This is a genomic window from Bradyrhizobium sp. CCBAU 51745 (genome assembly GCF_028128715.1).
Lineage (GTDB): Bacteria > Pseudomonadota > Alphaproteobacteria > Rhizobiales > Xanthobacteraceae > Bradyrhizobium > Bradyrhizobium manausense.
In genome coordinates, this window is sequence record NZ_LBJP01000007.1 from 453,382 (window position 1) to 568,724 (window position 115,343).

The following is a 115,343-nucleotide window of genomic DNA, read 5'->3' on the forward strand; positions in this document are numbered from 1 at the left end:
CGAGCCTTTGACCTTCGACCAGATCCTGACCTCGTTCTACACCATCTGGCTGAAGGCCGAGCCCGAAGAGCACATGGCGCGCGTACGCCGGCAGGGCGATCTGCGCCCGATGGCGGACGATCGCTCCGCCATGGCCGAGCTGCGCAACATCCTGCTCAGCCGCGAGCCGCTCTATGCGCGCGCGACGGCGGTGGTCGATACCGCAGGCCTTTCCGTCGATGCCGCTGCTGCGCGGCTGATCGATGCGGTACGGCCGGTGCTGCAGAACGAGGCCCGGAGCTTTGGGCTGCGGAGCGTGGCGCTGTAGAAATGACCTCCACCGACGTCACCACCAACATGTTCGAGCGGATCGGCGGCCGTGCCACGATCGACGCGCTCGTCGACCGCTTCTACGACCGCATGGACACGCTGCCGCAGGCGAAGATCATCCGGGCGATGCATGCGGACGATCTCGGCCTGATCCGGGACGTGCTGAAGCGCTATCTGACAGAATGGACCGGCGGCCCGAAGCTCTATTCCCCCGAGAAAGGCCATCCGCGGCTGCGGCAGCGGCACATCGGCTTTGCCATCGGCGATGCCGAGCGCGATGCGTGGCTGCTGTGCATGCGCGGCGCGATGGAGGAGACGGTGACGGACAGCGCCGCGCGGCAGGACCTCGACAAGGCGATATCAGGCCTCGCCGACTGGATGCGCAACAGGTAGCGACGCCGTAGCCCGGACTAGCACGACTTAGATCGACCAGTAGTTCGGGTGCTGGTAGGGCCGCGAGCGGTCGCCCCAATCGAACTCCTCGCCATCAAACTCGCAGGGGCCGCTGCTCAATTGCTCCGGCGTCAGATCGACCTGGAAGGCCTGACGGCCCGGATCATATTTCAGTGCGCTCCACTGCAAGGGATAATGGTGATGCGTGCCGAGCAGGCCGCCGGTCTTGATCACGGCATAGGCGACCGTTCCGCTCACCTTGTCGAGCATCAACCGCTCGATCGTGCCGAGCTTGGTGCCGTCACAACCATAGACGGCGACGTGCTGCACGCGATCACTGGGAACCATGGTGTGTTGCATGGCATGCTCCCTGGTCTTGGATGGAGCGCATTATAGCACGGATGCCGGGGGGCGGTGGGATTGGCGTCAACTATAGCAATTGCGTGCGCACCGACTCCGCGCCCTCGCGCAGCAGCGGCAGGAAGCGGTCGATCAATTCCTGCACCGGCACGCGATCGACATGGGCGCCCATGTTGATGGCGGCGACGATGACGTCGTCGTAGCGGCGCACCGGCACCGAGATCGAGCGGAAATGTGGTTCGGCCTCGCGGTCGACCAGCGAATAGCCTTGGGCTCGATCCGCGGCGATGCGTGCGAGCAGCGCCTTGGGATCGGTCTGTGTCTGCGGCGTCAGCGCTTCGCGCTTCATCGCCTTGAGGCGCACCAGCAGCACTGCATCGTCGTGCTGGCCGAGCATGGCGCGGCCGACCGAGGTGCAGAACGCCGGCAGGCGGTAGCCGATTTCCAGCCCACCCGAAAACATCCGCGCCGGACTGCTGCGCGCGATGAACACGACGTCATCGCCATCAAGCACCGCGAGCGAGGAGATTTCGTTGGCCGCGGTCGCGACGCGGTCGAGCACCGGTTGCAGCACCGCGACCAGCTGGTTGGAGCGCAAGTACGACGCCGCCAGGGTCAACACATGCGGCGTCAGCGAGAACAGCTTTCCGTCGCCGCTGACAAAGCCGCCGCGCTGGAGCGTGAACAGCATGCGCCGCGCAGTGGCGCGCGGCAGCTCGGCGGCACGGGCGAGATCACTCAGCGTCATCGGACCCGCATTGGCGCCGAAACATTGCAGCAGGCGCAGGCCGCGATCGAGGGCTTCGACGAAATCCGTCGGACGCTCGTCAGTCTCGCTCCGCTTCAGCTTGGGCATCGGTTGGCGCTCATCTGCAAAATAGTGCTTGCTGCCAATCCAAGGCATGTCATAATTCGCCCATTCGTTCAATAGGCGAACACAACGCACCTCCGGAAAAAGGACGCGACCGCCATGATGAGCCAGGAGCAGAACGACCTGATCACCCGCACCGGTCCGAAGGACCCTTGCGGCAAGCTGATGCGGAGCTACTGGCAGCCGGCGGCGCTGGTCGATGAGCTCGACGGTGCGCGGCCGATCCGCCCCGTGCGACTGCTCGGCGAGAACCTGGTGCTGTTTCGCGACGAGACCGGACGCTACGGCCTGATCGATCGCCACTGCGCCCATCGCGGCGCCGACCTCGCCTTCGGACGACTCGAGCATGGCGGCCTGCGCTGCGCCTTCCATGGCTGGCTGTTCGACGCATCCGGCCAGTGCATCGAGACGCCAGCGGAGCCGAAAGATTCAAAGCTCTGCCAGAACATCCGCCAGCGCTCCTATCCCGTGGTGGAGAAGAGCGGCATCCTCTGGGCCTATCTCGGCGAAGGCACCCCGCCGGCTTTTCCGGAGATCGACTGCTTCGTCGCGCCCGGCACGCACACCTTCGCATTCAAGGGCCACATGGCCTGCAACTGGCTGCAGGCGCTGGAGGTCGGCATCGATCCCGCGCACGCCTCCTATCTGCATCGCTTCTTCGAGGACGAGGACACGTCCACGGCCTACGGCAAGCAGTTCCGCGGCGCTTCTGCGGGAAGCGACCTGCCGATGACAAAAATCCTGCGCGAATACGACCGCCCGATCATCAATGTCGAGCACACCGAATACGGATTGCGGCTGATCGCGTTGCGCGAGATCGACGAGGAGCGCACCCATGTGCGCGTCACCAACCAGCTCTTTCCGCACGGCTTCGTCATTCCCATGAGCACGGAGATGACGATCACGCAGTGGCACGTGCCTGTCGATGACGAGAACTGCTATTGGTACGCGATCTTCACCAGCTATGCGAACCCGATCGACAAGCAGAAGATGCGCGAGCAGCGTCTCCAGCTCTACGAGCTGCCCGACTACGTCTCGCGCAAGAACCGCAGCAACGACTACGGTTTCGATCCGCACGAGCAGCAGACCGCGACCTATACCGGCATGGGCAGCGACATCAACGTCCACGACCAATGGGCCGTGGAGTCGATGGGTGCGATCCAGGACCGCACCAAGGAGCATCTCGGCTCGAGCGACAAGGCGATCGTGCAGTATCGCCGCCTGCTGCGGCAGGAGATCGAGAAGGTTGCGGGCGGCGAGAAGCCAATGCTGTTTCTGGACGATGCCAATGCGCGCAGCATCCAGGGCCCGGCGACCATGGACGGCATCGGCCCGACGCGGGGCTGGGAGACCTATTGGATGGAGGTCGACGTCAAGCGCCGCCGCGGCGCGCCGTGGGCCGCGCCGGTGCCGAAGGAGATCGAAAGCAAGGTGCATCGGCTGACGGCGGCGGAGTGATGTTCGGGCACCGCTGCCGTAGGGTGGGCAAAGGCGCAAAGCGCCGTGCCCACCATTTTTCCGTGATGGATAGAGATCGTGGGCACGCTCCGCTTTGCCCACCCTACGGCAGTGATGGAGTGGCCAAGTGACTTTCATCGCGCGTCACGCTCTGTGGTCGGATGAGCAGAAGGACGCCGCGGCGCGGATGCGTCGCATCGTCGAGGAGAGAAATCTCGAAGTCATCCGCCTCGCCTTCCCGGACCAGCACGGCATCTTGCGAGGCAAGACCATCATCGCCACTGAAGCGATCGTATCGCTGGAAAGCGGCTGTTCGATCACCACCACCATGCTCGCCAAGGACACGTCCCACCGCACGGTGTTTCCGGTGTTCACGTCAGGCGGTGGCTTCGGCATGAAGGAGATGGAAGGAGCGGCCGACGTGCTGATGGTCGCCGATCCCACCACGTTTCGCGTCTTGCCGTGGGCTCCGACCACCGGCTGGGTTCTCTGCGACCTCTATTTCAACGACGGCCGTCCGGTGCCGTTCGCAACCCGCGGGCTCTACAAGCGGGTGCTGGACGAGCTCGGCAGAGGCGGCCACGATTTCGTCGCGGGCCTCGAGGTCGAATTCCACATCTTCAAGCTCGATGATCCGCATATGCGTGCGGAAGACGCGGGCCAGCCGGGTACGCCGCCGTCCGTCAGCCTGCTCTCCCACGGGTATCAGTACCTCACCGAGCAGCGTTTCGATCAGATGGAGCCGGTACTGGAGATTTTACGACGCGACATCGTCGCGCTCGGACTGCCCTTGCGCTCCGTCGAGGTCGAATTCGGGCCGAGCCAGTGCGAGTTCACCTTCGCACCCAGGAAGGGGCTCGAACCCGCCGACAACATGGTGCTGTTTCGCTCTGCCGTGAAGCAGATCGCGCGCCGCCATGGTTATCACGCCACCTTCATGTGCCGGCCAAAACTGCCGAACCTGTTCGCCAGCGGCTGGCACCTGCATCAATCGATCGTCTCGCGCGCGAGCGGCGACAATCTGTTCATGGCCAAGCAAGCCGGCCAGCCGCTCAGCGAGTTCGGCCGCTACTATCTCGGCGGGCTGCTCGATCACGCCCGCGCCGCGACCGTGTTCACGACGCCGACGATCAACGGCTACAAGCGTTATCGCTCTTATTCGCTGGCGCCGGACCGCGCGATCTGGGGTCGCGACAATCGCGGGGTGATGATCCGCGTGCTCGGCGGCCCTGGCGATGCCGCCACGCGGCTGGAAAACCGCGTCGGTGAGCCCGCCGCCAATCCCTATCTCTATATGGCGGCGCAGATCCTCGCAGGCCTCGACGGGGTCGACCGCAAGCTCGATCCCGGCCCGTCCGCCGACACGCCCTACGAGACCAAGGCGCCGCTGCTGCCGAAGTCCTTGCGCGATGCGGTCTCGGCGCTGAAGGACGACCCCTTCTTCCGCGAGACGCTCGGCGCCGAGTTCGTCGACTATTACACCCACATCAAGAACGCCGAGATCGACCGCTTCCTGGCCGAGGTGACCGACTGGGAGCACCGCGAATATTTCGAGATGTTTTGAGGCAGAATCGCCTCACGGCTCTGTGAGGCGACTTCATCCCGGTCGTTCCGACGACATCACTCCGCGCGCCAACGAAGCCGTTTTCCAGGCGCCGCGAAAATCCCTGGAAAAGTGCGAGGTCTATCCTCGACTCCCATGATCAACGAAGGAGTTCGATCATGTTGGGTCAATTGATCAGTCTGATCTATCGCCTGTCCTGCCGGACCACCCTGATCGAGATCGGCACGCACCGCCTGGCCCGCTGACGGCGCTGAAACCAGGTCAGAGGGGTTGACCAAATGAAGGGGATTTCCATGCGCAAGCTGATCCTGATCGCGACACTGTCGCTGTTGACGAGCGAGGCTTATGCCGGCGGTTCGCGGAGCCTGAGCCTGGCAGCGACCAATGCGAGCCCGGTGACCGAACAGCTGGCAACGACCGCTCCGCCGCAGGCGACACAGGCTCCGACGGCGACGCCGCCCGCAACTGTACAGACGGCGACGACTACGCCCGCATCAGTTCCGCCAGCCGCACCCTCGCAAGCCGCGACTACGCCGGCCGCCACACAGCCGATTGCCGAAACCAAGCCGAAGCACCGAGAGCCGTCCACTGAAGCGCGCGTGATCCGCGAGTTGCACCGGCATGGGATTTATTGGTGAGAGCCAATATCGTCCTGGCGAAAGCCAGGACCCATTACCCCAAGACGAGCTTTGACGAAGACTGGTCGTTCGAGACTGATACCGCGGGCAATTGATAGATCACGCGGTATGGGTCCTGGCTTTCGCCAGGACGACGCCGAAGGAGGCGCTCCAGCGTCGCGCCCCTCACCTCAAATTCCCAAATACTTGTGCTGCAAATCCGGCTCGGCCATCAGCTGGTCCGACGTGCCGCTCCACACCGTCTTGCCGCGTTCGATGATGTAATGGCGGTCGCAGATGCGGGCGAGGTGGTCGACGTTCTTGTCGACGACCAGGATCGACTGGCCCCGGCTCTTCAGCATCGACAGGCAATTCCAGATCTCGTCACGGATCAGGGGCGCGAGTCCTTCGGTCGCTTCGTCCAGGATCAGGAGCTTTGGGTTGGTCATCAGCGCACGGCCGATGGCCAGCATCTGCTGCTCACCGCCGGAGAGCTGGTTGCCCATATTGCTGGCGCGCTCGGCAAGGCGCGGGAACAGGACGTAGATCGCGGCGAGCGTCCAGGGGTTGGCGCTGCCAAAGCGATCAGCCGCGGCCGCGACCAGATTTTCGCGGACGGTAAGGTTCGGGAAGATCTGGCGTCCCTCGGGGACCAGCCCGACGCCGAGCTTGGCGATCCGATAGGACGGCTGAGTCCGCACGTCAGTACCCGCAAAGCGGATCGCGCCTGATCGCGCCGGCGTTAACCCCATGATGGAGCGAATGGTGGTGGTCTTGCCCATGCCGTTGCGGCCCATCAGCGAGACCATCTCGCCTGACTTGATCGAGAGCGACAGGCCGAACAGCACCTGGCTGAGGCCGTAACAGGTCTCGATGCCGTCGACGTCAAGAAGTGTGTCAGCCATCGTTTCTTCAGCCATGGCGCGTCACCACATGCGCCTCGCCAAGGTAGGCGCGCTTGACGTCTTCATTGGCGCGGATCGCGTCGGGATCGCCGGAGGCGATGACGCGGCCATAGACCAGCACCGAAATGCGGTCGGCGAGCGCGAACACCGCCGGCATGTCGTGCTCGACCAGCACGATCGAGACTTCTTTGCGCAGCTCCTGGAGCAGCCTCACCATGCCCTGGGATTCGGTGACGCCAAGTCCGGCCATCGGCTCGTCGAGCAGCAGCAATTTCGGCTTGCTGGCGAGCGCAACCGCAAGCTCGATCTGGCGCCGCTCGCCATGGCTGAGCTTCGACACCAGGACATCGGCGCGGTGGGCGAGGCCGACGCGGTCGAGCGCAGCATGCGCGGCATCGCGCAGGCCTTTCTCCTTCCGCGCATTGGCGAAGAAACGGAACGAGGTGCCGGCATGCGCCTGCGCGGCGAGCGCGACATTGTCGGCAGCGGTGAAGTCGAGCAGCAGCGAGGTGATCTGGAACGAGCGTGCGAGTCCCAGCGCGCAGCGACGATAGGCCGGCAGATAGGTGATGTCGCGACCCGCAAGCGAAACGCTGCCGGCATGCGGTGCGAGATGCCCGGTGAGCTGGCTGATCAGCGTGGTCTTGCCGGCACCGTTCGGGCCGATGATGGCGTGCAGCTCGCCCGCCGCGACATCGAGCGAGACGTGATCGGTCGCAATAATGCCGCCGAAGCGGCGCACCAGCTTTTCGACGCGGAGCAGCGGTTCAGCCACGGCCGATCCTCCCGAGCAGGCCCATGATGCCGCCGCGGCCGAACAGCACGATCAATAGCAGCAGCGGACCCATGATCAGCGCCCAATATTCAGTGATCTGCGACAGGAACTCCTCCAGCAGCAGATAGACCACCGCGCCCATGACGGGGCCGAACAGCGTGCCCATGCCGCCAAGGATCACCATCACCATGAGATCGCCGGACCGGGTCCAGTACATCACAGCCGGGCTGACGAAATCGGTGTTGTTGGCGAGCAGCGCGCCGGCGAGGCCGCACATCGTCCCTGATATGACGAAGCAGACCAGCTGGTAACGTTTGGCCGGAAAGCCGATCGCCTGCATGCGCTGCTCGTTGGAGCGCAGGCCCTGCACGACGAGACCGAAGCGCGAATTGACGATGCGCCAGATCAGAAAGATCACGCCGAACAGGCAGGCGAGACAGAGGTAATAGAACTGCGTGCGGTTCGACAGGTTGATCAGGCCGGAGAAATCGCTGCGCTTGTAGACGGTGAGGCCATCGTCGCCGCCGTAGCGCGCCAGCCCCGAGGCGACGTAATAGGCCATCTGCGCGAAGGCCAGCGTGATCATGATGAAATAGACGCCGCGGGTGCGAAGCGAGAGCGCACCGATCACCAGGGCGTAGATCGCGGAGGCCGCTAGCGCGACCGGAAACTGGATGAAGCCGCTTCCAACACCTTCCTGCGCAAGCATGCCGACGGCATAGCCGCCGATGCCGAGATAGGCGGCGTGACCGAAGCTCATCATGCCGCCAAAGCCCATGATCAGGTTGAGGCTCGCGGCCGCCAGCGCCAGGATGACGATGCGCGTGAACAGCGTCAGGATGAAGATGTTGCCGGACAGGTAGGAATAGAGTGGCAGCAGCGCGAGGCCTGCCAGCATCAGGGCCGTGACGGCCTTGCTCACGCTCAAACCCTTCATCGACGGTTGGCCGGAAACAGCCCCTCCGGCCGCACCACCAGCACGATCGCCATCAGGAGATAGATCAGCATGGAGGACAGCGCAGGCGCGGCGGTGGAGGCGGCGGCGCCGCTCAACACCTGCCGCAGCAGATTGGGCAAGAAGGCACGGCCGAGCGTGTCGATCATGCCGACGAAGATCGCAGCGAGGAACGCGCCGCGGATCGAGCCGATGCCGCCGATCACGATGATGACGAAGGCGAGGATCAGGATGTTCTCGCCCATGCCGATCTGCACGGTGAGGATCGGCGCCTGCATCAGGCCGGCGAGGCCGGCGAGCGCGGCGCCGAGACCGAACACCAGCGTGTAGAGCAACTTGATGTTGATGCCGAGCGCGCCGATCATCTCGCGGTTGGAGGCGCCGGCGCGTATCAGCATGCCGATGCGGGTGCGCATCACGCCGAGATAGAGCAGCAGAGCCACCAGCAGCGCGACAATGATGATGGCGAGGCGGTAAGCCGGATAGTGAATGCCGGGCAGGATCGGCACCGGCACGGTGAGCCAGGCCGGCAGTGGTAGCGCCAGGCCAGCCGGTCCCCAGATCAAGCGCACGGCCTCGTTGAAGAACAGGATCAGGCCGAAGGTCGCGAGCACATGGTCGAGATGGTCGCGCCCGTAGAGATGCCGCAGCGCGCTCATTTCGAGCACAATGCCGAGCACCAGCGTGGCACCGAGCGCCAGCAGCGCGCCGAGCAGGAAGCTGCCGGTCCAGGCCGCGAAGGTCGCGGTGAAATAGGCACCCATCATGTAGAGCGAGCCGTGCGCGAGGTTGACGAGATCCATGATCCCGAACACCAGCGTCAGGCCGGCGGCGAGCAGGAAGAGCAGCAGGCCGAACTGCAATCCGTTCAGGAACTGTTCGACGACGAGCAGCATCAAGACTCTTTCAGGCGCATGCAGACGCGCGCCGATGTTCGAACACAGTCGCCATCAGTGAAAGAGCTCCCCCGCCTCTACAAGGCCGAAAAAGGGGTAATGGCAGTATCGTTCCGAGGCAAGAGCGATTCCGCGCCGGACATGCACTTTGTTGCATGCCGGTGCATGCGACCCCGATCGGCCCGGCAATAAGGCTTGCCACGCAGGATAGGGCAGCCTGCCGCACCCAAACGATAACCCTCCCCCGGTTTCCGTGGAGAGGGCATGAGGGGAGGTCGGAACGAGGGGTGACGGTCTAAAGCGCGATGAGATTGGGTTGAATCGTCATCGCGCTTTAGGTCTTTGTTTGAGCATGATCTCCGCGCAAACGCGTTCCGCTGATGTCGCGAGGGAAAACCGCTTCACACTTTACGCTAACGCGGCCCTTCGGATCCGGATCATGCTCTAGTGCGACGTGACCTGGCGGGGGAGATCGTCCGGCACGTTCAGTTCGCTATTGGCCGTCGAGGCCTCCAGCGCCGCCATCCGGAACAAATAGGCCAGCGTCGCCAACCCCGAATCTTCAGCCATGTGCGCGAGCTCGAGCGCCATGTCGGACATGTAGCTGAGATTCTCGTCCTTGGTTTGCGCCATGGTTTGGCTTTCTCGCATCATGTTAGACATCTCAGGCGCTCTTTCGTTGCGCGGCGGTGCGGCCGCAAATGTTGGCATGGGCGATGCAATCGAGACGCGGTCCGTCGTGACGGACGACCGAGGCCATGCCGATGCGATCATGCAAGGCATCGACCGTCTCCTGGCGAATCTCGATGGTCGCCGCCATGGTCCAGGCATTCTCCACCAGCGCCGGCAGGCCGAGCGGCGTCACGACGAAGCCGGCCTCGTGGAAACGCGGCAGCCACCAGGTCTCCATGATCGCGCTGACACGCGCGATTCCCTGATCGAGACAGAACTCCTGCACCGCCGCCATCAGTTGCAGATTGAGCGCGCCATCGCGGCGATCACGAACGACGAAATAGCGCGACCACTCCCAGACCAGCGGATCCTCGGGCCAGCCGCGCACGGCCGCCAGATGCGGAAACACCTCGCTCATCATCGAAGGCTTGGTGGTCGGATAGAGCCGATGGCCGCCGACGACGCGGCGCCCCTCCAGCGCGAGCAAATAGACGGTGTCCTCGTTGTCATAGGAATCGATCTCGCGGCCATCAGGCCTGCGCAGCGTCTCCCAGTGTCGTTCCTCGACGAATATGTCGTGGCGCAGCCGGAAATGCTGCTCGAGTACGTCTTCGTAGAGGTGGCGATTGATCGCGGAAATTGCGTGAATCATGAAAACCCCCATCCAGCCCCAATGGAGGTAGCCTCCGCGAAAAGGCGCAGAGTCGATATTGGGAAATTTCCCAGTACGTCGTTTAGGGATTGATGATTTTGTGGCGAATAGCGAGCGCAACCGCATGCGTACGGTTGACCGCCCCCAGCTTGCGCGCAGCGGTTGCAAGATGCTCCTCGGCGGTGCGCTGCGTGATGTTGAGAATCTCACCGATCTCCCACGCCGACTTGCCCTGCGACGCCCAGGCGATCACCTCGCGCTCACGCGGGGTCAGGCGCGCCGATCGACTCGGCACAGGATCGAGCAGACGGCGAATGTGGTCGAAGCCGTACATCGCCATCAGATGCAGAGCCGGCTTGCTGCGCGAATTCAGATCGAGATGAACGCCGCCGAGCGACACCGCGGCCTCATAGCCGGTGAGCCCGTGGATGGGCACGATGAAGCCGCGTGACATCCGGAAATCGGTAGCGCGGTTCATCACCTCTGCCGCGTTCGGTTCGAGTTCGGCATCATACGGCGCTTCCGACCACTCGAACGGGTTGAGCGATTGCCGGCACAGGCGCACCACGGGATCGACGCGGTCGTAATTGTGTTGCGTGTAAAGACTGAACCAGCCTGCGGGCCAGCGCTTGGCGAGCACCATCTGCGCGAACCGCTGATCGGGATTCGGCAATCCGGTCACGATAATGGTCTCGAAGCCGAAGCGACCGAACGCCGTTTCCAGCGCATTCATGGCATCCGGAACCCTGCCATAGGCTCCCAGCCCTTCGATGAAGTCCAGCGCCTCGCGGCCATAGTCAACGGCGGACATCGATGCGTTCCCTGCCCCTCGCGTCTCCGTATAACACGTCTTTGGGGGCAGCCTCAATTCGCCCGCGTCCGTAATTCCCCGGTGTGGCCTTGCCATCGAAGATTTAATCTACTTGTGGAGGAAGTGACGTATAGTTACACCTAAGGTGCCTAGAGCGGGAAAGCCACGATGGAAGACGAGAACATCGCCCTCAACAGCGTGCTCGGCCTCGAATTGAACCGCGTGTTTTTCGCCGTGCGCGACACGGCGAACAAGCAGAAGATCATCGAGTTCGCGCGAGCCGTGCTGCAAAGCGAACGCGCAGAGCGCGCCGGCAGCGTGTCGCCGGAGCAACCGGCCAGCTAGGACGCAGCCGCAGCAAGCGACCTCGGCGGCAACGGATTGCGCGACGACGCCCTTCGATTTGAGCGCGTTGATTTGAGCCAGAACAATCTAGCCGGGAAATTGGTTTCCCTTTTTTCCCTGTGGAGAAGGTCGATGAACCTGGTCGAGGCCCGTGCCCCGGACGCGGCGCAGCGTCTCTTCGACGATGCGCTGCAGAGCCGGGGCCCATCCATTCGCAATGCCCCCTCCGGCTTTCCGGGTCCCGGCTCTGCGCCGCAACGCTAGACGCGTTGCAGCGCGACCGGGACACAAGCGGCTTCCTCAATCCACACCGTCGGACACTTGCCGCTGGATGACGCCATGGCTCTCGTGAGATGATCGCCGCCACGATCGTCTTTCGGATGCCAAGACCATGATGACGCTGCGCCAGGTTGAAGTGATCCGTGCCGTGATGGTGACGGGCACCATTGGCGGCGCGGCAAAGCTGCTGAACGTGTCCGCGCCGGGGATCAGCCGGCTGGTCAAATACACCGAGCGCTCGCTCGGCATCCGCTTCTTCCAGCGTCAGAACGGCCGCTATTTCCCGACGCCGGAAGCCGAGAACATTTTCGAGCAGATCAACGGTGTCTACAAGAAGGTCGACGACCTCTCCGAGATCATCTCCAAGATCGGCCGCGGCGGCTTGTCGGAACTGCGGATCGGCTCGGTGCCGAGCATCTCGCAGGTGATGGTGCCGCGCGCCATCGAGCGCGTCCGGCGCCGGTATCCGGATCTCGGCATCGACATCAACATCCTCAAGATCGAAGAAGCCATCGACTATCTGCTGCTCGGCCGCGGCGAATGCGTGGCGATGAGCTACCGATTGGAGCATTCCGGGCTCGACTTCCTGCCGCTCGCCTCGGGCGAGCTCTATTGCGTCGTGCCGCCCGGCCACGAGCTCGCCCGCCGCAAGCAGGTGTCGGCCGCCGAGATCACCCGCTATCCGCTGATCGGCATCGATCCCAACGATCCCTATGGCCGGATCATGGCCGAGATCTTTGCGCGCCACCGGCTCGACTATAACATCACTATCCGTGCGCGCTTCGGTACCACGGTCTGCGCGCTGGTGAAGGCGGGGCTCGGCATCGCCATCATCGACCAGTTCACGGTCGCTCATGGCGGCTATCCCGGCGTCGAGCTCATCAAGATCGCCGAGCCGACGCAATTCGACACCTATATCGCCGTGAAGCGCGGCGCGCCGCTGTCGCTCCATGTCGAATATTTCATCGAATCACTGCGCGCCGAGATGCGCGCAGTCGAGCCAGCACGCAGCAACGGCAAGGCCGCGCTCGGGCGCGTGCGGAAGACCTAACATTATGTTAGGTTTGCGGGACGAAAGGGTAATTGTGCTAGGCAGGGGATTGACTATCGTCCCTCTTGGAATTGCGCGGTTTTCCCGGCTAATGGCCTGACATCGACGCGCGCCCCAAGAAATGATCAAGAAACGATCAAGGAACAATCGAGGGACGATCAAGGACCATCGAGAGACGATACTGAATCATGTCCAGCCGCGGCTCCGTTGCCTCCAAAAAACTCCTGACCGGCTTGATCGGTGCGCCGATCGCTCATTCCGCCTCCCCCGCCATGCATGAGCGCGCCGCCGAGGCGCTGGGCCTGCGGGGCCACTACCAGCTCATCGAGGTCGCCGGCGCGGATGCGACCGGGCTGAGCATGATGCTCGAGGGCGTGCGGCGGCTCGGCTTTGCCGGCGTCAACGTCACCTTCCCCTACAAGGAAGCCGTGGTGCCGCTGCTCGACGAGCTGGCATCGACGGCAGCCACGATGGCCGCGGTCAACACCATCGTGGTCAAGAATAACAGGCTGATCGGCCACAACACCGACACCACAGGCTTTGCACGCGCGGTCAAGCCGCTGCTGGCGCCTTCCGGAAATGCAGTGGCCGTGATCGGCACCGGCGGCGTCGGCAAGGCCATCGCGTTTGCGCTGGCGAGCCTCAAGGTGACTGACCTGCGCATCTTCGACAGCGAGCCGTCGCGGGCCGAGAGGCTTGCCGCGCTGCTGGCCAGTCACGGTGGCGCACGGGTCGCTCGAAGCGTCGAGGACGCGCTTGATGGCGCAACCGGCCTCGTCAACGGCACCCCCGTCGGCATGCTGCCGAACCGGGACACACCGGTCCCCCCGGCGCTGCTGCGCGAAAACCTGTGGGTCGCCGACGCTGTCTATTCGCCGCTGATCACGCCGCTGCTTGCCGCAGCGCGCGACAAGGGTGCGCGGATCATGACCGGGCGGGAGCTTGCGATCTACCAGGCTGCCGACGCCTTCGAATTGTTCACGGGCCTTGCCCCATCGACTGAAGTCATGGGAGAGGCTTTTGACGCCGTGATGGCCGCGCGCAGCGCCGCCTATCAGGTAGCTTGAGGCGAAGCGGCCGGACACAAGGCCGCTAGCAAAGATGAAACGGGAGGAGAGGACGATGAAATCAACGCTATTGGTGGGCGCGCTGCTCGCTGCCATCACGACCACGGGCGCCTTGGCGCAGACGATCAAGCTCGCCGACGTCGCCGAGTTGTCGGGTGGCGGCGCAACCGTCGGCACCAACTGGAAAAACGGCATCGACCTCGCGGTCGAGGAGATTAATGCCAAGGGCGGCATTCTCGGCCGCAAGCTCGAAGTCACTCATGCCGACTCGCAGTCCAACCCCGGCGTGGCGCGCGCGCAGGTGCAGAAGGCGCTCGACGCAGAGCCCTACGTGCTGCTCGGCCCCGGCTATTCCGGCTCGGTGAAGGTCACCGCCCCGCTCGCCGCCGAAGCCGGCATCACCCAGATCATGGGGGGCGAAGCCGCCGAGTTGACGCAAGCGGGCAACAAGTTCCTGTTCCGCACCTCGTTCGGCCAGCAATCCTCGATGCCGAAGGTCGCAAAGTACATCCACGACGACATGAAGGCGAAGTCGGTCGCAGTGGTCTGGGTCAACAATGATTTCGGCCGCGGCGGACGTGACGTCGTGATCAAGGAGCTGGAGCGTCTCGGCTCAAAGGTGGTCGCCGATCTCTCCACTGAAGCGGGCCAAGCCGATTTCGCCGCCGACGTCGGCAAGATCAAGGCCGCCAATCCCGACGCCGTCTTCGTCTACCTCAACGAAGAAGAGAGTGCGCGCATCCTGAAGGAGCTGAAGCGCCAGAGCGTCGCCGCGCCGTTGATGGGCGAGACAACGCTGATCGGCCAGAAGGTGATCGAGCTCGCCGGGGACGCCGCCAACGGCGCGCGCGGCCATGTCGGCCTCACCACGGATGCGCCGGTCGACCTGATCAAGGGTTTCCGCGATCGCTTCTCGAAGAAGTACAACTATGTGCCTGATCACAACGGCCTGAAGGGCTACCTCGCCGTCTACATGGTGAAGGCCACCACCGAGAAGATGGGCAAGGTCGATCCCAAGGCCTTCGCCGATACGCTGCACGGCTTGACCATCAAGGCCTCCGAGGAGCCGGGCATTCTGATGGACGTCAGCTTCGACCAGAATGGCGACATCGATCGGCAGAGCTTCCTGGTTGAGGTGGTTGAAGGCAAGCAGGTGGTGAAGCAGGTGCTGCCGAAGCTGAAGTGATCTTCGCCTCTCTTCTCCCTCGCCCCGCTCTTACGGGGAGAGGGAGACGATAGAGCGGGGCGAGCGAGCGGCACGAGAGAGGAAGATGTCCAACCTGTTCGATCTCCTGGTCGCGGGCCTCGCCACTGGCGCGATCTATGCGCTGGTTGCGGTTGGCTTCACGCTGCTGTGGCAGACCTCGCAGACCATCAATTTCGCGCAAGGCGAGTTCGTGATGCTGCCGGCATTCCTGATGCTGGCGGCAATGCATGTCGGCGCGCCGTTCTGGCTCGCGAGCATCCTCGGCATCCTGCTCTCGATGATCCTGCTGGGCCTCGCCTTCAAGATGCTGCTGGTCGACCCTATGATGCGCCATGGCGTGCTGCCGCTGGCAATCGCGACCATGGCGCTCGCCATCGGCATCAAGGAAGCCGTGAAGCAGTTCTTCAGCGCCGAGGCCTCGCCGTTTCCGTCAATCGTGCCGACCGGCGATATCTCCGTCCTCGGCCATGCCGTGTCGCTGCAAAGCCTCGGCGTGCTCGTCGTCGCCATTCTGGCGGTGCTCTGCCTGACCACGCTGCTCAACCGCACGTCGCTTGGCCATCAGATGCAGGCCGCAGCGCAGAACCCGACCGTCGCGCGCATCATCGGCGTGCCGGTCGAGCGCATGATCCTGCTGACCTTCCTGATCAACGCCTTCCTGGTCGCGCTGGCCTCGCTGCTGATCACGCCGATCTATCTGGCGAAATTTTCCAGCGGTGAAGTCCTCGGCCAGGCCGCCTTCATCGCGGCGATCGTCGGCGGCTTCAACCAGGTGCGCGGCGCAATCATCGGCGGCCTCCTGATCGGCGTGCTCGACAATCTCGCGGCCGCCTATGTCTCGACGCAGTACCGCGCCGCCGTGCCAATGATCTTCCTGATCGCCGTCATCCTGTTCCGGCCGCAAGGACTGCTCGGCCGCGCCGAGGAGCGCACGGTATGAGCGGCTTTGCAAAGCCCCTGAAGATCGCGCTCGGCCTCGTCGTCATTGCCGGCCTGATCGTCATCCCCATGAATTTCAACCGCTACGGCCTGTTCATCCTCAGCCAATGGGCGGTGATGACGATCGCCGCCATGGGCCTCAACCTCACGCTGGGCTATGCCGGCCAGGTCTCGCTGGCGCAGGGCGCCTTCGTCGGTATCGGCGCCTATGCCGCCGCGATCATGACCACGCATGGCTGGCCGCTGCCGGCCGCGATCCTGGTTGCGATCGTGCTGAGCTTCGGCGTCGGTTGGGTGCTCGGCTATCCGGCGCTGCGCGTGCAGCACCATTACCTTGCCTTCGTCACCCTCGCCTTCTCGACCCTGGCCTTCCTGGTGTTTCGCAACGAGAGCTGGCTCACCGGCGGCATCTACGGCATCTCCAACATTCCGCGACCACACATCTTCGGCACCGCGACCAACAAGCCACTGCCGTTCTATTATGTCTGCCTCGGCTCGCTTGCGATCGTCTCGCTGGCGGTGTGGTGGCTGATCCGCTCGCCCTGGGGCCGCGCCTTCATGGCACTGCGCGAGAATCCGTTGCGAGCCCAGTCACTGGGCATCGACACCCGCCGCTACACACTGATGGCGTTCGCGATCGGCTCGGCGCTCGGCGGCGTCGCCGGCGCGCTCTATGCGCCGCTGACGCAATATATCGATCCTGTTCCGTTCAACCTGTCGCTCTCGCTCGACCTCTTGATGATGGTGATCGTCGGCGGCGCCGGCTTCTATTTCGGTCCGTTCCTGGGGGCGATGATCGCGGTGCTGCTGCCGGAGTGGCTGCGCTTCACCGAGGGCTATTATCTGATGCTCTACGCGCTGGCTGTGATGGGGCTGCTGATCTGGTCGCCGACGGGAATCCTGGGAATCCTCGACCGCTACATGGCCGCACGGCGCACCAAGGCGGCGTCCGCGCAGCGCGCCGTCGCCAAATCCCGCCTGGAGACGGCGCAATGAGTGCGGTGCTCGAAGTCAACAATATCAAGAAAAGCTTTGGCGGCATCCACGCGGTCGACGGCGTCAGCTTCGATGTCCGCGAAGGCGAGATCCTCGGCCTGATCGGCCCGAACGGCTGCGGCAAGTCGACCTTGTTCAACTGCATCCTCGGCCAGCTCACGCCATCGGGGGGCGAGGTCAAGCTCGACGGTAAGGTGGTCACGGGCCTCCGCCCCTCCGAGCTCAACAAGCTCGGCGTGAGCCGCACCTTCCAGCTCTTGCAGGTCTTTCCAAAACTCTCGGTGCGCGAGAACCTGATCCTGGCGGGTCAGGAGCATCAGGGTAACATGGCCTCGCGCCTCGTCGGCCGCTCCGATGCCGGGCTGACGGATGCCGCCAACCGGATGATCGGCTTCTTCAAGCTCGATCATCTCGCGGCTGAGCCTGCCGGTGGCCTCTCCTACGGCCAGCAGAAATTGCTCGATGCCGCCATGGCGTTCATGGGCGGCCCGCGCCTGGTGCTGCTCGATGAGCCCGCCGGCGGTGTCAACCCGTCGATGCTGGCCGATCTGAAAGAGCGGCTGGTCGCCATCAACCGCGACAAAAACGCCACGTTCGTCGTGATCGAGCACAACATGGAATTCGTGATGTCGCTGTGCTCGCGCGTGATAGTGATGGCGGAAGGCAAGGTGCTGGCGATGGGACGGCCGGACGAGGTCCGGAAGAACCCGGCCGTGATCGAAGCCTATTTGGGACACTGACCATGAGCGACCCGATCCTCTCGGTTCACAACCTCGTCGGCGGCTACGGCAAGATGACGATCTTGAACGGCACCACATTCTCGGTGCCGTCCGCGACCATCACCACGATCATCGGCCCCAACGGCGCCGGCAAGTCCACTGTGTTCAAGGCGATCTTCGGTCTCCTGAAGCTCCGCGAAGGCAAGATCAGCTTCGCAGGCCGCGACGTCACAAACTTGAATCAGCGCGCGCTGCTCAATGCCGGCATCTGCTACGTGCCGCAGGGCCGCAATATCTTTCCCGAGCTCTCGGTCCGCCACAATATCGAGCTCGGCGGCGTCGCCGCCGGCAAGGGCATCGATCTGCCGACGCGGATCGAGGCCGCCCTCGACCTGTTTCCGGCGCTGCGCCGCAAATCGGCCCAGCAGGCCTCGACCTTGTCCGGCGGTGAGCAGAAACAGCTCGAAATCGCTCGCTCGCTGCTGCTCGAGCCGAAGCTGGTGCTGATCGACGAGCCCTCGATCGGGCTGTCGCCGCTGATGGTGCAGCAGACCTTCGATATCCTGAAGAATTTGCGCGACCGCGGCGTCACCATCCTGATGATCGAGCAGAACGCGCGCTCGGCGCTGGAAATTTCTGATATCGGCATCGTGCTCGAGCTCGGCCAGACCCGCATGGTCGACAAGGCGGAGCGCATCCTGAACGACCCACGCATCGGCCAGCTCTTTCTCGGGGGCGCCATGGAGGAAATTACAGCATGAACAAACGCTCGATCGCCACCGTTTCCCTCTCGGGCGCCCTCGACGAAAAGCTGCGTGCCATCGCATCGGCAGGCTACGAGGCGGTCGAGATTTTTGAGAACGACCTCTTGTCGTTCGGTTCGAAGCCGCGCGACATCGCAAAGCTTTGCAAGGACCTCAATCTCGAGATCTGCGCGTACCAGCCGTTCCGTGATTTCGAGGGTATGCCGGAGCCGCAGCGCGGGCGCAACTTTGCCCGCGCCGAGCGCAAGTTTGACCTGATGCAGGAGCTCGGCACCGATCTCCTGCTGATTTGCTCCAACGTGTCCCCTCACTCGCTCGGCGGCATCGACCGCGCAGCCGACGATTTTCGCGAGCTCGGCGACCGCGCTGCCAAGCGGGGCCTGCGCGTCGGCTATGAGGCGCTGGCCTGGGGCCGGCACGTCAACGACTATCGCGATGCGTGGGAGATCGTGCGGCGTGCCGATCATCCCGCGATCGGCGTCATCCTCGACTCTTTTCACGCGCTGGCACCGGGCTTCCCGGTTCGCGCCATGGCTTCGATCCCCGGCGACAAGATCTTTCTGGTCCAGCTCGCCGACGCGCCGAAGCTCGAGCTCGACATCCTGTCATGGAGCCGGCACTTCCGCTCCTTCCCTGGCCAGGGGGATTTGCCGGTCGGCGAATTCATGCAGGCGATCGCCGCAACCGGTTACTCCGGGCCTTGGTCGCTGGAGATCTTCAACGACCAGTTCCGCGCCGGCTCCGCGGCACAGACCGCGGTCGACGGCCTGCGCTCGCTGATCCTGCTGCAGGACCAGCTCGCACCGGACTGGCCAAAGCTGGTCGGCGAGCCTCTGGCGCCGAAGCCCAAGAGCAGCGGCACCGGCTTCCTCGAATTCGCCGTCAACGAGACCAAGGCCGGAGAGCTCGCGCGATTGTTTTCGCAGCTCGGCTTCCGCAAGACCGGCAAGCATCGCAGCAAAGCGGTGGAACGCTGGTCGCAAGGCAAGGTCGAGCTCGTGATCAATTCCGAGACCGCCGGCTTTGCGCATTCGCACTATGTCACGCACGGCCCCGGCGTCTGCGCCATCGCGCTCGACGTCGACAATGCCGGCCTTGCCATGCAGCGGGCCGAAACGCTGAAGGCGCGCACCTTCTACCAGCCGGTCGGGCCGGGCGAGCTGGAGATCCCCGCGATCCACGGCGTCGGCGGCAGCCTGCTCTATTTCCTCGACCAGGCTGGCAAGAACTGGGACACGGATTTCGAGCCCGTCGCGAGCAACCCAAGCGCCGATGCGCTGATCGCGGTCGACCACATCGCGCAGTCGATGCCCTATGATGAGATGCTGTCCTGGCTGCTGTTCTACACCGGCATTCTCGACCTCAAGCGGCTGCCGCAGATGGAGATCGCCGACCCCAGAGGCCTCGTGCAGAGCCAGGCCCTCATCAATGGCGACCAGAGCCTGCGCTTCGTCGTCAACGGCTCCTCCGCCAACCGCACGCTGCCGGCCCGCTTCATCTCGGAGTTTTTCGGCTCGGGCGTGCAGCACGTCGCCTTTGCGTGCGAGGATATCTTCGCCACCGTCGCGGCGATGCGCGCACGCGGCGCCGGCTTCCTGGATATCCCTGACAATTACTACGACGACATCGAAGCCAAATACGACCTCGACCCCGAAGTCATGGCCAAGCTCCGCGCCAACCACATCCTCTACGACCGCGAGGGCAACGGCGAATTCTTCCAGGTCTACACCCACATTTTCGACGAGCGCTTCTTCTTCGAGATCGTGGAGCGCAGGAGCTATCAGGGCTTTGGTGCGCCCAATGCCGGCATCAGGCTCGCCGCGCAGGCTCGCGAGGTGCGGCCCGCGAGCATGCCGAGGGTGTAGGCTCTATCCACGCGTCATTGCGAGCGCAGCGAAGCAATCCAGAATCCCTCCGCGGAAAGACTCTGGATTGCTTCGCTGCACTCGCAATGACGGCGGAGAGAGTCATCTCCCCGCATCCGCCTTCGCCAAGCGCTTCGGCGAGACAAGTGCGGGGAGAGGGGAGAGCCCTCACTTCATCGGGCACTTGTCGTGGAAGCGGTCCTGATCGTTGGTGACGATGGTGGCGACGGTCTTCAGCGTGAGCTCGCCGCCGGCGCCCTTCACCACGTCCTGCAGATAGAAGTTCTGGATCGGGATGTGGTTGTTGCCATATTTGAAAGAACCGCGCAGCGACTTGAAGTTGGCCTTCTCCATCTCGCCCTTCATCGCGTCCTTCTTGGTCGTGTCGCCGCTGACGGCGACCACCGCGCTGTTGATGAGCTGCGCCGCGTCATAGGCCTGCGCGCCGTAATAGCTCGGCCGGGCATTCGGATATTTCGCGCGGTAGTCGGCAACGAACTTCTTGTTCTGTTCGTTCGGCAGATCGTTCACCCATTCCTGCGCGCCGGGCACACCGAATGCGTTCTCCTTCTGCAACGGCAGCGTCGTCTCGTCGACGGTGAAGGCGGTGTAGAGCGGCATGGTGCTCTTCATGCCGGCCTGGACGTATTGATTGAGGAACTGCGCGCCGGCCGCACCGGGATAGAACACGAAGATCGATTCGGCGCCGGAGGCGCGGGCTTTCGCCAGCTCCGCCGAGAAGTCGAGCTGGCTCGGCCAGACCGTGTATTCCTCGCCCTTGATCTCGCCCTTGAACGTGCTCTTCAGGCCGGCGAGCATATCCTTGCCGGCGGCGTAGTTCGGGCCGATCAGAAACACGCTCTTGACCCCGTTCGCATTCATGTAAAGGCCCATGGCGGCCGGCGTCTGGTCGTTCTGCCAGGAGGTCGAGAACACGTAAGGGCTACACAGCTCGCCCGCGAGCTGCGATGGACCCGCATTGGCCGAGATCAGGAAGGTCTTCGAGTCCACCGCGGTCTTGAGCGAGGCGAGCAGCACGTTCGACCAGATGTAGCCGACCAGGAAATCGACCTTGTCGGACTGAACCAGCTTCTCGGTCTTCTGCTTGCCGACATCAGGCTTCTGGCCATCGTCCTCATAGATCACCTCGACCGGCTTGCCGCCCATCTTGCGCCCGAGATGATCGAGCGCGAGCTCGAACGAGTTGCGCATGTCGTTGCCGATCACGGCGGTCGGGCCGCTGAAGGTCGAGACGAAACCGATCTTGATGGTGTCGCCGGCGAATGCCGGATTTGCCAGCACCAGCGTCGCTGCGCCCGCCAGCCAGAATGCCGTCCTCATAACCACTCCCCTCCTTATTATTGATCCCCGGAAAACGGGGTGATCGCCCCCCCCGGAGCCTGTCTCTATTCAACGCAAAATCTGTCGCGCCGCCAATGGCTCAGCCGCCGCTCCTGCACCATATTTCGCCCTAAATGGAGATGGCAAGAAATATAATTCTACTAGCCTTGCCCGAGCCTGCGGCGCTTTTTCGCGGGGAATATCGATACGCCAAGCCTATTCCATCATTGATGACGGCTATTGGACCACGGCACCCAATCCGCACTTAAATAAGGGCGTGAAGAGGCAAGATTCGAGGGTGCATCATGGCCGCAAATCCCCATCGCGTCGTCATCGTCGGCGCCGGCTTCGGCGGGCTGGAGACGACCTACCGGCTTGCCGGCGCGCCGGTGGAGATCACGCTGATCGATCGCCGCAACCATCATCTGTTTCAGCCGCTGCTTTACCAGGTCGCAACCGCCTCGCTTGCGACCAGCGAGATCGCCTGGCCGATCCGTCATCTCATGCGCGACCGGCGCGAGGTGACGACGCTGTTCGCGACGGTGAGCGGCGTCGATAGCGCGCGCCGGTGCGTGCTGATCGACGATGGCAGCGAGGTGCCCTACGACACGCTGGTGCTCGCCACCGGCGCGCGTCACGCCTATTTCGGCCATGACGAGTGGGAGACATGGGCGCCGGGACTGAAGACGCTGGAAGACGCGACCACGCTGCGCCGTCACATCCTGGTGGCGTTCGAGCGCGCCGAGCGGGAGACTGATCCCGCGAAGCGCGCGGCGCGGCTGACCTTTGTCATCGTCGGCGCCGGCCCGACCGGCGTCGAGCTCGCCGGCACCATCGCCGAGATGGCGCATCACACCCTGCCGGCAGATTTCCGCAACATCGATACCCACAAGGCGCGCGTGGTGCTGATCGAAGCGGGCCCGCGCGTGCTGGCGGGCTTTCCCGACGATCTCTCGGCTTACGCGCAGGCCTCGCTGGAAAAGATCGGAGTCGAGGTTGTGCTCGGACAGGCCGTCACCGAGATCAACCGCGATGGCGTGGTCTTCGGCGGCAAGCTGCTGGAGGCCAAGACGCGAATCTGGGCCGCCGGCGTGCGCGCATCGCCAGCCGCCGAGTGGCTGGGCGCACCAAGCGATCGCGCCGGACGCGTACAGGTCGCCGACGACCTCACCATTCCCGGCCATCCCGAAATCTTCGCGATCGGCGACACCGTCAACATCAACGCCTGGAACGGCAAGCCCGTGCCGGGCATCGCACCGGCGGCGAAGCAGCAGGGCAAGCATGTCGCCGCGACCATCAAGGCGCGGCTGCAGGGCGCGCCGACCGGCCCGTTCCGCTACAAGCACGCCGGCAGCCTTGCACAGATCGGCAAGCGGCTCGCGGTGATCGACTTCGGCAAGGTCAAATTGCGCGGCACCATCGCGTGGTGGATCTGGGGCATCGCCCACATCTATTTCCTGATCGGCCTCCGCCACCGCCTCAGCGTCGCGCTGAGCTGGCTGTGGATCTACGCGCGAGACCAGCGCGCGGCGCGGCTGATCACGCAGGGCAGCAGCAAGGTGGTGTAGGGAACCTTCTCGTGTCCCGGACCCGGCGCGGCATGAAATGACGCGACGCAGAGCCGGGACCCGGAACCGTGGCACGGCTCTGTAGCGCAGCGCTATACGCCGCACTGGGTTCGGGCAAGCGCCTGCCGACGCGCGACGGGCTACGGCGTCTTGCAAACGAAATTCGCGGCGTCCTCGCTGTCGCCCTGCCCGGAATACGCGGCGTAGCTCGGATACGGGCACAGCGGCCGCGTCCGGCCCGGGCTCCAGGACGCGGGGACTTCCTTGTTGGCGGGATTGGCGGACGCAATGACGCGCTCGGGTGCCTTGCCCTTCTCGACCCAATCGATCAGCGCGGACAATGCGTCGAACTTGTCGAGGGTAACGCCGCCGCCGCAATGCGTTTCACCGGGAATCGTGAACAGGCGCGCGACGCCGTCGGCGCGCCCCTGCAGGTTCTTGTTCAGCCGGTCGTACCAGCGGATGCTGTCGTTCACCGAGAACACCGGATCGGCCTGACCGTGATAGATCAGCATCTTGCCGCCGGACTTCTGGAGCGCGGCGAGTTTGGGATCATCGATGTCAGGCGGCGTCATGAAGTCCATGGCTGACTCTGTGAAGGTCGCGTCCTTGGTGAAAATCTTCGGCGCGTCCTTGTCGAAATCATAGGCCTTCAGTGCCTCGACCAGCTTCTCGTTGCTGCCCTCGACCACGACCGGGGGTGTCGAGAAGATGTAGTTCAGCGACGCTGCGCCCATGGTGGCGATGATCGGGTAATTGTTCCAGGGCGCGATGGGGCTCTCGACCTTCCAGGTGCGCCAATTGCCGGTGCCGATGCCGCCGTCGAGGGGCCAGTCGGAATAGAGCGCCTCACCTTTCGAATTCTTCGGCCCGGCGAGGCTCATCTTCAGGGCGTCGACCTTGGCTTCGGACAAACAGGCGCTGTTCTGCCCCGGCGCGCAGACCAGGCTCTTGAGATCGAACGCCTTCTGACAGGCGGCGAGGTTGGCGGTCAGACCATCCTTGACGCCATCGAGCGCGTCGCAGGCCTCCGTGATGCGGGACGAAACGAGCTGGGCGTCCTCCTTGGTGATGGACTTGCGCAGATCGGGATCAACTTTCAGTAAGGCCTGCACGTCCCAGGCGTGCTGGATCGCAGCGCGCGGCAGGTCGAAGCCAGGATTGCCGACGAGGAAACCGTCGTAATTTTCCGGCATGCGCGACGCCGCGACCATGGCGTGACGCCCGCCGTTCGAGCATCCCGCCATATAGGAGCGTTCCGGCTTGCGCCCGTAATGCAGGGCGATGACCTGCTTTGCGACCGGTGACAGCGTCATGTCGGCGGCATAGCCATAGTCGCGCCGCGCCTGCGGATCGAGGCCGAACGCCGCGCCCGCAGTCAGGCCCAGCGACTTGTTCGCGGGGTCCGAGCCGGAATGGCCACTGTCCGACGACAGCACGGCAAAGCCGCGCGCCAGTGGCACCGTGCCACCGGAGGCTAAGCCCTCGGGCAAGCTGCCAAGAGCGGGCACGACGACGCCGTCGTTACCGCCATTGACCTGATGCAGGAAGCGGCCGTTCCACTCGGCCGGCAAGCGCAATTCGAACCCGATGGCATAGGACTTCCCGTCGGCTCCGGTCCGCCGGTTGGCAAGCCCCGTCAAGATGCAATGCTTGGGGAGACCGTTGGCCGCGTCCTGCGTTTTGGACCCGGTTATCTCGACGCTTGAGATACCGAGCGAAGCGGTGGTGACCGACGAGCAGGGCTCGCCGTCGGCGCGAGCCAGCGCGGTCGACCCCAGAAGCACGACCAGCGCAGCGGCTGATATCAAGCCAGTCCTCATGGCGGACCTCCCTATTTAGTTATATATTATAATCATTACCTCCATTTCTTATTTTGGCAAGTGCCGCCGCACCGCATTGGAGGCACAAGACCGTTTACCTGGCCAGTTCGCATCCGCCTTCCGCCAACGGGCGGAACGCCTGGTCGGCTGGAATCGTCGAGACCAGCTTGTAATAGTCGTACGGATATTTCGACTCTTCCGGCTTCTTCACCTCGAACAGATACATCGGATGCACGACGCGGCCGTCCTGGCGAATCGTGGTGTCGCCGAACAGCTTGTCCTTGCCCTTGAACTTCTTCATCTCGGGCACGACCTGCTTGGCATTGTCGCTGCCGGCGGCGGCGACGGCGTTGAGATAGGCGAGCGTTGAAGCATAGACCCCGGCCTGGTTGCCGCTCGGCATCTTGCCGTTCATGCCGGGCCGGGCGGCAAAGCGTTTGGCGAACGCGCGGGTGTCGTCGTTCATGTCCCAGTAGAACGCTTCCATGAGCTGGAGGCCCTGCGCCACCTTGATGCCCATGCCGTGAACGTCGTTGATGAAGAGCAGGAAGGCGACGAGCTTCTGGCCGCTCTGCTGGATGCCGAATTCGGCGGCCTGCTTCACCGCGTTGATCGTGTCGCCGCCTGCATTGGCGAGCCCGATCACCTGCGCTTTCGAGCTTTGCGCCTGCAGCAGGAAGGAGGCGAAATCGGAGGTGCCGAGCGGATGCTTGGAGGCGCCCAGCACCTTGCCACCGTGTCCCTCGATGTACTTCTGCGCCTCCGCCTCGATGCCCTTGCCGAGCGCGTAATCGACCGTGAGGAAATACCAGTCCTTGCCGCCGCGCGACATCATCGCCGCAGCGGTGGTGTTGCCGGTCGCCCAGGCATCGTTGACCCATTGGATGGTATTGGGCGAGCACGCCTTGCCGGTCAGATCGGAGCTCGCCGTCGATGACGCCAGGAAGGTCATGCGGCTGTCGCGCAGGAGCGTGTTGATGGAGAGGCCGACGGCCGAATTCGGCACGTCGACGATCGCGTCGACGCCCTCGACATCGAGCCATTTGCGCGCGATGGCATTGCCGACATCAGCTTTGTTCTGGTGATCGGCATAGACGATCTCGACCTTGATGCCTTTGCCGCCGCCGTTGAAATCCTCGGCCGCCATACGCGCGGCCTCGACGGAACCCATGCCGTTGGTGTCCTGGAAGATGCCGGAGATGTCGTTGAGCACGCCGACGCGCACGACATTCTCCGAGATCTCGGCGCTGGCCGCGCCACTGACCAGGCTCGCCACCAGAGCGAGTGTCCACTTCAGTCGCTTCATCATTCCCTCCCCTGATGTGCCGCGTTGGTCGTTGCCGCCGCGCTTGAAACGTCAGACCTGCCGCTCCGGCAGCTTCAGCACGAGCCCGTCGAGGTCTGGTGTGATCCTGATCTGGCAGGACAGCCGGCTGTTCGGGAGCCGCGCGGCCGCGGTGCCGTCGAGCAGCGCGTCCTCGTCGTCGGCCATCGCGGGCAGGCGGGCGATCCAGTTCTCGTCGACATAGACGTGACAGGTCGCGCACATCGCGTTGCCGCCGCATTCGGCCAGGATGCCGTCGAAGCCGTGGCGGGTGGCCACCTGCATAGCGCTCTCGCCGTCCGAGGTCTCGACGCGGTCGGACTTGCCGTCGGGATGGACAAAGCTGATCGTGGGCATCGAGGCTCCTTGTCAGGCCGGGATGATGGCAACGGGCAGGCTGTCGAGCCCGCGCAGCGTGTTGTTGAAGCGGCGCTTCGGTTCGCCCGTAATCTCGATTTTCGCGATGCGCCGCGCCAGCGCCGTCAGCATCACCTCGCCCTCGAGGCGCGCCACGAGCTGGCCGACGCACATGTGGATGCCCGAGCCGAAGCCGACATGGCCGGAGGTGCGGCGGGTGATCTCATAGCTGTCGGGGTCGTCCCAGCGGCGGGGATCGCGATTTGCAGCGGCGAGGAACATCAGCACCTTCTCGCCTTCGCCGATGCGCGCGCCCGACAGCTCGACCTCGCGCGTGGTGGTGCGGAAGAAGGTCTGGACCGGGCTCTCGAAACGCACCGCCTCCTCGAAGGCGCCGCGCGCCAGCGAAAGATCCTCGCGCAGGCGCTGCCATTGCTCGGGGAAGCGCGCGAGACAATAGACGGCGGCGCCGATGCCGTTGACGGTCGTGTCGAGTCCGGCCGACAGCAGCGAGCGGACCAGCAGCGGCGCTTCGGTGGGCGTGATAGCACCCTCGTCGACCTGTGCGTGAATGCAGGCCCCAAAGCCGCCGGGTGCCAGGTTCTCGCGCTGGCACTGCTCGGCAACATAGGCCTGATGCGGCGCCGATCGTTCGATCGCCTCCTGGCGCAACCGGTTCGGGGGGCCGAAGGCGTTGAACACGACGCTCGCATAGGGGATGAGGTGCTCGCGGCCTTCGGGCTTCAGGCCGAGCGCATCGGGGAAGATCGAGAGCGGATAGGCTTCCGCAAGATCGGCGATCGCGTCGAAGCTGCGCTTCTCCAGCAGGACATCGACGCGCTCCTCCGCCGCCGCGGCAAAGCGGTCGCGCACCTGCTTCATTGCGGTCGGCGACAGCACTTTCGACAGCACGGCGCGGGTGCGGGTGTGCGCGGGCGGATCGGCCTCCAGGATCAAGCTCGGCGGCCGCCACGGCGTCTCCTTCTTGAAATCCGACAGGCCGACGCCGCGGCTGGAGCAGAAGGTCGCGGGATCGTTCAGAACGGCATGGACTTCGGCATAGCGCGCGACGCCATAGGCATTCCATTTGTCGAGATAGACCACCGGCCCCGCCTCCCTCAGCACCTCGTGCGTCGGATAGGGATCGGCGAAAAAGTCCATCGCGAAGGGATCGACGTCGAGATGCGGGACGCCTGGTACGGCGGAGCCGGATGTGCTCATTGAACGCCTCCCTCATTTTGATCTTGTGAAAGGGCGGCGCTTGCCATTAGGTCTGCGGGCCCCCCGCGAGTCACAAGGCCGATATGCCACCGTCTTCGACCAAAGCCCGCCACAAGCCCTCGCCCAGAGATGCGGGACCGACGCTCGATCTCGACCGTTACGTCCCGGCCTTCATCACCTTCATCGCCAACAAGCTCTCGAACAGCGCGACCGCGCTCTACCAGCGGGAGTTCGGCGTCAACGTCACGGAATGGCGGATCATGTCGCTGCTGGCGATCGAACCCGGAATTCCGGCCTCGCGCATCTGCCACGTCATTGGTTTCGACAAGGGCCCGGTGAGCCGAACGCTGGCGGGCCTGGAGAAGCGGGGGTTGGTCTCGATCCGCACCGATCCGGACGATGGCCGAACCCACTCGATCGCGCTGACGGCGAAGGGGCGCGCGACCCATGACAAGGTGATCGTGGCCGCATTCGAGCGTGAGCGGCGGCTGTTGTCCTGCCTTAGCAAGGACGAACGCGAGGTGCTGATCGACCTGCTGCGCCGCCTGCACGAGAATCTCGGCGCCGTGACCGGCAGCACGGAGACCTGACAGCTCGCGCACCGGGCGCGATCCGGCGTCATCTCCTGGCATGCGCCTACGTTTGCCGACGACACCATTGCTGCCGCGCATTGTTCCCTCCGAGATCAGACGCGACGGTTCGCCCGCCGTCATTCCTGGTTCGGAATGGTTCGCACAAATTAGTTGCTAAGGCAACAAAATATTCGTGCAGCCTATTGCGACAGAACGGCTGGCATATTTGGGCCTGGCGTCCGGGGCACGCCAGCGACTCTAGCCGGTGAGCGCGCAGCCGATCCACTCCGCCGACGCATCGTCGTTCAGCCGCGCCACGGCGTCTGCGCGCCGCGTCAGCACGGCACGCTGATTGATGTAGCCCTTGTCGGTGATCTCACCGCCATCGACCGAGGCCGGCTCGGCAAGCAGCAGCGCGCGCGTCGCGTGTCCGGACGAATTGGCGCTCTGCTGCTTCAGTTTGGCCAGGCCCTGCGCGATCGCAGACCGGACCTTGTCATGCGCCAGCACGTCGCTCACATCAGCAGTGTCGAGCAGGCCAGCATGCGCCCGGCACGCGGCGATATTCGGAAATACCAGGAAGCGGACCTCGTCGCCGCCATCGCCTGACACCACGATGTCCTGCGCAAGCGGCGCCAGGGCGGCGATGCCGGCAAGGCGCAACGTGCCGACGCTGACCCAGGTGCCGGAGTTGAGCTTGAAATCCTCCGCGACGCGGCCGTCGAAGAACAGGCCACGCTCGGGACGCTCCGGGTCCGCAAACTTCACGGCATCGCCGATGAGATAAAAGCCCTCTTCGTCAAATGCCTGCTTCGTCAGCTCCGGCGCTTTCCAATAACCAGGCGTGACGTTGGGACCGCGCACCCGTACCTCCAGCTTGTCGCCTGATTTGACGAGCTTGAGCTCCGTGCCGGGAATCGGCACGCCAATATTGCCGGAGCGCTCCGCGAGGAAATGACAATCGGTCGCCAACGGCGAGGTCTCCGTCGAGCCCCAGGCGGAGACCATCGGCAGCGCACGGCCAACGGTCTCGACGGAGAGCTGCGCGAGCGCGTCCCAGAGATTTTGCGGCAACGCAGCACCGGCATAGAAGGCGAACTTCACCTCGCCGAAGAAACGCCGGCGCAGCTCCTCGTCGCCACGCAGCGCCGCGATCAGCATGTCGAAGCCGCGCGGGACGTTGAAATAGACCGTCGGCATCACGCTTTTCAGATTGGCGAGCGACATTGAAAAAAGGCCGGGCACGGGCTTGCCGCCGTCGATATAGAGCGAGCCACCATTGCGCAGCACGAGATTGAGATTGTGGTTGGCGCCGAACGTGTGACTCCAGGGCAGCCAGTCGAGAATAACGAGGTCGCCTCCGCCTCGCTCAAGGAAGGTCCAGATCTGCGCCTTGGCCTGCTGGCTCGAGGTCAGCATGCGCTGGGTGTTGATGACGGCCTTCGGCGCGCCTGTCGAACCCGAGGTGAACAGGAATTTTGCAACCGTATCGGGCGTCACCGCGGCAAAGGCCTTCGCGACATCGGCAGACTCGGGCGTTGCCGTGAGGACGCGGAACGCAAGCGCATCAGCGTCGCCAGCATTGCCACTAATGATCTGCGCGGTGTGCAGTGGCTTGATCGCAGCGAGCGCCGCCGCGAACGGCTTGGTTCCGGAAACATAGATCGCGCCGGGCTCGAGCAGCGCGATCATGCTTTTCAGCTTGTCGAAATCCTTCGACATCAGCGAATAGGCCGGCGAGATCGCAGCCGAGGGCACGCCGACATGCTGCGCGGCAAGCGCGAGCAGCGCATGGTCAACGCTGTTGTCGGAGAGAATGACAATTGGGCGCTCCGCGCTGAGCCCCTGCGCCAGAATCCACGACGCTGCCGCACGCACCCGCCGCAGGGCACCCGCGTAAGTCATGGTGGCCCAGGGCGTATCGGCGCCATCACGCTCGGCAAGGAAGATCCTGTCTGGCGCTTGCCGCGCCCATTGCTCCAGCCAGTGGCCGACGCAGCGCGCGCTGTCGCGCAAGGGCTCGGGCGAACGCAGCACGATGCTGCCGTCGGCGCGATGCTCGGCGACGGTCTTTGGCACTGCGAACAGGCTCGAAGCGCCACCGCATGGGGCTGACGTCATGATTTTCCTCCTCGCCCGTAGCCGGGATCGGTTGCGGCCTGGTTCCGGACGCTTTGACCATAATGTTTCGCACGGCAATTGTTGTCGTCAACAACCCTGCTCATGATTTGAGCAGATGCCCGTTCCGGGGCGTCGGGACCGCGACCCCATCGATCGGCAAAACATCGCACAACCCACTGATCTCGCGATAGTATCGGGCGCATCCAGCCTGCCCGGATTCTGTACACAATGGCACATCGCTTGCTTCATTCCGGGTGAAGACATGTTGCCGGAGTTTTGACGCCATGGGGGCAGAACTGGGGGCTGAGCAGCCTGAAACGATCGCCGCGATTGTGGCCGCACATCGCGCGGGCACGCTCACGCCGGCGCAAACCGTGGCCCGGACCTATCAGCGCATCCGCGAGCACAACGATCCCGCCGTCTTCATCAGCCTGCGCGACGAGAAGGACGCGGTTGCCGAGGCCGAAAAGCTCGCGGCGCGCGCGGATGCCGCCGGCTTGCCGCTCTATGGCATTCCCGTCGCTGTGAAGGACAATATCGACGCGCTGGGATTTCCGACCACGGCGGCGTGTCCGGCCTTCTCCTACATGCCGACGCATGACTCCACCGCGGTGGAGCGGCTGCGCGCCGCCGGCGCGATCATCATCGGCAAGACCAATCTCGACCAGTTCGCAACCGGCCTCGTCGGCGTGCGCTCGCCCTACGGCATTCCCAAGAATTCCATCCGCGAGGATCTCATTCCCGGCGGCTCGAGCTCGGGCTCGGCGACGGCCGTCGGCGCCGGGCTGGTGCCGCTGTCGCTCGGCACCGACACCGCCGGCAGCGGCCGCGTGCCGGCGATGCTCAACAACATCGTCGGGCTGAAGCCGAGCCTCGGCATGATCTCGACTGCGGGCCTGGTGCCGGCTTGCCGCACGCTCGACTGTATCTCGGTGTTTGCGCTGACGGTCGACGATGCCGCGCTCGCGCTCTCGGTGATGGCCGGCCCCGACCAGGCCGATCCGTTCTCGCGCGACCGGCCGTTAGAGCCGATCACCCCCTTCCCGACAAAGCTGCGCCTCGGTGTCCCGCGCAACGGGCAGCTGATCTTCTTTGGCGACAAGAAATCGGAAGCCGCTTACGCGGATGCGCTGAAGCGCTGGACCGCGCTCGGTGCGACCCTGGTCGAGTTCGACCTCGAGCCGTTCTACGAGACGGCGCGACTGCTCTATGAGGGGCCGTGGGTCGCCGAACGCTATCTCGTGATCAAGAATCTGCTGGCCTCTGCGCCCGATTCAATTCATCCCGTGACCCGCGAGATCACCGCGGCCGGGGCGCGGCTGACGGCGGCCGAGACGTTCTCCGCGCTTTATCGCCTCCAGGGGCTGCGCAAGATCGCCGAGCGCACGTTCGCCAACATCGACGCGCTGGTGCTGCCGACGGCGCCGACCGCCTACACGACCGCGCAGGTGCTGGCCAATCCGATCGAGCTCAACAGCCGGCTCGGCACCTACACCAATTTCGTCAACCTGCTCGATCTCTGCGGTCTCGCCGTGCCGGCATCGATGCGCGCGGACGGCGTTCCGTTCGGCATCACGCTGCTGGCGCCGGCGGGACGCGATGGAATGCTCGCAAGCATCGGCCGCATCTTCCATGCGGATACAAAGCTGACCGTTGGCGCGAAGGGCGTGGCGCAGTCACCGCTTGCGGCCCTTCCCACAAACAGCAGCGACGAGATTCCGATTGCCGTCGTCGGCGCGCATCTCTCCGGCATGGCGCTGAACGGGGAGTTGAAGGCCCTGAATGCGAAGCTGATCGAGGTAACCAGCACTGCACCGGACTACGAGCTCTATGCGCTTCCGACCACGCCGCCGAAGCCCGGCATGTTGCGCGTCGCGGCCGGCAAGGGCGCATCGATCGAGCTCGAAATCTGGACGTTGTCGCCGTCTGCGTTCGGCAAGTTCGTGAATGCGATTCCGGCGCCGATGGCGATCGGGACGGTGCGGCTGGCCGACGGCAGAAGCGTGAAGGGATTTCTCGTCGAACCGGAAGTGCTGGGCGAGGCGCGCGATATCACCGCGTATGGCGGCTGGCGGAAGTTCATGGCGGAAGCCGCCACGGCGTAGGTCTCGTAGGGTGGGCAAAGCGAAGCGTGCCCACCATCACCATCAATCGGAAAGAACGTGGGCACGGCGCTTCGCGCCTTTGCCCACCCTACAGCACCGATTGCGCCGCCCTACACCGACACCGCATAAATCTCATACTCCCCGCGCACCAGCTCGATATGGGCGCGCATCGCGGCGGCGGCGCCCTGCTTGTCACCGCGCATGATGGCGACGACGACGCGGTCGTGCTCGGCTTGCGACTTGGCGAGACGGCCGAGATTGCGGAACTGGGCGCGACGGAACGGCTGCACCCGCACGCGCGTCGCCAGCGTGATCTCGGCGATGTAGCCGTTCTGCGATCCCGCATAGATCGCGTTGTGGAAGCGCTCGTTGACCTCATGGAAGCGATCGGGGTTACCGGCGTAACTCAGCACGCGCAGTTCTTCGTGGATCGCCTCCAGGCCGTGACGCTCGGCGGCCGACATGCGCTCCGCCGCAAGTCCGGCACACAATGCTTCCAGCTCCGCCATCGCCTCGAACATGCTCTTGAGACGCTCGATCGAGGGCTGAGCGACCACCGCGCCGCGATGGGGACGCGCCTCGACCAGGCCGCTCGTGACCAATTGACGCAGCGCTTCGCGCACCGGCGTGCGCGAGACACTGAAGCGCCGTGCGATGTCGGTCTCGTCCAGTGGCGTGCCAGGGGCCAGAGTTCCCCGCACGATCTCGTCGGCAAGCTGGAGACGCAGCTCCTCCGCGCGCGTGACCTTTTGTACCGACGGTGAGGCGCGGTCGACGCGGGGCACCACCGGTTCGGCCGGCAGTGTCCCGGGCGGAAAATCGTCAAGCGTCATACGGTCAGGTCTCTTTCGACTCGTCGATGATGCTGACATGGGCAGCGACGACGCGCCAGCCCTCCGGGAAGCGAATCCAGGTCTGCATCTGCCGGCCGACCTTGCCGGGAGCCGTGTCGCGATAGAACAGGGTGGACGCCACCGCCGTGTCGCGGCCATAGCTGGAGATGACAGTCTTCGCCCTGCGGCGGTTGAGGCCAACAGGCGAGCGGCCGGCGCGGAAGCCGGCGATCGCCTCATAGCCGTAGAGATTCTCGCCGATGCCGTAGCGCAGCGTACGGGGATCGTTGCGGAACAGCTCGCCGAGCACGGCGACGTCGTTGCTCACGAGGGCTTGCTCATAACGCTCAAACGCGGCTTTGACTTCGGCGATCACGTCGGGGAGATCGATCTCCATCTCAAAATCCTCTTAAAGTCCCCTTGGGGCTGGCGCGGCGACCACGCCCATCTGTTCCAATGCATATGCGACGCGCAGCGCGACGTCCTCGCGCCAGGGCGCCGCGATGATTTGCACCCCGATCGGCAGCGGCTCGAGCGGCACGGGCACCGCAACCACGGGCAGACCGATGAACGAGATCGGCTGGGTGTGGATGCCGATATTGGCGCGCACTGGCAGCTCGACACCGTCGAGATTGAAGTTGACCTGGCCGAGCTTTGGCGCCGTGCAGGGCGTTGCCGGCGCCAGCAGCACGTCGACGGACTTGAATAGCTCGGCGAGCTGCGCGCGATACCAGCGGCGGAATTTTTGCGCGCGGTCGACCAGCGCCGCCGGCACCATCGCGCCGGCGATCAACCGGTCACGCACGGCGGGATCGAAATCGTTCGGACGCCTGCGCAGACGATCGAGATGCAGCGAGGCACCTTCGGTGGTGGTGATGACGTAAGCCGCCGCGCGGGCGCGCGAGGCTTCGGGCACGTCGATGACTTTCGTCGCGCCCAGTGCCTTGGCGACGCGGCCGACGGCTTCGACCGCTTCCGGGAACACATTCTTCTGGAAGTGGCCGCCGGCGATCGCGATGCGCAGATCCGAGACCGGATTGGCGAGCAGCGGCAGCGTCGGCTCCAATCCTCGCGTCGTGCAAGCGCCGTCATCGGCATCCGGGCCCTGCATTGCGTCGTAGGCGAGCGCGAGGTCGGTGACGGAGCGTGCGAACGGGCCGAGATGATCCAGGCTCGCCACGAACGGGAACGAGCGCGCGCGGGACAGCCGGCCATAGGTCGGCTTCAGGCCGAAGATGCCGCAGAATGACGACGGCACGCGGATCGAACCATTGGTGTCCGAGCCGAGCGCAAGCGGCACCAGTGCGCCGCCAACGGCGCTGCCCGAACCGCCGGAGGAGCCGCCGCTCATCCGCGTGGCGTCGTGCGGATTGCGCGAGGGACCGTCGTGGACGTTCTCGCCAGTAAAATCGTAGGCGTATTCGCCCATGTTGAGCGCGCCGACGAGAACGGCGCCGGCGGCCTCCATGCGCTCGATCAGCGTCGCGTCGCGCTTGGCGGGTGCGAGGTCGCGGTTGATCTTCGAGCCGGCGCGGGTTGGAAGCCCGGCGACGTCGAACAGGTTCTTGACCGCGAACGGCACGCCGGCGAGCGGGCCGACGGCCTTGCCGGCGGCGATGTCGGCATCGATGGCGCGCGCCTTGGCGCGGGCGCGATCGGCGGTGACGTCGGTGAAGGCGTTGAGGATGGCGTCGTGCTGCTTGATGCGTGCGAGCGCGGCTTCAGTCGCATCGAGCGCGGACAATTGGCCGCCGGCCACCGCCTTTGCGATGTCCGCAGCACTCATCTCTGGCTTGGTGGTCATGGCAGCATCAGGCCGTGAAGATCGGCGCTGGCTCGGTGTCGTCCGGCAGCGCGAAATCGTCGACCAGGCGGCCAAGCCGCAGCGAGACCTCGAGATTGGCGCGGATCGCGGGCCGCCAGGCCTCCTCGACCGGCAGCCCCAGCGCTTTCGATACGGCGTCGATATAGTCGTCCAGCGGCTCGGCCATCACTCTCTCAAGCTCAGTGCAGTCTTAGTGGACCTGCAACGGCGGATGCGGGATCGCCGTCAGCAGCTCCTTGGTGTAGTCATCCTGCGGATCGCTGAGGACCTTTTCGGAAGAGCCTTCCTCGACGATCCGCCCCGTCCGCATCACAATGACACGATCGCACAGCAAGCGCACTACATTCAAATCATGCGAGACGAACAGATAACTCATACCTAGCCGCGCCTTGAGGTCCTGGAGCAGGTTCAGGACCACCGCCTGCACCGAGACGTCGAGCGCCGCGGTCGGCTCGTCCAGGATCACCAGCTTCGGATGCAGCGCGATGGCGCGGGCGATGCCGACGCGGGCCTTCTGGCCGCCTGAGAGCTGGTGCGGGAAGCGGTCCAGCAGATTGTGCGGCAGGCCGACCATGGTGGCCAGCTCCTCGCAGCGGGCGCGGAGCGCGTCACGGCCCTTGATATCGCCCAATTGCATGATCGGATCGGCGATGGCGCGCGCGGCGGTGAAGCGCGGGTTGAGGCTGTCGGTCGGATCCTGGAACACCATCTGGATGCGGCTGCGCTGCGGCAGCCGGGCAAAGGCTGCTGGCGCGATGGCGCCGATGTCCTCGCCGTCGAACTGGATCAGGCCGGAGGTGTGGTCGAGCAGGCGCATCACCATCATCGAGGTGGTCGATTTGCCGCAGCCGGATTCGCCGACGAGGCCGACGCTCTCGCCATGGCCGATCGTGAAGCTGATGCCATCGACGGCACGGAACACGTCCAGCTCGACCGGCGGCTTGCGGCCGAACAGTTTTCCGAGCGTGGCGGTGGCGCCCTGGCGCGGATATTCTTTCACGAGCTTTTCGATGAGGAGGAGCGGCTTCTGACTCTCGGCGCTTGCCGCGGCTGGCGCAGCAGGCTCCGCGGGTGCGGCGGGCGTCGCGCCCTCTTCCTCCGGCAACAGATCCCGCAGTGACACGCCGAGCCGTGGCGTCGCGCGCATCAGCTTCTTGGTGTAGGGGTGCTGCGGGCTCGCGAAGATGTCGGCGGCGTTGGCGGTCTCGACCACGCGCCCCTTCTCCATCACCACGACGCGGTCGCAATAGGCGGCGGCAAGGCCCAGGTCGTGGGTGATCAGGATGGTCGACATCGCCTTGCGTTTGGTCAGCTCGACGATCAGGTCCATCACCGCCTTTTGCGTGGTGACGTCGAGACCGGTGGTCGGCTCGTCCGCGATCAGGAGCTGCGGATTGCAGGCGAGCGCGAGCGCGATGACGACGCGCTGGCACATGCCGCCGGACAGCTCGAACGGATAGGCATGATAGCGCTCGCGCGGGCGGGCGATCTTGACCTGCTCCAGCGCCTCGATCGCTTTCTCGCCGTGATCGGCAACCTGGGCCTGCTGCACATGGGTGCGCAGCACGTCCTCGATCTGGTCGCCGACTTTCCTGATCGGGTTCAGCGCCGCGCGCGGGTTCTGGAAGATCATCGAGACTTCGCGGCCGCGCAGGTCGCGCATCTGGTCTTCGCTGGCGGCCTTGACGTCGATGCCGGAGAACATCACCGAGCCCTCGGCGATCTTGCCGGCGCGGTCGAGGATGCGCATCACCGCATAGGACGTCACCGACTTGCCGGAGCCTGATTCGCCGACGATGGCGAGCGTCTCGCCCTTGGCGACGGAGATGTTGACATGCTGCACGGCCTTGACGATGCCGCGCCGGGTGGTGAATTCGACGGTGAGGTCCTGAACGTCGAGCAGCGGCTGAGCGGTCACGAACGCCTCCGGTCGCTCAGACGCGCGAAAACAACCCCATGCACAGTAGAAGCTCCACTGAAATCGTTGGAGAATTTCTGCCAGACCATCACGTCCTCCGCTGGGGGTCGACGATGTCGCGCAGGCCGTCGCCAAGGAGGTTGAAGCAGAACACGGCGATCATCAAAGCGAGGCCGGGGAACAGCGCGATCCACCATTCGCCCGACACCATGAAGCCCGCGCCCTCGGCGACCATGATGCCCCATTCCGCCGTCGGCGGGCGGACGCCGAGGCCGATGAAGGAGAGGCCCGCGGCATTCAGAATGGCGTAGCCCATGGTCAGCGACATCTGCACGATCATGATCGGCATGATGTTGGGCAGGATGTGCACCAGCAGGATGCGGAATTCGCCGTTGCCGGACAGCCGCGCCGCCTGCACGAAGCCGGCATTGCGGCGGACATTGGCTTCGGCGCGCGCGACGCGTGCATAGAGCGGGAAGTTCACGATGGCGGTGGCGAGGATGATGTTCTGCACGGTGTTGCCGAGCGCGGCGACGATGCCCATCGCCAGCACGAACAGCGGAAAGGCCATGATGGTGTCAGCGATGCGGCCGACGATGCGGTCGGTCCAGCCGCCGAAATAACCCGCGGCGATACCGGCGAGGCCGCCCATCAAAAACACCAGCACGACGGAGGCGACCGCGATGAAGGTATCGAGCCGCGTCGCCACCACGACGCGGCTGAAGATGTCGCGGCCGAGTTGATCGGTGCCGAACCAGTGCGCGGCTGAAGGCGGTTTCAAGGCCGCGGCGGTGTCGGAAGCGAGCGGATCATACGGCACCACATAGGGGCCGAAGATCGCGGCGGCGAGGATCAGGATCAGCAGCGCGAAAGCAAAGCCCGTGACCTTGTTCTCGCTCAGCACATAGCGGGTCTGTTCGAGGATGGCGGTAAGCCCGGAGGTGCGGGCAGGGCCGACCGGTTCAACGGCAGGCGCAACGGAGCTCATTGTTTCACTCCTGGTGCTTGGGTAGCGAGCTGGAAATTGGCTTCACCTCTCCCGCTTGCGGGAGAGGTCGCGCCGAAGGCGCGGGTGAGGGCTCTCTCCTCTTGGGGGTTCTCGACAGAGGAGAAACCCTCTCCCCAACCCTCCCCCGCAAGCGGGGGAGGGAGCGCACCGTTCGCGTGACCCGCATCGAATGCGATCATGGCTAGCCCTCCAACCGCACGCGCGGATCGATCACGCCGTACAAGATGTCGATCACGAGATTGAGCAGCACGTACATCACCGCCATGGTGAGGACAAAACCCTGCACCGGCGCGAAGTCCGACGAGATCAAGGCTTCCACCGCATAGGAGCCGATGCCGGGCCAGGCGAAGACTTTTTCCACCAGCACGTTGGCGCCCAGCAGGAACGAGAACACCATGCTGAGCGTGGTGATGACGGGCAGCATGGCGTTGCGGAAGGCGTAAGTGACGATCACGGTCGTCGGCGACAGGCCGCTGGCGCGCGCGGTGCGGACAAACTCAGAGGCGAGCACCGCCAGCATCGAGGCGCGCGTCATGCGCGCGATCGGCGCCAGCGAGAAGATCGCGAGCGTCGTCGCGGGCAGGACGAGCTGGCTCAGCGCCGAGCGGAATGCTTCGAAGTCGCGCGCGATGAGGGTGTCGATGAGATAGAAGCCGGTGACCGTGGGCGGCGCGCTGTAGAACACGTCGAGCCGGCCGAGCGGCGCGGGCGACCAGCCGAGCTGAAAGTAGAAGAGATAGACCAGCACCAAGCCCGTGAAGAACACGGGGAGCGAAACGCCTGCCGTCGTCGTGATGCGACAGAGATGGTCGATCCAGGAGCCCGGCCGCGTTGCCGCCAGCACGCCGAGCGGGATGGCGATGACGATGGAGACGATCAGGCCGAGCAATGTCAGCTCGGCCGAGGCCGGCAGGCGGTTGCGGATCTCGGTCGCGACCGGCTGGCCTGTCGTCAGCGAATTGCCGAAATCGCCATGGGCGAGATCGTTGGTGTAGCGGAGGAACTGCTCGATCAGCGGCCTGTCGAGACCGAGCTTCTTGCGGATCTGCTCGACGGCTTCCTTGGTGGCGGCGGGGCCGGCGAAATACGCGGCGGGATCACCGGGCAGCGCGCGCGTCAGCAGGAAAGTGACGATGACGACGCCGATAAGCGAGGGAATCGCAAACATCAGGCGCTTGCCGATCATGGTGAGCATGCGGTGCTCCTCGTGCTTGCCTTGCCTCTCCCGCTTGCGGGAGAGGCCGACGCGCGCCCGGGCGATGCGGAGCATCGTCCCGCGCGCGGCGGGTGAGGGCTCTCGTCACGGAGGGACATCCTCCGCACTTCCCGACAATCCCGACGCGGAGATACCCTCTCCCCAACCCTCTCCCGCAAGCGGGAGAGGGAGCCCAGCGCCGATGCCGATGGGTCACCGACGATCAGCATGTCCCCTCACCCCTTCGCCAGCGCGCGGTAATCCAGCCTGCGGTGGAACCAGTACTGATAGCCCGAGATGTTCTTCTGCATCGCGACGTTGACGAAGGGCTGGTACAGCGGGATGCGCGGGACGTCGGCGAAGGCCAGATCGACAAAGCCCTTCACGTCGGCGTCGTAGGCCGCCTTGTCCCCGGTCGCAGCCGACGTGCGCGCCCCGTCGATCAGCTTGTCCATCTCCGCCGACTTGTAGCTCATGGTGTTGAAGACGGAATTGTTGCCGTGATAGCACCAGTAGAAGAAGTATTCGGGGTAATCGAGCCAGCCCGAGAACACGTTGGTGAAGAGCGGCATCTCCTTCTTGTTCAACTCGGTGCGCCAGTTGGCGCCGGGCACCTTGTTGATGATGGTCTTGATGCCGAGCTGGGCGAGGCTCTCCTGCACCAGCACGCAGAGCGGCTCGTTGACGCCGGCGAAGTTTAGGTCGAACGAGATCGTGGTCTCGAAACCGTTGGCATAGCCGGCTTCAGCCAGCAGCGCCTTCGCCTTCTCCATGTCGGTATTGTACTTGTGCGGCTGCGGCCATGCGACCTCGGTGGCCTTGTCCGCGGGCGCGCCGAACATGGGATTGCCGAGGCCGAACAGCACGGCGTCCATGATCTTCTGATATGGCAGCGCATAGGCGATGGCCTGCCGCACCTTGACGTTATCGAACGGCGGCTTGGTGACGTTCATTCCGATATACTGGATGCCGTTGGAGAACGGCAGCGACACCACGTTGAGCTTGCCGTTCGCCTTCATCTCCTGGAAGTCCTTGAACGGCAGCTCGTAGGAGATGTCGGCGTCACCGCGCTCCAGGAGCGCGCGGCGGTTGCCGGCCTGCGGCACCATGCGCCAGATCACGCGCTTGATCTTCGGCAAGGGACCGCCGACCCAATCCTCGTTGCGCTCCATGATCACTTCGGTGCCGGCGGTCCATTTCGTCACCTTGTAGGCGCCGGAGCCCGCGGTCTGCTGCTTGGTGAACTCGAGCCCCCAGGGGTCCTTCTCGCTGGCGTTCTTCTTCACCAGCTCGGAGTTGACGATGCAGGGCACGATGACGGCGAGATCGGGAACGGTCAGCCTGTCCTTCTTCAGGAAGTCGACCCGCACGGTGTAGTCGTCGATCACGACGAACTGCTCCGGCTTGGTGAGAGAGCCCGCGCTCATCTGGAAGGTCGGGAAGCCGCCGACGCTGACGGCGCGGTCGAGCGACCATTTCACGTCTTTCGCCGTCACCGGCGTGCCGTCATGGAATTTGGCGTTCTTCTTCAGCTTGAAGGTGACCGACATGTCGTCGATCTTGAACTCTTCGGCGAGCTCGCCCTTGAACTTGTCGCGGTCGTAATAGGGCACCCCGCCGGGGCCGGCTTTCATCTCATGGCTGATCAGGCGGTCGTAGCAATTCCACGACACTTCGTAGCCGGGCACGTTGGTGCCGACGCCGTGAATGTCGAGATTGTTGGGACCGCCTTCCGACACGATCAGCAGTGTCTCGGAGCGGGCATCGGCATAGGCCGATGAGATGACCTGCGGCACGGCCGGAAGCGCCGCGCCAGCGGCCAATCCGGAAACGGATTTGAGGAAATCGCGGCGCTTCATGGCGGGTGCTCCAACGCAGAAGTTTTCTGGTTGGAACTGGATTCGCAAGGTTCGTGCCAAGGGTTAGCGGCAGGTTAAATCAAGGCTAAGGCATTGATATCGATTATGATTATCGGTGGTGGCGAACCAAACTTCGAAGCCTAGGTTCCAAGAATTGCATGCAAAGAAAGATATTTGCCTATCTAATAGGCCAAGTTCGGAGACAGCGCACCGAATAGGCAACCCCTGTCACTCCGGGGCGATGCGCAGCATCGAGCCCGGAATCCATCGGGCCGCAGAACACGCGGGAGCTCGCCGCTTCCGCCTTCGCTCTTCGAGCTTCGGCGGACAGGCTGCGGCGCCCCGGAAATCACGGGCGAGGCGTTCAGTGGAAGCGATCACTCCGCCCAGATCAGCTCCTGCAGTTCGATCAGATCGCTCGCCTTGTCCTGCCAACCCTCAATGCAGATGTGGCTGTTGAGGTCGCTGGCGTGGTGCAGCAGCATCAAGGCCATCAGGCGGCGCTTGAGCGCGAAATCAGGCTTCGCGTAACCGAAGCCTTCGAGCAGGCTGCGCACCCTGCCCGGCCCGCCCGCCGCCATGAAAGCGCTGGGGCCGAGCAGGTCGTAATCGCGAAAGCCGGCGCGCACGTCGCCGAAATCGAACAGGCCGGCGAGTGACCATTGATCGTCGCGGCAGGCGAGCAGGACGTTTTCCGGAATGTATTCGCCGATCAGGATCACCGGCGGCGCGTCCATCGGGATCAGCGTCGCCGCATCGCGCAGGAGATCGTCGAGACCTTCAAGGAATTTCGGCGCGAGGCCGAGCCGCGTGTGCCTCGTACGACAGCCCTGCATCTGCGCGCGCATGAACGCATCCCAGCGCGGCTCGAGCTCAGCGAGCGGGCCGAGCGGCGCGCGCTGCACGGCGGCGATGGTCTCGCCGACCTGGCGCAGCACGCGCTCCTTTTGCGCTTCCGGCAGCTGCGGCCAGATCTCCGAGCCGAGCGTGCCTGATAGCCGCGTGATGATCAGATAGGGCCAGCCGTCGCGCACCCCCTCCGCGACGATCGCGGGGATCGGCAGATGAAGGCGGCCGGCAAGCTGCATCAACGAACCGCGCTCGGAGATGAATTGCGCGCGCAGCAGCGGCGGGAAGATTTTCAGGATCAGCCTGTCACCGATGCCGACGACGAGATTGGTGCCGGTCGAGAACACATGCGGCGAGGCGACGTCGACGCCGTGGCTCCGCGCGATGTCGAGCGCGATCGGCAGCCATTGCGGCGGATCGGAGCGAAAGGCGCGGAAGGACTGCGCGTCAGTGAAGTGAGGCAGTGACACGGTGGTCATCGCCGCAAACCCGGCAGACGGTGCACCTCTCCCGCTTGCGGGAGAGGTCGACGCGAAGCGTCGGGTGAGGGTTCTTTCCTGTTGGGGATTACCCCGTTGCGGAGACACCCTCTCCCCGACCCTCCCCCGCAAGCGGGGGAGGGAGCGCAGCGCCGTTGTGGCGGCTTGCGAGTGCTGATCGCAAGATCCATTACTGCTCCGGGCTCGCACGCTCGAACTGGCGCAGCAGCTTGTTGCCGCGCTCGACGGCGACATCGAGCGCGGCTTGCGCGCTCTTCTGGCCGGCAAAGGCCTGCTCGAGCTCTTCCTCGATGGTGCCGCGGATCAGGTTGAAGGAGCCGAGCCTGATGCCCTTGGAATTCTCCGTCGGCGGATGCAGGGTGATCTGCTCGAACGAGATTGCCGAGCCCGGATTGCGCTCATAGAAGCCCTGCGCGCGCGTCAGCTCATAGGCGGCGCGGGTGATCGGCAGGTAGCCGGTGTTCTGGTGCCAGGCGGCCTGCACGCCGGGCTGCGACAGATAGGCGAAGAACCGCGCCACGCCCTTGTATTCCTGGCGCGGCCGGTCGCGCAGCACCCACAGCGTGGCGCCGCCGATGATGGAATTCTGCGGCGCGCCCGCAACATCGGGCCAATACGGCATCATGCCGTAGCCGATCTCGAATTTCGAGAAGGCCTTGATGTCGGCGCGCGTCGCCGACGAGCCGATAAAGATGCCGCATTCGCCGTTCTGGAAACGCGGCTCGGCAGCCTGCCCGCGGCCGCTATAGTCGAACAGTTTTGTCTTCTGCCATTCGGCGAGCTGGGCGACGTGCTTGATCACGGCCGGATTGTTGATGGTCAATTCCGCATCAAGACCAGCAAAGCCGTTCGCGCGCGTGGCCACCGGCAGATTGTGAAACGCCGAAAAATTCTCGATGTGGATCCAGGACGGCCACGACGTGGTGAAGCCGCACACGGCGCCGCGCTCGCGCAGGCGCCTGGCCGCCTGACCAAGCTCGGGCCAGGTCTTCGGCGGCGTCTCCGGGTCGAGGCCGGCGTCGCGAAACATGGTCTTGTTGTAGTAGAGGATCGGCGTCGACGAGTTGAACGGGAAGGACAGCAGATTGCCTGACGCATCGGTGTAATAGCCGGAGACCGCCGGAAGGTAGTCGTTCAGCGAGAACGGCTCGCCCATGTCGCGCATCATGCTGTAGACCGGATAGATCGCGCCCTTGGCGGCGGTCATGGTCGCGGTGGCGACCTCGTTGACCTGGACGATCGCAGGCTGGCTGCGCGAGCGGAAGGCGAAGATCGCGGCCGTCACCGTCTCGGTGTAATTGCCCTTGTACGCAGGCACGACGCGGTAATCCGACTGCGAGGCGTTGAAGTCGGAGGTGAGCTTCTCGAGCTGCTTGCCGAGCTCGCCCGACATGGCGTGCCACAACGCGATGTCGGTGGCGGCACGCGCCTCGCAGCTCAAGGCGAGGGCCAAGGTGGCGGCGGCGACCTGCAAAAGGCGCAATGCTGAAGTCACGATGGCTCTTCCCGTATGACGCGGCAAAAGGCGGCCACACCCTGCTTAAGGCGCGCGAGAAGCGGTTTCAACCCGGAATGACGACGTACGGCGGCGCACAATCGGCCCTCCCCCCGGAGAGCCAGGGCAGTCGCAGATGAGAGTAGCTTCCCTGCGGCGCATCCTTCGAGACGCCCGCCGCTGGCGGGCCCTCAGGATGAGGGCGGAGTGTGTGGCAGCAGGAGCACCGGGCGCGGAAGCCGTCTAGCTTCCTCCTGAGGAGACCGCTGGAAGCGCTCGTCTAAGGACGAGGCGTGCGCTCGGGTCGCGCAAAAGACCTGTGCGATTGCCTGCCCCGGCGGCCGGGATGGCCTTCCCTTTACCATCTGCTAGATTGCGTTGAACCTTTTGGTCCCGCCATAGACTCCATCACCGAGGGGTTGAGTGTGCCAGTGTTAAACCGTGCCGAACGCTCACGGGCCGGGGTGATTTTCGTCGCGCTGCTGCTCGCCATTTGCGCGACGAGCGCCGCTGCGCGTGAATTCCGCGCCGCCGACACCCAGACCGAGGATTATCCGACCGTCCAGGCGCTGCGCTACATGGGCGCGCTGATCTCTGAGCGCACCGGCGGCCGGCACCAGATCAAGGTGTTTCACTCCCGCCAGCTCGGCGAGGAGAAGGAGACGATCGCGCAGACCCGCGCCGGCGCGATCGACCTCAACCGGACCAATGTGGCCCTGATCGGCAATTTCGTCCCGGCGATGAACGTGCTGGCCATGCCGTTCCTGTTCCGGTCCATCGAGCACATGCAGAAGGTGCTGGACGGGCCGATCGGCAAGGAGATCCTCGGCAGCTTCGAGCCCTACGGCTTTGTCGGGCTCGCCTTCTACGATTCCGGGGCCCGCTCGATCTACAACAACGTCCGTCCGGTCAGGAGCCTTGCCGACCTCAAGGGATTGCGGATCCGGGTGCAGCAATCGGAGTTGATGAGCCAGATGATCCGCGCGCTCGGCGCCGAGCCGGTCGAGCTGCCCTACGGGCAGGTGCTCACGGGGCTCTCGACCCATCTGATCGACGGCGCCGAAAACAACTGGCCCTCCTTCGTGACCACAGACCATTACAAGCATGCCGCCTACTACACCCTCACCGAGCACACGATGAGCCCGGAGGTGCTGGTGATCTCGCTCAAGGCCTGGCAGAGCCTGTCGGCTGAGGACCAGACCATCTTCAGGGAAGCCGCCGCCCGTTCGAGCCTGTACATGCGCGAGAAATGGCGCGACCTCGAGGAGCAGTCGCAGCGCAAGGCGGACGCCGCCGGCATCACCGTGATCAAGACCATCGACCGCAAGCCGTTCGAGGATGCGATGGCGCCGATCTACGCCAAGGCCGCGCAGGATCCCGCGGCGGCGGCGCTGATCGAACGCATTCGCCAGGTGGAGTGACGCTGTTTGATCGTGCCCGGCACCAGCGAGAGTGCAGAGCGGCCGCCCGGCCCGATCGGGCGGCTGCGCGCGCGCCTCGTCGGCGTGCTGCGGGCAGTGCCGATCCGCTGGCGCATCCTGTCGATCGCGGCGCTGAACTCCGCCGTGGTGATCGTGCTGGTGGCGATGATCTGGAACGGCGCGCAGGTGCTGAGCTCGGCCTGGGACGACGTGCGGCAGGTGCGGGAATCCGACCGCATCCTGGCCCTGCTCGAGAGCGAGACCGGGCGGCTGCAGAACCTGATCCACCGCTACATCAACCAGCCGAGCCCGGACCTGTTCGCCGAGATCCTGCTGCTGCGCGAGGCCGTGCTGGGCACGCTGACCGACCGCGCCGCCAAGGACCCGATGCTGTCAGGCTCGGTCGAGGAGCTGGAGCGCACCACCGACCGCTTCCTCAACGGCTTCGGCGAGCTGCGCAGCGTGCAGGCGACCATCGCCAGGACCTATGAGGAACAGGTGCAGGGCCCCGCCAAGGACATGGCGGGCCTCTACTCCATCATCGAGGGCGCTACCGGCCATCGCGACGCGCTGATCTGGCCCTCGCTGGGCAAGTCGCGCGAGGCCTTCACCGCGATGCTGGTCGCGGCCAATTCCTACTATCTGTCGCAGTCGGTCGCGGCCGCCGACGACGCGCGCCGCCACACCGAGACGATCGAGAAGACGATTCCCGTCATGATCGATCTCGCCGACAATGATTTGCAGAAGATGGCGCTGCAAAAGCTCGCGACCCGCACCATGGCGCTGCGCGAGGGCTTTGCAAAACTCTCGGAGCAATTGACGAGCCGCAACGAGCTCTTGCGCAACACCATCGACGCCAGCCAGGCCGAGGCGATCGGCGCCATCGACAATCTCTCGACCAAGATGCGCCAGCGCGAGCAGAGGGCGCAGGAGACGTTCGACCGCACGCTGGCGGACATTTCACGTCGCGTGCTCTCCATCGCGGTGATCTTCCTCGGCATCATCCTCTCCGCCGGCGTGCTGATCGCGCTGTCGATCCGGCTGCCGCTGCAGCAGATCATGACCGCGATGCGCGCGATCACGCTCGGCGATCTCGGCCGCGAGGTGCAGGGCACCAAGGCCCGCGACGAGGTCGGCGCCATGGCGCGCGCGGTGGAGGTGTTCCGCGAGAACGCGATCGCCAAGCGCCAGACCGAGGACGAGCTGCGCGCGTCCAAGGAAAAGGCCGAAAGCGCGCTGCTCGAGCTCAACGCCGCGCAGCAGAACTTGATCGACGCCGAACGGCTCGCGGCCCTCGGCGGCCTCGTCGCCGGCGTCGCGCACGAGGTCAACAACCCGATCGGCATCAGCCTGACGGTGGCCTCGAGCTTTGCGCGGCGCACCGAGATTTTCGAGGCCCAGCTGAAGGGCGACGGCGGCCTGCGCCGCTCGCAGCTGGATGAATTCGTGCAGTCCTCTCGCGATGCATCCCAGCAGCTGGTCGCCAACCTCGCCCGCGCCGGCGAGCTGATCCAGTCGTTCAAGCAGGTCGCGGTCGACCGCTCCCATGCCGAGCGGCGGCAGTTCTCGCTGAGCGAAGCCACCGACCAGATCATCGCGAGCCTGCGGCCCGTGCTGAAGCGCTCGCCGATCACGCTGCAGGTCGACGTGCCCGAGGGGCTCTTGCTCGACGGCTATCCCGGCTCCTATGGCCAGATCCTGACCAACCTGTTCCTCAACGCCGCCAACCACGCCTTTGCCGACGGCCGCGCCGGCACCATCGCGATCTCGGCCCGGCCGCGCGGCACCGAGGATATCGAGATCATCTTCGCCGATGACGGGGCCGGCATGACCCCGGACGTGCAGCGCCAGGCCTTTGACCCATTCTTTACCACAAGACGCAACGAAGGTGGCACGGGCCTGGGCTTGCATATCGTCTATAACCTTGTCACCCAGCAGCTCGGCGGGCGGATGATGCTGGAATCCAAGCTGGGACAAGGCACTACTTTTCGGATTATCATGCCGCGCATCGCCAAGGGCGGGGCGCAAAGCACAGAAAGTGACGGGACTTCTCAATGGCCGAACAGGACGATGTCCTCCACCTGATCGACGATACCGGTACCGCGTCGGAGGACACGGACGCCCGGAAATGGAAGATCGCCGTCATCGACGACGATCCGGCCGTGCATGACGGCACCCGTTTTGCGCTCTCGGATTACAGCCTGAACGGCCAGGGACTGGAGATCCTCTCCGCCCATTCCGCGGCGGAAGGCCGCAAGCTGATGGCCGCGCACAGCGACATCGCCGCGGTGCTGCTCGACGTCATCATGGAGACCGACGTCGCCGGCCTCGAGCTGGTCGAATACATCCGCAACGTGCTCAAGAACGAGACCGTGCGCATCATCCTGCGCACCGGACAGCCGGGCCAGGCGCCGGAGCGGCGCGTGATCGTGCAGTACGACATCAACGACTACAAGGCCAAGACCGAGCTCACTGCCGACAAGCTGTTCACCTCGCTGACCGCGGCGCTGCGCTCCTACCAGCAGCTCGAGCGCATGGTGCAGACGCGGCGCGGGCTCGAGATCATCATCGATGCGGCCTCGACCCTGTACGACTTCAAGTCGATGCAGCGGCTCGCCGAGGGCGTGCTGACCCAGCTCGCCTCGCTGCTCAATGTCGACTGCGCCGGCATATTGGTGCTGCGCGACAATGGCGGCGTCGATGCCGAGCTCTCGGTGCTGGCCGGCAGCGGCTGCTACAGCCGCTTCATCGGCACGACCTCGTCGAAGGCGCTCGACCCTGATTTGCGCCAGCTGGTGGAGGACGCGTTCCAGCGCCGCAAGAACGAATTCGCCGACCATCGCAGCGTGATCTATTTGCGCACCGGAAGCGGCCGCGAGGTCGTGGTGCTGCTGCAGTCCGAGCGCGATCTGTCCGAGACCGACCGCTCGCTGGTCGAGATCTTCTCGAGCCGGCTCTCGATCGCGTTCGACAACGTCATCCTCTATCAGCAGCTCCAGGACGCCAACACCCAGCTGGAGGACCGCGTCGCCCAGCGCACCCGCGCCTTGATGCAGGCCAACCGCCGGCTGTCGGCGCAATGGCTGCGGCTGCAGCGCGCCAACGGCTTCAAGAACGAGATCCTGGGCACTGTCGCGCACGATCTGAAGAACCCGCTCGGCGTCATCCTCGGCCGCACCGAGATGCTGAAGGAGCTGATCTCGACCGGCGCCTCGGCATCAGGCGTGGTCTCCCAGGTCGACCATATCAGAGACGCCACCAAGCGCCTGACCACGATGGTCGACCATCTGATCTCGGATGCGATGGCGGATGCCTTCGACATCACCATCCGCCGCGAGCCGGTCGACGTCGCCGCGCTGGTGAAGGAGGTCGCCGAGGCCAACCAGCCCCTCGCCGTCAACAAGCAGCAGTCGATCAGCGTCAGCGCGCCCACCAACATCGTCACCATGTGCGACACCGACCGCATCCGCGAGGCGATCGACAATCTGATCAGCAACGCCATCAAATACTCGCCGTTTGCGGGCAAGATCACCGTCGCGGTCAGCCATGAGGGCAACGACACCATCATCCGCGTCAGCGACGAGGGCGCCGGCCTGTCGCCGGAGGACCTCGGCCGGCTGTTCGGCCGGTTCCAGCGGCTCTCCGCAAAACCGACGGCAGGTGAGAGCTCGACGGGGCTTGGGTTGTCCATCGTCAAGCGTATTATCGACATGCATGGCGGCGAGGTAACCGCCGACAGCGACGGCCCGGGCAAGGGCTCGACCTTCACCATCACCCTACCCGCGACCGAGATGCCGTGATTCGAGCGTGACATGACACAAAGCCCGCACATCATGATCGTCGACGACGAGGCCCCGGCCCGCGAGATGGTCGGCGATTACCTCAAGATGCACGGCTTCACCGTGACGCTGTGCGACGGCGGCAAGAGCTTGCGCGCCGCGATCGACGGCAGCATGCCCGACCTCGTCGTGCTCGACCTCAACATGCCCGAGGAGGACGGCCTCTCGATCATCCGCGACCTCAAGAGCCGCAGCAACGTGCCCGTCATCATGCTCACGGCGACCGCGAGCCCGATCGACCGCGTCGTCGGCCTCGAGCTCGGCGCCGACGATTACGTCGCAAAGCCCTGCGAGCTGCGCGAGCTGATGGCGCGGATCCGCTCGGTGCTGCGGCGGAGCACGCCGGCGAAATCAGCCGGCAGCGATGCGGCGCCGGCGAAATCCGACAAGGATCAGCTGGTACGCTTTGGGACAAAATGGCTCGACCTCGAAGCCCAGGCGCTGCGCGACGACGAGGGCAATGAGCATCCGCTGACCGCGTCCGAGTTCGGGCTTTTGAAAGTGTTCGCGGCCAATCCGAAGCGCGTGCTATCGCGCGAGCGGCTGCTGGAGCTTGCCAACGCGCGCGATGCCGAAGCCTTCGACCGCGCCGTGGACCTGCGCATCATGCGCATCCGCCGCAAGATCGAGCCCGACCCGACCAAGCCCGCCGTGATCCGCACCATCCGCGGCGGCGGCTATTTGTTCTCGCCGCAGGGCGAGAAGGCCTAGGCACACCACGAGCTGCCGTAGGGTGGGCAAAGCGGAGCGTGCCGTGCCCAACCATCTCTCACGAATCTTGGAAAGAACGTGGGCACGGCGCGAAGGGCGCCGTTGCCCACCCTACGGCACTGTGTCTGGAGCCGGACCTGCGTCGTGACGGTGGCAATGGGTGCGGCGCGACGTAACGCAAGCCCCGAAAATTCGTTCCTCCCAGTCCAATTCCGCAGCACCGTATTTTCCAAGCCTTGAAATTCCACGCTTTTTTGGTCCCGATGTTTCGTCGCGACTTGAACGACGAAACAATTTAGCGGCGCACGAAACCATTTTCCCCTTTTCGTGCAGACGTCCCGAAACGATGGCTGATTAACACTTTGGCTCAAGGAAACGCCGCTCGGTTGCGGCGCACCGGGGAGCCAAGTCAATGCCGAACGTCATCGCCATCAACGCCCAAGCCAGCCAGAGCATCATCGCTGCCCAGGCGACCTCGGACGACATGCTTCTCGAAAGCATTGCCGACGGCAACCGGACGTCCATGCACATCCTCTATTGCCGTCACAACGTGCGGGTGTACCGCTTCATCCTGCGCATGGTGCGTGACGCGACCACGGCCGAAGATCTGGTCAGCCAGGTGTTCCTGGACGTGTGGCGGACCGCCGGCCAATTCCAGGGCCGCTCGCAGGTCTCGACCTGGCTGCTCTCGATCGCCCGCTTCAAGGCGCTGACCGCGATGCGCCAGCGCCGCTTCGAGGACATCGACCAGGAGGACGTGCGCCAGATCCCCGACGATTGCGACACGCCCGAGACCTCGCTCGACCGCAGCGACACCAGCGCGATCCTGCGCGCCTGCGTCCAGAAGCTGTCGCCGGCGCATCGCGAGATCATCAACCTCGTCTACTACCATGAGAAGTCGGTGGAGGAGGTCGGACAGATCATCGGCATCCCACAGAGCACGGTGAAGACGCGGATGTTCTACGCCCGCAAGCAACTGGCCGATTTGCTTAAGACTTGCGGCGTCGACCGTTTCGCGGCCTAAGCCAAGCGATTTCAATGGGATAGGGGCGGATTTCCGGCCCCGTCCCAGGACACGAAAGCGTTACCGCCGACGAAACAAATGAAACAAAGCACAACATCAGGCGGAAAAACTTCGTCCCTATAAAGCTCCCATACGGTTTCGTTAAACCCTCCCAAGACCTAAAACGACCCGGACGGGATGCCCCCCTCCGGGTCGTTTTATATTTTGGGGTGGGTGGGGAGCGGCCGCCCCGTCACGACCGCGTGACGGCGCGTAACGACCGGCATCTCCATCGCGAACTGCCCTCGTGACCTCCTTCACGAGTGCCCCATGCTTGAGCTTCTGTTCGCTGTCGTCGCCGGCATCCTCACCATCGCCGCTCCCTGCACGCTGCCGATGCTGCCGATCCTGCTTGGCGCCTCGATCGGGCATTCGTCGCGTGCACGGCCCGCGATGATCGCGCTTGGCTTCGTCGTCTCGTTCTCCGCGGTCGCGCTGCTGCTCGGCGCGCTGACAAGATTGTTCGATTTCGATCCGAATCTGCTGCGCGAGGCGGCGGCGTTCCTGCTGCTCGGCTTTGGCCTCTTGATGCTGTGGCCGGCGCCGTTCGAATGGCTGTCGATCCGGCTCAATGGCTGGCTCAATCTTAGCGCCGCCGGCGGCGCGCCGCGCGAGGGTGCGCTTGGCGGGCTCCTGCTCGGCACCACGCTCGGACTGGTCTGGACGCCCTGCGCCGGCCCGGTGCTCGGCTCGATCCTGACGCTGGTTGCGACGTCAAGGAATCTGGCCTGGGCCGGGACGCTGCTGGTTGCCTATGCGATCGGCGCTGCGATCCCGATGCTGGCGATCGCCTATGGCGGACAGGCCGCGACCACGCGCGTGCGCAGCCTGTCGCGCATCTCGCCGCTGATGCAGCAGGGATTTGGCGTGATCGTGATCGCCTTCGCGCTCGCCGCCTACTTCCAATACGACACGCTGATCGTGGCGTGGCTCACCGGCTTCTATCCCACCGGCCAGATCGGCCTGTGATCCCTCACCTCTTAACGGAGAACATGACCATGACTTTCAAGCTGCTCGCCGTCTCCGCCGCCCTGATCGGCTTCACCGTGACCGGCGCCGTCATCCCCGGCATTTGCGACGAGGCCATACAAGCAGCGCCGGTCAAGGTCGCCGCCGCAAGCCAGGCGGTGAGCGCGCCTGATTTCACCGGCATCAGCAACTGGTTCAATTCCAAGCCGCTTCATGTCGCCGATCTCCGCGGCAAGGTCGTTCTGGTCGACTTCTGGACCTATGGCTGCGTCAACTGCGTCAACACGCTGCCGCACGTCACCGAGCTCTATGCCAAGTACAAGGACCAGGGTCTCGTCGTGGTCGGCGTGCATACGCCGGAATTCCCGTTCGAGCGATCGGCCTCCAACCTGCAGGCGGCGCTGAAGCGTCACGGCATCACCTATCCGGTGGCGCAGGACAATGACTCCAAGACCTGGAACGCCTACAGCAACCAATATTGGCCGGCGCAATACATCATCGACCAGAGCGGCAAGATCGTGTTCCAGCATGAAGGCGAAGGACGCTACGACGAGATCGACCGAACCGTGGCAAAGCTGCTGAACGCCAGCAGCTGAGTCGGATAGGGCGGCCTTGCGTTGCTGCTTGACTCCACGGACCCGTCCGTGGAGTTTCGCGCGCGACGCAATCAGCCGCCGCAATGAACGACGCGACCACCAGCAACGACATCCGCCTTCGCGAAGGCGCCTCGATCGCGCAGCGGCTGGTCGTGGCCGGCTCGGCCGCGGCTGTTGCGCTGTGCTTCACGCCGGGCCTGTTCACCCATGACGCCTTTGAGGTGATCATCTCCGTGGTCGCGCTGCTGGCGGGCACCGCGTTTGTCGGTGTCGTCATGCTGACGCCGGCGGTGGTGTGGATCATCACCCCTGACGAGATCCTGATCGGACGGCAGCGTCCGTTCGGGAAGCTCCAGACCAGGGTCGTCGCGAAAGACGAGATCACTGGGCTTCAGGTTCCCGGCAGCAAGACCGCCAAGGCCCGATTTCAACTGGCCTTCACGCTGGCCTCGGGCGAGCGCCTGACCTCCCCGCCGCTGTCCGACGTCACCCATGTTCATGACACCGTGGCGCGCATTGCGGCGCAGTTCGACGTCCCCGATGTCGAGGCGCCCCTCAACCCGCTCGATGCCAGCAATCCCGAAATGCGGCTTGGCGAACCCGTCGAGCCGTTTTCCCAAAGAGACATCCGAATCGCGGCCGTGATCGCCGTCGCGGTGAGTGCCGCGCCCTACGCCTACAAGCTCTGGCGGGGTTTGCCGCCAAATTGGATCGACTTCATGCTGCTGCCGCTTGGCGTGGTCGCGGCGTTCGCGGTCACCAGATTTGCCAATCTCGTCACGGGCGCCTTCTGGATTGTCCGCGAGGGCGACATCCGCGTCGAACGCCTCTGGGGCAACGGCGAGCCGCGCGCGGACCATATCGAAGGGCACGACGTCAAGGCGATCACGGTCGAACGCCGCGGCCGGTCCGAGGACGAGCACTGCATCGTGGTGATCCGCCTGCACTCCGGGCGACGCTTTCGCAGCCCCCGCATCGGCTCGCGCAACGAGGCGCGCGCCGTGGGCGCGGAGATCGTGCGGCGGCTCGGGATCGGGGCGGAGGCTAATCGGATTTAGGGCGCTGTTGCCGCATCGTCATGGCCGGGCTCGTCCCGGCCATCCACGTCTTGACCCGCGGCACCAAGAACGTGGATGCCCGGGACAAGCCCGGGCATGACGGCAACTGTGGATGCAAATTCGGCCTCCCCGCCCAAAGAGGCAACCTCTGCCACTGCTTTTCGCGCCAACCCACCCTGTTCATGGTGTTGATCCACGTCAAAAAACCAAAGCATTCTCGTGACATACGAATCGGGCGCGCCTTGAACTTGCCACGAAGCTGCCCCTGAGTTCAGATGCAACCTGACGATTTGCGCTGTGGCAGCGGGGAGAGCTTGAAATGACGGATTTTCGTCGCCTGACCGGGACATTGCTGGCTGCGATGGGCCTGATCCTGTCCGCACCGCAGGCTTTCGCCCAGCAGCCTGATCGCGGCGACGAGCCCGGCCTGATCGCCGACGACAGCTACGAGCTCGATCCGGAATGGCAGAAGCAGGTCGTGTACTATCGCACCACCGAAGCGCCGGGCACCATCATCATCTCGACCGCCGAGCGGCACCTTTATCTGATCCAGCCGGGCGGGCGCGCGATCCGCTACGGCATCGGCGTCGGTCGTGACGGCTTCCAGTGGCAGGGCCTGGTGCAGATCACCAACAAGAAGGAGTGGCCGGACTGGACGCCGCCGCCGGAGATGATCCAGCGCCAGCCTTATCTGCCGCGCTTCATGGCCGGCGGCCCCGGCAATCCGCTGGGGGCCCGCGCCATGTATCTGGGCACCACGGTCTACCGCATCCACGGCACCAACCGGCCTGACACGATCGGCACCAAGGTGTCCTCGGGCTGCTTCCGCCTGGTCAACAACGACGTCGCCGATCTCTATGATCGCGTTCCTGTCGGGACCAAGGTGGTCATCCGGCAGAAGCCCGAACTCTAAGCCCGTCCTTCAAGCATGATCCCTTGGAGTTTCCTTGGAATCATGCTTCCCGCCTCTTCCAAATTTCCTTGTCCCGATTTTTTCGAGAGAGCAACATGATGCGCACATTTCGAGGCGGCCTGCTGATCGGGCTCGCGGTCGCCGTGCTGGTCGCCGCCTTGGCCATCACCTACGAATTCTACGACACCCGCACCCTGAAGCGCACCGTGCGCCGCGGCGAGGTGCAGTGCGGCGTCAACAAGGGCCTGCCGGGCTTCTCGATTCCCGACGACAAGGGCAACTGGACCGGTTTTGACGTCGATTTCTGCCGTGCCGTCGCGGCGGCGATCTTCAACGATCCGAGCAAGGCGAAGTTCATCCCGCTCGATGCCAGCGAGCGCTTCAAGGAATTGCAGAGCCGCAAGGTCGACATCCTCTCGCGCAACTCGACCTGGAGCATGTCGCGCGAGCTCGAATATGATCTGTATTTCCCGGCCGTCGCCTATTACGACGGCGAAGGCTTCATGGTGCCGCGCTCCCGCAACAAGGAGACCTCGCTCGACCTCGCCGACAGCAAGGTCTGCGTGCAATCCGGCACCACCACGCTGCTCAACCTCGCCGACTACTTCAAAGCCAACAACATGAAGTATGAGCTGGTGAAGTTCGACAAGCTGGAAGATGTGGTGAAGGCCTACGATACCGGCAAGTGCGACACGCTCACCGCCGACGTCTCCCAGCTCTATGCGCTCCGGCTGAACCTGTCCAAGCCCGGCGATCACATGATCCTGCCCGACATGATCTCCAAGGAGCCGCTCGCCCCCGTCGTGCGCCAGCGCGACGACGACTGGATGATGATCGTGAAGTGGACGCTCTACGCGATGATCAACGCCGAGGAGCTCGGCGTCACCTCGCAGAACATCGACGAAGCGCTGAAGTCGAAGAAGCCTGAGGTGATGCGCCTCGTCGGCACCGAAGGCAATTATGGCGAGCAGCTTGGCCTGACCAAGGACTGGGCCGTGCGCATCATCCGCCATGTCGGCAATTACGGCGAAATGTACGAGCGCAACATCGGCGAGAAGTCTCAGCTGAAGATCCCGCGCGGCATGAACCAGCTGTGGAATGCCGGCGGCGTGCAGTATGCGCCGCCGATGCGGTGAGGGCTCTCCGGCGACACTTCGTAGGGTGGGTTAGCCCTGCAATTGCGCGAGGCGCAATTGCAGGGCGTAACCCACCATGATTCCGCGTTCGCCGAACGAAGTTGGTGGGTTACGCGCCGCAGATGCGCTTTGCGCTTCTGCAGCGCTAACCCACCCTACGAGAGCTGAAGCGACGAAGCATCCAGACTGTCTCCACGGAAAGATTCTGGATTGCTTCGCGGCGCTCGCAATGACGAGGTTGGGGCAAGCGCTCTCCACACTCTCAACTGTCATCGCCCGGCTTGACCGGGCGATCCAGTACTCCGAGACGACGGTCGTATGCGGATAGGCCGCGGCGTACTGGATCGCCCGCCTAAATCGGGCGATGACATCGAGTATGACGTGACGGCCCGCCTCAATACCCCCGCGCGCGCGCCAGCTGCTCGGAGTGGTAATTCGCATCCCCGAACAATTCCTCGCACACACGTGCGCGCTTCATGAAGAAGCCGATGTCGAACTGGTCGGTCATGCCCATGCCGCCGTGCATCTGCACGCCCTCCTGCACCGCGCGGGTGGCGGTGGTGCCGGCGCGGGCCTTGGCCACCGCAACGCTTGATGCAGCCTTGGCCACATCGGCGTCCAGCGCCTGCAGCGCCTTCATGGTGGCCGCGCGGGTGATCTCGATGTCGACATAGAGCTCGGCGGCGCGGTGCTGCAGCGCCTGGAATTCGCCGATCAGCTTGCCGAACTGTTTTCGGCTCTTGAGATACTCGACGGTACGGCCAAAGACCTCGTCGCTGAGGCCCACCATTTCGGCGGCGACCGCGCCGCGGCCGATATCGAGCACGCCGTCGAGCAGGCCAGCCGCCTGGTCGACCTCGCCGAGCACGCTGTCGGCGTTGACGTCGACATTGGCGAACTCGACCCGCGCCGCATTGTGTGCGTCGACCATGATGGTGCGCTCGATCGACACGCCCTTGGCTTTGGGATTGACCAGGAACAGCGTCAGCCCGTCGCGCTCGCCGGCCGAGCCCGCAGTGCGCGCGGCGACGATGAAGAGATCGGCGACGTGGCCGTCGACCACCAGCGCCTTGGCGCCGGACAATTTAAAGCCGTTGCCGGCGCGCACGGCCTGCAAGGCGGTGTGGAGCGGGCGGTGCTTTGCGCCTTCGTCGATTGCGAGCGTCGCCAGCAGCGAGCCGTTGGAAATCCTGGGCAAGAACTCCGCCTTCTGCGCGGCATTGCCGCCGCGGTTCAACGCGGATGCTGCGACCACGGACGTGGCGAGGAAAGGCGACGGCATCAAGGTGCGGCCGATTTCCTCCATGACCACGCCGGCCTCCATGAAGCCGAGGCCGCTGCCGCCGAACTCTTCCGGAACCAGCAGGCCGGCAAAGCCCATCTCGGCGAAGGATTGCCAGAGCTCCTTGGAGAAGCCGGTGGGATCCTTGCTGTCGCGCAGGTGCCGCAGATGCGACACCGGCGCCTTGTCGCTGATCAGCCCGCGCGCGGAGTCGCGGAGCATTGATTGTTCTTCGGTGAGGACGAGGGCCATGGGTGTGTTTCCGATTCGAAATCTGTTTTGGTTCGTCATTCCGGGATGCGCCGGAGGCGCAGGCCCGGAATCCATCGAGCGGCATTTCCGCGGTGAGATGGATTCCGGGCTCGCGCTACGCGCGCCCCGGAATGACGCATGGTGAGTGCGCGGCTCACGCCCCCGGCAGATCCAGGATGCGCTTGGCGACGATGCCGAGCATGACCTCGGACGTGCCGCCCTCGATCGAGTTGGCCTTGGTGCGCAGCCAGGCGCGCGGGCGGGCGCCATGCTTGGAGCGTTCGCTCTCCCATTCCAGCGCGTCGATGCCGCCGGCCGACATCAGGATCTCGTAGCGGCGCTTGTTGAGCTCGGTGCCGTAATATTTCATCGCCGACGAGAACGCCGGATGCGCCTGGCCGGCCTTGGCGAGATCGACCGCGCGCTCGGCGCAGGCGGCGAGCGCGGCTTCGTCGACGTCGAAGGTCGCAATCTGGCCGCGCAGCATCGCATCGTCGAGCCGCCCCAGCGCATCGGTGCCGACGGAATCGGCCGCGATCTGGCCGAGCGGACGACCGACGCCGCGCTCGCCCATCCCCGAGATCATCGCGCGCTCGTGCTGCAGCAGATATTTGGCGACGTCCCAGCCGCGGTTGATCTGGCCCACCACATGCGATTTCGGCACGCGGACATTGTCGAAGAAGGTCTCGCAGAACGGCGAATAGCCCGAGATCAGCAGGATCGGCTTGGTGGTGACGCCCTTCGAGGCCATGTCGAACAGGATGAAGCTGATGCCGTCGTGCTTCTTCGCCGCGGGATCGGTGCGCACGAGGCAGAAGATCCAGTCCGCGTAGTTCGCGTACGACGTCCAGATCTTCTGGCCGTTGATGATGAAGTCGTCGCCATCGCTCTCGGCGCGGGTCTGCAGCGAGGCGAGGTCGGAGCCGGCGTTCGGCTCGGAATAGCCCTGGCACCAGCGGATCAGGCCCGCGGCGATCTTCGGCAGGTGCTCTTTCTTCTGCGCCTCGTTGCCGTATTTCAGCAGCGCCGGTCCGAGCATCCAGATGCCGAAGCTCGACAGCGGCGGGCGCGCGCCGATCCTGGCCATCTCGGAACGCAGCACCTTGTGCTCGGCCGCGCTCAAGCCCCCACCGCCATACTCCCTGGGCCAATCCGGCACGGTCCAGCCCTTGTCGCGCATGCGCTCGAACCAGACGCGCTGCGGCTCGGAGGAGAATTTTGCATTGCGTCCACCCCAGAACACGTCGGCGTCGGAGGTTGCGGGCTTGCGCATTTCCGGCGGGCAATTGGCCTCGAGCCAGGCGCGCGTCTCGCTACGGAATTTTTCGAGATCGGCGCTTTCAATTTCGCTGGTTTTGGCGTCAGTCATTGGTCGTTTCCATCAATGCAACCCTTGTTGAGCGCGACTCTGGGCCAAGCCCTCGCGGAATTCAACCACTTCCGCAAGGCGTTGTCGGCTATAGTCGCGACGCGATGGTGCTTGAAAACAAAGAGGAAACGAGGATGCGCCTAAAGCTTCTTTCGCCTGGCGAAATGAACGAGAGCCAGCGGCAGACCTATGACGAGTCGATTGCCGGCAAACGCGGCAAGCCGCCGGCGCCGATGATGGCCTGGCTGAACAGCCCGGACATGGCCCGTCACGCCACGCGGCTCGGCGAGGTGCTGCGCTACGACACCATCTTCCCGGCAAAACTTTCGGAGATCGCGATCCTGGTGACGGCGCGGCACTGGACCGCACAGTACGAATGGTATGCGCACAAGCGCCTTGCGCTTGCTGGCGGCATGAAGGTGGACATCATCGACGCGATCCGCGATCGCCGCACGCCCGAGTTCGACGACCCCAAGGGAAAGATGATCTACGATCTCGCGAAGTCGCTGCATGAGGGGCACGGTGTCGAGAAGGGGCTCTATGACGAGGCCGTCAAGCTGCTCAGCGAACGCGGCGTCGTCGAGGTAATCGGGCTGTGCGGCTATTACACGATGGTGTCGATGACGCTGAACACGTTCGAGTTCGAGCTGCCGGAGGGTGAGGTGCCGGAGCTGACTTAAGCTCGCATCTGGAAACGCTGGGTTTCGGGATCAGCCAGTGGCGGTGTGCCGAACCCCGGCTTAAGTGAGGTTTAGACACGGAGCAGCCACATGTCGCAAACATCACCCGTCCCCGCCGGCACGCGCATCGGCCACGTCCATCTCAAGGTTGCCGATCTCGATCGTGCGCTCGGTTTCTATTGCGGCGTGCTCGGCTTCGAGCTGATGCAGCGCATGGGCTCGGGTGCGGCCTTCATCTCGGCCGGCGGCTATCATCACCACATCGGGCTCAACACCTGGGAAAGCAAGGGCGGCTCGCCGCCGCCGCCGGGCACCACCGGGCTGTTTCACACCGCGATCCTCTATCCGACGCGCCCGGCGCTGGCGGATGCGCTGCATCGGGTGCTGACAGCAGGCATTGCGCTGGATGGCGCCAGCGACCATGGCGTGAGCGAGGCGCTGTATTTGCGCGATCCTGACCAGAACGGCGTGGAGCTGTATTGGGACAAGCCGCGGGAGCAATGGCCGTTCGGGCCGGATGGCAAGCTCGCGATGTTTACCAAGCGGCTGGATGTGGAGGGGTTGTTGAGGCAGCGGGAGGGGTGATGCCGCGGTGATTTCGTAGGGTGGGTTACGCTTCGCTAACCCACCCTACGAGACCTTCGCTCTTGGCTTCCCGCGCACCAAGATTAACGCCGCGGCCACCACCTCCAGCGCGATGCAGAGATAGAACGGCAGCGCGTACCCGCCGGACCAATCGCGCAAGAAGCCGACGACGCCGGGGCCAAAGGCATAGGTCACCTGGTTGATCGCGGTGTTGAGGCTGATCAGCACGCCGAACGCGGCGCTATCGAACTCCTGCTGCACGATCAGCGACGGCAGCGTGATGAGATTGCCGACCGAGAAGCCGAACACCGCGCAGGCCGCGATCAGCACATAGTCGTTGTGCATGGCGATGACGACGCCGAGCGCCGCCGCCTGGCTCAGGAACGACAGCGCCGAGGCAAGGCGCTGGTTAAGCCGGTCGATCACCATCGAGAACAGCACACGGCCGACCACCGCCATCGCGGTCAGCACCGCGACCGCCACGGCGGCGCGCTCGCGTCCGATCACGGGATCGAGAAACGAGATCAGGTGCACGATGAAGCCGACTTGCGCGAACAGCACCAGCGAGAAGGCAATGGTCACCGTGAGGAAGCCGACATCGCGCAGCGCATGCTTGCGGATCTCTGTCGATGATTTTGTCTCTGCTGCCGCCCGCCAGCCGTGGAGATCCGGCGGCCGACCGACGATCAGCAGGATGAGCGGCACCAGCAGCACCAGCATGGCGCCTGATGTCGCGAACATGGCGTTCGCAAACCCGATATGGCTGATCATCACCACCAGCAGCGGCACGCCGACGATGCCGCCAAAACTGGCGCCGTTCAACGCGAGGCTGATCGCCATGCCGCGCTTGTGCTCGAACCAGAGGCTGATCGTGTTGGTGATCATGGCCAGACTCGTGCCGGCCCAGCCGAAGGCGAGCACGGCATCGGCAAGCCAAAGCTGCCAGGGCTCGCGCACCGCGCCGATCGCCACGCCAGCTGCCGCCATCGCCAGCGTGCCAGCGATCAGAGAGGGACGCGGACCATATTTTCGGACGGCTTCGCCGACAAAAACGACCAGCAGCGCGCTGAACAGATAGAAGAACGTCGTGCCTGACGAGATCAGCGAGGCCGGCCAGCCCCGCGCGCGCTGAAGCTCGGCGACGTAGACGCTCTGGCCGTAGAAGCCGAGGCCCCAGCCGAAGGTCGCGAGCAGGAAGCAGACCGCGACGATGCGCCAGCCTTCGTAGCGGAACGAGGTTTCATCGTAGGGAGCTGTGTGCTGGGGATTATCTAGCATGCTGCTTACTCCGTCATGCCCGGGCTTGTCCCGGGCATCCACGTTCTTCGATCCGCGCGTCCAAGACGTGGATGGCCGGGACAAGCCCGGCCATGACGCATCATCTAGTAAATCGTCTCCAGAAATCACTTCGAGCTGGATCGAAGTATCGAGACTGCTGACAAGCTCCTGCCAGTTAGATCGCGTCCGGGAACTCGCCCATGGCCGCTTCGAGCCGCGCCTTGCGACGGCGGGCCCAGGACGCCAGCGAGAGCGCGACGAGGCCGAGCGCGACAGGCGGGAACACCACCATGTTCACCGCGGACCAGCCGAAATTCGCGAGCAGCTGGCCCGAGGAGAACGAGCCGACCGCCATCATGCCGAACACCAGGAAATCGTTGAAGGCCTGCACCTTGTTGCGCTCTTGCGGGCGGTGCGTTTCCAGCACCAAGGCGGAGGCACCGATGAAGGAGAAATTCCAGCCGACGCCGAGCACGAACAGCGTGGCCCAGAAATGCATCGCGGTGATGCCTGATAGCCCGATGGTAGCGGCGCCGGCTTCCAGCAGCAGGCCGGCAGCAACCATCCTGGGCGCGCCGAAGCGGGCAATCAGCGCGCCGGTGAAGAAGCTCGGCCCGTACATGGCGACGATGTGCCATTGGATGCCGAAATTGGAATCCGACACGGAGAGCCCGCACATCTTCATGGCCAAGGGCGCCGAGGTCATGACCAGATTCATCATGGGATAGGCGATGACGCCGCACAGCGCGGCGGCGATGAAGCGCGGCTGGCTCACGATGGCGAGCAGCGGCCGTCCGCCATGCAGATCGGCCGGCGCGGGCTTGGGCATATCGACGCCGGCGACGATGCCCATCGCGATCAATGCGACCGCGGCCTGCACCAGGAAGCTGAAGGCAAACAGATAGGGCGACCAGACGTCCATGGTCCATTGCACCAGCTGCGGACCGAGCACGCCGGCGAACACGCCGCCCGCCATCACCCACGACACCGCCTTGGGCCGATAGGCCGCGCTGGCGCCGTCGGCCGCGGCGAAGCGATAGGATTGCGCCACCGAGCCGTAGAGGCCGCCGAGAAAGGTTGCGAGACAAAACAGCGCGAACGAGCCGTGCAGGATCGCGAACGAGCCGGTGAGACCGGTGAGCGTGCCGAGGCCGGTGCCGATGATGAAGGCTGCGCGGCGGCCGAAGCGGCGCGAGATCGCGCCTGTCGGCAGCGTGCCGGCGGCGAGCCCCACCACATACATCGAGATCGGCACCGTCGCGAACGACATGTCGGGAGCGAGCGTAGCGCCAACGATCGCACCAGTGGCGAAGATCACGGCCGAATTGGCGCCGGTCAGCGCCTGCGCCGCGGCAAGGCGCACCACATTGGCACGCACGCGGGCATCGTCGGCGATCTCGTTGGCAGTGGTCACGTCCAGCATTGGCATTCCGCCGAAAAAGCTCGTTGATTCCCGGGCACTATGGAGGGGTCGAAAGGGCCGGGCAACCGGCGCAAACGGGCGCAGGCCATGCCTCTGACGCAATCGGACCGATGATATCCGGCCCGCGCTCTTGACGGCTTGCGCTCGATCAAATCCTATCCGCCGCGATTTTTCGGAGTTTCGTTCATGTCCGCCAATGACAGGCCCACGCTTCAAGCTCCCGACGACGATCCCTGGCTCTGGCTGGAGGAGATCGAGGGCGCCCGCGCGCTCGAATTCGTCGAGCGTCAGAACCGGGCGACGCTGCAGCAATTCGGCGGCGCGGTGTTCGAACGCGACACCGCCATCCTTGCCGCGATCTACGACCGATCGGACAACATCCCTTATGTCAGCCGCCGCGACGGTTTTCTCTACAATCTTTGGAAGGACGCCGCGAACCCGCGCGGCCTGTGGCGGCGCACCACGCTGGCGGAATTTCGCAAGGCCGAACCGGCCTGGGAGACCTTGCTCGATATCGATCGGCTTGCCGCGACCGAAGGCGCAGACTGGCTTTTCGGCGGCGCATCCACGCGAGCCGGAAGCACGCGCGTCATCCTGAGCCTGTCGCGCGGCGGCAGCGATGCCGTCACCTTGCGTGAGTTCGATATCGCGACGAAGGAGTTCGTCGCCGACGGTTTCGTCCTGCCGGAGGCCAAGAGCGGCGTCGATTGGGTCGATGCCGACACGCTGCTGCTGTCGAGCGCGCTTGGCGAGGGTATGGCGACAAGTTCCGGTTACGCGAGAACCGTGCGGCTGTGGCGACGGGGGACCAGCGTCGATCAGGCCGCAGTGATCTTCGAGACGACCGCCGACCATATGCGCGTGTACAGCTATGTCGACGACACCTCGGCAACACTGCGCGTCTGGTTCATCGACCAGTCGGACTTCTTCAATTTCAGCTCCTCGCTCGGTACCGCATCCGGCGCAACGACGAAGCTCGACCTGCCCAGCGACATCTGGATGCAGGTCCATGGCGACTGGCTCGCGGTCAAGCCACGCCAGACCTGGTCGATCGCGGGACACACTTACGTTGCCGACGCGATGCTCGGCATGCCGCTCTCGGCGTTCCTTGCAGGAGGCCGCCATTTCACGGTCTTGTTCGAGCCGGGGCCGCGGCGAGCGTTGCAGGGTTTCTTCTGGACCGGCGGCAAGCTCGTGCTCTCGATCCTCGACGAGCTACGGCCGGTGTTCGAGATCTGCACGCCATCGACATCGGGCTGGAGCAAACAGCGGCTGCAAGGGTTGCCCGATATCGGCGTCGTCGATGTCTGGAGTCCCGACCGCCACGAATCCCAAAGCAACGGCGATCTGCTCGCCAATGTGCAGGATCCGCTGACGCCGCCGTCGCTGATGCTGATCGAGCGCGGCGTCGAAAGTCCCGAGGTCCTGAAACAGGCCCCGAAGATTTTCAACGCGGACGGCCTCGTCGTGACCCAGCACGAGGCGATCTCGGTCGACGGCGAGCGCATTCCCTATGTGCAGACCGGCCCGGCTGGCGAAAGCGGCGATGCGCCGGTTCATATGAGCGCCTATGGCGGCTTCGGCCTCGCGGTGAAGCCGGAATACAATTCATCGCTCGGCAAGCTGTGGCTGGAGCGCGGCGGCACCACGGTGCAGGCGAATTTGCGCGGCGGCGGCGAGTTCGGCACGCGGTGGCATGATGCCGGCCGCCACGCCGGCAAGAAGCTGTCGCATGATGATTTCGCAGCCGTGGCCGCCGATCTCGTCCGCCGCGGCGTGACGCAGCCGAAGCGCATCGCGGCCCAGGGTGGATCGAACGGCGGCATCCTCATCACCAACATGCTGGTGCGCTACCCCGAGCGGTTCGGGGCGCTGTTCTGCACCATCCCCCTGATCGACATGCGCCGCTACACCAAGCTGCTGGCGGGCGCGAGCTGGATCGCGGAATATGGCGACCCCGACAAGGTGGAGGAGTGGGAATGGCTGAAGACCTACTCGGCCTATCATAACGCAAAGCCAGACCGGCCCTATCCGCCGATCCTGATCGCCACGACGCGGCGCGACGACCGCGTCCATCCCGGCCACGCGCGCAAGATGGCGGCCAAGCTCCAGGCCATGGGCTATGAGGCCTGGTTCTACGAGCCCGCCGCCGGCGGCCACGGCTACGGCAAGGACAACAAGGAGCGCGCCGGCTTCCAGGTGCTGGGGTTTCAATTCCTGAAGGAGAAGATCGGATGGAGGGATGGCGAGGCCTAACGGCCTCGCTTTATCCCCGCCCGAACACCAGGGTCAGATTGTTCGCCGGCATTTCGATCGTATCGATGAGACGAAGGCCCACCGCCTTCGCCAGCGTCTCGACGTCGGCGACGTCGCGGACGCCCCATTCGGGATTGCCTTCGCGCAAGGAGGTGTCGAACACGGCGTTGCTCAGCGCCGTATGCTTGCCGTCGCGCTTGAACGGGCCGTAGAGGAACAGCTCGCCGTCGGCGCGTAGATAACGGCCGGCGCCGGCGAACAGGCCCTCGGCCACGGTCCAGGGCGCAATGTGAATGACATTGGCGCAGAACACCGCCGCGAGATCGTGCGGCCCCTGCCCGCTTCGCATTTCCGGACACCAATCGGGATCGGACAGATCGATGCGCAGGGGGCTGCGGACGTTTGTCAGGCCCGAATGCACGCGCCAGGCCTCGATGCTCTTCACGTGGCGCTGGTTGAGGTCGCTCGGCCACCAGACCAGATCAGGCGTGTGGCGGGCGAAATGGACCACGTGCTGGCCGGTTCCACTGCCGACCTCGACGACGTCGCCGGACCGCCCGGCGAGGTGCTTTTCGAGCGCCGCCCAGAGCGGTTCGTGGTTGCGATGGAAGGCCGGTGCATCGAGACGGCCATCGGGCTCAACCCGCCCGCCGTCCCTGCCAAATTCAACGACATATTCAGCCAATTCATGTCCCCGGAAAATGAGAATGCGGTCGAAAACGCGAGCAACGGCAAAACGCCCCGAACAATTTGCCTGATAAGGCCGGCTTGATGAACGATCTATCTCATCAGTTGCAATGCGGAAGATATTAACGCCATTTTGCGGCCTGCATAGTCTTGATTGTCAGGGCATGTCCTTTGTGCTTTTGAACACTATCTTTTGCAGACATGATAAGCCTCGGAACGATGCTTTGACCGCTTTTCCCCGCAAGCCCGCCCTGCTTCTCGCGCTGGCCGTCCTCACAGGCCTCGGCGCGCCGGCGGCGTGGGCGCAGTCCGCGATATCAGAGGGCCGGAAGCTCGCCTTTGACCGCGGCAAGGGGAATTGCCTGACCTGCCACGTCATCAAGGGCGGCGATCTGCCCGGCACGATCGGCCCCGAGCTGAGGGATCTCAAGGCAAAATACCCTGATCGCAACGAGCTGGTCGCGATCCTGTTCGACGAGACCAAACGCAATCCGCAGACCATGATGCCGCCGTTCGGCCGCAACCGCATCCTGACAGAGCAGGAGATCAACGCGATCGTTGATTTCCTGCAGACGCTGTAACGGCCGGCCCAAGGAGACTTGAGATGACAACGCATACCGGCCCTCATCCGACGCGACGCCTGATCCTGCAGGGCGCTGTTACGGTCGCGCTGATCGGCCTCGGCAATCTGCCGTTTGCCCCCGCGCAGGCCGCAGCCAACGACAAATATCCGGAAGAGGCGTTCAAGCTGAAGAACGAGGCGGAGGCGATCAAGGCGCTCTACGGCAGGACCGCCGAGCCATCCGACAAGGTCAAGCTGGACGCGCCCGAGATCGCCGAGAACGGCGGCGTGGTGCCGATGGCGGTGACGACGACGCTCGACAAGGTCACCTCGATCTCGTTCTTCGTCGCCGAGAATCCGAACGCGCTGGCGGCAAGCTACAAATTCCCTGAGGGCACGATCCCCGCTGTCGCCAACCGGCTGAAGATGGCGAAGACCAGCAACGTGACCGCGATCGTGGAAGCCGACGGCAAGCTCTACAGCGCGACCAAGGAAGTGAAGGTCACCGTGGGCGGCTGCGGCGGCTAAGGGAGATCGGAGATGGCATCCAGCATTCGCGTCCGCGCAACATCCAATGGCGATATCACCGAGGTGCAGACGCTGATCCAGCACCCCATGGACACCGGCCTCGTGAGGGATTCCAAGGGCGAGCTGATCCCGGCGCATTACATCCAGGAACTGAAGTTCGCTTGTAACGGCAAGGACGTCTTCGTCGCCAATTGGGGCACCGCGATCTCCAAGGATCCCTATGTAAAGTTCAGCTTCAAGGGCGCCAAGAAGGGCGATGACCTCACGATCTCCTGGACCGACAACAAGGGCGGCTCGGACCAGACCACCGCGAAGATCGCGTGATGAAGGCAGGCGCCGCCCTCCTGCTGTCCTCGTTGAGCGCCGCGCTCGTCGCGTTGGCGCTCACCTCTCCGCGCGTGATCGCAGCCGACAAGGTCGACCCTGTCGCCGACGCCAGGGCGTTCCAGAACTACTTCTTCCAGAAGTTTCCTGACGTGAAGCACGAGGATTTCGCCAACGGTCCTTATTCCATGAACGAGGACATGAAGCGGCAGTGGCGGGAGAAGGAGGAATTCCCTCCTTACGAGTTCGCGCTCGACGCCGGCAAGGAGATGTTTGCAACGCCGTTCAAGAACGGCAAGACCTATGCCGACTGCTTCCCGAACGGCGGCATCGGCATCCGCCAGAACTATCCTTATTTCGACACCGGGGAAGGCAAGGTCGTTACGCTGGAGCTGGCGCTCAACCGCTGCCGCGAGGCCAATGGCGAGCAACCTTACTCCTACGTCAAGGACGAGATGGCCTCGCTGACGGCGTACATGGCCTTCACCTCGCGCGGCAAGCCGATGGACATCAAGATCCCCGATGATCCGCGCGCGCTGGAGGCGTTCGAGAACGGGAAGCGCTATTTCTACACCCGCCGCGGCCAGCTGAACTTCTCCTGCGCGAGCTGCCACGTGCAGAGCCCAGGCGAACGCATTCGCGCCGAGGTTCTGGCGCCGGCGCTCGGCATCCTGAATGCGCTGCCGATCTACCGCTCCGAATGGGGCGGCATGGGCACGACCAGCCGCCGCTTCATCACCTGCAACAGCCAGACCCGCGCGGTTCCGCTCGAGCCACAGGCAGATGAATATCGCGACGTCGAATATTTCCTCTCCTACGTCGCCAACGGTCTGCCGATATCGGGTCCAGGGGCACGACCATGAGCGCGGCCATGAAGCGGACACTTCCCCTCGCCATGTTGCTGGCGTTGAGCCTCGCGCCATCGGCGCGCGCGGCAAATGAAGCAGACTACATGGCCGCCTATGCTGCCGCGGAGGCTGCGTCCAAGGAGGCCGCCGGCATGCGCAACCAGTGGACCACGACCGTCGCGACGCTGGCCGCCGCCAAGAAGGCGGGCGACAGCCGCGATTTCGACGGCGCCGTGGCTGCAGCCAAGGAGGCTGAGGCGCTGGCGAAAGCGTCAATCTTCCAGGCAGCCTCGGAAAAGGAAGCCTGGAAAGCGATGCAAATCCGCTAAACTGACTATTGTTTGAGCATGATCTTGTTGGAAAACCGCGACACACTTTTCGCTGGCGCGGCCCTTCGGGTCCGGATCATGCTCGCGGAACTGCCGAGAACCGGCGCGGAGAATGTGTGATGGCGATCCGCCGCCGTGAATTCCTGAAGAGCTCGGCAATCGCTGCCGTATCGCTCAGCCTGCCGCGGCTCGCGCGTGGCGCTGAAGCCGCCAGCATTTACGACATCGAGCGCTTCGGCAATGCGCGGATCCTGCACACCACCGACACGCATGCGCAGCTCAATCCGGTCTTTTTCCGCGAGCCCAGCGTCAATATCGGCATTGGCGAGATGGCCGGGCGACCGCCGCATCTGGTCGGCCGCGCGTTCCTGGAGCATTTCGGAATCCGGCCCGACAGCGCGGATGCCTATGCCTTCACCTCCGTCGAGTTCGAGAAGTCTGCCGGCCGGTTCGGCAAGCTCGGCGGCTTCGCTCATCTGAAGACGCTGATCGACCGCTTGCGCAACGATGTCGGCGACAAGCGCGCCATGCTGGTCGACGGCGGCGATCTCTGGCAGGGCACGGGCCTCGCCAACATCATGCAGGGCCGTGACATGGTCGAGGTCGCCAATCTGCTCGGCATCGAGGCGATGACCGGGCATTGGGAGTTCACCTATGGCGAGCAGGCGCTGCGCGACAATCTCGAGCACTTCAAGGGCGAGTTTCTGGCGCAGAACGTTTTCCTGACCGAGGAAGCCGCGTTCAACGACGCCCCGGCCTTCGACAAGGCGACAGGGCGCGTGTTCAAGCCGTCCATCATCAAGGAGCTCGGCGGCTATCGCCTCGCCATCATCGGCCAGGCCTTTCCTTATGTGCCGATCGCGCATCCCAAGCGGTTCACGCCGGACTGGACCTTTGGCATCCGCGAGGAAGAGCTGCAGAAGCATGTCGATGCCTTGCGGGGCGCCGACAAGGTCGATGCGGTGATCCTGCTCTCGCACAACGGCATGGATGTCGACCTCAAGCTCGCAAGCCGCGTCACCGGCATCGATGTCATTCTCGGCGGCCACACCCATGACGCGGTGCCGCAGCCGATCCCGGTGAAGAACGCCAGCGGCACGACGCTCGTCACCAATGCCGGCTCCAACGGAAAGTTTCTTGCCGTGCTCGATCTCGCGCTCGACAAGGGCAAGGTCAGCGACGTCAGATATCATCTGCTGCCGGTTTATTCCGAGCTATTGAAGCCCGATCCTGCCATGGCCGAGCTGATCGGCAAGCTGCGCGCGCCTCACGTCACCGACTGGTCGGAGAAGATCGCAACGCCGGACCGGCTGCTCTATCGCCGCGACAATTTCGCCGGCTCCGTCGACGAGCTGATCTGTACTGCGCTGCGCACCGAGCTCGATGCCGAGATCGCACTGTCGCCGGGCTTCCGCTGGGGCACCACCGCGTTGCCCGGCCAGCCGATCACGATGGAAGACGTGCTCGCGGAGACCGCGATCACCTATCCCGAAACCTATGTGCAGGAGATGACGGGCGCCGAGATCAAGGACGTGCTGGAAGACATCTGCGACAATCTCTTCAACGCCGATCCCTATCATCAGCAGGGTGGCGACATGGTGCGCGCCGGCGGGCTCAGCTACGCCTGCAGCCCGACCAACACGATCGGCAGCCGCATCTCCGAGTTGAAGCTCGATAATGGCAGGGGGATCAGCGCCAGCCATCGCTACAAGGTTGCGGGCTGGGCCTCGGTTAACGGCCAGCAGGGCGCGGCGGTGTGGGACGTGCTGGCCAAATACCTGCGCTCGGGCCGGATGTTTCAGGAGCGGCTCGGCGGAGGTATCACGCTGAAGGGCGTCGAAGGCAACCCGGGCATTGCAGGGTAGGGATGGCTGCAGGCCGCCTCGTGGCACGTCGCCGCGCCAATTCCCCGCGGAGGCGGGGAATCCAGCACGCCGCGGCCCATCGACTCTATGACTGCTGTCACGGAATACTGGATCGCCCGCCTTCGCGGGCGATGACAGCGGAGGTTGAGGCGACCATCGCGCCGCAATAAGAATCTTCTAAATTTTCTGATTTAAACAGTACATTACTTCTCCTCTTACCCCCGGGCGTAGTAGAATCGTCGAAACCTCTTAACGCCGGGTCCTGCCATGATCTTCCGCCAGCTCTTCGACAGTGTTTCGGGAACCTACAGCTATCTCCTCGCCAGCCGCCTCGGCGGCGAGGCGCTGATCCTCGATCCTGTGCTGGAGAAAGTCGATCGCTACTGCCAGCTGCTGCGCGAGCTCGATCTCAAGCTGGTCAAGGCGGTCGACACCCATCTGCACGCCGACCATGTCACCGGCCTCGGCGAGCTGCGCGACCGCACCCATTGCATGACCGTGATGGGCGACCAGACCAAGGCCGACGTGGTGGCGATGCGGGTTGCCGACGGCGACAAGGTGACCATCGAGGGTCTCTCGCTCGACGTGATGTACACGCCCGGCCACACCGACGATTCCTATTCCTATCTGATGGGCGACCGTGTCTTCACCGGCGATACGCTTTTGATCCGCGGCACCGGCCGCACCGATTTCCAGAACGGCTCGTCGCGGGCGCAATATGATTCGATATTCAACCGTCTGCTCAAGTTGCCCGACGAGACGATGGTGTTTCCTGCCCATGACTACAAGGGCGACACCGTCTCCACCATCGGCGAGGAGAGGCGCTACAATCCCAGGCTCCAGGTGCGCTCGGTCGACGAATATATCGAGCTGATGGCCAATCTGAAGCTGCCCAATCCGAAGATGATGGACGTGGCGGTGCCCGCCAACATGCACGTCGGCCTGCATCAGGAAGAGCTGGAGAAAGAGGGCCGTGCGCTCAGTGCCGTCGAGGCGATCCGCATCCTGCACCGGCCCGACATCCTCTTGGTCGATCTGCGCGAGACCAACGAGCGGATCAAGCACGGCATGCTCGAAGGCGCGCTGCACACGCCGTATCCTGGCATCGAGGAAAGCCTCAAGCCCGGCGGCATGCTGCGCGAGGTTGCAGCCGCGACCGGCCGCCGCGTCGTGTTCTTCTGCGCCTTCGGCGAGCGCTCGGCGATGGCGGTTGCGGCGGCCAAGGCCGCCGGCCTCTCCAACACCGCGCATATCGCCGGCGGCATCGATGCCTGGAAAAAGGCGGGCGGGCCGGTGGTGCACTGACGGTATCGTCGCAGCCTTGCGATAGGTCAGGAGCCGCTTAGATTTTTCGGTTAGAAGCGGATGACACACTACCATCCGAGATCAGCCATGGCCAAATCAGCCAAGCCGAGCGAACCGCCAAAGACGAAGACCGTGGCCGACAAGGTCCGGGAGCCGCAGCCGCCGCGCGACACCGACGACGATTACGAAGACGGCGACATCGCCACGCCAAAGCGCGATCGCTATGGGAATGATGACGAGCCGTTGTGAGGCTTTCCGTCGTCCTGGCGAAAGCCAGGACCCATTACCCCAGGGAGCAGTTTGGCGAAGACGCCCGCCTCGGTATTGCCATCGAGCACAATCGAGAGATCACGCGGTATGGGTCCTGGCTTTCGCCAGGACGACGATGTGGAGGCATTTCGGGGTCCTTCGCCCCCACCCGCACTACCTGCCATGCGCCTGCGTTCATGGACAAATAACCCGCCTCGCCGATACTTTGCGCCTCCCTTCGGACGCAAAACGGAACTGCAATGGTCGACGTTCTCGCCGCACCGCAACAGAGCAAGGCGGACAGCGCGCTGCGCACGCTGACCGGGATTTCGATCGCGCATTGGGTCAGCCATTTCCATCTGCTGGTCCTGCCGATGCTGTTTCCATTCCTGAAGAGCCAGCTCGGCGTCGGTTATGTCGAGCTCGGCTTCGCGCTGACCGTGTCGGCCGTGGTCTCCGGGCTGACGCAGGCACCGACCGGCTATCTCGTCGACCATTTTGGCGCGCGCAAGATCCTGCTCGCAGGACTGACACTCGGCGGCCTCGCGCTCATCATGCTCGGGCTGCACCTGAGCTACGCCGCGCTGATCGCCTGCGCCGTGCTGCTCGGGCTCGCCAACAGCGTCTATCATCCCGCCGACTACGCCATCCTCGCCGAGCACATGGACGAGGCGCGGATGGGTCGCGCGTTCTCGGTCCACACCTTTGCTGGCTATTTTGGTGGCGCCGTCGCGCCGGCGATTGTCGCCGCTCTGATCACGCTGTCCGGCGGCGTCGGTGCGCTGCTGGCTTCCGGCGCGATCGGCGTGCTGGTGGCGCTGCTCCTGGTCGCGATGAGCATTCCCGATGCCGGTGCGCACAAGGCGAAGCCGGAAAACGCCGATGCGCCGAAGCAGGCGATCATTACGCCGGCGCTGATGACGCTGACCGCGCTGTTCATGCTGCTGAGCCTGTCGGTGGCCGGCATCAACAATTTCGGCGTGGTGGCGCTGATGAGCGGCTACGGCGCAAGCTATTCCGTCGCCAATGTCGCGCTCACGGCGTTTCTCGGCTCCAGCGCCGCGGGCGTGCTCGCGGGCGGTTTCCTCGCCGACCACACCGAGCGCCACGGCTATGTCGCCGCCGCCTGCTTTGCCGCGAATGCCGCCATCGTGCTGCTGATCGCGCTGGTGACGCTGCCGGGCTGGGCCCTCACCGCCACAATGGCGACGGCGGGCTTCCTCTCCGGCGTGATCGCACCGTCGCGGGACATGCTGGTGCGCAATGCCGCGCCTCCCGGTGCCGCGGGACGTGCCTTCGGCATCGTGTCCACCGGCTTCAATCTCGGCGGCATCGTCTCACCGCTGCTGTTCGGCTGGATCATGGATCAAAGCGCGCCGCACTGGGTGTTCGGGGCATCGGTGATCTTCATGCTGGCGACGGTGGTGCTGTCGCCGTTGACGGAACGGAAGGCGCAAGCCAGGGCGTAGCTGCAAGCTCAACTGTCGTCCTGGCGGAGGCCGGGACCCATACGCCGCAGCAGCAGTTTTGTGAAGACTCGGAGTTACCAGCTTCGCCCCAAACCACTCCCTGTGGTTATGGGTCCCGGCTTTCGCCGGGACGACAGGTGAGATTGAGGCCGACAGCCACCCTTTACGTCGGCGAGATCGCCCGCTTCAGCGGCGCCGGCTGCGCCGCGGCACCCCGCGTCAGCCTCGCCTTTTCCGTGTTCGGCCAGAGCAGCAGCAGGCCGACCACACCGGAGCCGATCATGATCACCGCGTTGATGGTAAATCCGGTCAGGTAGCCGTCGATCGTGCTGCCAGCGCGCTCGATCACCTTGCCCATTACGTAGGGCGCGATGATGCCCGAGAGCGTGTAGAGCGCGCCGTAGATCGCGAGGATGGCGCCGCGCTGCGAGGCCGGGGTGAACTCGCCGAGCATCGGCGGGCAGACGACGTAGATCGCGCCGCAGAGGCCCGCGCCGACCACGAGCAGGGCGATCTGCAGACCCGAGCCCGCGACTTGCGGCATCGATGCCAGGATCAGGCCGCCGATGATCAGCGGCACCGAGCCCAGCACGCCGCGCGAGACGCGCGTGGTGTAGCCGCGCACCATCATCACCTGCGAGATCCAGCCGGTCAGAATCACGATGGTGGCGCCGAACACCCAGGGCAGGATCGAGATCCAGCCGGCGTCGCTCTGCGAGAAGCCGAGCCCCTTGACGATGAAGGACGTGAACCACGTCAGTCCGAGCGACAGCGCCCAATAGGCGCCGAAGGTCGCGATCACGCAGCCGAGGAAGGTGCGCGAGGTCAGAAGCCGGATGTAGGGAATTTTCGGTTCACTGACGGCAAGCGTCTGCGTGTCCTCGAGCGGGCCTTCCTTGCCCAGCGCCAGCCAGGCGCAGACCCAGATCAGGCCGATCACGCCGAGCGCCCCGAAGGCATAGTGCCAGGAGTGATTGACGATGATCCAGTTCAGCGCCGGCACGGCCAGGATGACACCGAAGGCCGAGCCTTGCGTCAGCACCGCGGTCGGCAACGCGCGCTTCTCGTCCGGGAACCATTTGTAGATCGCGTGCATCGCGACAGAAGCCGCCGGACCTTCGCCCGCGCCGAGCACGATGCGGCAGATCAACAGCGTCGTGAAGCTGACGGTGCCGACCATCGGAAACTGTGCCAGCGCCCAGATCACAGCGAGCGTCAGCAGCACCCAGCGCGTCGGCACCTTGTTGACGAGGAAGCCCACCACGATGGCCGAGATCGAGAACAGGAAGAAGAACGCGGAGCCGAGCAGGCCGAACTGCGCGGGCTCGAGCTTCATGTCGGTCACGATCGGCACGCCGGCGAGGCCGACGACGATCTTGTCCGCGAAGTTCACCACCATCAAGAGAAAGAGGAGAAAAACGATGGTCCAGGCGCCCTTCGGCGTTGCCTTGGATGCTCCCTTGGACGCTTGCTTGGAGGTCCCTACCGTCTTGGCTGCCGCGGACGGCGTTGCCTGAGCGCTCATCATTCTCCCCGTATGTCTTTATCGTCGGCACGTTTGATTTGGCCGTCTTGAGAGCTAACAACGGCTTGAACGGCAACGCAACCCCGGCATTTCCGTGCCAAGCGCGGTGCCAAGTGTGCTACGCAGCTTCTTCACCTCTTCCCATTGGGGAGAGGTCGATTTGCGCAGCAAATCGGGTGAGGGGTCTTAAATCCCTTGAGAGACCGCAACCCCTCACCCGCGCTTCGGCGCGACCTCTCCCTATGGGAGAGGTGGAAGAAAAAGTGGCAGGCCCGTGCTCAGCATCCGCAACCTCTCCAAAACCTTCACCTCGGCCGACGAGCCCGTGCATGTGCTGCGCGGCGTCGACCTGGACCTCGCCGCCGGCGAGCGCGTCGCGCTGACGGGCGAATCCGGCAGCGGCAAGAGCACGCTGCTGCATCTGATCGCAGGGCTGGATGCCGCCGATGGCGGCACGATCCGGCTCGAGGACACCGAGGTCACCAGGCTTGCGGACGCCGGCCGCGCCGAGTTGCGCCGCGACCGGATTGGCCTGGTGTTTCAGCAGTTCAATTTGATTCCGAGCCTGTCGGTTGCCGACAACCTCGCCTTCCAGGCGCGCATCGCCGGTCGGCATGATGCGGCCTGGACCAAAGAGCTGGTCGAGCGGCTTGGCCTCGGCGGCTTGCTCAAACGCTATCCCGAGCAATTGTCAGGCGGCCAGCAGCAGCGGGTCGCAATCGGCAGGGCGCTGGCGACAAGACCGTCGCTGCTGCTTGCCGACGAGCCGACCGGCAATCTGGATGAAGCCACCGCCGACGAGGTGCTGGCGCTGACGCGCGATCTCGTCGCGCGCACCGGCTGCGGCTTCCTGATGGTGACGCACAGTCTGCATCTGGCCGGCACGCTCGACCGTCACATCGTGCTCCATGCGGGGCGGATCGCATGAAGCGCGCGCTGTGGGTGCTGGCCGTGCTGCTGAGCCATTGGCGCCGGCACAGGATGCAATTCGCCACGCTGCTGATCGGGCTGATCGCGGCGACCGCGCTGTGGAGCGGCGTGCAGGCGATCAACCAGCAGGCCCGCAGCGCCTATGACCGCGCGGCGGCGACCTTTGGCGGCGTACGCACGGCGACATTGGTCGCGCCTGATACGGCGACGTTCCCGCAACACCTTTTCATCAAGCTTCGCCGCGCCGGCTGGCCGGTCTCGCCGGTGCTGGAAGGCCGGGTTCAGATCAATGGGCGTTCGATCCGGCTGCTCGGCATCGAGCCGGTGACGCTGCCGGTTGACGTCGGCAATGCGCCGCGGCTTGGGGCGGCTGATCTCGGCAGTTTCGTGGCCGCGCCCGGGCAGACGCTGGTGGCGCGGGAGACGCTGGCCGATTTGCACGAAGGCGAAGGCGCGGCGCCGTCGATCAGCAGCGGCGCAAGACTGCCGCCGCTGCATGTGCAGCCGCAGCTGGTGCCTGATGTGCTGGTGGTCGACATTGGCGTGGCGCAACGGCTTCTCAACAAGCCGAACCAGGTCTCGCGGCTGCTGATCGGCAAGGCCAGGGGCAAGCCAGCGGCGCTGCAAAGCATCGTCGGCGATCAGTTGCAGTTGATAGAGCCGACCGCGGAGACCGAGCTGGAGCGGCTCACCGACAGTTTCCATCTCAACCTCACCGCTTTCGGCCTGCTGTCGTTCTTCGTCGGCCTCTTCATCGTCAACTCGGCCGTTGGCCTCGCCTTCGAGCAGCGCCTGCCGATGCTGCGCACCTTGCGCGCCTGCGGCGCCTCGGCGCGGCTGGTCAATACCGTGCTGGTGGTCGAGCTGGTGGCGCTGGCGCTGGTCGCCGGCTTGATCGGGCTGGTCTGCGGCTATGTCATCGCGGCGGCGCTGCTGCCCGATGTCGCGGCGTCGCTGCGCGGGCTCTATGGCACGCAGATTCCGGGGCAGCTCAGCTTGCGGCCCGAGTGGTGGCTCGCAGGTGTCGGCATCAGCGTTCTAGGTGCGATCGTGGCGGCCGCGACCAGCCTGATCAAGGCGATCAGGATGCCGGTGCTGGCGACGGCGCAGCCGCGGGCCTGGCAGCAGCGGCAGCGCCGCTGGCTGGTCCTGCAAAGCTGTGCGGCCTGCGCCGTGCTCGCGGTCGCGCTGCTGCTGCTTCATTACGGGCAATCGCTGGTCACCGGCTTCGGCGTGCTGGCGGCCTTGATGCTCGGCGCGGCCCTGATCCTGCCGGCCTTCCTGGAGATGCTCCTGCTCGCGGGCCAGCGTCTCGCGCGCGGGCCGCTGGCGCTGTGGTTCTGGGCGGACAGCCGGCAGCAGCTCTCGGGACTATCGCTGGCGCTGATGGCGCTGCTGCTCGCGCTATCAGTCAATGTCGGCGTCTCGACCATGGTGGAAACGTTCAGCCGCACCTTTGTCGGCTGGCTCGACGGACGGCTCGCGGCCGATGTCTACATCAGCGCCGCCGACAACGCGCAAGGCGCGGCGATCCGCAATTGGCTGAAGGACCGCAGCGAGGTGCAGGCGATCCTGTCCGGCGGACGCGCGGAGACGCAGGTTCAGGGCCAGCCGGTGGAGTTGCTCGGCCTGCCCGATCACCCGCTCTACCGCGAGCGCTGGCCGCTGCTGGAGACCGCGCCGCGCGCCTGGACGCAGCTCGTGCCCGGCAATGCCGCCTTCATCAGCGAGCAGCTCAGCCGCCGCCTCAATATCCGCGTCGGCGATGTCATCGAGGTGCCGGCGCCGGGCGGGACCTGGGAGCTCGACATCGTCGGCATCTATGCCGATTACGGCAATCCCAAGGGCCAGCTGGCGGTCAACGTCGCCGCGCTGATCCGGCAGTTTCCGCAAACGCCGCAGACGCGGATCGGACTTATCGTTTCACGGGACAACATTCCCGGCTTGATCGCGGCGCTGCAGAAGCAGTTTGCGCTCGACGACCGCGCGGTGGCCGACCAGGCGACGGTGAAGGCGGAATCGATCCGCATCTTCAACCGCACCTTTGCGGTGACGTCGGCGCTCAATGCCTTCACGCTGGGGGTCGCCGGCATTGCGCTCCTGACCAGCCTCTTGACGCTGGCGAACTCGCGGTTGCCGCAGCTCGCGCCGCTCTGGGCGCTCGGCATCACGCGGCCGCGCCTCGCTGCCATCGAGCTGACCAAGACGCTGGCGGTGGCGCTGTTCACCTCGCTGCTCGCGGTGCCGCTTGGGCTTTTGGTGGCGTGGTGCCTGATTGCGATCGTGAATGTGAAGGCGTTCGGCTGGCGGCTGCCGTTCCATGTGTTTCCGTTGCAACTGGTCGAGCTGGTCGCGGTGGCGCTGGTCGCCTCGCTGCTGGCCGCGCTGCTGCCGGTGTTGCGGCTGGCGCGGATGCAGGCCGCACACCTCGTCAAGGTATTTGCCAATGAGCGGTGATCGGATTTCTCGACGAGCTTTCGCCGGCGGCATCGCCACGCTCGCTATCGCGCATCGCGCCAAGGCGCAAGGCTATGCCGGATTGGGCGAGACCGCCGATGGCTTTGCGAAGGTCACGCCTGGAAAGCTGTTCACCTTCCCCGGAGATCACGGGCCGCATCCGGATTTTCGCATCGAGTGGTGGTATCTGACGGCGAACCTCGTCGACAGCGGCGGCGCGGCCTGCGGGCTGCAATGGACGCTGTTCCGCCAGGCCGCAAAGCCGGGGCCGCAAGGAGAAGGCTGGGCCAATCAGCAGATCTGGATGGCGCATGCCGCCGTGACGCGCGCCGACACCCATCGGTTCAGCGAGGCGTTTGCGCGCGGCGGCATCGGGCAGGCGGGCGTCGCGGCAAAGCCGTTCGCGGCGTGGATCGACGATTGGGAGATGAAGGGATCTGATCGCACCGACGATCGCACGCTGTCGCCGGTGACGCTGAAGGCATCGGGCAGCGATTTCAGCTACGCGCTGACGCTGGAGGCCGATCGCCCGGTCGTGTTGCAGGGCGATGGCGGTTACAGCCGCAAGTCGGAGCGGGGGCAGGCGTCGTACTATTGCAGCCAGCCGTTCTACCGCGCGCGCGGCACGCTCATCATCGACGACATCCAGGTCGAGGTCTCGGGCCAGGCCTGGATGGACCGCGAATGGAGCAGCCAGCCGCTCGACACCGATCAGACCGGCTGGGATTGGCTGTCGCTGCATCTGTCCTCCGGCGCCAAGCTGATGCTGTACCGGCTGCGCCAGAAGGACGGCAAGGATCATCCGTTCGGCAACTGGATCAGCGCCACCGGCGAGACGCAGATGATCGCGGCAGGCGATATCCGGATGACGCCAAAGGCAAATGCGGACGTGGCGGGCCGCAAGCTGCCGGTGGAATGGCAGATCGCAATCCCGTCGCGCTCGTTCTCGATTTCCTGCAAGCCGCTGAATCCGAAGGCGTGGATGGGCACCGGCTTCTCTTATTGGGAAGGACCGATCAGCTTTACCGGCACGCATGATGGCGTTGGCTATCTCGAGCTGACCGGCTATTGAGGCGCGGTCTGTTTAGGGGAATCCCGCAATGTACCGTCTCACCGCCCTCGTCACGCTGCTGTCGCTTGCATTCTATTTCTTCACCTGCATCAATGTCTCGCGGTCGCGGACCAAGACCGGCGTGAAGGTGCCGGCCACGTCGGGCCATCCGGACTTCGAGCGCGCCTTTCGTATCCAGATGAACACGCTGGAATGGATGCCGATCTTCCTGCCGTCGCTATGGCTGTTCGCGATCTATGTCAGCGATGCCATTGCGGCCGCGATCGGCGCGATCTGGATCATCGGCCGCATCGCCTATTTCACCGGCTATTCGCAGGCCGCCGCCAAGCGCGGCCCGGGGTTTGCGATCCAGGGGATTGCGGCGATTGCGCTGTGGGTGGGAGCGCTCGGGGCGGTGGTGATGAGGTTGGTGTGAGGGATGATCGTAAGCTGTCATTCCGGGGCGGCGCGCCAGCGCCGAACCCGGAATCTCGAGATTCCGGGTTCGATGCTTCGCGTCACTTCGTCAGCGGGCAGCCGCTGTCCTTGGCGGTGAAGAACGCCTGGTCGCCGGGGACTACGGCGAGCTGCTTGTAATAGTCCCACGGCTTCTTCGATTCCGAGGGCTTCTTGACCTCGAACAGATACATGTCGTGGACCATGCGGCCGTTATCGAGCACCTTGCCCTTGGCGAAAGCGTCGTCGACCGGCAGCTCCTTGAGCTTCTTGGCGATGGCCTCGGTGTCCTTGCTGCCGGCGGCCTTGACTGCCTTCAGGTAGCTCAGCGTAGCCGAATAAGTCCCGGCCTGGATCATGTTGGGCATCCGCCCGGTGCGCTTGAAGAAGCGTTCGCCGAGGTCGCGCGTCTTGTCGTTGAGATCCCAGTAATAGCCTTCGGTGAGCACGAGGCCCTGCGCAACCTGAAGCCCGAGACCATGAACGTCCGAGAGAACCATCAGCAAACCAGCGAGCTTCTGGCCACCAGAGACGATGCCGAACTCCGCAGCCTGCTTGATCGAGTTGGTCGTATCGAGGCCGGCATTGGCGAGCCCGACGATCTTGGCTTTCGAGCTCTGCGCCTGCAGCAGGAAGGAGGAGAAGTCTGACGAGTTCAGGGGCACGCGGACCGAGCCCAGCACCTTGCCGCCATTGGCGGTGACGATCTCGCTGGTGTCCTTCTCCAGCGCATAGCCGAAGGCGTAATCGGCGGTGAGGAAGAACCAGCTGTCGCCGCCTGCCTTCACCAGGGCGCCGCCGGTGCCGACCGCAAGCGCGCGCGTATCGAATGCCCAGTGGAAGCCATAGGGCTGACAGGCATCGCCGGTAAGGCGCGATGTGGCGGCGCCCACCACGATGTCGATCTTCTTCTTTTCCTTGGAGAGCTCGTGGATTGCGAGCGCGACCGAGGAGGTGGTCAGCTCCGTGATCATGTCGACGTTCTCGACGTCGTACCAGCGCCGCGCGATGGAGGTGGCGAGGTCAGGCTTGTTCTGGTGATCGGCCGTGACGAGCTCGATCTTCTGCCCGAGCACCTCGCCGCCAAAATCCTCGATCGCCATCTTGGCCGCTTCGACCGACCATTTGCCGCCATAGTCGGCGTAGACGCCGGACTGATCGTTGAGAATGCCGATCTTGACGCCTTGCGCGAAGGCCGGCGCGGCCAGCAACAAAGCCGAAATTGCGACAGCGGCCAAAAGTCCTGATTTCATTCGTTATCTCCCAGCAGTGTTCTGTTTTGAAATCGCGCGGATAGTAGTGAAGAACAACGGGCGTGCCCATGGGGTTTGTGTTGATCGTTAGTATGGCTTCTGCACGCCCAACAATCGGTGTCGTCGTGGCCCCCCGTGCGCAATTGCGCACTAGGCCGGGACGACATCGAGATTGTGGATAGGCTGATGGTCAAGATGACGAGACCACGCCCTTCTCGTTGCGCCCCTCGGCCAGGTTCCGCACCACCACATAGAAGATCGGCGTGAACAGCAGGCCGAACAGCGTGACGCCGAGCATGCCGAAGAACACGGCGACGCCGACGGCCTGGCGCATCTCGGAACCTGAACCGGACGAGATCACCAGCGGCAGCACGCCGAGGATGAAGGCGAAGGACGTCATCAGGATCGGCCGCAGGCGCAGGCGGCAGGCCTCGATCACGGCCTCCAGCCGCGGCTTGCCTTCCTTCTCGATGTCGCGCGCGAACTCGACGATGAGGATCGCGTTTTTGGCCGCGAGCCCCACCAGCACGACGAAGCCGATCTGGGTCAGGATGTTGACGTCCTGGCCCATGATGCGCACGCCGATGGTGGCAGCGAGCAGGCACATCGGCACGATCAGGATCACCGCGAACGGCAGCGTCCAGCTGCCATATTGCGCGGCGAGCACGAGATAGACGAACAGCACGCAGATCGGGAACACGTAGAGGCCGGCATTGCCGCCGGTGATCTGCTGATAGGACAGGTCGGTCCATTCGAAGGTGAAGCCGCTCGGCAAGGTGTCGTCGGCGAGCTTCTTGATGGCGTTGAGCGCGGTGGTCGAGCTCGTCCCCGGCGCCGGCTCGCCCTGCAATTCGGACGCCGCGTAGAGATTGTAGCGCGCCACGCGATCGGGACCCGAGACGTCCCTGAAGTCGACCACGCTGCCGAGCATCACCATGTCGCCGGAGGCGTTGCGCGTGCGCAGCCGCGCAAGATCAGCAGGCTCCTTGCGGAACGGGAAATCAGCCTGCGCGGTGACGTGATAGGTGCGACCGAACAGGTTGAAGTCGTTAACATAGGTCGATCCGAAATAGGTCTGGATCGTGTCGTTGATGTTCGAGATCGGCACGCCAAGCTTCTGCGCCTTGGTGCGGTCGATGTCGACGAACAGCTGCGGCGTATTGGCCGAGAACGGCGAGAACACCGAGGGGGCAAGGAGCGCGGGCGATTTGCGCGCGGCGGCGACAAGTTCGTCGGTTGCGGACGCCAGCAGCTGCGGTCCACGGCCCTGCCGGTCCTGGATGCGGATGGCGAAGCCGCCGCCGGTGCCGATGCCGGGCACGGCCGGTGGCGGAATCACGATGATGAAGGCGCCCTGGATCGCGGCGAGGCGCTTGCGCAGCTCGGCCGTGATCGCGTTCGCCGTCAGGCCCTTCTTCAGCCGCACCTCGGGCTCATCGAACACAGGGAAGAGCGCCGCCGCATTGCCGGCCTGGGTCCGTGTCGCGCCCGAGAAGCCGGCGAAGGCCGCAACACGGATGATGCCTGGCGTGTCCAGCGAGATCCGCTCGATCTCCCGCACGATCTCGGTGGTGCGCGCCAGCGAGGCCGCCCCCGGCAATTGCACCGAGATGATGACGTAGCCGCGGTCCTGGGCCGGGATGAAGCCCTGCGAGGTCGTCCCGATCAACCAGCCTGCGCTGCCGATCAGCACGACATAGATCAGCAGCATCACCACCGAGTGCCGGATGACGAAATTGGCGAGGCCGGCATAGCCATGCGAAAGCCGGTCGAACACACGATTGAAGGCGCCGGTGAAGGCGTTCCAACCCCGCGCAAGCAGATTCCAGGCGGCGGGCGGCCGCTTCTCCTCATGTGGGGTGAGGATCTGCGAGGCCAGTGCGGGCGACAGCGTCAGCGAGCAGAAGCAGGAGATCGCGGTCGCAACCGCGATGGTCACCGCGAATTGCTGGAAGAATTGCCCGGAGATGCCGCCCAGGAACGCCGTCGGCACGAACACCGCGCAGAGCACGAGCGCAATCGAGACCAGCGCGCCGCCGACCTCTTCCATGGTCTTCAGCGCCGCGTCGCGCCGGCTGAGGCCGTGCTCGAGATGCCGCTCGACATTCTCGACCACGACGATGGCATCGTCGACCACGATGCCGACGGCGAGCACGAGCCCGAACAGCGTGAGATTGTTGATGGAGAAGCCAAGCGCCGCCATCACCGCGAAAGTGCCGACCAGCGACACCGGAATCGCGATGATCGGGATGATCGCCGGCCGCCACCCCTGCAAAAACACCAGCACGACGACGACCACGAGCAGCATGGCCTCGTAGATGGTCTTGATCAGCTCGTGGACCGACTGCGCGATGAACTCGGTCGGGTTGTAGCCGATGTTGAAGTCGAGGCCCTTCGGAAAGCTCTGCTTGAGCCTCGCCATGGTGTCGGAGATGTTCTTGGCCGTCGCGAGCGCGTTCGAGCCCGGCCGCTGCGTCACCAGCATGGCGACCGCGGATTTGCGCAGCAGGAAGCTGTTGGTTGAATAGGCCAAAGCACCGAGCTCGATGCGGGCGACGTCGCGCAGGCGCACCGTGCGGCCGTCGGAGCCGGCCTTGATCAGGATGTCCTCGAACTGCTTCTGGTCTTTCAGACGCCCGGTGAACACGAGGTTCGGCTGGAAGGCGCGGTCGGCGATCGGCGGCTCGGCGATCTGGCCGCCGGCGATCTGAACGTTCTGGGCGCGGATCGCGGCCAGCACCTCCGCCGAGGTCAGGCCAAGATTGGCGATGCGATCCGGGTCGAGCCAGAGCCGCATCGAATAGTCGCGCGCACCAAAGATCTGGATGTCGCCGACGCCGTCGATGCGCAGCAGCTGGTCGCGGACCTGGAGCAGCGCATAGTTGGAGATATAGAGCTGGTCGAACGTGTCGTCGGGCGACAGCATGAACACGACCATCAGGATGTCGGGCGAGTTCTTGCGGGTGACGACGCCGTTGCGCTGCACCTCGTCCGGCAGTTGCGGCTGCGCGATCGCGACGCGGTTCTGCACCAGCACCTGGGCCTTGTCGAGATCGGTGCCGAGCTTGAAGGTGACGGTGATGGTGAGCTGGCCGTTCGAGGTCGCCTGGCTGTAGAGATACAGCATGTCCTCGACGCCGTTGATCTGCTGCTCGATCGGAGCGGCGACGGTGTCGGACACGGTCTGCGCCGAGGCGCCGGGATATTGCGTGGTGACGACGACGGTCGGCGGCACCACTTGCGGATATTCGGAGATTGGCAGCGTCGAATAAGCGAGCGCACCGACGATCAGGAGCACGATCGACAGCACCATCGCTAGGATGGGCTGGTTGATGGACAGACGGCCAAGATTCATGACTTGTCACCAGCCTTGCCACCGGCCGGGGCTTGAGCGGTCTGCGGGCTGACCTTGGCGCCAACACGGGCGCGCTGGATGCCATTGACGATGACGCGGTCCTCGGCCTTCAGCCCTTCGCGGATTACGCGCAGGCCGTCATCGAGGGGCCCGAGCACCACTGGGCGCGCTTCGACAGTATCGTCGGGCTTCACCACGAACACGATCTTGCGCGACTGGTCGGTCGCGACTGCCGCATCCGGAATCAGCAGCGCCTCGTAGGGCGCGCTGCCGATCAGGCGAACGCGGCCGAATTGGCCGGGCAGGATCGAGAGATCGGTGTTCTTGACCACCGCGCGGCTGCGCAATGTCCCGGTGGAAACATCGAGGCGGTTGTCGAGGAAGTTGATGGCGCCGTCATGCGACGGCTTGGTCTCGCCTGCGAGCGTCACCTGCACGGGGTTCGCAGTATCGCGCGAGCTCGGGCGCTTACCCTCGAACCACAGCTTGCTGTATTTGATGAAGGTCGTCTCATCCATGTCGAAATAGATGTAGATCGGATCGAGCGAGACGATCGAGGTCAGCAGCGTCGAGGTGCCGGTGTCGCTGCCCTGCACAAGGTTGCCGGGGCTGACGAGGTGCCGGCTGACGCGGCCGGTCAGCGGCGCCGTGACATGGGTGAACTCGATGTTGAGCCGGGCGGCCTGCAGTGCGCCTTCGGCCTGGGTTTCCGCCGCGTGCGCGGCCTGCAAGGCCTGGCGCCGCTGGTCGACGACCTGCTCGGAGACCGCGCTGGTCTGCACCAGGTTCAGGCCACGATCGAGCTCGCGCTTGGCCAGCTCCACCTTGGCGCGGGCGTCGGAGAGCTGGCCCTCGGCCTGCGCCGCCACTGCCTCGAATGGCCGGGGGTCGATGACGTAAAGCAGATCACCCTGGTGCACGATGGCACCGTCCTGGAATTCGACCGAGTTGACGAAGCCGCCGACACGCGGACGCACCTGGACCTCCTCGACCGCCTCGAAGCGACCGGTGAACTCATCCCAATCAGTGACGGTGCGCTTGACCGGCTGGGCGACGGTCACCGCCGGCGGCGGCGGCGCAGCCGCTTGCGAGGTCGGCTGGCCACAGCCACTGAGTGCGAAGGCGGCGACGAGAAGGCCGGCTATGGCGTAGGGCTTGGCATGAGGCTTGTCATAAGGCTTGTCATAAGGCTTGGGCCGAACGAAATCGTGCGTTTTGACAAATTGCTCGCTTCCGTCCGATCCACTCATCCCAGGTCCTCGCATGAAAGCCGCGGAAAATGCAGCGTAGTCCTCTACCCGCGGGCGCCACAAGATGGGTGGCGATGATGAAATCTTCAAGACTACGTCACGCGCAATGCTCCGCCGGATGTCCTAGCCTGATGACGGGTTGACATTGCCTTCGCCTCTCCCCCGCTCGCGGGGCGAGGGAGACGAGAGATCAGCGTCTTCGCACATGACGGAGGCGGCCGGCTTGGCTAGACTACCCCCAACAAATCAAGACGAATTGTCCGGGGAGGGCAGGCGTGCACCAGGGACGTGTCGTTTACGGCGCGATCGAGGAGGTCGTGTTCGGCCATCCGGCGGCCGAGGCCGTCGTCGCGCAGATGGACCGGCTGGGAACCCGCCGCGCCTTCCTGATGGTGTCAGGGACGCTGAACCGCCAGACCGACGAGATCGCGAGGATCGTGCAGGCGCTGGGCTCGCGCTGTGTCGGGCTGTTCGATGCGATGCCCGCGCACACGCCGCGCGAGGCGGTGATCGCGGCCACCAACGCAGCACGCGAGGCCGGCGCAGATCTCATCGTCACTGTCGGCGGCGGCTCGATCACCGACGGCGCCAAAGCGGTGCAGCTCTGCCTTGCCAATGGAATCGACGATATCGCAGGCATCGACCGCATCCGCGTGCGCAAGGGCGTCGCGCCCGAGATGACCGCGCCGACCGTGCGCCAGATCAGCGTGCCGACCACGATTGCCGGCGGCGAGTTCTCGTCGATCGCCGGCGTGACCGACAGTAGCACGCATGTGAAGCAGATGCTGCGGCATCCGCTCACCGTGCCGCGCGCGACCATTCTCGACCCTGCGATCACCGTGCACACGCCGGAATGGCTGTTTCTCTCCACCGGCATCCGCGCCATCGACCATTGCGTCGAGGCGATCTGCTCGCACGAGACCCACCCTTACGCCGACGCGCAATCGGTGAAGGGCCTCGCCATGCTCGCCGACGCGTTGCCGCGGGTGAAGGCCGACCCCAGAGATCTCGACGCTCGGATGGACGCGCAGATCGGCACCTGGCTGTCGATGGGCGCGCTCGCGGCCGGGGTGCCGATGGGCGCGAGCCACGGCATCGGCTACGTGCTGGGCGCCGCCTTCGGCGTGCCGCATGGCCACACCTCCTGCATCATGCTGCCGGCGGTGATGCGCTGGAACGCGAGCGCCAATGCCGAGCGCCAGATGATCGTCGCCGCCGCGATGGGCTTTCCCGGTCACAACGCCGCCGACGTGCTCGACGCCTTCATCCGCTCGCTGGGCATGCCGCGCAGCCTCGCTGAGGTGAGTGTCTCGCCCGAGCATTTCGACTCCATCGCCGAGCAGGCGATGCGCACGAACTGGATTCCGCATAATCCGCGCAAGATCGAGAGCCCGCCGCAGATACGCGAAATCCTGGATCTCGCTGCATGATATTAAGGCAGGAGGACTGATGTACCCTGGTCTGCATGCCCGCCTGCGCCCGCTGCAGCCCGCCTTCATCATGGCGGCGACCGGCGAGGCCGTCACCTATCGCGAGCTGGACGCGCGAAGCAATCGGCTGGCGCATCTGTTTCGCAAGCACGGATTGAAACGGCTCGATCACTACTCGATCTTCATGGAGAACAACTCCCGATATCTCGAAGCCTGCGGCGCGGGCGAGCGGTCCGGACTGTACTATACCTGCATCAACTCGTTCCTGACGCCGGGGGAGCTCGCCTATCTCCTCGTCAACAGCCGGTCCAAGATCCTGATCACGTCGGTGGCAAAGCTCGGCATCGCACGCGAGGCGATCCAGGCCTGCCCCGATGTCAAGCTCTGCATCGTCGCCGACGGCCCGGGGGAGAGCGATCGCATTGTGAGCCTTGCCGACGTCACCGCCGACCTGCCGAAGACGCCGATCGCGGATGAATGGCTCGGCACGGCCATGCTCTATTCATCCGGCACGACGGGGAGGCCGAAAGGCATCTTGCGGCCGTTGCCGGAAGAGCCGCCAAAACACAATCTGCCGCTGTTCGATTTCCTGACAAGGCTTTGGCACTATCGCGAGGGCATGGTCTATCTGTCGCCGGCGCCGCTCTACCACTCCGCACCGCAGGCTGCCGTCAATCTCACGATCCGGATGGGCGGCACCGTGATCATCATGGAGACGTTCGATCCCGAGCGTTACCTTCAACTCGTCCAGCAATGGGGCATCACCCACACCCAGCTGGTGCCGACGATGTTCTCACGGATGTTGAAGCTGCCGGAAGAGGTGCGCAAGCGCTACGACCTTTCTTCGCTGGAGATCGCGATCCACGCCGCGGCACCCTGCCCGGCGCTGGTCAAGGATGACATCATCAAATGGTGGGGCCCGATCATCCACGAATATTACGGCGCGACCGAAGGCCTCGGCTTCACCGCCTGCAACAGCGAGGAATGGCTGGCGCATCGCGGCACCGTCGGCAAGGTGCTGCTGGGCGACCTCCACATTCTCGACGAGAATATGCGGGAGTGCCCGACCGGCACGCCGGGCCAAGTCTGGTTCAAGACGGCGTCGCCGTTTGAATATTTCAACGACCCCGAGAAGACGAAGGAGGCGCGCTCGGCCGACGGCAGCATGAGCACGGTCGGCGATGTCGGCTATGTCGACGAGGACCGCTTCCTCTATCTCACCGATCGCGCCACCTTCATGATCATCTCCGGCGGCGTGAACATCTATCCGCAGGAATGCGAGAATTTGCTGATCACCCATCCCAAGGTTGCGGATGCCGCCGTGTTCGGCGTGCCCAATGCCGATCTCGGCGAGGAGGTGAAGGCGGTGGTGCAGCCGATGCCGGGCGTAATGCCTGGCGAGGCGCTTGCGGACGAGCTGATCGCCTTCTGCGCAAAATCGCTGTCGCGGCAGAAGGTGCCGCGCTCGGTGGATTTCGAGAAGGAATTGCCGCGGCTGCCGACGGGCAAGCTGTACAAGCGGCTGCTGCGGGACCGGTATTGGGGCAACAAGACGTCAAGGATTGTGTGAAGCGTTTGGTGTGCGGGTCTTTGGCACGCACGGCGCCACAAAATCGATGTCGTCCCGGCGCAGGCCGGGACCCATACCGCGTGATTTTTCGATTGTAGTCGGAAGCAATACCGAGCGACTTTCTTCGTCAAACTCCTGCCTGTGGTTATGGGTCCCGGCCTGCGCCGGGACCACGGCGGAGTTTGTGAAGGCGGCTGCGCGCAACACGCGCTTAGGAACCGTTCGCACCTGCACTCTAACATTGTGAGAGAGTGAAACCTGCGACCTTCCGTCATCCGAATTGCCGAGAGCGCGGCCGCCCTTGCCCGTTGCCTCGCTGCACCTGCCTCGCTATCGTCCTGACAAACAGGCCAGAAAAGGCCCAGAAGACTAAAGTCCAGGGAGGACCGAGGATGCGGAGCGTGCGGGCATTCGCCGCGGCGGCGGCGTTGTCTTTGTTGGCGTTTTCGACCACGACTTTCGCCGGCGAGCCCAAGCAGGGCGGAATCCTGCGGATGTATCACCGCGACAGCCCGGCGAATGCGTCGATCCTCGAGGGCGCGACCTATTCGGTCAACGTGCCCTTCATGGGGGTGTTCAACAATCTCGTCATCTATGATCAGCACATCGCGCAGAACAGTCCTGATACACTCAGGCCTGAGCTGGCCGAGAGCTGGTCCTGGGGCAGTGACAACAAGAGACTGACGTTCAAGCTGCGCCAGGGCGTCAAATGGCATGACGGCAAGCCGTTCACGTCGGCCGACGTCAAGTGCACATTCGACCTCCTCATGGGCAAGTCGCAGCAGAAGCTGCGGCAGAATCCGCGCAAGGCCTGGTACAGCGAGGTCGACGACGTCACACCAAACGGCGACTTCGAGGTCTCCTTCAACCTGAAGCGGCCGCAGCCCTCGCTGCTGGCGATGCTCGCCTCCGGCTATACGCCGATCTATCCCTGCCATGTCTCGCCGGCGGACATGCGCACCCACCCGATCGGGACCGGCCCCTACAAATTCGTCGAGTTCAAGGCCAATGAATCGATCAAGCTGACGCGGAATCCGGACTATTGGAGGAAGGGCCTGCCCCATCTCGATGGCATCGAATACACCATCATCACGAACCGCTCGACCGCGATCCTCGCCTTCGTCGCCGGCAAGTTCGACATGACGTTCCCGACGCATATCACCATCCCGTTGCTGAAGGACATCAAGTCGCAGGCGCCGAACGCCGTCTGCGTCGTCGAACCGACCAACGTCTCGACCAACATCATTGTCAATTCGACCTCGGCCCCGTTCGACAACATCGATATCCGCCGCGCGATGTCGCTGGCGCTCGATCGGAAGGCGTTCGTCGATATCCTGTTCGAAGGTCAGGCCGACATCGGCGGCACCATGCTGCCGCCGCCGCAAGGCATCTGGGGCATGCCCAAGGACAAGCTCCAGACCATTCCGGGTTACGGTCCGGACGTGAACGCGAACCGCGAAGAAGCGAAGAAGCTGATGCAGAAGGCGGGTTACGGCCCCGACAAGCATCTGGCTGTGAAGGTTTCGACGCGCAATCTGGCGGAATATCGCGATCCCGCGGTGATCCTGATCGACCAGCTAAAGAGCATCTATATCGACGGTGAACTCGATGTGGTGGAGACCGCGAACTGGTTCCCGAAGGTTGCGCGCAAGGACTACATGCTCGGCCTCAATTTGACCGGCAATTCCGTCGACGATCCCGACCAATCCTTCTACGAGAACTATTCCTGCGGTTCGGAGCGGAACTACACCAATTACTGCAACAAGGAGATCGAGAAGCTGTTCGACCTGCAGTCGCAGGAGATCGATATTGGCAAGCGCAAGCAACTGGTCTGGGACATCGACCAGAAGCTGCAGGAGGACGTCGCCCGTCCGATCATCTTCCATGCGCGGGCCGGCACCTGCTGGCAGCCTTATGTCAAGGGGATCACGATCATGTCGAACAGCTCCTATAACGGATTTCGCTACGAGGATGTGTGGCTCGACAAATAAAGCGGCAGGCTGAAGATTAGCAGTTTCGGCGGAGGGCGCGAATGTTTGCCTATCTGGTGCGGCGCCTGTTCCTGATGCTCGTGACCCTGTTCGGGATCTCGGTCGTCATCTTCTTCCTGCTGCGTATCGTGCCCGGCAACATCGTCGACATCCTGTTCGCCGCGGCCGGCTACGTCGATCCCGCCGACAAGGTCGATCTCGAGAAGCAGCTCGGCATCGACCAGCCGCTGGTGGTGCAATATCTGCACTGGATCGGCGGCTTGCTGCGCGGCGATCTCGGCTACTCCTACGTCTCGGAGAAGCCGGCGCTGCAGGAGATCCTGCCGCGGATCCCGATCACCGCCCGGCTCGCCGGGCTCGCGCTGCTGTTTTCGGCGTCGATCGGCATTCCGCTCGGCGTCATCAGCGCGGTGAAGCAGGGGTCGCGGATCGACTACGCGCTGCGCGTGCTGAGCCTGAGCGGATTGTCGCTGCCCTCGTTCTGGCTCGGTCTGCTGGTTCTGACCGCGTCCGTCGCCATGTTCGGGCAGATGCCGATCTTCAATCCCAATCCGCAGAATTTTGCCGAGGCCTTCGCAACCTATTGCATCCCCGCGATGGTGGTCGGCTTCCGCAGTTCAGCGCTGACGATGCGCATCACGCGATCGTCCATGCTGGAAGTGCTGCGGCAGGATTATATCCGCACCGCCCGTGCCAAGGGCGCATCTGACGCGGCCGTGAACTATCACCATGCGCTGAAGAACGCGATCCTGCCCGTGATCACCGTGATCGGCATCGAGGCGGCGTTCCTGATCGGCGGCCTCATCGTCACCGAGACCGTGTTCAACATCCCCGGCGTCGCCCGCTTCCTGGTCGAGGCGATCCGCTGGCGCGATTATCCGATCGTGCAGAACCTCGTGATGTTCATCGCGGTCGTGGTGGTGTTCGCGAATTTCACCGTCGACATGCTCTACGCGGTGTTCGACCCGCGCATCCGGTACACGGATTAGCGACATGAGATTGGAACAATCTAACGCGACGGCGGTGCTCTACCTCTCCCGTAGGGAGAGGTCGGAACGCATCGCAAGATGCGGTCCGGGTGAGGGGTTACGCTGCCGCCTGAGGACAGCGCCCCCTCACCCGGCGCTGCGCGCCGACCTCTCCCCGGTGGGGAGAGGTGCATCTGCCTGCGGAGCCCCCTATGGCTGCGATCGACTTTGATGTTGAGCTGAGGCGGGCGGGCGCGCATGCGACCGGCGGCTGGCGGCGCGTGCTGTTCCTGGCGCAGCGGCATGTGCTGGGCGCGGCCGGGCTGACCATCATGACGGTGTTCGTGCTGACCGCGATCTTCGCCGATTTCATCGCGCGCTATGACCCCTTAAGCGTCGATGCCGCGCATGCGCTGGCGCGCCCGAGCTTGGCACACTGGATGGGCACGGATTCCTTTGGCCGCGACGTGTTCAGCCGCATCATCCACGGCGCGCGAATCTCGCTCGCGGTCGGAATCGGCTCGACCGCGCTCGGCGGCACCATCGGCGTGATCGTCGGGCTGACGTCCGGCTATCTCTCGGGCTGGGTCGATCTCATGTTCCAGCGCGTCTCCGACATCCTGCAGGCGCTGCCGCTGCTGGTGCTGGCCCTGATCATGACGGCTGCGCTCGGCCCGTCGCTGCCGAACGTCATCCTGGCCATCGCCATTCCGCTGATCCCCACCGTCTCGCGCGTCACCCGCGCCAACACGCTGGCGCTGCGCGAGCAGCCGTTCGTCGAGGCGGCGAAATCGATCGGCATGAGCGAGATCCGGATCGCGCTGCGTCATGTGCTGCCGAACACGCTGGCGCCGCTGATCGTGCTGGCGACCGCGCAGCTCGGCTCAACCATTTTGACCGAGGCTTCGCTCTCTTTCCTCGGCCTCGGTATCCCCGAGCCGTACCCGTCATGGGGCCGCATGCTCTCCGAATCCGCCGCCGAATATGTCCGCACCGCACCGTGGCTGGTGATCTTCCCGGGCATCGCCATCAGCCTCGCCGTGTTCGGCGCCAATCTTTTTGGTGACGCCCTGCGCGACATCCTCGATCCCCGGCAGCGCGGCTGATGACTGATTCCTCCGATCTCGTGCTCGAGGTGAAGAACCTGAAGACGGTGTTCTTCACCAATTCCGGCCTGTTCAAGGCCGTCGACGACGTCTCCTTCACCGTGAGCCGCGGCGAGACGCTCGCGATTGTCGGCGAATCCGGCTGCGGCAAGAGCGTCACCGCGTTGTCCTTGATGCGGCTCGTGCCTGATCCGCCCGGGCGGATCGTCGGTGGCTCGGTCTCGCTTGAAGGCACCGATCTCCTGGCCCTGAGCGAGGCCGAGATGCGCAAGGTCAGGGGCAATCGCATCTCCATGATCTTCCAGGAGCCGATGACATCGCTCAATCCTGTTATCAGGATCGGCGACCAGATCGTCGAGGCGGTGCGGCTGCATCGGAATCTGTCATCGAAACAGGCCCGCGACATCGCCGTCGAGATGCTGCGGCTGGTGCGCATCCCGGAGCCGGCGCGGCGCGCGCGCGAATATCCGCATCAACTCTCAGGCGGCATGCGCCAGCGCGCGATGATCGCAATGGCGCTGGCGTGCCGGCCGGCGCTGCTGATCGCGGACGAGCCGACCACCGCGCTCGATGTCACCATCCAGGCGCAGATCCTGGCGCTGATCCTCGATCTGCAGAAGGAGCTAGGGACCGGCCTCGTGCTGATCACGCACGATCTCGGCGTGGTCGCGCAGACCGCGCAGCGCGTGATCGTGATGTATGCGGGACGGAAGGTCGAGGAAGCCAGTGTCGAGGCGCTGTTCGCTGCGCCAAAGCATCCCTACACGCGCGGGCTGATGGCCTCGATTCCGGCGGTGCCTGCGCCCGGCGTCGCCGCGCAGGAACGGCTGAACGAAATTCCGGGGACCGTCCCCTCGCTGGTGCGGCTTCCCGCGGGCTGCGCTTTCGCCCCACGATGCAAGCTCGCGATCAAGCGCTGCGAAGCCGAATATCCGCCGCTGATCGATTGGGGCGGCGGCCATCTTGCCGCCTGCTGGCGCGCGGCTGACGTGGCGGAGGTGGCATGAGCAAGGTTCTGCTCGAGGTCACCGACCTCAAGAAATATTATCCGGTGCGTGCCGGCGTGCTGCGCCGGCAAGTCGGCACCGTGCATTCGGTCGACGGCGTCTCGTTCTCCCTTGGAGCCGGCGAGACGCTCGGCCTTGTCGGCGAGTCCGGCTGCGGCAAGTCGACGGTGGCGCGCAGCGTGCTGCGGCTGGTCGAGCCGACCTCAGGCCGGATCCGCCTCGACGGTGAGGACATCACGCATCTGTCCAAGTCGGCGCTGCGACCGCATCGCCGCGCCATGCAGATCGTATTCCAGGATCCGTTCGCCTCGCTCAATCCGCGCATGACCGCCGGGGATATTGTCGGCGAGCCGATCGCGGTCCATGGTCTCGCAACCGGCAAAAAGCTGGAGACGCGGATCGCCAAACTTTTCGAGCAGGTCGGCCTCCGCCCCGACCAGATGCGCAACTTCCCGCATCAATTCTCCGGCGGCCAGCGCCAGCGCATCTGCATCGCGCGCGCGCTCGCGCTGGAGCCGCGCCTGATCGTCTGCGACGAACCGGTGTCCGCGCTCGACGTCTCGATCCAGGCACAGGTGATCAATCTGCTGATCGATCTGCAGAAGCGGCACGGCTTTTCCTATCTCTTCATCGCCCACGACCTCGCCGTGGTCGCCCATATCAGCCACCGCGTGGCGGTGATGTATCTCGGCCGCATCGTCGAGATCGCCGACAAGGATGAGCTGTTCAGCAATCCGCGCCATCCCTACACGCAGGCGCTGCTCGCCTCGGTGCCGATTGCCAATCCGCTGGCCAAGAAGCTCGCGCCGCTGGTCGACGGCGACGTGCCGAGCCCGGTCAATCCGCCGCCCGGCTGCGCGTTTCACACCCGCTGCCGGTTTGCGATGGAGCGATGCAGGACGGAGCGGCCGGTGCTGATGGATGCAGGTGACGGGCATCGGGTGGCGTGCTTGTTGAACGAGGGGACGGGAAAGCCAGCTTCGGTGCCGTAGGGTGGGCAAAGCGGTGCGTGCCCACGATCCCGCAATCGTGGGAAGATGTGGGCACGGCGCTTTGCGCCTTTGCCCACCCTACCAGACTGGATTCGGCGCGCTACCGATCTCCGCGACGATCCTGCCTGTCGTCACCTGCTCGCCCTCGACCACGTCGATGGCCGCGACAACACCATCGATACCGGCCTTGTGGACGTGCTCCATCTTCATCGCTTCCAGCGTCAGCACCGGCTGGCCTGATGTGACGCGGTCACCCGGCTTGACCAGGACGGCGACGACGCGGCCATTCATTGCGGCGCGGACTTTGCCATCGCCGCCATTGGTTGCCGCCGCCTTGGGGGCCGCGAGGGTGAGATCGGTGACCGCAACCGGGATGCCGCCGCGCTGGAGATACAATCGGTCGCCATCGCGCAGGAATTTTGCGCTGTCCATTACACCATCGTGGCGGAAGCGGATTGCGTCCGCATCGAGCTGCTCGATCTCGAACTTGTCCTGGCGACCATCGGAGACAACGATGTAGCCGCCATCGCGCTCGCGCGTGACTTCGAGCTCATGGGCGTGACCGGCGATCTCGATCTTCGCGGGCAGAGGAAACGTCGCTGACAGGCTGCGGCCGCGTCGCCATGCCGGCGCGCGCGGATTGGTGACATAGAGCAGAAGGCCCGCCAGTGCCGTGTTGAATGCAGCATTCGCCGACGACGCCAGCAGCTCGTCACGATGCGCACCGATGAAGGCCGTCGTCGCCTCGCCCCTGGCAAAGCCGGGATGACGCAGGCACGACATCAGGAACGCCTGGTTGGTGGTCACGCCAAGCGCGGTCAGCTGCTCCAGCCCGACGATCAGCCGCCGCCTCGCCTCCTCGCGCGTCGCGCCGTGGCCGACCACCTTGGCGATCATGGAATCGTAGAACGGCGGGATTTCCGTGCCCGATTGCAGCGCGTGCTCGACGCGGATGTCATCAGGCACCTGCCAGCGCGCGATGCGGCCGGATTGCGGCATGAAATCCTGGGCGGCATCTTCCGAGCAGAGCCGCACCTCGATGGCGTGGCCGGAGAATTTGATGTCCTGCTGCTTCACCGGCAAGGCTTCGCCGCGCGCAACACGTAGTTGCAGCTCGACCAGATCGAGCCCGGTGATCGCTTCCGTGACGGGATGCTCGACCTGAAGGCGCGTGTTCATCTCCATGAAATAGAATTCGCCGCTGGCGTCGAGCAGGAATTCCAGCGTTCCGGCGCCCTCATAGCGCAGCGCCTTCACCGCCGCGACCGCCACCTCGCCCATTTTCGCACGCAGCTCGGGTGTCACCGCAGGCGACGGCGCCTCCTCGATCAGCTTCTGATGCCGGCGCTGCACCGAGCAGTCGCGCTCGCCGAGATGGATGGCGTTGCCGTTGATGTCGCCGAACACCTGGATCTCGATGTGGCGGGGATTCTGGATGGCGCGTTCGAGGATGACGGTCGAATCGCCAAACGCTGCCTTCGCTTCCGACCGCGCGCTGCGCAGCGCATCGGGGAACGATGCGGCGTCGGTGACGAGCCGCATGCCACGCCCGCCACCGCCCGCGACCGCCTTGATCATCACGGGGAAGCCGATGTTCTTGGCCTCCGCGAGCATCGCTTCGTCACCCTGCTCGGCGCCCTGATAGCCGGGCACGACGGGCACGCCGGCCTTTTTCATGATCTCCTTGGCACCGGCCTTGTTGCCCATCGCCTCGATCGCCTGCGGCGACGGGCCGATGAAGACGAGACCGGCATCCTTGCAGCCTCTCGCAAACGCCTCGTTCTCGGCGAGGAAGCCGTAGCCGGGATGCACGGCATCCGCGCCACTGGCCCTGGCCGCAGCAATGATCGCGGGGATGTTGAGATAGGATTGCGCCGGCAAGGCCTCGCCGATCCGCACAGCTTGATCGGCCTGCCTCACATGCAGCGCATCGCGATCTGCATCCGAATAGACCGCGACAACGCCGAGGCCAAGCTGCCGCGCGCTGCGCATGATGCGCAGTGCGATCTCGCCACGGTTCGCGATCAAGACCTTGACGAACGGCCGGTGCTGCACTGATCCGTTCCTCATGGGCGGGCCACCGAGAATTGCATGCGCTGGGGCGTGCGGGCATCGCCCTCGCGGCAGATCGCGAGCACCTCGGAAAGGACCGCGCGGGTATCGCGCGGATCGATCACGCCGTCGTCGAGCACACGGGCACTGGTTGCGAACACGTCCATCTGGCCGTCGAACACGCCGACGATCTGTGCCTTCATGGCATCGAGCTTCTCTTTCTCGACCGGCTTGCCGCGGCGCGCGGCAGCCGCCTCGGTCACGATCGACATGGTCTCGGCGGCCTGCTCGCCGCCCATCACCGCGGTCTTGGCGTTGGGCCAGGAGAAGCAGAAGCGCGGATGGAAGCCGCGCCCGCACATGCCGTAATTTCCGGCGCCGAACGAGGCGCCGCAATAGATGGTGATCTGCGGCACGGTCGCCGAGGTCACCGCCTGGATCATCTTGGAGCCGTGCTTGATCATGCCGGCTTCTTCATAGGCCTTGCCGACCATGTAGCCGGTGGTGTTGTTGAGATAGAGGATCGGCGTGCGGGTCTGACAGCAGGCCTGGATGAAATGCGTCGCCTTGTTGGCGCCGGCAGGATCGAGAGGACCGTTGTTGGTGATGATGCCGATCGCCTGGCCCTGGATGCGGGCATGGCCGCAGACGGTGGCCGGACCATAATTCGGCGCCATCTCGGTGAAATCGGAATCGTCGATGATGCGGGCGATCACCTGCTTCATGTCGACCGGGCGCTTGTGGTCCATCGGCATGATGCCGAGCAGCTCGTCCTGGTCGTAGCGCGGCGGCTTGAATTCCGGTGATACTCGGCTCGGCCGCTCCCATTCCAGCGCCGCCATGATCTCGCGGGCGATGCGCAAGCCATCGCGGTCGTCCTCGGCGAGATAGTCGCCAAGACCAGAAACCTGCGTGTGCATCTCGGCACCGCCAAGCTCTTCTTCCGTCGCGATCTCGCCGGTCGCGGCCTTCAGCAGCGGCGGCCCGGCGAGAAAGGCGCGGGTGCGGCCGCGGACCATGACGATGTAATCGGACAGGCCGGTCTGATAGGCACCGCCAGCGGTGGACGAGCCATGCGTCACGGTGACGACCGGAAGCCCCGCTGCCGAGAGCCGCGCGAGATTGCGAAAGATGTTGCCGCCGCGGACAAAGTCCTCGACCCGGTAGCGTAGAAGATTTGCGCCGGCGCTTTCGACGAGCTGGACGTAAGGCAGTTTGTTCTCCAGCGCGAGCTCCTGCACGCGCAGCATCTTGTCGAGGCCGAAGGGCTGAAGCGCACCGGCATCGATCCCGGAATCGCTGGCGCTGACCATGCAGCGGATGCCCGAGACGAAGCCGATGCCGGCGATGACGCCGCCGCCGGGCACGCTCTTGGCAGCATCCGGCACGTCGAACATGTAGCCGGCGAGCGTCGACAGCTCGATGAAGGGCGCGCCGGGATCGAGCACCAACGCGACGCGTTCGCGCGGCAAGAGCTGGCCGCGCTTGTGGAAGCGGTCCTTTGCTGCGGCCGACGCGGCACGCGTGCGTTCTTCCAGCGCGCGCATGCGGTCGATCAGCGCGAGCATGCCGTCGCGGTTGGCATGGTAGGCGGCGCTGCCGGGGGAGATGGTGTTTTCGATGGTGGACATGACAGACCTTGATCGTCATTCCGGGGCACGCGAAGCGTGAACCCGGAATCTCGAGGTTCCGGGTTCGATGCTGCGCATCGCCCCGGAACGACGAGGATGTTCAGCGATTCGTCCCAAAGATCTTCCGCGCCTCGGCCGGAGACGCGATGTCGCGGCCGGCGCGGCGGGCGCAGGCCGCAATGGCTTCGATCAGCTGACCGTTCGAGGTCACCTTCCTGCCGTCGGCAAGATAGAACGTATCCTCCAATCCGGTGCGCAAGTGGCCCCCGAGTTCGGCGCAACGCTGGTGCAGTGGCCAGATCTCTTCGCGGCCGATGGCCGTGACCTGCCAATGCGCCTCAGGGCGCTTCAGCTTGAGCAGGATCGGCAGCAGTTCCGGATCCGACGGCATTCCTGACGCGACGCCCATCACAAAGTTATATTCGAGCGGACCCTTGTACATGCCAACCTGGTGATACATGCCGACGCAGCGGACGATGCCGACGTCGAAACATTCGAACTCGGGGATGGTGCCGACCGCATTCATGACGTCGAGATAATCCTTCACTTTCTCGACCGCGTTGTCGAACATCATGGGCGGCCAGGCCCAGCTATTGTCGGCCTTCACCTTCAGATAATTCAGCGAACCGGCGTTGCATGCGGCGATCTCCGGTTTGGTCTCGCGGATGCAGTCGAGTGCGCCCGAGTAGTTCGGCCCTGAAACGCCCGAGGTGTGGTTGATGATGACGCCGGGGCAGGCTTCGCGGATCGCCTGCTGGATCTCCCTGCTGATGCTGACATCCCAGGACGGCAGATGCCCCTTGTTCGGCGCCTGCTGGCGCAGATGGATGTGCATGATGGACGCGCCGGCATCGAACGCAGCCTTGGCCTCGCGCGCCATCTGCTCTGGCGTCACAGGCACGCTGTGCTGCCTGGGGTCGGTGAGCACGCCGTTCAGGGCGCAGGTGATGACGGCCTTGTCGCTCATACCACTGATGTCTCGCAACGCTGGGAATTCAACGCCTGCGATCATCTGATGCTGGGCATGCGGCTTCTTGCGCGGAGAAGCTAGCTAAAGACGAGTTATCGTAGGGTGGGCAAAGCTTGGCGTGCCCACCATTCCTGCCCGTTGCCGAGAGGTGGTGGGCACGGCGCAAGTGCGCCTTTGCCCACCCTACGAGACCAAGCCTAGCCCGCCTCCGCGAGCTCCCTCACCGTCTCGGTGCTGCGATAGATCGCAAGATCCCGCGAACCGACGAAGATCGCGCGCGGCTTCAAGCCATAGAAGCGGCGGATCGAGTGGCTGAAATGCGTTGAGTCGGGATAGCCGATGTCCTGCGCGAGATGGGCGAGGTTGAGGTTCTGGTTGGCGAAGTGCAGCAGATGCCGCGCGCGCTTCCAGGCGCGGAAGGAGCGGAACGAGATGCCGGTCTCTTCCTTGAACAGATGCAGGAAGCGCGAGGCGGACAGACCTGCTTCGGCCGCGCAGGTATCCGCTGTCACCGGCTCGCCCGAGAAGCGCCCGATGCGGGCGACTGCACGCACCACCCTGGGGTCAAGCACGCGGCGCGGCAGCGCTTCGCCAAAACACATCTCGTCGAATTCGGCGGTGGTGATGTCGCCGTAGCGGCGCTGGCGCAGCAGCGCGTAGGCGGCGAGGATCTTTCGGGCATAGGCCGCGCGGTCGGCTCCCATCAGCCGCTGGGCCAGACCTTCCAGCACGCCATCCGGCACGCTTTCCGGCTCCAGCGTCACGCTGATCGCAGTACGGTAGTCGCTGGCAATGGAGTGCCGCTGGTTCGGAAGGGTGACGAACAGCTCGCCGGTGGCGAGCACGTCGTCGATGGTCATATACAGGCTGCCCTTCACCGCGACATAGACGTGACAGCAACCGGGGGTTCGCTTGCGGGGGCGGCCGAGCAGGCCGGCATAGAAGACCCGCTCCGGCGTGATCAGCATCAAATGGTCGGATTCGCGACCCATGTCTTCCATTTGGGGTATCCTCCTCGCGCGGCTCTTAGGCCGCTGCGGAACAGAGGTCACCTTAGCGGAAATCTGGGCGCTGTCACGACGGGATAGCGCTGTCATCGAGATTGATCCGTCGTTCCGGGGCGGTCCGCAGGACCGAGCCCGGAACCCCGAGATTCCGGGTTCGATGCTTCGCACCGCCCGGAATGACAGCTTCCCTTACGCCTTCGCCCTTGGCGCAATATTCTGTTCAACGCTGGCCTTCTGCTCCGCAGCAACCGCGCGCTTGAAACCGTCGCGCTGCTGCAGGCGTGCCCAATAGGCTGCGACATTCGGGCCGAAATCCTTAGCAAGGCCGGTGGTTTCGGCGAGCCGGAGCGCGAATCCGATCGCAATATCGGCAGCGGTGAAGCGCCCGGCGCACAATGTATCGGCACTTGCAGTTGCTGCTTCAACTGCGCGCAGCCGTCCCAGGAACCATTTCGAATAGTCGCTCACGACCTTATTGTCCCGCTGCTCCGGCTCGTGCTGGCTGTAGCGAAGCACTAGCGTCTGCGGGAAGGTTAGCGTGGCGTCGCTGAAATACATCCAATTCAGGAACGCGCCGTAGGCGGAGTCCTCAGGCCCGACCATGAGAGGCGTCGGACCATATTTGATGCCGAGATAATGGCAGATACCCGAGGACTCGGTCATCTTCGTCTCGCCGTCGATCAGATACGGAATGGTGCCGAGCGGATTCAGCGCGAGATATTCTTTGGCGAAGACGCGCGGCGGGAACGGCAGCATCTTCAATTCATAAGGCAGCCCCATCTCCTCCAGCATCCAGAGCGGACGGAACGAGCGCGCGGCCTCGCAGTGATAGAGCGTGATCATCAGGCGTTTCCTCTACTTCTTCCCCCTGTCATTCCGGAGCGCGCGAAACGCGAGCCCGGAATCTATTCCTCTGCGGAGTCTGGCCGAGCCCGACGCTTCGCGCCGCCCCGGAATGACGGTGTCCATCACAATCCCATCTGCCTTGACGCCAGATCCTTCATGATCTCCTCGGTGCCGCCGCCGATGGCGTTGACCTTGACTTCGCGGTAGATGCGCTCGGCCTTGATGCCGCGCATGAAGCCGGCGCCGCCAAAGATCTGCACGGCTTCCGAGGCGCAGAACGCCATGGTCTGCGTCGCCAGGTTCTTCATCATGCAGATTTCAGCGACCGGGCTCTCGCCTTGCTCCAATCGCCAGGCCAACATCTCGAGCATTGCTTGCGAGGCTGCGACCTTCTGCGCCATGTCGACGATCTTGTGCCTGATGACCTGGTGCTGGGCAAGCGGCTTGCCAAAGGTCTTGCGCTCCTTGGCGTAGGCGATGGCTTCATCGAGGCAGACCCGCGCGAAGGCGGTGCAACTCGCCGCCATGCCCATCCGCTCGCTGTTGAAATTCTGCATGATGATCTTGAAGCCGTGCCCCTCCTCGCCGATCAGGTTCTCCGCCGGCACGCGGCAATCATCGAAATGCAGCGTCGCAGTGTCGGAGGCCCACCAGCCCATTTTCTTCAGCCTGGTGCGGGACAGGCCCGGCGTATCGCCCTCGATCAGGAGCAGGCTGACGCCGCCGGCGCCCTCACCGCCGGTACGCACCGCAACGGTCAGATAATCGGCGCGGACGCCTGAGGTGATGAAGGTCTTTTCGCCGCTCACGACGTAGTGGTCGCCGTCGCGCCGCGCCCTGGTGCGGAGGTTCGCGACATCCGAGCCGCCGCCCGGCTCGGTAATCGCGAGCGCGGAGATCTTCTCGCCCGACAGCACCTGCGGCAGCACGCGTGCCTTGATCTCTGGCCGCGCCGCGCGGGCGATTGGCGGCGAGCCGATGGTGTGGCTCATCAGGCTGGCGCTGACGCCGCCGGCGCCGGCGCGCGCCAGCTCCTGGCTCGCCACGATCTTCATGAACTGGTCGGCGGCGATCCCGCCATATTCCTCGGGAAATCCGAGCCCCAACAGCCCGATCTCAGCTGCCTTGCGATAGAGCGCGCGGGGGAATTCGCCGGCCTCGTCCCATTCATGGGCGAACGGGGCGATCTCCCTGTCGACGAAGCGGCGCATCATTTCGCGAAAGGCGTCGTGCTCGGCGGTATAGAATGGGCTCTTCATTGCGATATTGCTTTCGACCACTCCTGCCGTTCCACCATGGCTGGAACACCGGCGGCTCACTTGCGCGGAGTGGCTGGATTCGCCGAGCCGCTTGGCGGCAAGCCGTGATCTAGCAACTCAACGCAAGACGATTTTCACCCATCGCAGGCCAACTCCAAATCAAAAAAACTGCTGCACAAACTCCGGCTGGCCTCCCAGGGCCATGCCGGGCATGGTGCACAGCAATAAGAATCCAGACGACACAGGACCGCCGAGGGAGGGAGTGTTGGCCGTTCGTTATTACGATTGGATCGCTCATCACGCCCGCCGCGCGCCTTCCAAGGTCGCGGCCATCGATCTCGCAAGCGGGCGCCGCTTCACCTATTCGGAGTTCAACGCCCGCATCTCGCGCCTGGCTTCGTTCTTGCGTCACTCGCTGAAGGTCTCGCGCGGCGACCGCGTCGCCGTGCTGGCGCCGAACACCACCGATATGCTGGACGTGCAGTTCGCCTGCGGACGGCTCGGCGCCGTCCTGGTGCCGCTGAACATCCGCCTCACCGTTCCCGAGCTTCAGTTCATCACCGGCGATTGCGCGCCTGACGTGATGATCTACGACACCGAACTGGCCGAGACAGCGCTCGCCGTCGCAAAGCTCTGCAACGTCGCGACCAGCGTGCCGCTCGGCTCCGGCGGAGCCTATGAAGCCGGCATCGCCGCGGCCAAGCCGCTCGACCGCACCGAGGAGGTCACGCTCGATGATGTCTCGACCATCATGTACACGTCGGGCACCACTGGTCACCCCAAGGGCGCGACCATCACGCATGGCATGACGTTCTGGAATTGCGTCAATCTCGGCGGCCCCGCCTGTATCGGACCATCCTCGGTGGCTCTTACTGTGCTGCCGATGTTCCACACCGGCGGACTGAATTGCTACACCAATCCCGTGCTGCATGCCGGCGGCACCGTGATCATCATGCGCGCCTTCGATCCCGCCGCGGCGCTCGGCCTGATCAACGATCCCGCACACGGCATCAACGCGTTCTTCGGCGTGCCCGCGATCTACCAGTTCATGGCGCAGCATCCGGCCTTCGCGACGACCGATCTCTCCAGGCTGATCGTTTGCGGTGTCGGCGGCTCACCGGTACCGATGCCGCTGCTGAAGGTCTGGGAGGCGCGCGGCGTGGCGCTCCAGCAGGGCTACGGCATGACCGAGACCTCACCGGCCGTGCTGGTGCTGGACCGCGAGGACGCGGCGCGCAAGGCCGGCTCCGCCGGCAAGCCAGTGCTGCACACCGAAGTGCGCATCGTGCGCCCCGACGGCAGCGATGCCGATGTCGGCGAGCTCGGTGAGCTCTGGGTCAAAGGACCGAACATCACGCCGGGCTACTGGAACAGGCCCGAGGCCAACAAGACGTCGTTCACCGACGGCTGGCTGCACACCGGCGATGCCACGCGCGTCGACGAGGAAGGTTTCTACTACATCGTCGATCGCTGGAAGGACATGTACATCTCCGGCGGCGAGAACGTCTATCCGGCCGAGGTCGAGAACGTTCTGCATCAGATCGCGGCGGTTGCGGAAGCCGCGGTGATCGGCATTCCTGACGCGCAATGGGGCGAGGTGGGCCTTGCGATCGTTGCAGTGAAGCAAGGCCAACAGCTGACAGAGGCCGACGTCTTCGCGCATTGCGCGGCCAACCTGGCGCGCTTCAAATGCCCGCGCCAGGTCCGCTTCGTCGATGCCCTGCCGCGCAACGCCACCGGCAAGATCCACAAGCCGACCCTGCGCAAGGAATTCTCGGTGGCTTCGGAGGTCGACAAGAAAGTCGCCGAGGCCTGATCAAGGCGCTCCTCGCGATTCCGCGCCGATCGAGCAGCTGAAGATGCGTGGTTCAAGGCTGTTTAACCTCGATGCCAACGACAGGCAGGCCGAGACGACGCGCATCGCCGATACCTCTGAACTCGGGGCAGGCCCAGGCCAGGATGGCGATGCCTGATTGCGGCAGGTCGAGGCTCAACATGTAACGGTCCACGCCGACCTCGATCGCGGCGCGATCGAGAGCTGCGCCGTCGAGATAGAATTGCGCGCCGATCTGGTCGAGCGGCTCACGCAGGGCGGGACTGCGGATGCAGATCGTGCTGCGTCCCGGCGCGCCCTTGATCCGAACGGCTGCCTGCGGCTCGCTCCAGCGAAAAGCATGGCCGGCAGCCGATTCCAGCTCGTGAAAGCCGAGCTGCGCGAGGACCTGATCGCCAAGCAGCTTCTTCGCCGATCTGGTGTGCCCGCGAACACGACGGATAGATGCGAGCCGCTGAAGGTGGATCAGCGATGCGATGTAGAGCTTCATCCACCGCGCAATGGCATCGCGCGAGCCGAATGGAGCCAGCGCTGACAGCACCAGGCGCGCATGAGCGGTGGCAAGGAAAGCCGTGACGCGCGCACGGAGATCACCGAACAGCGCCGGTCCGCTCCAGCGCCACAGTGCACGCAGTTCCTCGTCGGGCCATTTCCGACGGAGACGCGGCAGGCTGTAACGCAGCAGCGCGTTCAATGCATTGAACGCAAGCGGACGATCCAACTCGTCCCGGTCTTTCCATTCAAAGGGAATTTCGATCAGCTCGCTGCCCGGATCGCGCCGATCCTCGCTGAGAAATCGGCTCTCGCCCTGGACGAAATCGAGCGTGAACGTCTTCAGCTCACCGATCCGGCCGATATAATAGTGGTGGAAGCGCGCTTGCTCGAGATAGCCGATGGCGTAGCCTCGCGCATGGTAAGCGGCGGCGAGCACCCATTCGGCGAAATGACCGAGCTCTTCGCGCAGGCCCCCGCACTCCCGATAGACGTCGCGCCGCGTTACGAAGCACTGGTCGAGCACCTTGCGCCAGGGATGCTGCTTCATGCCGAACTCGATGTCGGCCTGGTACATCGCGGCCTCCGCCTCGGACAGGCGGTTGTGGCAGATCGGGACCGAGCGGCAGGAAAATCCGGCCCAGTCGGGATGATCTTCGATTGCGCGGATGCAGAGCGCGATCACGTCGGGCTCGGGCCAGCAATGCGATTCCGTGAAGAATAAATAGCGGCCGCCAGCCCTGGCGGCGCCGGCCGCGCAGAGCCCGATATCGTGCACGGAATCCGCGAATTCGAGGCGGGCCTGGCCTGCGGCAAGCGCGTTCAGCTCCGCATGCGCCGTGAAGTCGGGTGGAATGACCAGAATGATCTCGTAGAGAGACCTGTCCGCCGTCTGTGACGTCCAGCCAAGCCAGGACTGCTCCCACTGCCCGCGGTGAAATTCGAGCGGGATGATGACCGAGAACAGTGGGCACGCGACGTCGGATGTTACAGCCACGTCCTATACCGACAATAACAGCGCGAATGACTCCTCCACCGTGCGGCGCAGGTGGCTCAGATACAGCGCATGGTTGGCGTGGTCAGGCATGATCCGTCCGAGCGCCGGCTCCTTGACGTTGTTGATCGGAACATAGGCGATTGGCGCCGCGACCGGCATCAGCTGGGAGCCGGCGCCGGCACGCAGCGTCGAAATGATGCCGTACATCGCACCTGTTACGGTCGGCCGCGACACCGTGATGACGCGATGCTGCCCGTGCTTGTTGATGACGAGATAGATGAAGCCGGATTGATGCGGCACCGCAACTTCGCCGGTGTGCTCATAGGCGGCATCGGTTCGCTCGCCCTCGCGGAAGACCAGCGAGGACACTTTCGGCTCCCAGGCGATTTCGGTGCGATAGGCGAAGATCGCATCCCTGTCGCCAAAGGATGGCCGCAGGGTGAGGTAGACACCCTCGATCCAGGTCACCGCACGATGCGAATAGGAGCCGAGGCCGTCGGGTGCGACGTCGCTGCCCCCCGCGGGCGCCGGCGTGGCAGTGCTCTTTCGCAGGGACACGCCCAGGGCCTGCTCCAGCCGGACCGTGGTCGCCAGCGTGAACGGGCGCCGGCCTCCGAGCGCCTTTTCCAGGGTCGACAGGCTGAGCTTGGCCTGCTCGGCCAGCGCCTGCCGCGAGATCCGGCGCCTGGCGATTTCCTCGCGGATCATCTCCGCGACCTCGCGGCTTTGCTCGTCCGAAAGCTGCTTGTCGGAGAGCTTGTCTTGCGTCTGCATCGTTAACCCCGCTCCACGGCGTCCAGTCTAGCAGGGCGGACAAGTCAGCACAAAACCGGACATCGCCGCCAAACCGGCTGATGGCTCCGACCGGCCGTGGCGGATCATTACCGATCATTCTGCTCGCGAAATCAGGCCCTCCCGACCGATGCTCGGCAGCATCAAACATGCTTCGGGAGCAGGCCAAATGGACAATTACGACACGGTCGAAAGCGACGAACACCCTGACGAAAATCCGTGGCTCGGCAGGCTGATCAAGGTCGGGCTGTTCCTTCTGGCGCAAAGCATCGCCGTGCTCCTGGTCAGTTTCGTGGCCCTGCTGGTGAGCTTCGAGACCTCCTGGTCGGCGACGACGGAGCAGGCCAGCCTGCTCCAGCCCGGCGATGCCAAATCCGGCACCCTGCTCCTGAAGGAGAATGGCGCCACGACCGAAGCCATCCGGCTCGGGATCGACGTCGACATCACGGTCTCAGGCCCGACGCTGCGCACGCGCGTCACCCAGGTCTTCCGCAACCCGACCAAGGACTGGGCCGAGGCGACCTATGTCTATCCGCTGGGTGCCGACGGCGCCGTCGACACGCTGAAGATGGTGGTCGGTGACCGCGTCATTGTCGGCGATATCAGGGAACGCCAGCAGGCCCGCGTCATCTACGAGGAAGCGCGCCGCACCGGGCAGAAGGCCGCGCTCACCGAGCAGCAGAGGCCCAACATCTTCACCAATTCGGTGGCCAATATCGGTCCCGGCGAAACCGTGCTGGTGCAGATCGAATATCAGGAGCCCGTGCGTCAATCCGGCAACGAATATTCGCTGCGCGTGCCGCTCGTGGTCGGGCCGCGCTACAATCCGGCGCCGATCGTGCAGAGCGTCGATTTCCGCAATGACGGCTCCGGCTGGGGCGCGACCCGCTCAGATCCGGTGCCCGATCGTGAGCGCATCTCGTCACCCGTTCTCGATCCCGCCGGGAATGCACCGGTCAATCCGACCAGCATCACAGTGCACCTGAAAGCCGGCTTCGCGCTCGGCGAGGTGAAGAGTCACTCCCACAACGTCAAGATCGAAAGTCCTGATGACGCGACGCGTGTCGTGACGCTCGCGGACGGCTCCGTGCCCGCTGACCGCGACTTCGAGCTGACCTGGAAGCCGGCCGCTGAAAAAGCACCGTCAGTCGGGCTGTTCCGTGAGCGTGTCGGCGATGCCGACTACCTCCTGGCTTTCGTCACGCCGCCGGCCGCCGAGCAGACAGCGCAGAAGCCGCTGCCGCGTGAAGTGGTGTTCGTGATCGACAATTCCGGTTCGATGGGCGGCACCTCGATCGAGCAGGCCAAGGCGAGTCTGCTTTATGCGCTCGGCCGCCTGCAGCCGAGCGATCGCTTCAACGTGATCCGCTTCGACGACACCATGGACGTGCTGTTTCCGGCCTCGGTTGCCGCCGATGCCGCGCATGTCGGTGAAGCGACCTCCTTCGTCAGCGCCTTGCAGGCGCGCGGCGGCACCGAGATGGTGCCGGCGATGCGCGCCGCGCTGACCGACAGGGTCGCCGACACCAGCATGGTTCGCCAAATCGTGTTCCTGACGGAAGGCGCGATCGGCAACGAGCAGCAATTGTTCGAGACCATCACGGCGATGCGTGGCCGCTCGCGCATCTTCATGGTCGGCATCGGCTCCGCGCCCAACACTTATCTGATGACGCGTGCTTCCGAGCTCGGCCGCGGGACCTTCACCCATATCGGGTCCGTCGATCAGGTCGAGGAGCGTATGCGCGGCCTGTTTGCCAAGCTGGAGAACCCTGCCGTGACCGGCCTCACCGCGAAGTTTTCCGATGCCAAGGCCGACGTCACGCCGGCAATCATCCCGGACGTCTATCGCGACGAGCCCTTGCTGCTTGCAGCGAAGCTCGACAAGCTCGCGGGCTCGCTGGAGCTCAAGGGTCATGTCGGCGATCGTCCGTGGTCGGTGACGCTGTCCTTGAAAAATGCCGCTGAGGGCAAGGGTCTGTCGAAGCTTTGGGCCAGGCGCAAGATCGGCGATGCGGAAGTGGCGCGAACGCTCCGCGAGATGACGCCGGAGGACACCGACAAGACGGTCCTTGCGCTGGCACTCGACCATCAGATCGTCACGCGGCTGACCAGTCTCGTCGCTGTCGACAAGACGCCGAGCCGTCCCGAAGGCGCGCCGCTCAAGCTCAGCGAGCTTCCGATCAACCTGCCGGCGGGCTGGGATTTCACGAAGGTGTTCGGTGAACGGCCGCAGCAGACCCCGGCACATCTGCGCGAGCGCCGCGCCGATGCGGGCCAGCCCGCGGCAAGACGGCCAGCACCTGTCACCTCGGATACGATCCGCCTGCCCAAAACTGCGACCTCTGCAGAACTGAAGATGATCGCAGGCCTGATCCTGATCGTGCTCGCCCTGATCCTGCTCGTGTTCAACCGGCGTCAGACCTTGCTCACTGATGCCGCTTGAGAGAGGAGCCCCCCGAACTCCTCTTGCTTGGCGCGCGCGGCTGCCCGTCCCGAAACCAACGGCCGCGCGCGCCTTTTTCTTGGAATGACGAACGAGAGATACGCCATGCCCCGCCTCATCTCGCCTCTGGACTTGGCGCAGGTCCTGGCGCTGGTCCTGGCGCTGGTCGGATCAATCCTGTTCGGTGACGGCGCCTACATCCACGCCAAGGCGTGGCTCGCCCAGGTGCTGCTGGAGCATGCGTTCGAACGGAGCATTGCGACCGGCCAGCCGGTCAAGCCATGGTCCTGGGCCGACACCTGGCCGGTGGCGCGGATCGAGGTCAAGCGGATCGGCGCCAGCGCGATCGTGCTGGAAGGCACGAGCGGCCAGGCGCTCGCCTTTGGGCCCGGCCACGTCGACCGCACGGTTGACGCCGGCGAGCGCGGGGTTGCCGTCTACGCGGCACATCGCGATACACATTTCCGCTTCCTGCGAAACGTCGTCATCGGTGATGTGATCGACGTCACACGCAGTGACGGCAACCGTTTTCGTTATCGGGTGGATTCCTCGACGATCGTCTATTTCGACGCGTCTGACATCGATCCCGAAACTCAAGGTTCAGAGCTTGTCCTTGCGACTTGCTGGCCGTTCGACGCTCTCACCTCCGGCCCGGAGCGCTACCTGCTGCGTGCGACCTTGGTGGATGATCGTGAATAGCCGTTCGCAATTGCGAAGTTTGATCTCGGGCTCGCAGGGCTGACGTCCGCAACAGCGACGTCGTCAGCCGCTGAACTGGCGCTGCCGGCAGGAGACCTATAAGAAGGCCTGCGGATCTTTGTGGCGGAGCCGGGCGGGAACACGGGGTAGATGGACGAAGACTTCAGGCAGGGTCTCGAATACCGATTGGAACAGCTGGAAAACCGCGTCGCGCTGTTGGAGCGCAACCTGAGTCTCGTTGCGGCCGGCCAGAGACGGGCCTCGTTCCGCGGTCTCTGGCGGCGTCCCCCAATGTGGACCTTCGAGCAACATCTGCCGCGCCTGCTCAACCTCAACGCGTTCAAGTCCCCACCTGCGATCCCTGCGAACGCACCGCGGATCGCGATGGTCACGCCAAGCTACAACCATGCGGATTATATCGGCGCCACGATCGACAGCATCGTCGGCCAGGCTTACCCGAATCTCTATTATCACGTGCAGGACGGCGCCTCGATCGACGGCACGGTTGATCTCCTGAAGAGCCGCGGCAACAGCATCAGCTGGAGGAGCGAGCCGGACAACGGCCAATCCAACGCCATCAATCTCGGTTTTGCCGGCGTCGAATGCGAGATCATGGCCTATCTCAACAGCGACGACATGCTGCTGCCTGGGACGCTCGCTCATGTCGTCGACTATTTCATGTCGCATCCCGATGTCGACATTGTCTACGGCAACCGCATCTTCATCAATCGTGATGGGCTTGAGGTTGGACGCGCGGTGCTGCCTCGCCACGATGACAAGACGCTACAATATGCCGACTACATTCCGCAGGAGACGATGTTCTGGCGCAAGCGCGTGTGGGACAAGATCGGTCCAATCGATGAAAGTTTCCATTTCGCGATGGACTGGGATTTCATCCTGCGGGCACAGGCCGCCGGATTCAAGTTCGTACGCCTGCCGCGGTTTCTTTCCTGCTTCCGGATCCATGACGCACAGAAGACGACGGCAACCTATGCAATCGGTGTCAAGGAGATGGGCATCCTGCGGCGTCGCGTCCTCGGATTCGATCCGACGCAGATGCAGATAAGGCGCGCCATTGCGCCTTATCTGCTGCGGCAGCTGGCCTATCACTACAGCTACAAATTGGGCCTGCTGCGCTACTGAGAACGGCGCGGTTACGTGCGATCCGCCGCGCATTCCGCCACGCGGCATGCAGCGCCGCCGGTTGCCACTCCTGTCAACTCACCCTACGATCAGCTGACGCGCCGCCAAGAAGAACAACAGGTGAGGTCACGCCATGGAAGCTCAGGTCTCAGTCGCGTCGGTTCCTGGCCGTCCATGGTCGCCACCGCCCGATGCCGGCGACATCGTCAAGCGCATCCACGCCATGCTGCATCCACACAACATCGTGCTGGTGGGTGCGACCGACAAGCCGGGCAATTACGCCGAGCGCATCTGGAACAATCTGGTCAAATACGGCTTCGAGGGCGGGCTCTACCCTGTCAACGCCAGGCGCGAGAGCATCTGGGGCGTCACTTGCTACAAGGACTTTGCGAGCCTCCCGGAAAAGCCCGACCATGTTCTCGTGCTGGTGCCCGCGCGCTTTGCCGTGCAGGTGATCCGCGACGCCGCCGCTGCCGGCGCGCGGTCCGCGACCATCGTCACCTCGGGTTTCAGCGAATTGCAGGATGAGGAGAGCCAGAGGCTCGCCGCCGAGCTGCAACAGGCGGTGCGCGAGACGGGGCTCGCCGTCACCGGTCCGAACTGCCTCGGCAATTTGAGCGCCGGCGAAAAGCTCTTCACCAATATCGACGACCGAACCGTCACCATGGAACAAGGCGCGGTGGCGATCGCCGGGCAGTCGGGCGCCATCGTCATGGCAATCAGGCAGGCGCTGGAAGATCGCGGCGTCGGTGTCGGCTACATGGTGACAACAGGCAACGAGACCGGGCTCGAGACACCGGACCTGATGCGCTATTTCGCCGAGGATCCGAGCATCAAGGTGATCGTGGTCTATCTCGAGGGCGTGCGCAACACCAGAGCGTTTCGCGATGCCTGCAAGGCCGCGCGCGCCGCCAGCAAGCCGGTCATCGCGCTCAAGCTCGGGTCATCGGAGGGCGGCCGCGCCGCCGCGATGGCACACACCGGCGCGCTCGCGGGCTCGATCGAGACATTCGATGCGATTGCAACGCGCGAAGGCGTGATCCGCGTCGCCGGCCTCGACGAGCTGATCGAGACCACCGAATGCTTCGTCCACGCCACCGTGCCCAAGGGCGACCGGCTCGCGGCGGTGACGCTGTCAGGCGGCAAGCGCGGCATGCTGATCGATGCCTTCTTTGCACAAGGGCTGAGTTTCGCGCCGCTCAGCCCGCATGTCAGCCGCGAGCTCAGCAAGATGCTCGGACCGGGCTCGATCGTGGGCAATCCGCTCGACGCCGGCTTTGCCGCGGTGGTTGATCCCTCCGTCTACATGAAGTCGATCAAGCTGATGATCGACGATCCCGATATCGACATCGTCATCGTCGACGCCGAGTTTCCAAAGGCGCCGCACGAGCAACGCGAGCGGAACTTGCGCATCGTCAACGAGATGGCGGGCCGGGCCGGAAAGCCCGTGATCTATATCAGCGCGATGTCGATCGGCTTCACCGAGTTCACCAAGGACTTGCGCAAGTCGCTGCCGCATCTGACGGTGATGCAGGGCATGGACCGCGCGGTGACCGCGATCAAATCACTGCTCGCCTATGCGAAACTGCGCAAGGAAGTGCCCGACATCGTCTCGAGCTCGAAGCCGGCGGCACGCGCCTTGCTGGAGAAGACGCTGAAGTCGGCGCACGGCGCCGCGCTCGACGAAGTCGCGTCGAAGAAGCTGCTGAAGGCCTATGGCATCCCGGTCTCGAAGGAGGGAATCGCGCAGACCGCCGCAGAAGCCGCGGACATCGCCAGGCAGATCGGCTTTCCGGTCGTGGCAAAGGTCGTCAGCGCCGAGATCCTGCACAAATCCGACATCGGCGGCGTGGTGCTGAACCTCAACAGCGCGGCCGAGGTGAAGCAGGCGTTCGCTGACATCACCGCGCGGGTGAACAAGCTAAAGGGCAGGCCGAAACTCGACGGCATCCTGATCGCACAGCAGGTCAAGGCCGATCTCGAGCTCGTCGTCGGCGCCTCGCTCGATGCCGAGATGGGCCCCGTCGTGCTGTTCGGCACCGGCGGCATCGATATCGAGCTGATGAAGGACGTGGCGCTATCAGGCGCACCGCTCGACCAGGCCGAGGCGCGGCTTTTGATCGGCCAGACCAAGGCCGGCGTCAAGATGCGCGGCTATCGCGGCAAGCCGGCGCTGCACGAGGCCTCGGCCGTCAAGGCGCTGGTCGGCCTGTCCAATCTGATTGCGGATGCCGGCAACCGGATTGCCTCGATCGACGTCAATCCGTTCCTGATCAATGCCAGGACGGGCGTGGCCGTCGACGCGCTGATCGTGCTGAACAATGCCGCCGCCAAGCGCGCCGCCGGGCATTGAGTTCGCGTAGGGCCGTAGGGCGGATTAGCGCAGCGTAATCCGCCAATTTTGCACCACTGGAGACAAAAACGGCGGGTTACGCTTCGCTAACCCGCCCTACGTACCATGACTGCCTCCTTCCAACTTCCCGGCATTGGCCGTAGACTCCACTTCATGGCACGCGCGAGCAATCTTGTGATCGGAACGGCGACGCTGACGGCGATCGCCGTCGCGTTCGGCGGCCTGCTCGGCGTGCAGAAATGGCGCGCCAGCCAGAGCCGCAGCCAACTGCGCGTCGTTTTCGAAGGCGGCTCCGCGAGCGGCCTGCGCCGCGGCGGTCCGGTCAATTTCGACGGCGTGCCCGCCGGCCAGATCCTGTCGATCAAGCTGGAAAGTCCGCGCAAGGTCGTGGCGCTGGTGTCGCTCGACAACACCGCGCCGATCCGCAAGGACACGGTGGCCGGCATCGAGTTCCAGGGCCTCACCGGCGTTGCCGCGGTCTCGCTGATCGGTGGTGCCCCGTCGGCGCCACCGGTGCCGCTGGACTCGGATGGCATCCCCGTGCTGACCGCCGATCTCAGCGACGCCGAATCCATCGTCGACACCTTGCACAGCGTCGACCGCACCATCGTCAGCAACGCGCCCGCGATCAAGGACGGTCTGCGCACGTTCGAAAACTATACAGCCGATCTCGGCGGCAAGGGCGAGGAGATCGACGCCGTGATGCTCAAGGTCGACAACGCCTTTGCAGGATTCGACAAGGCGGTCTCGAAGATCGAGGGTGCGGTGCCGGGTTTCGTCGACGGCAAGGCCGACGAGCTGTTCGAAAAGGTGAAGGGGCTGCACGAGCTCGCCGACACCATGAAGAAGAAATCGGCAAGCTTCCTCGAGGAGACCCGTCGCTCGCTGCTCGACGTCAGCGAAGCCGCCAACAAGATGAGCGGGCTGCCTGCGCCCGCCGCGGCCCCGCGTCCGCCGCGCAAGCCGGCGCAGCCGAAGCGATAGGATCTACCCCTAATAGTTGCTCGGCGCGGCCTCGTTCGGGATGCCGTCGATTGGGCATTCGGCGGTGCCCGGCGTGGCGCGCGTCATGGCCTCGACCATGTCGCGGGTACCCTCGGGGTCCTTGATCCAGTTCTTGTAGAAATCATACGGGCAGGCCGCGACGCCGCGCGGGCTGTCGCCGGAATTGATCATGCCGGTGTAGCCGCGATGGACCAGCTTGTAGAGATGGTTCTGCGACTGGCCGTTGCGGCGCGCATCGCGGATCAGGTGTTTCGAGAGCTGGGCGTACTGGATGCCGTAATCCTCCTCGCCACACTCGCCGAGCGTACGGCCATCGAAGCCGATGATCGCGGAATGGCCGAAATACGAATACACGCCGTCGAAGCCGGCGGCGTTGGCGACCGCCACATAGACATTGTTGGCCCAGGCCATCGCCTTGGAGATCATGACCTGCTGCTCCTTGGCCGGGTACATGTAGCCCTGGCAGCGCACGATCAGCTCGGCGCCCTTCATCGCGCAGTCGCGCCAGATCTCCGGATAATTACCGTCGTCGCAAATGATCAGGCTGACCTTGAGGCCTTTCGGGCCCTCGGAGACATAGGTGCAATTGCCGGGATACCAGCCTTCGATCGGCACCCACGGCATGATCTTGCGATATTTCTGCACGATCTCGCCCTTGTCGTTCATCAGGATCAGCGTGTTGTAGGGCGCCTTGTGCGGATGCTCCTCATGGCGCTCGCCGGTCAGCGAGAACACGCCCCACACTTTCGCCTTGCGGCAGGCCTCGGCAAAGATCGCCGTCTCCTCGCCCGGCACCATGGAGGCCGTCTCATACATCTCCTTGGAGTTGTACATGATGCCTTGCGTGGAATATTCCGGGAAGATCACGAGATCCATGCCGGGCAGGCCGACCTTCATGCCCACGATCATGTCGGCGATCTTGCGGGCGTTGTCGAGCACCTCGGCCTTGGTGTGCAGGCGGGGCATCTTGTAGTTGACCACTGCGACGCCGACGGTGTCGTTGCTGCTGGAAATATCGCCGTGAAGCATGTTGAGCGCTCCTGTACTTTATTTGATTGATGTTGGCGTGGCGTTAGTGGCTGATCATCCAGGGCCGC

Annotated in this window: 101 protein-coding genes (2 of these 101 only partly in view); 57 read left to right on the forward strand and 44 right to left on the reverse strand. The window is 64.5% G+C overall.

What is annotated here, in order from left to right:
- A protein-coding gene (locus XH98_RS09400; protein WP_271598662.1) for a helix-turn-helix transcriptional regulator crosses the window boundary here: on the forward strand, positions 1–307 show its 3' portion. 602 nt of this gene lie to the left of the window's left edge; 307 of the gene's 909 nt are visible here — the last part of the coding sequence; the start codon falls outside the window, past its left edge; it ends in the stop codon at positions 305–307.
- A gap of 2 nt (positions 308–309) precedes the next feature.
- Positions 310–702 (forward strand): group II truncated hemoglobin, encoded by a 393-nt coding sequence (locus XH98_RS09405; RefSeq protein ID WP_271618430.1) that lies wholly within the window; start codon positions 310–312, stop codon positions 700–702.
- 27 nt (positions 703–729) lie between these two features.
- Here XH98_RS09405 and XH98_RS09410 read toward each other — a convergent pair whose 3' ends face one another.
- Together XH98_RS09410 and XH98_RS09415 are read right to left on the reverse strand one after the other, a co-directional pair.
- The gene (locus XH98_RS09410; RefSeq protein WP_057745130.1) at positions 730–1,062 is read right to left on the reverse strand and encodes a PRC-barrel domain-containing protein; all 333 of its coding nucleotides are present in this window, start codon (positions 1,060–1,062) and stop codon (positions 730–732) included.
- Positions 1,063–1,132: 70 nt separating this feature from the next.
- Positions 1,133–1,918 carry an IclR family transcriptional regulator domain-containing protein gene (locus tag XH98_RS09415; RefSeq protein ID WP_271598660.1) on the reverse strand — a complete coding sequence of 262 codons (786 nt, stop codon included), beginning with the start codon at positions 1,916–1,918 and terminating at the stop codon, positions 1,133–1,135.
- 114 nt (positions 1,919–2,032) lie between these two features.
- On the opposite strand from XH98_RS09415, the gene XH98_RS09420 reads away from it, so the two are divergent.
- The 3 genes from XH98_RS09420 to XH98_RS09430 all read left to right on the forward strand — a co-directional run bounded on the left by XH98_RS09420 (position 2,033) and on the right by XH98_RS09430 (position 5,593).
- Positions 2,033–3,391, forward strand: coding sequence for an aromatic ring-hydroxylating dioxygenase subunit alpha (locus XH98_RS09420; protein ID WP_271618431.1), 1,359 nt, complete (start codon positions 2,033–2,035; stop codon positions 3,389–3,391).
- A gap of 127 nt (positions 3,392–3,518) precedes the next feature.
- Positions 3,519–4,955, forward strand: coding sequence for a glutamine synthetase family protein (locus XH98_RS09425; RefSeq protein WP_271618432.1), 1,437 nt, complete (start codon positions 3,519–3,521; stop codon positions 4,953–4,955).
- Between the two features lie 278 nt (positions 4,956–5,233).
- Positions 5,234–5,593: a hypothetical protein gene (locus tag XH98_RS09430; protein ID WP_333931743.1), complete on the forward strand. Its 360-nt coding sequence runs from the start codon at positions 5,234–5,236 to the stop codon at positions 5,591–5,593.
- Between the two features lie 170 nt (positions 5,594–5,763).
- Here XH98_RS09430 and XH98_RS09435 read toward each other — a convergent pair whose 3' ends face one another.
- From XH98_RS09435 to XH98_RS09465, 7 genes are all read right to left on the reverse strand, one after another.
- Entirely contained in the window at positions 5,764–6,477 is a 714-nt protein-coding gene (locus XH98_RS09435) for an ABC transporter ATP-binding protein (protein ID WP_083514104.1), read from the reverse strand.
- A 7-nt stretch (positions 6,478–6,484) separates the two neighbouring features.
- Positions 6,485–7,252 (reverse strand): ABC transporter ATP-binding protein, encoded by a 768-nt coding sequence (locus XH98_RS09440; RefSeq protein WP_271598656.1) that lies wholly within the window; start codon positions 7,250–7,252, stop codon positions 6,485–6,487.
- Complete coding sequence (locus tag XH98_RS09445) at positions 7,245–8,189, reverse strand: branched-chain amino acid ABC transporter permease (protein ID WP_271598655.1); 945 nt, start codon at positions 8,187–8,189, stop codon at positions 7,245–7,247. The genes XH98_RS09440 and XH98_RS09445 overlap by 8 nt, the downstream gene beginning before the upstream one ends.
- Positions 8,186–9,103, reverse strand: a complete 918-nt coding sequence (locus tag XH98_RS09450) for a branched-chain amino acid ABC transporter permease (protein WP_271618433.1) — start codon at positions 9,101–9,103, stop codon at positions 8,186–8,188. The genes XH98_RS09445 and XH98_RS09450 overlap by 4 nt, the downstream gene beginning before the upstream one ends.
- Positions 9,104–9,547: 444 nt before the next feature.
- Positions 9,548–9,766, reverse strand: a complete 219-nt coding sequence (locus XH98_RS09455; RefSeq protein ID WP_333931744.1) for a hypothetical protein — start codon at positions 9,764–9,766, stop codon at positions 9,548–9,550.
- A gap of 1 nt (position 9,767) precedes the next feature.
- On the reverse strand, positions 9,768–10,427 hold the full coding sequence (locus XH98_RS09460) for an acyl-homoserine-lactone synthase (protein ID WP_271598653.1): 660 nt from the start codon (positions 10,425–10,427) through the stop codon (positions 9,768–9,770).
- Positions 10,428–10,509: 82 nt separating this feature from the next.
- Positions 10,510–11,238 (reverse strand): helix-turn-helix transcriptional regulator, encoded by a 729-nt coding sequence (locus XH98_RS09465; protein WP_057745097.1) that lies wholly within the window; start codon positions 11,236–11,238, stop codon positions 10,510–10,512.
- Positions 11,239–11,406: 168 nt separating this feature from the next.
- Here XH98_RS09465 and XH98_RS09470 point away from each other — a divergent pair, with 168 nt between their 5' ends.
- The 10 genes from XH98_RS09470 (at position 11,407) to XH98_RS09515 (ending at position 20,470) form a co-directional block, all read left to right on the forward strand.
- The gene (locus tag XH98_RS09470) at positions 11,407–11,583 is read left to right on the forward strand and encodes a hypothetical protein (protein ID WP_271598651.1); all 177 of its coding nucleotides are present in this window, start codon (positions 11,407–11,409) and stop codon (positions 11,581–11,583) included.
- Between the two features lie 132 nt (positions 11,584–11,715).
- Positions 11,716–11,847, forward strand: coding sequence for a hypothetical protein (locus tag XH98_RS09475; RefSeq protein WP_271598650.1), 132 nt, complete (start codon positions 11,716–11,718; stop codon positions 11,845–11,847).
- Between the two features lie 127 nt (positions 11,848–11,974).
- Positions 11,975–12,913 carry a LysR family transcriptional regulator gene (locus XH98_RS09480; protein WP_271598649.1) on the forward strand — a complete coding sequence of 313 codons (939 nt, stop codon included), beginning with the start codon at positions 11,975–11,977 and terminating at the stop codon, positions 12,911–12,913.
- A gap of 188 nt (positions 12,914–13,101) precedes the next feature.
- The gene (locus XH98_RS09485) at positions 13,102–13,980 is read left to right on the forward strand and encodes a shikimate dehydrogenase (RefSeq protein WP_271598648.1); all 879 of its coding nucleotides are present in this window, start codon (positions 13,102–13,104) and stop codon (positions 13,978–13,980) included.
- Positions 13,981–14,035: 55 nt separating this feature from the next.
- Complete coding sequence (locus XH98_RS09490; RefSeq protein WP_271598647.1) at positions 14,036–15,166, forward strand: ABC transporter substrate-binding protein; 1,131 nt, start codon at positions 14,036–14,038, stop codon at positions 15,164–15,166.
- A gap of 85 nt (positions 15,167–15,251) precedes the next feature.
- Positions 15,252–16,127: a branched-chain amino acid ABC transporter permease gene (locus XH98_RS09495; RefSeq protein WP_271598646.1), complete on the forward strand. Its 876-nt coding sequence runs from the start codon at positions 15,252–15,254 to the stop codon at positions 16,125–16,127.
- Positions 16,124–17,122, forward strand: coding sequence for a branched-chain amino acid ABC transporter permease (locus tag XH98_RS09500; RefSeq protein WP_271618434.1), 999 nt, complete (start codon positions 16,124–16,126; stop codon positions 17,120–17,122). The genes XH98_RS09495 and XH98_RS09500 overlap by 4 nt, the downstream gene beginning before the upstream one ends.
- A complete protein-coding gene (locus XH98_RS09505; RefSeq protein ID WP_271598644.1) occupies positions 17,119–17,862 on the forward strand; it encodes an ABC transporter ATP-binding protein in 744 nt (247 codons plus the stop codon). The genes XH98_RS09500 and XH98_RS09505 overlap by 4 nt, the downstream gene beginning before the upstream one ends.
- A 2-nt stretch (positions 17,863–17,864) precedes the next feature.
- On the forward strand, positions 17,865–18,602 hold the full coding sequence (locus XH98_RS09510; RefSeq protein ID WP_271618435.1) for an ABC transporter ATP-binding protein: 738 nt from the start codon (positions 17,865–17,867) through the stop codon (positions 18,600–18,602).
- Entirely contained in the window at positions 18,599–20,470 is a 1,872-nt protein-coding gene (locus XH98_RS09515; RefSeq protein ID WP_271618436.1) for a bifunctional sugar phosphate isomerase/epimerase/4-hydroxyphenylpyruvate dioxygenase family protein, read from the forward strand. Before XH98_RS09510 ends, XH98_RS09515 begins: the two co-directional genes overlap by 4 nt.
- 168 nt (positions 20,471–20,638) lie before the next feature.
- Here the strand turns inward: XH98_RS09515 and XH98_RS09520 are convergent, their stop codons facing one another.
- Complete coding sequence (locus tag XH98_RS09520; protein ID WP_271598641.1) at positions 20,639–21,811, reverse strand: ABC transporter substrate-binding protein; 1,173 nt, start codon at positions 21,809–21,811, stop codon at positions 20,639–20,641.
- Between the two features lie 305 nt (positions 21,812–22,116).
- On the opposite strand from XH98_RS09520, the gene XH98_RS09525 reads away from it, so the two are divergent.
- Positions 22,117–23,379, forward strand: a complete 1,263-nt coding sequence (locus tag XH98_RS09525; RefSeq protein ID WP_271598640.1) for an NAD(P)/FAD-dependent oxidoreductase — start codon at positions 22,117–22,119, stop codon at positions 23,377–23,379.
- A 140-nt stretch (positions 23,380–23,519) separates the two neighbouring features.
- On the opposite strand, the gene XH98_RS09530 is transcribed toward XH98_RS09525, so the two are convergent.
- The 4 genes from XH98_RS09530 to XH98_RS09545 all read right to left on the reverse strand — a co-directional run bounded on the left by XH98_RS09530 (position 23,520) and on the right by XH98_RS09545 (position 28,104).
- On the reverse strand, positions 23,520–25,202 hold the full coding sequence (locus tag XH98_RS09530; RefSeq protein ID WP_271618437.1) for a tannase/feruloyl esterase family alpha/beta hydrolase: 1,683 nt from the start codon (positions 25,200–25,202) through the stop codon (positions 23,520–23,522).
- Between the two features lie 94 nt (positions 25,203–25,296).
- Positions 25,297–26,508, reverse strand: coding sequence for an ABC transporter substrate-binding protein (locus tag XH98_RS09535; RefSeq protein ID WP_271618438.1), 1,212 nt, complete (start codon positions 26,506–26,508; stop codon positions 25,297–25,299).
- A 51-nt stretch (positions 26,509–26,559) separates the two neighbouring features.
- Positions 26,560–26,883 carry a 2Fe-2S iron-sulfur cluster-binding protein gene (locus tag XH98_RS09540; RefSeq protein ID WP_220004070.1) on the reverse strand — a complete coding sequence of 108 codons (324 nt, stop codon included), beginning with the start codon at positions 26,881–26,883 and terminating at the stop codon, positions 26,560–26,562.
- A gap of 12 nt (positions 26,884–26,895) precedes the next feature.
- Positions 26,896–28,104, reverse strand: a complete 1,209-nt coding sequence (locus XH98_RS09545; RefSeq protein WP_271618439.1) for a cytochrome P450 — start codon at positions 28,102–28,104, stop codon at positions 26,896–26,898.
- An 83-nt stretch (positions 28,105–28,187) separates the two neighbouring features.
- Between XH98_RS09545 and XH98_RS09550 the strand changes: the two genes are divergently transcribed.
- Positions 28,188–28,694, forward strand: coding sequence for a MarR family winged helix-turn-helix transcriptional regulator (locus tag XH98_RS09550; protein ID WP_271598636.1), 507 nt, complete (start codon positions 28,188–28,190; stop codon positions 28,692–28,694).
- A gap of 240 nt (positions 28,695–28,934) precedes the next feature.
- On the opposite strand, the gene XH98_RS09555 is transcribed toward XH98_RS09550, so the two are convergent.
- Positions 28,935–30,797 carry a feruloyl-CoA synthase gene (locus XH98_RS09555; protein WP_271618440.1) on the reverse strand — a complete coding sequence of 621 codons (1,863 nt, stop codon included), beginning with the start codon at positions 30,795–30,797 and terminating at the stop codon, positions 28,935–28,937.
- 284 nt (positions 30,798–31,081) lie between these two features.
- Between XH98_RS09555 and atzF the strand changes: the two genes are divergently transcribed.
- Positions 31,082–32,902, forward strand: coding sequence for an allophanate hydrolase (gene atzF / locus XH98_RS09560; RefSeq protein WP_271598634.1), 1,821 nt, complete (start codon positions 31,082–31,084; stop codon positions 32,900–32,902).
- Between the two features lie 110 nt (positions 32,903–33,012).
- Here atzF and XH98_RS09565 read toward each other — a convergent pair whose 3' ends face one another.
- The 10 genes from XH98_RS09565 to ugpB all read right to left on the reverse strand — a co-directional run bounded on the left by XH98_RS09565 (position 33,013) and on the right by ugpB (position 44,385).
- Positions 33,013–33,735: a GntR family transcriptional regulator gene (locus tag XH98_RS09565; RefSeq protein ID WP_057747096.1), complete on the reverse strand. Its 723-nt coding sequence runs from the start codon at positions 33,733–33,735 to the stop codon at positions 33,013–33,015.
- Positions 33,736–33,739: 4 nt separating this feature from the next.
- Positions 33,740–34,132 (reverse strand): oxalurate catabolism protein HpxZ, encoded by a 393-nt coding sequence (gene hpxZ / locus XH98_RS09570; RefSeq protein WP_057747099.1) that lies wholly within the window; start codon positions 34,130–34,132, stop codon positions 33,740–33,742.
- A 12-nt stretch (positions 34,133–34,144) separates the two neighbouring features.
- On the reverse strand, positions 34,145–35,539 hold the full coding sequence (locus tag XH98_RS09575; RefSeq protein WP_271618441.1) for an AtzE family amidohydrolase: 1,395 nt from the start codon (positions 35,537–35,539) through the stop codon (positions 34,145–34,147).
- A gap of 7 nt (positions 35,540–35,546) precedes the next feature.
- Positions 35,547–35,726, reverse strand: a complete 180-nt coding sequence (locus XH98_RS09580) for a DUF4089 domain-containing protein (protein ID WP_271598632.1) — start codon at positions 35,724–35,726, stop codon at positions 35,547–35,549.
- 24 nt (positions 35,727–35,750) lie between these two features.
- Positions 35,751–37,478, reverse strand: coding sequence for a dipeptide ABC transporter ATP-binding protein (locus XH98_RS09585; protein ID WP_271618442.1), 1,728 nt, complete (start codon positions 37,476–37,478; stop codon positions 35,751–35,753).
- Positions 37,479–37,566: 88 nt separating this feature from the next.
- Positions 37,567–38,466: an ABC transporter permease gene (locus tag XH98_RS09590; protein WP_188108389.1), complete on the reverse strand. Its 900-nt coding sequence runs from the start codon at positions 38,464–38,466 to the stop codon at positions 37,567–37,569.
- A 202-nt stretch (positions 38,467–38,668) separates the two neighbouring features.
- Positions 38,669–39,682, reverse strand: coding sequence for an ABC transporter permease (locus tag XH98_RS09595; RefSeq protein ID WP_271598724.1), 1,014 nt, complete (start codon positions 39,680–39,682; stop codon positions 38,669–38,671).
- A 236-nt stretch (positions 39,683–39,918) separates the two neighbouring features.
- The gene (locus XH98_RS09600) at positions 39,919–41,541 is read right to left on the reverse strand and encodes an ABC transporter substrate-binding protein (RefSeq protein WP_271618443.1); all 1,623 of its coding nucleotides are present in this window, start codon (positions 41,539–41,541) and stop codon (positions 39,919–39,921) included.
- Between the two features lie 377 nt (positions 41,542–41,918).
- Positions 41,919–42,869: an aminoglycoside phosphotransferase family protein gene (locus tag XH98_RS09605; protein ID WP_271618444.1), complete on the reverse strand. Its 951-nt coding sequence runs from the start codon at positions 42,867–42,869 to the stop codon at positions 41,919–41,921.
- Positions 42,870–43,059: 190 nt separating this feature from the next.
- Complete coding sequence (gene ugpB / locus XH98_RS09610; RefSeq protein ID WP_271618445.1) at positions 43,060–44,385, reverse strand: sn-glycerol-3-phosphate ABC transporter substrate-binding protein UgpB; 1,326 nt, start codon at positions 44,383–44,385, stop codon at positions 43,060–43,062.
- A 425-nt stretch (positions 44,386–44,810) separates the two neighbouring features.
- Here ugpB and XH98_RS09615 point away from each other — a divergent pair, with 425 nt between their 5' ends.
- The 10 genes from XH98_RS09615 (at position 44,811) to XH98_RS09660 (ending at position 56,091) form a co-directional block, all read left to right on the forward strand.
- The gene (locus XH98_RS09615) at positions 44,811–45,806 is read left to right on the forward strand and encodes a TRAP transporter substrate-binding protein (RefSeq protein ID WP_271618446.1); all 996 of its coding nucleotides are present in this window, start codon (positions 44,811–44,813) and stop codon (positions 45,804–45,806) included.
- Between the two features lie 54 nt (positions 45,807–45,860).
- Positions 45,861–47,891 (forward strand): sensor histidine kinase, encoded by a 2,031-nt coding sequence (locus XH98_RS09620; protein ID WP_271598723.1) that lies wholly within the window; start codon positions 45,861–45,863, stop codon positions 47,889–47,891.
- A complete protein-coding gene (locus XH98_RS09625; RefSeq protein ID WP_220004055.1) occupies positions 47,861–49,606 on the forward strand; it encodes an ATP-binding response regulator in 1,746 nt (581 codons plus the stop codon). Before XH98_RS09620 ends, XH98_RS09625 begins: the two co-directional genes overlap by 31 nt.
- Positions 49,607–49,618: 12 nt before the next feature.
- Complete coding sequence (locus XH98_RS09630) at positions 49,619–50,356, forward strand: response regulator (protein WP_057747121.1); 738 nt, start codon at positions 49,619–49,621, stop codon at positions 50,354–50,356.
- A 412-nt stretch (positions 50,357–50,768) separates the two neighbouring features.
- Entirely contained in the window at positions 50,769–51,380 is a 612-nt protein-coding gene (locus tag XH98_RS09635) for a sigma-70 family RNA polymerase sigma factor (RefSeq protein WP_057747123.1), read from the forward strand.
- Positions 51,381–51,689: 309 nt separating this feature from the next.
- Positions 51,690–52,388 carry a cytochrome c biogenesis CcdA family protein gene (locus tag XH98_RS09640; RefSeq protein ID WP_271618447.1) on the forward strand — a complete coding sequence of 233 codons (699 nt, stop codon included), beginning with the start codon at positions 51,690–51,692 and terminating at the stop codon, positions 52,386–52,388.
- A 29-nt stretch (positions 52,389–52,417) separates the two neighbouring features.
- Positions 52,418–52,984: a thioredoxin family protein gene (locus tag XH98_RS09645; RefSeq protein WP_057747190.1), complete on the forward strand. Its 567-nt coding sequence runs from the start codon at positions 52,418–52,420 to the stop codon at positions 52,982–52,984.
- 83 nt (positions 52,985–53,067) lie between these two features.
- The gene (locus XH98_RS09650) at positions 53,068–54,042 is read left to right on the forward strand and encodes a hypothetical protein (RefSeq protein WP_271618448.1); all 975 of its coding nucleotides are present in this window, start codon (positions 53,068–53,070) and stop codon (positions 54,040–54,042) included.
- A gap of 319 nt (positions 54,043–54,361) precedes the next feature.
- Complete coding sequence (locus XH98_RS09655) at positions 54,362–54,955, forward strand: L,D-transpeptidase (RefSeq protein WP_057747129.1); 594 nt, start codon at positions 54,362–54,364, stop codon at positions 54,953–54,955.
- Positions 54,956–55,053: 98 nt separating this feature from the next.
- A complete protein-coding gene (locus tag XH98_RS09660; protein ID WP_271618449.1) occupies positions 55,054–56,091 on the forward strand; it encodes an amino acid ABC transporter substrate-binding protein in 1,038 nt (345 codons plus the stop codon).
- 394 nt (positions 56,092–56,485) lie between these two features.
- Here XH98_RS09660 and XH98_RS09665 read toward each other — a convergent pair whose 3' ends face one another.
- Positions 56,486–57,625, reverse strand: a complete 1,140-nt coding sequence (locus XH98_RS09665; protein ID WP_271618450.1) for an acyl-CoA dehydrogenase family protein — start codon at positions 57,623–57,625, stop codon at positions 56,486–56,488.
- 154 nt (positions 57,626–57,779) lie between these two features.
- Positions 57,780–58,994, reverse strand: coding sequence for an acyl-CoA dehydrogenase family protein (locus tag XH98_RS09670; RefSeq protein WP_271618451.1), 1,215 nt, complete (start codon positions 58,992–58,994; stop codon positions 57,780–57,782).
- A gap of 134 nt (positions 58,995–59,128) precedes the next feature.
- Between XH98_RS09670 and XH98_RS09675 the strand changes: the two genes are divergently transcribed.
- Positions 59,129–59,674: a carboxymuconolactone decarboxylase family protein gene (locus tag XH98_RS09675; protein ID WP_271597289.1), complete on the forward strand. Its 546-nt coding sequence runs from the start codon at positions 59,129–59,131 to the stop codon at positions 59,672–59,674.
- 90 nt (positions 59,675–59,764) lie between these two features.
- Positions 59,765–60,259 (forward strand): VOC family protein, encoded by a 495-nt coding sequence (locus XH98_RS09680; protein WP_271618452.1) that lies wholly within the window; start codon positions 59,765–59,767, stop codon positions 60,257–60,259.
- A 45-nt stretch (positions 60,260–60,304) separates the two neighbouring features.
- Here XH98_RS09680 and XH98_RS09685 read toward each other — a convergent pair whose 3' ends face one another.
- Both XH98_RS09685 and XH98_RS09690 read right to left on the reverse strand, forming a co-directional pair.
- Entirely contained in the window at positions 60,305–61,537 is a 1,233-nt protein-coding gene (locus XH98_RS09685; protein WP_271618453.1) for an MFS transporter, read from the reverse strand.
- A 175-nt stretch (positions 61,538–61,712) separates the two neighbouring features.
- Entirely contained in the window at positions 61,713–62,960 is a 1,248-nt protein-coding gene (locus XH98_RS09690; protein ID WP_271618454.1) for an MFS transporter, read from the reverse strand.
- Between the two features lie 186 nt (positions 62,961–63,146).
- Here XH98_RS09690 and XH98_RS09695 point away from each other — a divergent pair, with 186 nt between their 5' ends.
- On the forward strand, positions 63,147–65,216 hold the full coding sequence (locus XH98_RS09695) for a prolyl oligopeptidase family serine peptidase (protein WP_271618455.1): 2,070 nt from the start codon (positions 63,147–63,149) through the stop codon (positions 65,214–65,216).
- A gap of 10 nt (positions 65,217–65,226) precedes the next feature.
- On the opposite strand, the gene XH98_RS09700 is transcribed toward XH98_RS09695, so the two are convergent.
- Positions 65,227–65,901, reverse strand: a complete 675-nt coding sequence (locus XH98_RS09700; RefSeq protein WP_271618456.1) for a DUF938 domain-containing protein — start codon at positions 65,899–65,901, stop codon at positions 65,227–65,229.
- Positions 65,902–66,127: 226 nt separating this feature from the next.
- On the opposite strand from XH98_RS09700, the gene soxX reads away from it, so the two are divergent.
- From soxX to XH98_RS09745, 9 genes are all read left to right on the forward strand, one after another.
- A complete protein-coding gene (soxX, locus tag XH98_RS09705) occupies positions 66,128–66,484 on the forward strand; it encodes a sulfur oxidation c-type cytochrome SoxX (protein WP_271618457.1) in 357 nt (118 codons plus the stop codon).
- Positions 66,485–66,507: 23 nt separating this feature from the next.
- Complete coding sequence (soxY, locus tag XH98_RS09710; RefSeq protein WP_271598150.1) at positions 66,508–66,993, forward strand: thiosulfate oxidation carrier protein SoxY; 486 nt, start codon at positions 66,508–66,510, stop codon at positions 66,991–66,993.
- A gap of 12 nt (positions 66,994–67,005) precedes the next feature.
- Complete coding sequence (gene soxZ, locus XH98_RS09715) at positions 67,006–67,317, forward strand: thiosulfate oxidation carrier complex protein SoxZ (RefSeq protein WP_271618458.1); 312 nt, start codon at positions 67,006–67,008, stop codon at positions 67,315–67,317.
- Positions 67,317–68,180, forward strand: coding sequence for a sulfur oxidation c-type cytochrome SoxA (gene soxA, locus XH98_RS09720; RefSeq protein WP_271598149.1), 864 nt, complete (start codon positions 67,317–67,319; stop codon positions 68,178–68,180). Before soxZ ends, soxA begins: the two co-directional genes overlap by 1 nt.
- Positions 68,181–68,188: 8 nt before the next feature.
- The gene (locus XH98_RS09725) at positions 68,189–68,494 is read left to right on the forward strand and encodes a hypothetical protein (RefSeq protein WP_271618459.1); all 306 of its coding nucleotides are present in this window, start codon (positions 68,189–68,191) and stop codon (positions 68,492–68,494) included.
- A 119-nt stretch (positions 68,495–68,613) separates the two neighbouring features.
- Entirely contained in the window at positions 68,614–70,359 is a 1,746-nt protein-coding gene (gene soxB, locus XH98_RS09730; protein ID WP_271618460.1) for a thiosulfohydrolase SoxB, read from the forward strand.
- Between the two features lie 267 nt (positions 70,360–70,626).
- Complete coding sequence (locus XH98_RS09735; RefSeq protein ID WP_271598146.1) at positions 70,627–71,664, forward strand: MBL fold metallo-hydrolase; 1,038 nt, start codon at positions 70,627–70,629, stop codon at positions 71,662–71,664.
- Between the two features lie 87 nt (positions 71,665–71,751).
- Positions 71,752–71,913, forward strand: coding sequence for a hypothetical protein (locus XH98_RS09740; protein ID WP_271618461.1), 162 nt, complete (start codon positions 71,752–71,754; stop codon positions 71,911–71,913).
- 260 nt (positions 71,914–72,173) lie between these two features.
- Positions 72,174–73,382: an MFS transporter gene (locus XH98_RS09745; RefSeq protein ID WP_271598144.1), complete on the forward strand. Its 1,209-nt coding sequence runs from the start codon at positions 72,174–72,176 to the stop codon at positions 73,380–73,382.
- A 163-nt stretch (positions 73,383–73,545) separates the two neighbouring features.
- Here XH98_RS09745 and XH98_RS09750 read toward each other — a convergent pair whose 3' ends face one another.
- Positions 73,546–74,907, reverse strand: a complete 1,362-nt coding sequence (locus tag XH98_RS09750; RefSeq protein WP_271618462.1) for an MFS transporter — start codon at positions 74,905–74,907, stop codon at positions 73,546–73,548.
- Positions 74,908–75,181: 274 nt separating this feature from the next.
- On the opposite strand from XH98_RS09750, the gene XH98_RS09755 reads away from it, so the two are divergent.
- The 4 genes from XH98_RS09755 to XH98_RS09770 are packed head-to-tail and all read left to right on the forward strand — an operon-like array spanning position 75,182 to position 79,781.
- Positions 75,182–75,835, forward strand: a complete 654-nt coding sequence (locus tag XH98_RS09755; protein WP_271598142.1) for an ABC transporter ATP-binding protein — start codon at positions 75,182–75,184, stop codon at positions 75,833–75,835.
- Positions 75,832–78,294: an ABC transporter permease gene (locus XH98_RS09760; protein WP_271618463.1), complete on the forward strand. Its 2,463-nt coding sequence runs from the start codon at positions 75,832–75,834 to the stop codon at positions 78,292–78,294. Before XH98_RS09755 ends, XH98_RS09760 begins: the two co-directional genes overlap by 4 nt.
- The gene (locus tag XH98_RS09765) at positions 78,284–79,366 is read left to right on the forward strand and encodes a lipocalin-like domain-containing protein (RefSeq protein ID WP_271618464.1); all 1,083 of its coding nucleotides are present in this window, start codon (positions 78,284–78,286) and stop codon (positions 79,364–79,366) included. The genes XH98_RS09760 and XH98_RS09765 overlap by 11 nt, the downstream gene beginning before the upstream one ends.
- A gap of 28 nt (positions 79,367–79,394) precedes the next feature.
- Positions 79,395–79,781: an MAPEG family protein gene (locus XH98_RS09770; protein ID WP_271618465.1), complete on the forward strand. Its 387-nt coding sequence runs from the start codon at positions 79,395–79,397 to the stop codon at positions 79,779–79,781.
- A gap of 82 nt (positions 79,782–79,863) precedes the next feature.
- Here XH98_RS09770 and XH98_RS09775 read toward each other — a convergent pair whose 3' ends face one another.
- The 3 genes from XH98_RS09775 to XH98_RS09785 form a co-directional block, all read right to left on the reverse strand.
- Entirely contained in the window at positions 79,864–81,054 is a 1,191-nt protein-coding gene (locus tag XH98_RS09775; protein WP_271618466.1) for an ABC transporter substrate-binding protein, read from the reverse strand.
- A gap of 190 nt (positions 81,055–81,244) precedes the next feature.
- Positions 81,245–84,409 (reverse strand): efflux RND transporter permease subunit, encoded by a 3,165-nt coding sequence (locus tag XH98_RS09780; protein ID WP_271618467.1) that lies wholly within the window; start codon positions 84,407–84,409, stop codon positions 81,245–81,247.
- Entirely contained in the window at positions 84,406–85,659 is a 1,254-nt protein-coding gene (locus XH98_RS09785; protein ID WP_271618468.1) for an efflux RND transporter periplasmic adaptor subunit, read from the reverse strand. The genes XH98_RS09780 and XH98_RS09785 overlap by 4 nt, the downstream gene beginning before the upstream one ends.
- Before the next feature lie 275 nt (positions 85,660–85,934).
- Here XH98_RS09785 and XH98_RS09790 point away from each other — a divergent pair, with 275 nt between their 5' ends.
- The 7 genes from XH98_RS09790 to XH98_RS09820 all read left to right on the forward strand — a co-directional run bounded on the left by XH98_RS09790 (position 85,935) and on the right by XH98_RS09820 (position 94,723).
- The gene (locus tag XH98_RS09790; protein ID WP_271618469.1) at positions 85,935–87,089 is read left to right on the forward strand and encodes an iron-containing alcohol dehydrogenase; all 1,155 of its coding nucleotides are present in this window, start codon (positions 85,935–85,937) and stop codon (positions 87,087–87,089) included.
- Between the two features lie 19 nt (positions 87,090–87,108).
- A complete protein-coding gene (locus XH98_RS09795; protein WP_271598135.1) occupies positions 87,109–88,659 on the forward strand; it encodes an AMP-binding protein in 1,551 nt (516 codons plus the stop codon).
- 392 nt (positions 88,660–89,051) lie between these two features.
- Positions 89,052–90,650: an ABC transporter substrate-binding protein gene (locus XH98_RS09800; protein WP_271618470.1), complete on the forward strand. Its 1,599-nt coding sequence runs from the start codon at positions 89,052–89,054 to the stop codon at positions 90,648–90,650.
- A 41-nt stretch (positions 90,651–90,691) separates the two neighbouring features.
- Entirely contained in the window at positions 90,692–91,639 is a 948-nt protein-coding gene (locus tag XH98_RS09805) for an ABC transporter permease (RefSeq protein ID WP_271618471.1), read from the forward strand.
- Positions 91,640–91,830: 191 nt separating this feature from the next.
- Positions 91,831–92,724 (forward strand): ABC transporter permease, encoded by an 894-nt coding sequence (locus tag XH98_RS09810; RefSeq protein WP_271598133.1) that lies wholly within the window; start codon positions 91,831–91,833, stop codon positions 92,722–92,724.
- Positions 92,724–93,731, forward strand: coding sequence for an ABC transporter ATP-binding protein (locus XH98_RS09815; protein WP_271598132.1), 1,008 nt, complete (start codon positions 92,724–92,726; stop codon positions 93,729–93,731). The genes XH98_RS09810 and XH98_RS09815 overlap by 1 nt, the downstream gene beginning before the upstream one ends.
- Complete coding sequence (locus tag XH98_RS09820) at positions 93,728–94,723, forward strand: ABC transporter ATP-binding protein (RefSeq protein ID WP_271618472.1); 996 nt, start codon at positions 93,728–93,730, stop codon at positions 94,721–94,723. Before XH98_RS09815 ends, XH98_RS09820 begins: the two co-directional genes overlap by 4 nt.
- Positions 94,724–94,801: 78 nt before the next feature.
- Here the strand turns inward: XH98_RS09820 and XH98_RS09825 are convergent, their stop codons facing one another.
- From XH98_RS09825 to XH98_RS09850, 6 genes are all read right to left on the reverse strand, one after another.
- Entirely contained in the window at positions 94,802–96,793 is a 1,992-nt protein-coding gene (locus tag XH98_RS09825; protein WP_271618473.1) for an acetyl-CoA carboxylase biotin carboxylase subunit, read from the reverse strand.
- Positions 96,790–98,406, reverse strand: coding sequence for an acyl-CoA carboxylase subunit beta (locus XH98_RS09830; RefSeq protein WP_271618474.1), 1,617 nt, complete (start codon positions 98,404–98,406; stop codon positions 96,790–96,792). Before XH98_RS09830 ends, XH98_RS09825 begins: the two co-directional genes overlap by 4 nt.
- 100 nt (positions 98,407–98,506) lie before the next feature.
- A complete protein-coding gene (locus XH98_RS09835) occupies positions 98,507–99,373 on the reverse strand; it encodes a 3-keto-5-aminohexanoate cleavage protein (protein WP_271618475.1) in 867 nt (288 codons plus the stop codon).
- Positions 99,374–99,573: 200 nt separating this feature from the next.
- Positions 99,574–100,377, reverse strand: a complete 804-nt coding sequence (locus XH98_RS09840) for a helix-turn-helix domain-containing protein (RefSeq protein WP_271618476.1) — start codon at positions 100,375–100,377, stop codon at positions 99,574–99,576.
- Between the two features lie 195 nt (positions 100,378–100,572).
- On the reverse strand, positions 100,573–101,226 hold the full coding sequence (locus XH98_RS09845; RefSeq protein WP_271618477.1) for a glutathione S-transferase family protein: 654 nt from the start codon (positions 101,224–101,226) through the stop codon (positions 100,573–100,575).
- A gap of 125 nt (positions 101,227–101,351) precedes the next feature.
- A complete protein-coding gene (locus XH98_RS09850) occupies positions 101,352–102,488 on the reverse strand; it encodes an acyl-CoA dehydrogenase family protein (RefSeq protein ID WP_271618478.1) in 1,137 nt (378 codons plus the stop codon).
- A 265-nt stretch (positions 102,489–102,753) separates the two neighbouring features.
- Between XH98_RS09850 and XH98_RS09855 the strand changes: the two genes are divergently transcribed.
- Positions 102,754–104,304 (forward strand): acyl-CoA synthetase, encoded by a 1,551-nt coding sequence (locus XH98_RS09855; RefSeq protein WP_271618479.1) that lies wholly within the window; start codon positions 102,754–102,756, stop codon positions 104,302–104,304.
- 52 nt (positions 104,305–104,356) lie between these two features.
- Here XH98_RS09855 and XH98_RS09860 read toward each other — a convergent pair whose 3' ends face one another.
- Both XH98_RS09860 and XH98_RS09865 read right to left on the reverse strand, forming a co-directional pair.
- The gene (locus XH98_RS09860) at positions 104,357–105,811 is read right to left on the reverse strand and encodes a glycosyltransferase family 2 protein (RefSeq protein ID WP_271618480.1); all 1,455 of its coding nucleotides are present in this window, start codon (positions 105,809–105,811) and stop codon (positions 104,357–104,359) included.
- A gap of 3 nt (positions 105,812–105,814) precedes the next feature.
- Positions 105,815–106,585, reverse strand: a complete 771-nt coding sequence (locus tag XH98_RS09865) for a helix-turn-helix domain-containing protein (protein WP_271618481.1) — start codon at positions 106,583–106,585, stop codon at positions 105,815–105,817.
- Between the two features lie 187 nt (positions 106,586–106,772).
- Between XH98_RS09865 and XH98_RS09870 the strand changes: the two genes are divergently transcribed.
- The 5 genes from XH98_RS09870 to XH98_RS09890 all read left to right on the forward strand — a co-directional run bounded on the left by XH98_RS09870 (position 106,773) and on the right by XH98_RS09890 (position 114,225).
- Positions 106,773–109,046 (forward strand): marine proteobacterial sortase target protein, encoded by a 2,274-nt coding sequence (locus XH98_RS09870; protein WP_271618482.1) that lies wholly within the window; start codon positions 106,773–106,775, stop codon positions 109,044–109,046.
- 105 nt (positions 109,047–109,151) lie between these two features.
- The gene (locus XH98_RS09875) at positions 109,152–109,745 is read left to right on the forward strand and encodes a class GN sortase (RefSeq protein ID WP_271598120.1); all 594 of its coding nucleotides are present in this window, start codon (positions 109,152–109,154) and stop codon (positions 109,743–109,745) included.
- 150 nt (positions 109,746–109,895) lie between these two features.
- Positions 109,896–110,888 carry a glycosyltransferase family 2 protein gene (locus tag XH98_RS09880; RefSeq protein ID WP_271598119.1) on the forward strand — a complete coding sequence of 331 codons (993 nt, stop codon included), beginning with the start codon at positions 109,896–109,898 and terminating at the stop codon, positions 110,886–110,888.
- A gap of 133 nt (positions 110,889–111,021) precedes the next feature.
- Complete coding sequence (locus XH98_RS09885; RefSeq protein WP_271618483.1) at positions 111,022–113,241, forward strand: acetate--CoA ligase family protein; 2,220 nt, start codon at positions 111,022–111,024, stop codon at positions 113,239–113,241.
- Between the two features lie 153 nt (positions 113,242–113,394).
- Positions 113,395–114,225: an MlaD family protein gene (locus XH98_RS09890; protein ID WP_271618484.1), complete on the forward strand. Its 831-nt coding sequence runs from the start codon at positions 113,395–113,397 to the stop codon at positions 114,223–114,225.
- A gap of 9 nt (positions 114,226–114,234) precedes the next feature.
- Here XH98_RS09890 and XH98_RS09895 read toward each other — a convergent pair whose 3' ends face one another.
- Together XH98_RS09895 and XH98_RS09900 are read right to left on the reverse strand one after the other, a co-directional pair.
- Positions 114,235–115,275 (reverse strand): aliphatic amidase, encoded by a 1,041-nt coding sequence (locus XH98_RS09895; protein ID WP_271618485.1) that lies wholly within the window; start codon positions 115,273–115,275, stop codon positions 114,235–114,237.
- 43 nt (positions 115,276–115,318) lie between these two features.
- Positions 115,319–115,343 carry the final stretch of an FmdB family zinc ribbon protein gene (locus tag XH98_RS09900; RefSeq protein WP_271598115.1) on the reverse strand. 353 nt of this gene lie beyond the right edge of the window, so the window shows 25 of its 378 coding nt (coding positions 354–378); its start codon lies beyond the right edge, outside the window; it ends in the stop codon at positions 115,319–115,321.

Excerpts from the sequence above, each read along its gene's own strand:
- XH98_RS09435 (WP_083514104.1), bottom strand. The coding sequence starts at position 6,477 with ATGGCTGACACACTTCTTGACGTCGACGGCATCGAGACCTGTTACGGC.
- atzF (WP_271598634.1), top strand. The coding sequence starts at position 31,082 with ATGGGGGCAGAACTGGGGGCTGAGCAGCCTGAAACGATCGCCGCGATT.
- XH98_RS09840 (WP_271618476.1), bottom strand. The coding sequence starts at position 100,377 with ATGGAAGACATGGGTCGCGAATCCGACCATTTGATGCTGATCACGCCG.
- XH98_RS09680 (WP_271618452.1), top strand. The coding sequence starts at position 59,765 with ATGTCGCAAACATCACCCGTCCCCGCCGGCACGCGCATCGGCCACGTC.
- XH98_RS09795 (WP_271598135.1), top strand. The coding sequence starts at position 87,109 with ATGTACCCTGGTCTGCATGCCCGCCTGCGCCCGCTGCAGCCCGCCTTC.
- XH98_RS09540 (WP_220004070.1), bottom strand. The coding sequence starts at position 26,883 with ATGCCCACGATCAGCTTTGTCCATCCCGACGGCAAGTCCGACCGCGTC.
- XH98_RS09500 (WP_271618434.1), top strand. The coding sequence starts at position 16,124 with ATGAGCGGCTTTGCAAAGCCCCTGAAGATCGCGCTCGGCCTCGTCGTC.
- XH98_RS09405 (WP_271618430.1), top strand. The coding sequence starts at position 310 with ATGACCTCCACCGACGTCACCACCAACATGTTCGAGCGGATCGGCGGC.
- XH98_RS09485 (WP_271598648.1), top strand. The coding sequence starts at position 13,102 with ATGTCCAGCCGCGGCTCCGTTGCCTCCAAAAAACTCCTGACCGGCTTG.
- XH98_RS09600 (WP_271618443.1), bottom strand. The coding sequence starts at position 41,541 with ATGAAGCGCCGCGATTTCCTCAAATCCGTTTCCGGATTGGCCGCTGGC.
- XH98_RS09520 (WP_271598641.1), bottom strand. The coding sequence starts at position 21,811 with ATGAGGACGGCATTCTGGCTGGCGGGCGCAGCGACGCTGGTGCTGGCA.
- XH98_RS09450 (WP_271618433.1), bottom strand. The coding sequence starts at position 9,103 with ATGCTGCTCGTCGTCGAACAGTTCCTGAACGGATTGCAGTTCGGCCTG.
- XH98_RS09805 (WP_271618471.1), top strand. The coding sequence starts at position 90,692 with ATGTTTGCCTATCTGGTGCGGCGCCTGTTCCTGATGCTCGTGACCCTG.
- soxB (WP_271618460.1), top strand. The coding sequence starts at position 68,614 with ATGGCGATCCGCCGCCGTGAATTCCTGAAGAGCTCGGCAATCGCTGCC.
- XH98_RS09890 (WP_271618484.1), top strand. The coding sequence starts at position 113,395 with ATGGCACGCGCGAGCAATCTTGTGATCGGAACGGCGACGCTGACGGCG.
- XH98_RS09505 (WP_271598644.1), top strand. The coding sequence starts at position 17,119 with ATGAGTGCGGTGCTCGAAGTCAACAATATCAAGAAAAGCTTTGGCGGC.
- XH98_RS09740 (WP_271618461.1), top strand. The coding sequence starts at position 71,752 with ATGGCCAAATCAGCCAAGCCGAGCGAACCGCCAAAGACGAAGACCGTG.
- XH98_RS09655 (WP_057747129.1), top strand. The coding sequence starts at position 54,362 with ATGACGGATTTTCGTCGCCTGACCGGGACATTGCTGGCTGCGATGGGC.
- XH98_RS09850 (WP_271618478.1), bottom strand. The coding sequence starts at position 102,488 with ATGAAGAGCCCATTCTATACCGCCGAGCACGACGCCTTTCGCGAAATG.
- XH98_RS09650 (WP_271618448.1), top strand. The coding sequence starts at position 53,068 with ATGAACGACGCGACCACCAGCAACGACATCCGCCTTCGCGAAGGCGCC.
- XH98_RS09815 (WP_271598132.1), top strand. The coding sequence starts at position 92,724 with ATGACTGATTCCTCCGATCTCGTGCTCGAGGTGAAGAACCTGAAGACG.
- XH98_RS09895 (WP_271618485.1), bottom strand. The coding sequence starts at position 115,275 with ATGCTTCACGGCGATATTTCCAGCAGCAACGACACCGTCGGCGTCGCA.
- XH98_RS09660 (WP_271618449.1), top strand. The coding sequence starts at position 55,054 with ATGCGCACATTTCGAGGCGGCCTGCTGATCGGGCTCGCGGTCGCCGTG.
- XH98_RS09835 (WP_271618475.1), bottom strand. The coding sequence starts at position 99,373 with ATGAGCGACAAGGCCGTCATCACCTGCGCCCTGAACGGCGTGCTCACC.
- XH98_RS09575 (WP_271618441.1), bottom strand. The coding sequence starts at position 35,539 with ATGACCACCAAGCCAGAGATGAGTGCTGCGGACATCGCAAAGGCGGTG.
- XH98_RS09810 (WP_271598133.1), top strand. The coding sequence starts at position 91,831 with ATGGCTGCGATCGACTTTGATGTTGAGCTGAGGCGGGCGGGCGCGCAT.
- XH98_RS09875 (WP_271598120.1), top strand. The coding sequence starts at position 109,152 with ATGCCCCGCCTCATCTCGCCTCTGGACTTGGCGCAGGTCCTGGCGCTG.
- XH98_RS09515 (WP_271618436.1), top strand. The coding sequence starts at position 18,599 with ATGAACAAACGCTCGATCGCCACCGTTTCCCTCTCGGGCGCCCTCGAC.
- XH98_RS09770 (WP_271618465.1), top strand. The coding sequence starts at position 79,395 with ATGTACCGTCTCACCGCCCTCGTCACGCTGCTGTCGCTTGCATTCTAT.
- XH98_RS09645 (WP_057747190.1), top strand. The coding sequence starts at position 52,418 with ATGACTTTCAAGCTGCTCGCCGTCTCCGCCGCCCTGATCGGCTTCACC.
- XH98_RS09800 (WP_271618470.1), top strand. The coding sequence starts at position 89,052 with ATGCGGAGCGTGCGGGCATTCGCCGCGGCGGCGGCGTTGTCTTTGTTG.
- XH98_RS09510 (WP_271618435.1), top strand. The coding sequence starts at position 17,865 with ATGAGCGACCCGATCCTCTCGGTTCACAACCTCGTCGGCGGCTACGGC.
- soxY (WP_271598150.1), top strand. The coding sequence starts at position 66,508 with ATGACAACGCATACCGGCCCTCATCCGACGCGACGCCTGATCCTGCAG.
- XH98_RS09455 (WP_333931744.1), bottom strand. The coding sequence starts at position 9,766 with ATGTCTAACATGATGCGAGAAAGCCAAACCATGGCGCAAACCAAGGAC.
- XH98_RS09745 (WP_271598144.1), top strand. The coding sequence starts at position 72,174 with ATGGTCGACGTTCTCGCCGCACCGCAACAGAGCAAGGCGGACAGCGCG.
- XH98_RS09470 (WP_271598651.1), top strand. The coding sequence starts at position 11,407 with ATGGAAGACGAGAACATCGCCCTCAACAGCGTGCTCGGCCTCGAATTG.
- XH98_RS09565 (WP_057747096.1), bottom strand. The coding sequence starts at position 33,735 with ATGACGCTTGACGATTTTCCGCCCGGGACACTGCCGGCCGAACCGGTG.
- XH98_RS09775 (WP_271618466.1), bottom strand. The coding sequence starts at position 81,054 with ATGAAATCAGGACTTTTGGCCGCTGTCGCAATTTCGGCTTTGTTGCTG.
- XH98_RS09765 (WP_271618464.1), top strand. The coding sequence starts at position 78,284 with ATGAGCGGTGATCGGATTTCTCGACGAGCTTTCGCCGGCGGCATCGCC.
- XH98_RS09870 (WP_271618482.1), top strand. The coding sequence starts at position 106,773 with ATGGACAATTACGACACGGTCGAAAGCGACGAACACCCTGACGAAAAT.
- XH98_RS09830 (WP_271618474.1), bottom strand. The coding sequence starts at position 98,406 with ATGTCCACCATCGAAAACACCATCTCCCCCGGCAGCGCCGCCTACCAT.
- XH98_RS09415 (WP_271598660.1), bottom strand. The coding sequence starts at position 1,918 with ATGCCCAAGCTGAAGCGGAGCGAGACTGACGAGCGTCCGACGGATTTC.
- XH98_RS09595 (WP_271598724.1), bottom strand. The coding sequence starts at position 39,682 with ATGCTCACCATGATCGGCAAGCGCCTGATGTTTGCGATTCCCTCGCTT.
- XH98_RS09880 (WP_271598119.1), top strand. The coding sequence starts at position 109,896 with ATGGACGAAGACTTCAGGCAGGGTCTCGAATACCGATTGGAACAGCTG.
- XH98_RS09605 (WP_271618444.1), bottom strand. The coding sequence starts at position 42,869 with ATGACCACCGTGTCACTGCCTCACTTCACTGACGCGCAGTCCTTCCGC.
- XH98_RS09550 (WP_271598636.1), top strand. The coding sequence starts at position 28,188 with ATGCCACCGTCTTCGACCAAAGCCCGCCACAAGCCCTCGCCCAGAGAT.
- XH98_RS09725 (WP_271618459.1), top strand. The coding sequence starts at position 68,189 with ATGAAGCGGACACTTCCCCTCGCCATGTTGCTGGCGTTGAGCCTCGCG.
- XH98_RS09635 (WP_057747123.1), top strand. The coding sequence starts at position 50,769 with ATGCCGAACGTCATCGCCATCAACGCCCAAGCCAGCCAGAGCATCATC.
- XH98_RS09545 (WP_271618439.1), bottom strand. The coding sequence starts at position 28,104 with ATGAGCACATCCGGCTCCGCCGTACCAGGCGTCCCGCATCTCGACGTC.
- XH98_RS09475 (WP_271598650.1), top strand. The coding sequence starts at position 11,716 with ATGAACCTGGTCGAGGCCCGTGCCCCGGACGCGGCGCAGCGTCTCTTC.
- XH98_RS09555 (WP_271618440.1), bottom strand. The coding sequence starts at position 30,797 with ATGACGTCAGCCCCATGCGGTGGCGCTTCGAGCCTGTTCGCAGTGCCA.
- XH98_RS09480 (WP_271598649.1), top strand. The coding sequence starts at position 11,975 with ATGATGACGCTGCGCCAGGTTGAAGTGATCCGTGCCGTGATGGTGACG.
- XH98_RS09685 (WP_271618453.1), bottom strand. The coding sequence starts at position 61,537 with ATGCTAGATAATCCCCAGCACACAGCTCCCTACGATGAAACCTCGTTC.
- XH98_RS09695 (WP_271618455.1), top strand. The coding sequence starts at position 63,147 with ATGTCCGCCAATGACAGGCCCACGCTTCAAGCTCCCGACGACGATCCC.
- XH98_RS09825 (WP_271618473.1), bottom strand. The coding sequence starts at position 96,793 with ATGAGGAACGGATCAGTGCAGCACCGGCCGTTCGTCAAGGTCTTGATC.
- XH98_RS09820 (WP_271618472.1), top strand. The coding sequence starts at position 93,728 with ATGAGCAAGGTTCTGCTCGAGGTCACCGACCTCAAGAAATATTATCCG.
- XH98_RS09460 (WP_271598653.1), bottom strand. The coding sequence starts at position 10,427 with ATGATTCACGCAATTTCCGCGATCAATCGCCACCTCTACGAAGACGTA.
- XH98_RS09780 (WP_271618467.1), bottom strand. The coding sequence starts at position 84,409 with ATGAATCTTGGCCGTCTGTCCATCAACCAGCCCATCCTAGCGATGGTG.
- soxA (WP_271598149.1), top strand. The coding sequence starts at position 67,317 with ATGAAGGCAGGCGCCGCCCTCCTGCTGTCCTCGTTGAGCGCCGCGCTC.
- XH98_RS09430 (WP_333931743.1), top strand. The coding sequence starts at position 5,234 with ATGAAGGGGATTTCCATGCGCAAGCTGATCCTGATCGCGACACTGTCG.
- XH98_RS09885 (WP_271618483.1), top strand. The coding sequence starts at position 111,022 with ATGGAAGCTCAGGTCTCAGTCGCGTCGGTTCCTGGCCGTCCATGGTCG.
- XH98_RS09665 (WP_271618450.1), bottom strand. The coding sequence starts at position 57,625 with ATGGCCCTCGTCCTCACCGAAGAACAATCAATGCTCCGCGACTCCGCG.
- XH98_RS09590 (WP_188108389.1), bottom strand. The coding sequence starts at position 38,466 with ATGAGCTCCGTTGCGCCTGCCGTTGAACCGGTCGGCCCTGCCCGCACC.
- XH98_RS09495 (WP_271598646.1), top strand. The coding sequence starts at position 15,252 with ATGTCCAACCTGTTCGATCTCCTGGTCGCGGGCCTCGCCACTGGCGCG.
- XH98_RS09785 (WP_271618468.1), bottom strand. The coding sequence starts at position 85,659 with ATGAGTGGATCGGACGGAAGCGAGCAATTTGTCAAAACGCACGATTTC.
- XH98_RS09535 (WP_271618438.1), bottom strand. The coding sequence starts at position 26,508 with ATGAAGCGACTGAAGTGGACACTCGCTCTGGTGGCGAGCCTGGTCAGT.
- XH98_RS09845 (WP_271618477.1), bottom strand. The coding sequence starts at position 101,226 with ATGATCACGCTCTATCACTGCGAGGCCGCGCGCTCGTTCCGTCCGCTC.
- XH98_RS09580 (WP_271598632.1), bottom strand. The coding sequence starts at position 35,726 with ATGGCCGAGCCGCTGGACGACTATATCGACGCCGTATCGAAAGCGCTG.
- XH98_RS09445 (WP_271598655.1), bottom strand. The coding sequence starts at position 8,189 with ATGAAGGGTTTGAGCGTGAGCAAGGCCGTCACGGCCCTGATGCTGGCA.
- XH98_RS09690 (WP_271618454.1), bottom strand. The coding sequence starts at position 62,960 with ATGCTGGACGTGACCACTGCCAACGAGATCGCCGACGATGCCCGCGTG.
- XH98_RS09750 (WP_271618462.1), bottom strand. The coding sequence starts at position 74,907 with ATGAGCGCTCAGGCAACGCCGTCCGCGGCAGCCAAGACGGTAGGGACC.
- XH98_RS09525 (WP_271598640.1), top strand. The coding sequence starts at position 22,117 with ATGGCCGCAAATCCCCATCGCGTCGTCATCGTCGGCGCCGGCTTCGGC.
- hpxZ (WP_057747099.1), bottom strand. The coding sequence starts at position 34,132 with ATGGAGATCGATCTCCCCGACGTGATCGCCGAAGTCAAAGCCGCGTTT.
- XH98_RS09760 (WP_271618463.1), top strand. The coding sequence starts at position 75,832 with ATGAAGCGCGCGCTGTGGGTGCTGGCCGTGCTGCTGAGCCATTGGCGC.
- XH98_RS09640 (WP_271618447.1), top strand. The coding sequence starts at position 51,690 with ATGCTTGAGCTTCTGTTCGCTGTCGTCGCCGGCATCCTCACCATCGCC.
- XH98_RS09530 (WP_271618437.1), bottom strand. The coding sequence starts at position 25,202 with ATGAGGACTGGCTTGATATCAGCCGCTGCGCTGGTCGTGCTTCTGGGG.
- XH98_RS09735 (WP_271598146.1), top strand. The coding sequence starts at position 70,627 with ATGATCTTCCGCCAGCTCTTCGACAGTGTTTCGGGAACCTACAGCTAT.
- XH98_RS09410 (WP_057745130.1), bottom strand. The coding sequence starts at position 1,062 with ATGCAACACACCATGGTTCCCAGTGATCGCGTGCAGCACGTCGCCGTC.
- XH98_RS09675 (WP_271597289.1), top strand. The coding sequence starts at position 59,129 with ATGCGCCTAAAGCTTCTTTCGCCTGGCGAAATGAACGAGAGCCAGCGG.
- XH98_RS09420 (WP_271618431.1), top strand. The coding sequence starts at position 2,033 with ATGATGAGCCAGGAGCAGAACGACCTGATCACCCGCACCGGTCCGAAG.
- XH98_RS09465 (WP_057745097.1), bottom strand. The coding sequence starts at position 11,238 with ATGTCCGCCGTTGACTATGGCCGCGAGGCGCTGGACTTCATCGAAGGG.
- XH98_RS09670 (WP_271618451.1), bottom strand. The coding sequence starts at position 58,994 with ATGACTGACGCCAAAACCAGCGAAATTGAAAGCGCCGATCTCGAAAAA.
- soxZ (WP_271618458.1), top strand. The coding sequence starts at position 67,006 with ATGGCATCCAGCATTCGCGTCCGCGCAACATCCAATGGCGATATCACC.
- XH98_RS09490 (WP_271598647.1), top strand. The coding sequence starts at position 14,036 with ATGAAATCAACGCTATTGGTGGGCGCGCTGCTCGCTGCCATCACGACC.
- XH98_RS09625 (WP_220004055.1), top strand. The coding sequence starts at position 47,861 with ATGGCCGAACAGGACGATGTCCTCCACCTGATCGACGATACCGGTACC.
- XH98_RS09865 (WP_271618481.1), bottom strand. The coding sequence starts at position 106,585 with ATGCAGACGCAAGACAAGCTCTCCGACAAGCAGCTTTCGGACGAGCAA.
- XH98_RS09630 (WP_057747121.1), top strand. The coding sequence starts at position 49,619 with ATGACACAAAGCCCGCACATCATGATCGTCGACGACGAGGCCCCGGCC.